Annotated in this window: 96 protein-coding genes and 1 pseudogene; 31 read left to right on the top strand and 66 right to left on the bottom strand. The window is 43.9% G+C overall.

Going from position 1 to position 105,841, the window contains the following annotated elements; all coding sequences use genetic code 11:
• Positions 1 to 271: 271 nt before the first annotated feature.
• On the bottom strand, positions 272 to 991 hold the full coding sequence (locus tag AB6F11_RS04410) for a FadR/GntR family transcriptional regulator (protein WP_017069949.1): 720 nt from the start codon (positions 989 to 991) through the stop codon (positions 272 to 274).
• A 265-nt stretch (positions 992 to 1,256) separates the two neighbouring features.
• Here AB6F11_RS04410 and phnD point away from each other — a divergent pair, with 265 nt between their 5' ends.
• The 5 genes from phnD (at position 1,257) to AB6F11_RS04435 (ending at position 5,994) form a co-directional block, all read left to right on the top strand.
• Entirely contained in the window at positions 1,257 to 2,213 is a 957-nt protein-coding gene (gene phnD, locus AB6F11_RS04415) for a phosphate/phosphite/phosphonate ABC transporter substrate-binding protein (protein ID WP_048607068.1), read from the top strand.
• A 143-nt stretch (positions 2,214 to 2,356) separates the two neighbouring features.
• Positions 2,357 to 3,175, top strand: a complete 819-nt coding sequence (phnC, locus tag AB6F11_RS04420) for a phosphonate ABC transporter ATP-binding protein (RefSeq protein ID WP_102320520.1) — start codon at positions 2,357 to 2,359, stop codon at positions 3,173 to 3,175.
• On the top strand, positions 3,172 to 4,026 hold the full coding sequence (gene phnE / locus AB6F11_RS04425; RefSeq protein ID WP_240698126.1) for a phosphonate ABC transporter, permease protein PhnE: 855 nt from the start codon (positions 3,172 to 3,174) through the stop codon (positions 4,024 to 4,026). The genes phnC and phnE (AB6F11_RS04425) overlap by 4 nt, the downstream gene beginning before the upstream one ends.
• A 10-nt stretch (positions 4,027 to 4,036) precedes the next feature.
• A complete protein-coding gene (gene phnE, locus AB6F11_RS04430) occupies positions 4,037 to 4,867 on the top strand; it encodes a phosphonate ABC transporter, permease protein PhnE (protein WP_170962351.1) in 831 nt (276 codons plus the stop codon).
• A 506-nt stretch (positions 4,868 to 5,373) separates the two neighbouring features.
• Positions 5,374 to 5,994 (top strand): DNA-J related domain-containing protein, encoded by a 621-nt coding sequence (locus tag AB6F11_RS04435; protein ID WP_029235437.1) that lies wholly within the window; start codon positions 5,374 to 5,376, stop codon positions 5,992 to 5,994.
• A 145-nt stretch (positions 5,995 to 6,139) separates the two neighbouring features.
• Here the strand turns inward: AB6F11_RS04435 and mrdA are convergent, their stop codons facing one another.
• The 5 genes from mrdA to AB6F11_RS04460 form a co-directional block, all read right to left on the bottom strand.
• Complete coding sequence (mrdA, locus tag AB6F11_RS04440; RefSeq protein WP_104216051.1) at positions 6,140 to 8,038, bottom strand: penicillin-binding protein 2; 1,899 nt, start codon at positions 8,036 to 8,038, stop codon at positions 6,140 to 6,142.
• Between the two features lie 376 nt (positions 8,039 to 8,414).
• On the bottom strand, positions 8,415 to 10,070 hold the full coding sequence (locus AB6F11_RS04445) for an ABC-ATPase domain-containing protein (protein ID WP_017060076.1): 1,656 nt from the start codon (positions 10,068 to 10,070) through the stop codon (positions 8,415 to 8,417).
• A gap of 120 nt (positions 10,071 to 10,190) precedes the next feature.
• The gene (locus AB6F11_RS04450) at positions 10,191 to 12,098 is read right to left on the bottom strand and encodes an EAL domain-containing protein (protein ID WP_104216050.1); all 1,908 of its coding nucleotides are present in this window, start codon (positions 12,096 to 12,098) and stop codon (positions 10,191 to 10,193) included.
• Between the two features lie 179 nt (positions 12,099 to 12,277).
• Positions 12,278 to 13,477 (bottom strand): enoyl-ACP reductase FabV, encoded by a 1,200-nt coding sequence (fabV, locus tag AB6F11_RS04455; RefSeq protein ID WP_017067782.1) that lies wholly within the window; start codon positions 13,475 to 13,477, stop codon positions 12,278 to 12,280.
• A gap of 81 nt (positions 13,478 to 13,558) precedes the next feature.
• Positions 13,559 to 14,182, bottom strand: a complete 624-nt coding sequence (locus AB6F11_RS04460) for an arylesterase (RefSeq protein WP_017069908.1) — start codon at positions 14,180 to 14,182, stop codon at positions 13,559 to 13,561.
• On the opposite strand from AB6F11_RS04460, the gene AB6F11_RS04465 reads away from it, so the two are divergent.
• The 3 genes from AB6F11_RS04465 to AB6F11_RS04475 all read left to right on the top strand — a co-directional run bounded on the left by AB6F11_RS04465 (position 14,181) and on the right by AB6F11_RS04475 (position 19,281).
• Positions 14,181 to 14,855 carry an ABC transporter ATP-binding protein gene (locus AB6F11_RS04465; RefSeq protein WP_004730959.1) on the top strand — a complete coding sequence of 225 codons (675 nt, stop codon included), beginning with the start codon at positions 14,181 to 14,183 and terminating at the stop codon, positions 14,853 to 14,855. The two genes, AB6F11_RS04460 and AB6F11_RS04465, sit on opposite strands and share 2 nt — an antisense overlap.
• 1 nt (position 14,856) lies before the next feature.
• Complete coding sequence (locus AB6F11_RS04470; RefSeq protein ID WP_104216049.1) at positions 14,857 to 17,295, top strand: ABC transporter permease; 2,439 nt, start codon at positions 14,857 to 14,859, stop codon at positions 17,293 to 17,295.
• 531 nt (positions 17,296 to 17,826) lie between these two features.
• Positions 17,827 to 19,281 carry an FAD-dependent oxidoreductase gene (locus AB6F11_RS04475; RefSeq protein WP_017060081.1) on the top strand — a complete coding sequence of 485 codons (1,455 nt, stop codon included), beginning with the start codon at positions 17,827 to 17,829 and terminating at the stop codon, positions 19,279 to 19,281.
• A 180-nt stretch (positions 19,282 to 19,461) separates the two neighbouring features.
• Here AB6F11_RS04475 and AB6F11_RS04480 read toward each other — a convergent pair whose 3' ends face one another.
• The 3 genes from AB6F11_RS04480 to AB6F11_RS04490 form a co-directional block, all read right to left on the bottom strand.
• Complete coding sequence (locus tag AB6F11_RS04480) at positions 19,462 to 20,412, bottom strand: biotin-dependent carboxyltransferase family protein (protein WP_104216048.1); 951 nt, start codon at positions 20,410 to 20,412, stop codon at positions 19,462 to 19,464.
• Positions 20,405 to 21,157 (bottom strand): allophanate hydrolase subunit 1, encoded by a 753-nt coding sequence (locus AB6F11_RS04485; RefSeq protein WP_017060083.1) that lies wholly within the window; start codon positions 21,155 to 21,157, stop codon positions 20,405 to 20,407. Before AB6F11_RS04485 ends, AB6F11_RS04480 begins: the two co-directional genes overlap by 8 nt.
• Positions 21,158 to 21,291: 134 nt before the next feature.
• Positions 21,292 to 22,035, bottom strand: a complete 744-nt coding sequence (locus AB6F11_RS04490) for a 5-oxoprolinase subunit PxpA (protein ID WP_017060084.1) — start codon at positions 22,033 to 22,035, stop codon at positions 21,292 to 21,294.
• A gap of 170 nt (positions 22,036 to 22,205) precedes the next feature.
• Between AB6F11_RS04490 and AB6F11_RS04495 the strand changes: the two genes are divergently transcribed.
• The 4 genes from AB6F11_RS04495 (at position 22,206) to galE (ending at position 26,019) form a co-directional block, all read left to right on the top strand.
• Entirely contained in the window at positions 22,206 to 22,421 is a 216-nt protein-coding gene (locus AB6F11_RS04495; protein WP_102394477.1) for a hypothetical protein, read from the top strand.
• Complete coding sequence (locus tag AB6F11_RS04500) at positions 22,411 to 22,947, top strand: YfiR family protein (protein ID WP_104216047.1); 537 nt, start codon at positions 22,411 to 22,413, stop codon at positions 22,945 to 22,947. The genes AB6F11_RS04495 and AB6F11_RS04500 overlap by 11 nt, the downstream gene beginning before the upstream one ends.
• Complete coding sequence (locus AB6F11_RS04505) at positions 22,947 to 24,923, top strand: diguanylate cyclase domain-containing protein (RefSeq protein WP_104216046.1); 1,977 nt, start codon at positions 22,947 to 22,949, stop codon at positions 24,921 to 24,923. The genes AB6F11_RS04500 and AB6F11_RS04505 overlap by 1 nt, the downstream gene beginning before the upstream one ends.
• 82 nt (positions 24,924 to 25,005) lie before the next feature.
• On the top strand, positions 25,006 to 26,019 hold the full coding sequence (gene galE / locus AB6F11_RS04510) for a UDP-glucose 4-epimerase GalE (RefSeq protein ID WP_104216045.1): 1,014 nt from the start codon (positions 25,006 to 25,008) through the stop codon (positions 26,017 to 26,019).
• A gap of 358 nt (positions 26,020 to 26,377) precedes the next feature.
• Here the strand turns inward: galE and AB6F11_RS04515 are convergent, their stop codons facing one another.
• Positions 26,378 to 28,525, bottom strand: a complete 2,148-nt coding sequence (locus tag AB6F11_RS04515) for a TonB-dependent hemoglobin/transferrin/lactoferrin family receptor (protein ID WP_104216044.1) — start codon at positions 28,523 to 28,525, stop codon at positions 26,378 to 26,380.
• A gap of 222 nt (positions 28,526 to 28,747) precedes the next feature.
• Here AB6F11_RS04515 and AB6F11_RS04520 point away from each other — a divergent pair, with 222 nt between their 5' ends.
• On the top strand, positions 28,748 to 29,635 hold the full coding sequence (locus AB6F11_RS04520; protein WP_102427927.1) for a LysR family transcriptional regulator: 888 nt from the start codon (positions 28,748 to 28,750) through the stop codon (positions 29,633 to 29,635).
• Here AB6F11_RS04520 and AB6F11_RS04525 read toward each other — a convergent pair.
• Complete coding sequence (locus AB6F11_RS04525; RefSeq protein ID WP_017069918.1) at positions 29,627 to 32,308, bottom strand: bifunctional acetate--CoA ligase family protein/GNAT family N-acetyltransferase; 2,682 nt, start codon at positions 32,306 to 32,308, stop codon at positions 29,627 to 29,629. The two genes, AB6F11_RS04520 and AB6F11_RS04525, sit on opposite strands and share 9 nt — an antisense overlap.
• Positions 32,309 to 32,524: 216 nt before the next feature.
• Between AB6F11_RS04525 and AB6F11_RS04530 the strand changes: the two genes are divergently transcribed.
• Positions 32,525 to 33,088, top strand: coding sequence for an SPOR domain-containing protein (locus tag AB6F11_RS04530; RefSeq protein WP_004730988.1), 564 nt, complete (start codon positions 32,525 to 32,527; stop codon positions 33,086 to 33,088).
• A gap of 179 nt (positions 33,089 to 33,267) precedes the next feature.
• A complete protein-coding gene (locus AB6F11_RS04535) occupies positions 33,268 to 34,263 on the top strand; it encodes a D-alanine--D-alanine ligase (protein ID WP_104216043.1) in 996 nt (331 codons plus the stop codon).
• A gap of 155 nt (positions 34,264 to 34,418) precedes the next feature.
• Here the strand turns inward: AB6F11_RS04535 and AB6F11_RS04540 are convergent, their stop codons facing one another.
• The gene (locus tag AB6F11_RS04540; protein WP_017060094.1) at positions 34,419 to 35,387 is read right to left on the bottom strand and encodes a tyrosine-type recombinase/integrase; all 969 of its coding nucleotides are present in this window, start codon (positions 35,385 to 35,387) and stop codon (positions 34,419 to 34,421) included.
• A 100-nt stretch (positions 35,388 to 35,487) separates the two neighbouring features.
• On the opposite strand from AB6F11_RS04540, the gene AB6F11_RS04545 reads away from it, so the two are divergent.
• The 3 genes and pseudogenes from AB6F11_RS04545 to AB6F11_RS04555 all read left to right on the top strand — a co-directional run.
• Complete coding sequence (locus tag AB6F11_RS04545; protein WP_017060095.1) at positions 35,488 to 35,856, top strand: DUF3319 domain-containing protein; 369 nt, start codon at positions 35,488 to 35,490, stop codon at positions 35,854 to 35,856.
• 3 nt (positions 35,857 to 35,859) lie between these two features.
• A complete protein-coding gene (gene yciH / locus AB6F11_RS04550) occupies positions 35,860 to 36,171 on the top strand; it encodes a stress response translation initiation inhibitor YciH (RefSeq protein ID WP_008221404.1) in 312 nt (103 codons plus the stop codon).
• Positions 36,172 to 37,201: 1,030 nt separating this feature from the next.
• Positions 37,202 to 37,690: pseudogene (locus AB6F11_RS04555) on the top strand (GGDEF domain-containing protein); the annotation flags it as partial.
• A gap of 546 nt (positions 37,691 to 38,236) precedes the next feature.
• On the opposite strand, the gene AB6F11_RS04560 reads toward AB6F11_RS04555, so the two are convergent.
• The 9 genes from AB6F11_RS04560 to AB6F11_RS04600 all read right to left on the bottom strand — a co-directional run bounded on the left by AB6F11_RS04560 (position 38,237) and on the right by AB6F11_RS04600 (position 46,865).
• Positions 38,237 to 38,389, bottom strand: coding sequence for a YoaH family protein (locus AB6F11_RS04560; protein WP_004731009.1), 153 nt, complete (start codon positions 38,387 to 38,389; stop codon positions 38,237 to 38,239).
• Positions 38,390 to 38,430: 41 nt separating this feature from the next.
• Positions 38,431 to 39,585, bottom strand: coding sequence for a conjugal transfer protein TraF (locus AB6F11_RS04565; protein ID WP_104216042.1), 1,155 nt, complete (start codon positions 39,583 to 39,585; stop codon positions 38,431 to 38,433).
• Positions 39,586 to 39,635: 50 nt separating this feature from the next.
• Positions 39,636 to 40,523 carry a DUF2861 family protein gene (locus AB6F11_RS04570; RefSeq protein ID WP_029235234.1) on the bottom strand — a complete coding sequence of 296 codons (888 nt, stop codon included), beginning with the start codon at positions 40,521 to 40,523 and terminating at the stop codon, positions 39,636 to 39,638.
• Entirely contained in the window at positions 40,523 to 41,182 is a 660-nt protein-coding gene (vxrB, locus tag AB6F11_RS04575) for a response regulator transcription factor VxrB (protein ID WP_017060099.1), read from the bottom strand. Before vxrB ends, AB6F11_RS04570 begins: the two co-directional genes overlap by 1 nt.
• Complete coding sequence (gene vxrA / locus AB6F11_RS04580) at positions 41,157 to 42,629, bottom strand: sensor histidine kinase VxrA (RefSeq protein WP_102428373.1); 1,473 nt, start codon at positions 42,627 to 42,629, stop codon at positions 41,157 to 41,159. Before vxrA ends, vxrB begins: the two co-directional genes overlap by 26 nt.
• A gap of 289 nt (positions 42,630 to 42,918) precedes the next feature.
• Complete coding sequence (pntB, locus tag AB6F11_RS04585; protein WP_017064580.1) at positions 42,919 to 44,316, bottom strand: Re/Si-specific NAD(P)(+) transhydrogenase subunit beta; 1,398 nt, start codon at positions 44,314 to 44,316, stop codon at positions 42,919 to 42,921.
• Between the two features lie 10 nt (positions 44,317 to 44,326).
• Positions 44,327 to 45,874: a Re/Si-specific NAD(P)(+) transhydrogenase subunit alpha gene (pntA, locus tag AB6F11_RS04590; protein WP_017060103.1), complete on the bottom strand. Its 1,548-nt coding sequence runs from the start codon at positions 45,872 to 45,874 to the stop codon at positions 44,327 to 44,329.
• Between the two features lie 300 nt (positions 45,875 to 46,174).
• Positions 46,175 to 46,456 carry an HlyU family transcriptional regulator gene (locus tag AB6F11_RS04595; RefSeq protein ID WP_004731023.1) on the bottom strand — a complete coding sequence of 94 codons (282 nt, stop codon included), beginning with the start codon at positions 46,454 to 46,456 and terminating at the stop codon, positions 46,175 to 46,177.
• A gap of 40 nt (positions 46,457 to 46,496) precedes the next feature.
• Positions 46,497 to 46,865: a late competence development ComFB family protein gene (locus AB6F11_RS04600; RefSeq protein WP_017060104.1), complete on the bottom strand. Its 369-nt coding sequence runs from the start codon at positions 46,863 to 46,865 to the stop codon at positions 46,497 to 46,499.
• A gap of 476 nt (positions 46,866 to 47,341) precedes the next feature.
• Here AB6F11_RS04600 and AB6F11_RS04605 point away from each other — a divergent pair, with 476 nt between their 5' ends.
• On the top strand, positions 47,342 to 48,583 hold the full coding sequence (locus AB6F11_RS04605) for a GGDEF domain-containing protein (protein WP_104216041.1): 1,242 nt from the start codon (positions 47,342 to 47,344) through the stop codon (positions 48,581 to 48,583).
• Between the two features lie 144 nt (positions 48,584 to 48,727).
• Here the strand turns inward: AB6F11_RS04605 and AB6F11_RS04610 are convergent, their stop codons facing one another.
• Positions 48,728 to 49,738: a Solitary outer membrane autotransporter beta-barrel domain gene (locus AB6F11_RS04610; protein WP_029235232.1), complete on the bottom strand. Its 1,011-nt coding sequence runs from the start codon at positions 49,736 to 49,738 to the stop codon at positions 48,728 to 48,730.
• 78 nt (positions 49,739 to 49,816) lie between these two features.
• A complete protein-coding gene (locus AB6F11_RS04615; protein WP_170791831.1) occupies positions 49,817 to 50,788 on the bottom strand; it encodes a diguanylate cyclase in 972 nt (323 codons plus the stop codon).
• 131 nt (positions 50,789 to 50,919) lie between these two features.
• On the opposite strand from AB6F11_RS04615, the gene AB6F11_RS04620 reads away from it, so the two are divergent.
• Positions 50,920 to 51,357: a DUF3069 domain-containing protein gene (locus AB6F11_RS04620; RefSeq protein ID WP_017060108.1), complete on the top strand. Its 438-nt coding sequence runs from the start codon at positions 50,920 to 50,922 to the stop codon at positions 51,355 to 51,357.
• Positions 51,358 to 51,668: 311 nt separating this feature from the next.
• Here AB6F11_RS04620 and modC read toward each other — a convergent pair whose 3' ends face one another.
• The 4 genes from modC to AB6F11_RS04640 are packed head-to-tail and all read right to left on the bottom strand — an operon-like array spanning position 51,669 to position 55,752.
• Positions 51,669 to 52,775, bottom strand: a complete 1,107-nt coding sequence (modC, locus tag AB6F11_RS04625; protein WP_017067812.1) for a molybdenum ABC transporter ATP-binding protein ModC — start codon at positions 52,773 to 52,775, stop codon at positions 51,669 to 51,671.
• On the bottom strand, positions 52,772 to 53,470 hold the full coding sequence (gene modB / locus AB6F11_RS04630) for a molybdate ABC transporter permease subunit (protein WP_017060110.1): 699 nt from the start codon (positions 53,468 to 53,470) through the stop codon (positions 52,772 to 52,774). The genes modC and modB overlap by 4 nt, the downstream gene beginning before the upstream one ends.
• Entirely contained in the window at positions 53,471 to 54,229 is a 759-nt protein-coding gene (modA, locus tag AB6F11_RS04635; RefSeq protein WP_017060111.1) for a molybdate ABC transporter substrate-binding protein, read from the bottom strand.
• A 56-nt stretch (positions 54,230 to 54,285) separates the two neighbouring features.
• Positions 54,286 to 55,752, bottom strand: coding sequence for a cobyric acid synthase (locus AB6F11_RS04640; RefSeq protein WP_104216040.1), 1,467 nt, complete (start codon positions 55,750 to 55,752; stop codon positions 54,286 to 54,288).
• Positions 55,753 to 56,054: 302 nt separating this feature from the next.
• On the opposite strand from AB6F11_RS04640, the gene AB6F11_RS04645 reads away from it, so the two are divergent.
• Both AB6F11_RS04645 and AB6F11_RS04650 read left to right on the top strand, forming a co-directional pair.
• Positions 56,055 to 56,447, top strand: coding sequence for a YgiW/YdeI family stress tolerance OB fold protein (locus tag AB6F11_RS04645; RefSeq protein ID WP_104216039.1), 393 nt, complete (start codon positions 56,055 to 56,057; stop codon positions 56,445 to 56,447).
• Between the two features lie 98 nt (positions 56,448 to 56,545).
• Positions 56,546 to 57,070 (top strand): hypothetical protein, encoded by a 525-nt coding sequence (locus AB6F11_RS04650; protein WP_102394374.1) that lies wholly within the window; start codon positions 56,546 to 56,548, stop codon positions 57,068 to 57,070.
• A 137-nt stretch (positions 57,071 to 57,207) separates the two neighbouring features.
• Here AB6F11_RS04650 and AB6F11_RS04655 read toward each other — a convergent pair whose 3' ends face one another.
• From AB6F11_RS04655 to nrdD, 5 genes are all read right to left on the bottom strand, one after another.
• The gene (locus AB6F11_RS04655; RefSeq protein ID WP_080582218.1) at positions 57,208 to 58,815 is read right to left on the bottom strand and encodes an ABC-F family ATPase; all 1,608 of its coding nucleotides are present in this window, start codon (positions 58,813 to 58,815) and stop codon (positions 57,208 to 57,210) included.
• Between the two features lie 322 nt (positions 58,816 to 59,137).
• Complete coding sequence (locus AB6F11_RS04660) at positions 59,138 to 59,824, bottom strand: ATP-dependent zinc protease (protein WP_017069095.1); 687 nt, start codon at positions 59,822 to 59,824, stop codon at positions 59,138 to 59,140.
• Positions 59,825 to 59,835: 11 nt separating this feature from the next.
• Positions 59,836 to 61,020, bottom strand: coding sequence for an amino acid aminotransferase (locus AB6F11_RS04665; RefSeq protein ID WP_104216038.1), 1,185 nt, complete (start codon positions 61,018 to 61,020; stop codon positions 59,836 to 59,838).
• 265 nt (positions 61,021 to 61,285) lie between these two features.
• Entirely contained in the window at positions 61,286 to 61,753 is a 468-nt protein-coding gene (gene nrdG / locus AB6F11_RS04670; RefSeq protein ID WP_104216037.1) for an anaerobic ribonucleoside-triphosphate reductase-activating protein, read from the bottom strand.
• Positions 61,754 to 61,908: 155 nt separating this feature from the next.
• The gene (nrdD, locus tag AB6F11_RS04675) at positions 61,909 to 64,029 is read right to left on the bottom strand and encodes an anaerobic ribonucleoside-triphosphate reductase (protein WP_102394372.1); all 2,121 of its coding nucleotides are present in this window, start codon (positions 64,027 to 64,029) and stop codon (positions 61,909 to 61,911) included.
• Positions 64,030 to 64,332: 303 nt separating this feature from the next.
• On the opposite strand from nrdD, the gene AB6F11_RS04680 reads away from it, so the two are divergent.
• Positions 64,333 to 65,208, top strand: a complete 876-nt coding sequence (locus tag AB6F11_RS04680) for an endonuclease/exonuclease/phosphatase family protein (RefSeq protein WP_017064569.1) — start codon at positions 64,333 to 64,335, stop codon at positions 65,206 to 65,208.
• Between the two features lie 163 nt (positions 65,209 to 65,371).
• Here the strand turns inward: AB6F11_RS04680 and AB6F11_RS04685 are convergent, their stop codons facing one another.
• The 5 genes from AB6F11_RS04685 to AB6F11_RS04705 all read right to left on the bottom strand — a co-directional run bounded on the left by AB6F11_RS04685 (position 65,372) and on the right by AB6F11_RS04705 (position 69,388).
• Complete coding sequence (locus AB6F11_RS04685) at positions 65,372 to 65,803, bottom strand: YeeE/YedE family protein (RefSeq protein ID WP_016787649.1); 432 nt, start codon at positions 65,801 to 65,803, stop codon at positions 65,372 to 65,374.
• Positions 65,803 to 66,264 (bottom strand): YeeE/YedE family protein, encoded by a 462-nt coding sequence (locus AB6F11_RS04690; protein ID WP_010429747.1) that lies wholly within the window; start codon positions 66,262 to 66,264, stop codon positions 65,803 to 65,805. Before AB6F11_RS04690 ends, AB6F11_RS04685 begins: the two co-directional genes overlap by 1 nt.
• Positions 66,265 to 66,473: 209 nt before the next feature.
• Positions 66,474 to 67,706: a glycosyltransferase gene (locus tag AB6F11_RS04695; RefSeq protein ID WP_104216036.1), complete on the bottom strand. Its 1,233-nt coding sequence runs from the start codon at positions 67,704 to 67,706 to the stop codon at positions 66,474 to 66,476.
• 97 nt (positions 67,707 to 67,803) lie between these two features.
• The gene (locus AB6F11_RS04700; protein ID WP_029235379.1) at positions 67,804 to 68,268 is read right to left on the bottom strand and encodes a GNAT family N-acetyltransferase; all 465 of its coding nucleotides are present in this window, start codon (positions 68,266 to 68,268) and stop codon (positions 67,804 to 67,806) included.
• Positions 68,269 to 68,290: 22 nt separating this feature from the next.
• The gene (locus tag AB6F11_RS04705) at positions 68,291 to 69,388 is read right to left on the bottom strand and encodes a ketoacyl-ACP synthase III (RefSeq protein WP_102394370.1); all 1,098 of its coding nucleotides are present in this window, start codon (positions 69,386 to 69,388) and stop codon (positions 68,291 to 68,293) included.
• 122 nt (positions 69,389 to 69,510) lie between these two features.
• Here AB6F11_RS04705 and trxC point away from each other — a divergent pair, with 122 nt between their 5' ends.
• The gene (gene trxC, locus AB6F11_RS04710; protein ID WP_017060125.1) at positions 69,511 to 69,945 is read left to right on the top strand and encodes a thioredoxin TrxC; all 435 of its coding nucleotides are present in this window, start codon (positions 69,511 to 69,513) and stop codon (positions 69,943 to 69,945) included.
• Positions 69,946 to 70,047: 102 nt separating this feature from the next.
• Here trxC and AB6F11_RS04715 read toward each other — a convergent pair whose 3' ends face one another.
• Both AB6F11_RS04715 and AB6F11_RS04720 read right to left on the bottom strand, forming a co-directional pair.
• Positions 70,048 to 71,727 carry a GMC family oxidoreductase gene (locus AB6F11_RS04715; protein ID WP_104216035.1) on the bottom strand — a complete coding sequence of 560 codons (1,680 nt, stop codon included), beginning with the start codon at positions 71,725 to 71,727 and terminating at the stop codon, positions 70,048 to 70,050.
• Complete coding sequence (locus tag AB6F11_RS04720) at positions 71,720 to 73,324, bottom strand: long-chain fatty acid--CoA ligase (RefSeq protein ID WP_065584942.1); 1,605 nt, start codon at positions 73,322 to 73,324, stop codon at positions 71,720 to 71,722. Before AB6F11_RS04720 ends, AB6F11_RS04715 begins: the two co-directional genes overlap by 8 nt.
• 369 nt (positions 73,325 to 73,693) lie before the next feature.
• Here AB6F11_RS04720 and AB6F11_RS04725 point away from each other — a divergent pair, with 369 nt between their 5' ends.
• Positions 73,694 to 74,719 carry an AraC family transcriptional regulator gene (locus AB6F11_RS04725; RefSeq protein WP_102394369.1) on the top strand — a complete coding sequence of 342 codons (1,026 nt, stop codon included), beginning with the start codon at positions 73,694 to 73,696 and terminating at the stop codon, positions 74,717 to 74,719.
• A gap of 57 nt (positions 74,720 to 74,776) precedes the next feature.
• Here AB6F11_RS04725 and AB6F11_RS04730 read toward each other — a convergent pair whose 3' ends face one another.
• Positions 74,777 to 75,016, bottom strand: coding sequence for a hypothetical protein (locus AB6F11_RS04730; protein ID WP_017060129.1), 240 nt, complete (start codon positions 75,014 to 75,016; stop codon positions 74,777 to 74,779).
• Here AB6F11_RS04730 and AB6F11_RS04735 point away from each other — a divergent pair.
• On the top strand, positions 74,988 to 76,139 hold the full coding sequence (locus AB6F11_RS04735; RefSeq protein ID WP_102320790.1) for an MFS transporter: 1,152 nt from the start codon (positions 74,988 to 74,990) through the stop codon (positions 76,137 to 76,139). The genes AB6F11_RS04730 and AB6F11_RS04735 overlap by 29 nt on opposite strands.
• A gap of 134 nt (positions 76,140 to 76,273) precedes the next feature.
• On the opposite strand, the gene AB6F11_RS04740 is transcribed toward AB6F11_RS04735, so the two are convergent.
• Positions 76,274 to 77,167 (bottom strand): AraC family transcriptional regulator, encoded by an 894-nt coding sequence (locus tag AB6F11_RS04740; protein WP_017060977.1) that lies wholly within the window; start codon positions 77,165 to 77,167, stop codon positions 76,274 to 76,276.
• A 50-nt stretch (positions 77,168 to 77,217) separates the two neighbouring features.
• Here AB6F11_RS04740 and AB6F11_RS04745 point away from each other — a divergent pair, with 50 nt between their 5' ends.
• Complete coding sequence (locus tag AB6F11_RS04745) at positions 77,218 to 78,615, top strand: MATE family efflux transporter (RefSeq protein WP_102394368.1); 1,398 nt, start codon at positions 77,218 to 77,220, stop codon at positions 78,613 to 78,615.
• 102 nt (positions 78,616 to 78,717) lie between these two features.
• On the opposite strand, the gene AB6F11_RS04750 is transcribed toward AB6F11_RS04745, so the two are convergent.
• Both AB6F11_RS04750 and AB6F11_RS04755 read right to left on the bottom strand, forming a co-directional pair.
• Positions 78,718 to 79,113, bottom strand: a complete 396-nt coding sequence (locus AB6F11_RS04750) for a nitrous oxide-stimulated promoter family protein (protein ID WP_048612640.1) — start codon at positions 79,111 to 79,113, stop codon at positions 78,718 to 78,720.
• Between the two features lie 2 nt (positions 79,114 to 79,115).
• Positions 79,116 to 79,631, bottom strand: a complete 516-nt coding sequence (locus AB6F11_RS04755) for a GNAT family N-acetyltransferase (RefSeq protein WP_102394367.1) — start codon at positions 79,629 to 79,631, stop codon at positions 79,116 to 79,118.
• 97 nt (positions 79,632 to 79,728) lie between these two features.
• Between AB6F11_RS04755 and AB6F11_RS04760 the strand changes: the two genes are divergently transcribed.
• Positions 79,729 to 79,938, top strand: a complete 210-nt coding sequence (locus AB6F11_RS04760) for a DUF2986 domain-containing protein (protein ID WP_017060973.1) — start codon at positions 79,729 to 79,731, stop codon at positions 79,936 to 79,938.
• Positions 79,939 to 80,052: 114 nt separating this feature from the next.
• On the opposite strand, the gene AB6F11_RS04765 is transcribed toward AB6F11_RS04760, so the two are convergent.
• The 9 genes from AB6F11_RS04765 to AB6F11_RS04805 all read right to left on the bottom strand — a co-directional run bounded on the left by AB6F11_RS04765 (position 80,053) and on the right by AB6F11_RS04805 (position 86,740).
• On the bottom strand, positions 80,053 to 80,976 hold the full coding sequence (locus AB6F11_RS04765; RefSeq protein ID WP_017064558.1) for an ABC transporter substrate-binding protein: 924 nt from the start codon (positions 80,974 to 80,976) through the stop codon (positions 80,053 to 80,055).
• Between the two features lie 2 nt (positions 80,977 to 80,978).
• The gene (locus AB6F11_RS04770) at positions 80,979 to 81,854 is read right to left on the bottom strand and encodes a metal ABC transporter permease (protein ID WP_102394366.1); all 876 of its coding nucleotides are present in this window, start codon (positions 81,852 to 81,854) and stop codon (positions 80,979 to 80,981) included.
• Positions 81,854 to 82,588: a metal ABC transporter ATP-binding protein gene (locus tag AB6F11_RS04775; protein ID WP_017070975.1), complete on the bottom strand. Its 735-nt coding sequence runs from the start codon at positions 82,586 to 82,588 to the stop codon at positions 81,854 to 81,856. Before AB6F11_RS04775 ends, AB6F11_RS04770 begins: the two co-directional genes overlap by 1 nt.
• A complete protein-coding gene (locus AB6F11_RS04780) occupies positions 82,588 to 83,523 on the bottom strand; it encodes a metal ABC transporter solute-binding protein, Zn/Mn family (RefSeq protein WP_104216034.1) in 936 nt (311 codons plus the stop codon). The genes AB6F11_RS04775 and AB6F11_RS04780 overlap by 1 nt, the downstream gene beginning before the upstream one ends.
• 16 nt (positions 83,524 to 83,539) lie before the next feature.
• Entirely contained in the window at positions 83,540 to 84,118 is a 579-nt protein-coding gene (locus tag AB6F11_RS04785; RefSeq protein WP_104216033.1) for a DUF6162 family protein, read from the bottom strand.
• A complete protein-coding gene (locus tag AB6F11_RS04790) occupies positions 84,115 to 84,450 on the bottom strand; it encodes a hypothetical protein (RefSeq protein WP_017062543.1) in 336 nt (111 codons plus the stop codon). Before AB6F11_RS04790 ends, AB6F11_RS04785 begins: the two co-directional genes overlap by 4 nt.
• Before the next feature lie 115 nt (positions 84,451 to 84,565).
• On the bottom strand, positions 84,566 to 85,402 hold the full coding sequence (locus AB6F11_RS04795; RefSeq protein WP_102394363.1) for a DUF4198 domain-containing protein: 837 nt from the start codon (positions 85,400 to 85,402) through the stop codon (positions 84,566 to 84,568).
• Between the two features lie 118 nt (positions 85,403 to 85,520).
• Positions 85,521 to 86,039 (bottom strand): DUF2271 domain-containing protein, encoded by a 519-nt coding sequence (locus AB6F11_RS04800; RefSeq protein ID WP_017062545.1) that lies wholly within the window; start codon positions 86,037 to 86,039, stop codon positions 85,521 to 85,523.
• A gap of 71 nt (positions 86,040 to 86,110) precedes the next feature.
• Positions 86,111 to 86,740, bottom strand: coding sequence for a PepSY-associated TM helix domain-containing protein (locus AB6F11_RS04805; protein WP_102394362.1), 630 nt, complete (start codon positions 86,738 to 86,740; stop codon positions 86,111 to 86,113).
• A gap of 343 nt (positions 86,741 to 87,083) precedes the next feature.
• Here AB6F11_RS04805 and AB6F11_RS04810 point away from each other — a divergent pair, with 343 nt between their 5' ends.
• Positions 87,084 to 87,404, top strand: a complete 321-nt coding sequence (locus AB6F11_RS04810; protein WP_104216032.1) for a hypothetical protein — start codon at positions 87,084 to 87,086, stop codon at positions 87,402 to 87,404.
• A 129-nt stretch (positions 87,405 to 87,533) separates the two neighbouring features.
• Here the strand turns inward: AB6F11_RS04810 and AB6F11_RS04815 are convergent, their stop codons facing one another.
• The 7 genes from AB6F11_RS04815 to AB6F11_RS04845 form a co-directional block, all read right to left on the bottom strand.
• Positions 87,534 to 88,712, bottom strand: coding sequence for a lipopolysaccharide assembly protein LapB (locus AB6F11_RS04815; RefSeq protein ID WP_102320786.1), 1,179 nt, complete (start codon positions 88,710 to 88,712; stop codon positions 87,534 to 87,536).
• Positions 88,709 to 89,329, bottom strand: coding sequence for an energy transducer TonB (locus AB6F11_RS04820; RefSeq protein WP_102394361.1), 621 nt, complete (start codon positions 89,327 to 89,329; stop codon positions 88,709 to 88,711). Before AB6F11_RS04820 ends, AB6F11_RS04815 begins: the two co-directional genes overlap by 4 nt.
• Positions 89,330 to 89,348: 19 nt before the next feature.
• Positions 89,349 to 89,753 carry a biopolymer transporter ExbD gene (locus AB6F11_RS04825; protein ID WP_004739212.1) on the bottom strand — a complete coding sequence of 135 codons (405 nt, stop codon included), beginning with the start codon at positions 89,751 to 89,753 and terminating at the stop codon, positions 89,349 to 89,351.
• Positions 89,750 to 90,310, bottom strand: coding sequence for a MotA/TolQ/ExbB proton channel family protein (locus AB6F11_RS04830; protein WP_010429842.1), 561 nt, complete (start codon positions 90,308 to 90,310; stop codon positions 89,750 to 89,752). Before AB6F11_RS04830 ends, AB6F11_RS04825 begins: the two co-directional genes overlap by 4 nt.
• Positions 90,310 to 91,686 carry a MotA/TolQ/ExbB proton channel family protein gene (locus AB6F11_RS04835; protein WP_102394360.1) on the bottom strand — a complete coding sequence of 459 codons (1,377 nt, stop codon included), beginning with the start codon at positions 91,684 to 91,686 and terminating at the stop codon, positions 90,310 to 90,312. The genes AB6F11_RS04830 and AB6F11_RS04835 overlap by 1 nt, the downstream gene beginning before the upstream one ends.
• Complete coding sequence (locus tag AB6F11_RS04840; protein ID WP_017062550.1) at positions 91,686 to 92,453, bottom strand: DUF3450 domain-containing protein; 768 nt, start codon at positions 92,451 to 92,453, stop codon at positions 91,686 to 91,688. The genes AB6F11_RS04835 and AB6F11_RS04840 overlap by 1 nt, the downstream gene beginning before the upstream one ends.
• A 193-nt stretch (positions 92,454 to 92,646) precedes the next feature.
• Positions 92,647 to 94,743, bottom strand: a complete 2,097-nt coding sequence (locus AB6F11_RS04845; protein WP_104216031.1) for a TonB-dependent siderophore receptor — start codon at positions 94,741 to 94,743, stop codon at positions 92,647 to 92,649.
• Between the two features lie 559 nt (positions 94,744 to 95,302).
• On the opposite strand from AB6F11_RS04845, the gene AB6F11_RS04850 reads away from it, so the two are divergent.
• Entirely contained in the window at positions 95,303 to 96,607 is a 1,305-nt protein-coding gene (locus AB6F11_RS04850; protein ID WP_017062553.1) for a dicarboxylate/amino acid:cation symporter, read from the top strand.
• Between the two features lie 184 nt (positions 96,608 to 96,791).
• On the opposite strand, the gene AB6F11_RS04855 is transcribed toward AB6F11_RS04850, so the two are convergent.
• The 3 genes from AB6F11_RS04855 to AB6F11_RS04865 all read right to left on the bottom strand — a co-directional run bounded on the left by AB6F11_RS04855 (position 96,792) and on the right by AB6F11_RS04865 (position 99,393).
• Positions 96,792 to 98,177 carry a sensor histidine kinase gene (locus AB6F11_RS04855; protein ID WP_102394358.1) on the bottom strand — a complete coding sequence of 462 codons (1,386 nt, stop codon included), beginning with the start codon at positions 98,175 to 98,177 and terminating at the stop codon, positions 96,792 to 96,794.
• The gene (locus tag AB6F11_RS04860) at positions 98,174 to 98,839 is read right to left on the bottom strand and encodes a response regulator transcription factor (protein WP_017062555.1); all 666 of its coding nucleotides are present in this window, start codon (positions 98,837 to 98,839) and stop codon (positions 98,174 to 98,176) included. Before AB6F11_RS04860 ends, AB6F11_RS04855 begins: the two co-directional genes overlap by 4 nt.
• 80 nt (positions 98,840 to 98,919) lie before the next feature.
• Positions 98,920 to 99,393: an NYN domain-containing protein gene (locus AB6F11_RS04865; RefSeq protein WP_010429860.1), complete on the bottom strand. Its 474-nt coding sequence runs from the start codon at positions 99,391 to 99,393 to the stop codon at positions 98,920 to 98,922.
• A gap of 323 nt (positions 99,394 to 99,716) precedes the next feature.
• Between AB6F11_RS04865 and AB6F11_RS04870 the strand changes: the two genes are divergently transcribed.
• Positions 99,717 to 100,214, top strand: coding sequence for a DUF4174 domain-containing protein (locus tag AB6F11_RS04870; RefSeq protein WP_050546503.1), 498 nt, complete (start codon positions 99,717 to 99,719; stop codon positions 100,212 to 100,214).
• A gap of 57 nt (positions 100,215 to 100,271) precedes the next feature.
• Here AB6F11_RS04870 and cobA read toward each other — a convergent pair whose 3' ends face one another.
• The 4 genes from cobA to nirB all read right to left on the bottom strand — a co-directional run bounded on the left by cobA (position 100,272) and on the right by nirB (position 105,170).
• Positions 100,272 to 101,042 carry a uroporphyrinogen-III C-methyltransferase gene (gene cobA / locus AB6F11_RS04875; RefSeq protein ID WP_104216030.1) on the bottom strand — a complete coding sequence of 257 codons (771 nt, stop codon included), beginning with the start codon at positions 101,040 to 101,042 and terminating at the stop codon, positions 100,272 to 100,274.
• A 277-nt stretch (positions 101,043 to 101,319) separates the two neighbouring features.
• Positions 101,320 to 102,135, bottom strand: coding sequence for a formate/nitrite transporter family protein (locus AB6F11_RS04880; protein WP_017062558.1), 816 nt, complete (start codon positions 102,133 to 102,135; stop codon positions 101,320 to 101,322).
• 123 nt (positions 102,136 to 102,258) lie between these two features.
• The gene (gene nirD / locus AB6F11_RS04885; RefSeq protein ID WP_102320784.1) at positions 102,259 to 102,582 is read right to left on the bottom strand and encodes a nitrite reductase small subunit NirD; all 324 of its coding nucleotides are present in this window, start codon (positions 102,580 to 102,582) and stop codon (positions 102,259 to 102,261) included.
• 14 nt (positions 102,583 to 102,596) lie between these two features.
• Complete coding sequence (gene nirB, locus AB6F11_RS04890; protein WP_017062560.1) at positions 102,597 to 105,170, bottom strand: nitrite reductase large subunit NirB; 2,574 nt, start codon at positions 105,168 to 105,170, stop codon at positions 102,597 to 102,599.
• Positions 105,171 to 105,841: the final 671 nt, after the last annotated feature.

Genomic DNA, 105,841 nt, shown 5'->3' on the forward strand with positions numbered 1-105,841 from the left:
CCCCCCCCCCCCCCCCCCCCCCCCCCCCCCCCCCCCCCCCCCCCCCCCCCGCTCGAGTGTCTAAAAACGAATATCGAGCGTAATATTATTTTTATTTTGATGGTAAAGAGAACGACCGCTAGGCGTATACAAGAAAGAACTGACTTAAGAAGGAGTTAAGCGAGGGTGAACCAAAACAGTGCCACACATGGTGCAACACGCTTTCTAAAAACAAAAAAGCATGCACTTGGCATACCTTTTTGACTGGTTCAAATGAAGTTGAAAACCGTGTTTAGCTTGCAGTGGCTAAACGGTGGTTAGCATCTTGCAAGTGAGCCGCTGACATTGTACGAGCTTTTTCACTGTCGCCAGCCATAATCGCTTCATAGATTCTACGGTGTTCATTGATACATGTGCTGCCCTCTTCAGAAGAGTGCACGATGAAGTTAACGAACATGGTCGTCAGAATATTGCCGAATGGCAGGTAGAAATCGTTACCTGTTGCATTGAAGATCAAGCTGTGGAAACGAATGTCGATGTTTGTCCAACTTTCTTGGTCAAATACTTCAGCAGCATCCACTTCTACCATCTTCTGGAAGATCTCTGAAAGCTCAATACGTTGCTCAGCAGTCGCAAATTTTGCAGCTAATGCACACGCTTCAGGTTCAATCGCACGGCGAAGGCCTAAAAACTGAGAACAGAATTGGTCTATGTCGGTTAGACCATCCATCCATTCAATCAGTTGAGGATCAAGAAAGTTCCAGTATGCGCGATCCACTACACGAGTACCGATTTTCGGGCGGGACTCTAACAGGCCTTTAGAAGTCAGTAGTTTAACTGCTTCACGAAGTGCCGTACGGCTGATACCAAACTGTTCACACAGCGCCATTTCACCAGGAATAATAGAACCTTGTGGCAGTTCACCAGACAAGATTCCACGAGCGATTTCACGCGCTACTTGCACGTGCAGGCTGCGCTTCGAGCCCGAGATTGAATTAAAAGTGCTAACCATAAGTTCACTTATTTTATATGTTATGTTTATGTATTATTTAAGGATCACTATAACAGGATTTCAACCTAGCGCCAATTGAGTAAATTAGCAACGAGTCGTGCCCTATTAATTTACTCAATGAATCAAACACTTATAAAGCATCTAACTCCATACCGCTAGAAACATTATGTTACACCATTCATAAATCCGTCATCAAAAGGCATCGGTTCTGTCATCCTCGATTCCTATACTTCCTTCCAACAAATCACTCAATTGGACTGACATAATGAAACCGACAAAAACAAATCTCACGCTTAAGAGCGCTATTACTGCTGCGCTGATTTTTTCTGGTTCTGCATTAGCAATGGATACACGATACGAAGATCGCTCTGGCAACTTGGTTGCTGATGTTCCTCAAGATGAATCACAATGGGTTGACCCAAACACGCTAATTTTTGCTTATACGCCAGTTGAAGATCCTGCAGTATACGCTGATGTGTGGAGCGAGTTTTTGAGCCACCTTGAAAAAACAACGGAAAAGACGGTTCGTTTCTTCCCTGTTCAAAATAACGCAGCTCAAATTGAAGCAATGCGTTCAGGTCGCCTACATATCGCAGGTTTCAACACAGGTTCTACACCACTGGCGGTTAACTGTGCAGGCTTTGCCCCATTCACAATGATGGCTGCAGAAGATGGCTCTTTCGGTTACGAAATGGAAATCATCACTTACCCTGGTTCTGGCATTGAGAAAGTGGAAGACCTAAAAGATAAGAACCTAGCGTTCACATCACAAACGTCTAACTCTGGCTTCAAAGCACCTTCTGCGATTTTGGACGCTGAATACCAACTTCAACCTGACCGAGATTTCAAACCAGCATTCTCTGGCGCACACGACAACTCTATTTTGGGTGTGGCGCACAAAGATTACGATGCTGCAGCAGTTGCTAACTCAGTATTGAACCGCATGCTTTCACGCGATGTTGTGAAAGAAGACCAAATCAAGAGCATCTACAAATCTCAAACCTTCCCGACTACCGCTTACGGCACAGCGCACAACCTGACGCCAGAGCTGCAAGAGAAGATTCAAAAAGCGTTCTTCACTTTCGATTGGGAAGGCACAAAGCTTCAAGAAGAATTTGAACGTAACGGCGAAGCGCAGTTCGTTCCTATTACTTACAAAGAGCACTGGGAAGTGATCCGCACTATCGATACGGCAAACAAAGTCTCTTACACGTGTAGCTAAGTTCAACCGAACTAAAAAGCCAATCACACACCGATAAAACTAACTGCAGGTGTAATCGCCTGCAGTTATTCACCACTCTTTCCGGTTTACTTTCCATGCCTGTCTCAGGCGAACTCTTAGTACACCGCTCTTATAGGAATTCTATGTCTACTCTTACCCTTAAAGGGCTTACCAAGCACTACTCCAGTTCTGATAAAGCCCTTACCAACGTTAGCTTGTCGGTCAATGCCGGTGAAGTGGTTGGTTTAATTGGTCCATCTGGTGCGGGTAAATCAACGCTTATCCGTTGTATTAATCGGCTCACCGAACCCACCAGCGGCGAAGTGATCTTTTCCAATACCAATCTAGAAACGCTGTCTAAGCGACAACTGAGACAATCACGCCGTGAAATCGGGATGATTTTCCAAGAGTACGCGCTGATTGAGCGTTTGACGGTGATGGAAAACGTACTTTCAGGACGTTTGGGTTACGTGAATTTCTGGCAAAGCTTTACTCGCCGTTTCCCTGAATCGGATATCCAAGCCGCTTATGCGCTACTCGACCGTGTTGGATTGTTAGAACACGCCAATAAAAGGGCCGATGCTCTGTCGGGTGGTCAGCGTCAACGTGTTGGTATTGCACGTGCACTTGCTCAGAAACCGAAATTACTGTTGATTGATGAACCAACGGCCGCACTTGATCCACGTACAGCGCGCCAAATCATGCGACTGATCAGTGAGATTTGTTCAGAGCAACAGCTCCCTGCCATCATCAATATTCACGATGTTCAATTAGCAAAGCAGTTTGTTGACCGTGTTGTCGGCTTAAATGCAGGTTGTGTCGTATTTGATGACAAACCAAACCTGCTCACTGAATATGTTTTAACGCAAATCTACGGTGAAGAAGACTGGAGTCAACAAGCAGAAGAAGAGGCCGATGACCTCATCATCACAAGTCCTCGCCTGTCTGAGGCAACAATATGACTCAACCATATCCAAATCAAGTTCAGCAGCATTTAAAGTCAGGAAAACAGAATTCCAAACAATACCCGACACAGTGGACAAAGCCGCCACTGATTTCTAGCCCATGGTTACGCTGGAGCTTAATCATCATTGTCGCGGTTTACTTGTACCTTGCGACTCAATCGGTACACGTCAACTGGACTCGAATTTACGAAGGCAGCGAACGCGGCTGGCAGTTCATTTTGGCTTTCATGAACCCAGATTTTGGTGGCCGATGGAACAACATCTCACAAGGTTTGATTGAGAGTTTAACCATGACCCTGACATCAACCGTGGCGGGTGTCCTTCTTTCAATCCCATTCGGATTAGGCGCAGCCAAAAACCTTGCCCCTACTCCCGTTTATCTATTCTGCCGTGCGTTTATTTCGATCGCTCGTAGCTTACAAGAGATCATCGTTGCGATTCTGTGTGTGGCTCTGTTTGGCTTTGGTACGTTTGCGGGTTTTGTCACGCTGACCTTCGCAACCATCGGCTTTCTCGCGAAATTGTTTGCCGATGAAATTGAAGCCATCGACCCAGCACCACTCACCGCAATGCGCGCAACTGGCGCAAGTTGGTTACAACAAGTGAACTATGCGATTCAAGCGCAGGTAATGCCACGCTTTATCGGGCTTTCGATGTACCGACTCGACATCAACTTCCGAGAGTCAGCGGTAATTGGCATTGTTGGCGCAGGGGGTATCGGTGCTACATTGAACACCGCAATGGACCGTTACGAATACAGCGCAGCGGCCGCTATTCTATTGATTATTATTGTGATTGTGATGTTGTGTGAATACCTATCGACCATTATCCGCAAGCATGTGCAGTAAGGAACGACCAATGAGCACGCTAAATGACACCTCTACAAGCGCCATGAATCGTACCCAATGGCAGCGTTACGACAGTAAACAGAGCCTTATGCTTTGGCTTGGCTGGCTTTGCTTTGTTGCGCTAACGGTTTTTGCATGGCAAGTCATGAACAAGGACACGATTTGGTACTTTGTGACTGACTCACCGAATCAACTTGCTGATATTTCGTCACGTATGTGGCCACCAAGATGGAGCTACTTAGAGTCACTTTGGAGCCCTTTGTGGGACACCATTAACATCGCAACAATTGGCACACTGTTAGGAATCGTACTGGCATTTCCAGTTGCATTCTTAGCCGCACGCAACACAACGCCAAGCACAACGTTTATCAGGCCTATCGCACTGTTCATCATTGCGGCAAGTCGTTCAATCAACTCATTAATTTGGGCACTCCTGTTAGTGGCTATCATCGGCCCAGGGTTACTGGCCGGTATTATCGCGATTGCGCTACGCTCGATTGGCTTCGTGGCTAAGTTGATGTACGAAGCGATTGAAGAAGTAAACGTCACGCAGATGTCAGCGATTGAATCGACGGGGGCATCTCCACTGCAAGTCTTGAACTACGGCATTCTTCCGCAAGTAATGCCAAGTTTCATCGGCACGAGCTTGTTCCGTTGGGACATCAATATTCGAGAGTCTACCGTCTTAGGTTTGGTGGGCGCTGGCGGTATCGGCTTAAAACTGCAAGAATCGATGGCAATGCTGGCATGGCCTCAAGTGACTGTGATTTTCTGTGCGATTCTAGTGACGGTCATCTTCTCCGAATGGGTGGCAGCCAAAGCAAGAAAAGCCCTTATCTAAATACTAAAACAACGTCAAATAGACGGTTATTTAGGGCGTGTTGACCTTTCGAGCTGATTTTTGCAGCGAGTTGCTGGGTATTTATACAAGACAGAGGCTTCGATGTGTAGCTAGCCTACATGAGAAGCCGATAACGTAGTAGAAATGACCAGCAAACGCTGCCCGAAGGGTTCGGCTAAAAGCGTTTTACTCTTTGTTGAGGGAGATTTGCTTAGAATGACTAGGCTACTTCTCCCTCGCCGCGATTAAAACGCTTTTATCTCGAACAAAATTTAACCGCGAAAGGTCAACACGCCCTAATGGTTGTATTCAACGAAATGGTACTCAGTTTTGACGATAAAAGGTGCCTTTAAGCCAAACGTTAGAAAGTTGTTTGTCCTTAAGCTCGACAAATCTTAGAAAATCGCTTTCAATTAAAGAAGATACGCAACGGATGCGAAACAGGTTACTTATAGTATCCACAGTTCTAGAAATCCATTAATTCAGAGAAGCTAACTGAGTCAACTATGTCGAATTATCAAGATGTGAGAGCAAACTTTCATTGCCATATGGAAAACCCATTGCTTTGGCCGATAATGGAAGTGCTTAAGCAAAAGCCAAGCGGATGGAAAGTACACACATTGGCAGCTCATCTGAACGATCTTGGGTTTGTGCCAGTGTTGGATGCTGTGCCTGAGAAAGAGTTGTTTAAAAAGAACTTCCTTATCATGAATGCGCTTTATCAGCTTCAAGAAACCTTACACCCAGATGGTTGGCTCCAAGTCCAAGCGATGGACATCGAATTGATGAATGGTCGTTATCACGGAAGCAGTCACAGCATCGATCATCAAGACCCACTTCGAGAATACTACATTAATTGGGTTAACTATGAAGCGGATGAAGGTGAAGTCAAAAGGCTGTTGAACGAATTTTGGACTCGGTATAGAAAGTATGTGGGTGGTGATGAACTCGATATGGATCGAAGTCGAGCATTGAACCTGTTTGAGTTACCTTTAGACGCGACACACCATGAAATTAGAAAACGTTGGCGACAACTGGCATTGAGATGGCATCCGGACAGAGACGAAGGCAACACCGCAAAATTTCAGACGCTCTGTGAAGCATGGCATGTATTAAGAAGCTCATAATCGACAGGCATTTTTAGCTGTCTAATTGCTTAGAACCCTAAAACAGAAAGCCCCACATTGTGAGTGACACAAGTGGGGCTTTGTCGTTATTACGTTATGTTTTGGGTAACTACGTTATGTGCTGTAGCGACTTAAGTTATTGGTGTTAGGAGTGATCTTTGCTCTCACCACTTTTATGTTCAAAGGCATAGTCGAGTACTTTACGGATATAAGGCGCACCAACTTTTGAGCCACCGTTACCGTGTTCAATGACCACAGTTGCGACATATTCAGGGTGTTCATACGGTGCGAAAGCCGTGTAAAGCGCGTGGTCAAGTAAATGCCTAGCGAGTTTCTTCGAGTTGTAGACCTGATCTTTCGCAAGATCAAAGACTTGTGCAGTTCCTGATTTTCCGCCGCTCGTATAGTCAGTTCCCTTAAATGCACGTCTGCCGCTGCCTCTACTTCCGTGGTTCACGAGTCGCATCGCGTTGATTGGTACATCCCAAATTCTATCCGGCACTTCGGTGATTGAGGGCATTGGCTCCGGTTCGACAAGTTGTTGTGTACTGAAATCTTCACCATGATCTAAGGTGGCTCTTAAGATATGAGGTGGCATCACCTTACCATGATTAACCAATACTGACGTTGCTTTAGCAAGTTGCATAGGTGTCGATGTCCAATAACCTTGGCCAATACCAATCGGAACTGTGTCACCCTGATACCAAGGGGTGCGATAACGCATCATCTTCCATTCTCGAGTCGGCATGTTGGCGGTACTTTCTTCATAGATATCAATGCCTGTCGGTTCACCAAATCCAAATCGGTTCATCCAACTTGAAATTCGGTCAATACCCAAATCGAAAGCGGTTTGATAGAAGAATGAATCTACCGACTCTTCAATGGCTTGAGTGACATCGACAGGTCCGTGACCCCAACGTTTCCAGTCACGCCACGATTTAGAGTTTCGTTTAGAGCCAGGAATTCTCCAAACGCCATGGTCGTTACGGATGGTATCTTCAGAGATGACATGTTCTTGCAGTCCTGCCACAGCCATAAATGGTTTAACGGTTGAGGCAGGAGGATAAACGCCTAGAGTGGTGCGGTTAACCAACGGGTGAGCCGGATCATTCAATAAACGTTGGTAGTTCTTACTCGAAATGCCGTCGACAAATAGGTTAGGGTCGTAACTCGGGCTTGATGCCATCGCCAACACGCTGTTGTCTTTCGGATCGAGAATAACCGCGCTTCCAGTTCGGTGATCAAGTTGCTCAAAGACGTATTTTTGCAGCTCAAGGTCAATATTTAACACGATATCTTTACCAGCTACTGGCGGCACGTACTCAATGGTTCGGACTATTCGCCCACGGCTGTTTACTTCGACTTCTTGATAACCTTTGGTGCCGTGCAGAATATCTTCGTAATAACGTTCAACACCCAGTTTTCCTATGATTGTTGTAGCTTGATAATTCGCTTCTATCCCTTGTTCTTCAAGCTTTCTGAGATCGCTATCATTGATGTGCGCCACGTAACCAAGAACATGGGTAAGCACCTCACCATTCGGGTAAAAACGCTTTAAGCTGGTATCGATAGATAAGCCGGGGAACTGGTACTGGTGCACGGAGAACTTGGCGATCTCTTCCTCCGTTAAGTTCTCTAGAATAGTCACAGATTTAAAACGGCGGGTGTTGTGATAGCGTTTTTTGAAACGAGCGATCTGCTCTGCATCACGGGGGACATATTTGTCTAGCTTGGTGAGCATTGCATCGACATCATCGTTTTGCTCAGGAATCATGGTTAGATCAAAGACAAGCTTGTTCTCTGCAAGCAACACGCCGTTACGGTCGTAAATAAGTCCACGAGTAGGGGCGATAGGTAATACTTTGATTCTGTTGCCATCGGCACGAGTTTGATAGCTTTTAAAATTTTCAACTTGAAGTCGGTATAGATTGCCGACTAAGACAAGAGTGAACATCAAGATCCCACAAAACGCGACGATTACGCGGTTTTTGAATAGGTTCACTTCGATTTTATGGTCACGCATCTTAACGCGTTTATGATTCATTGAAGCCTCAAGGGTCTGTTACATTTGGTTACACTTGTCGAATCGGGACTTTATCTGAATATCACTAGGGTTTTGTAAAAGCTGTGTCATGTTTTGAGGGATCGACAGCATTAGATGGCGGTAAACAGTGCCTTTAATTTTCTCATTACAAAAGATGATAAGTAATTGATGTAAAGATTGGTTTTATGAATTTATAAAGTTCAAGAGTTTTGACGACACTAGAGGTTAGGTCAAAAGAGGTTAGATAAATTTACGGCCCTCAGAATGAGAGCCGTAGAAGGTTAATTTGCTTATTTAGTGGCTTAGAAGCTTTAGTAAATTAGAAGATTAAAACTTCAAAAACCTAGAAGCACAATAAATCCGATATTCAACGAAATCAGTTCGAAGGCTTGAACTGAGATTTACGCATACGGTTCAGAGCAGCCATCACATCTAACGTTCTTGGTTTCGCTAGGTCACCGTAGTTAGGCATGTTAGCGTGCCATTCGTTTTCTAAAATAGCGTTAAACTCTTTAGCAGGGTTGTTTGACCAACCTGGAGTTTGTGCGAATTGGAACCAAGCCCAACCGATCGCATTCACTTCAGACGGTGATTCTAATTGCTCAAGCGCAGAAAGGTCTGCAAACTCTTTACCAAAACGCAGTGACTCTTTGCCTTTAGCATTAACACGGAATTTACCGTCAGTCAGAATGTTCATCAGTGAAGCACGGTTCAATGAACGCGGTACAAACGTTTCTAAAGCAGTTTCACATTCGTTAGTACGCTGAGTAGGGTGCTGAGCAATCACGTCTTTTGCTTTTTCAGTCACATCTACCGCTTGGTAGTCGTGCATTTGAATCACAGTGTTCGCGACATCTAGGTAATCACCAGAGCCACCCATTACAACAATGGTAGAGATATCCATCTCTTCACGAAGCTGACCAATGCGGTCGACAAGTGGTGTGATTGGCTCATCGCCTTTTGACACTAGCGCTTGCATACGCTCGTCACGAATCATGAAGTTAGTCGCTGACGTATCTTCATCGATAAGTAGAGTTTGAACGCCGGCTTCAATCGATTCTTGTAACCAAGCCGCTTGAGACGTAGAACCTGACGCATCTTGTGTGCTGAAGTCAGATGTGTCTTTCTGCATTGGTAAATGGTTGATGTAGTTTGACAGGTTCAAGCTGTGCACACATCGACCATCTTCAGCGCGGATCTTCATCGTATCAATCGCAGTTACAATGCCTTCGCGACCGTCACCAGGAATATGGTTGTAGATAGAACGTTCAACGGCGTTCAACAGTGTCGATTTACCATGGAAACCACCACCAACGATCAGCGTAATGCCTTTTGGAATGCCTAGGCCGGTCACGTCACCTTGGTTTGGAGTATTTAACGTAACACTCAATGATTCTGGAGCCGCGAAAGGTACCGCGTCTTTCATTGGAAGGTCGCAGTTACCCGCGATACGAGGTAACACACTGCCGTTTGCAACGAAAGCGGCTAGGTTGTTTTCATCCAATTGAGCACGCAGTGCTTCTTGGTCTTCAATCGTTTCACAATGTTTGATCATTGCATCGATGTTTAACTCACGCTCAAGCGTCGCGCGACGAATAAACTTCGGTAAGTAGAAAGTGATGATGTTGTTCGCTTTCTTAGCAAGAATGCTACGACCATCAGCTGGTAAATTAATACGGAAACGAATTTCGATGCCGTGGTCTGTGAATACAACAGCTGTGTTGTCTAATACGGTTTGACCCGTCAGCGCGATAGAAACGGTCGACTCTTGTTTCGCGAACTCAGAGAAGCTACGTGCGATAAAGTCACGAGCGGCTACTTGGTATTCGTAAGATTTTTCTTTCAGCCAATCTAACCCGGTCAAAGACCACGCGCGCGTTGCACGAAAACGAGAAGCTGACGCGTATGGGTCACCTTGGATGTGGTCGATGTGTAATTCAAAATCAGCAAAGTCGTATTGACCTTTAATTTGTTGATATGCACGGTAGTTTTGTTTTTCGAGCTTTTTAAGCTTTGCAGTCAACTGATCCATAACGAGGAATGCCTATATAAGGGGAAAGATAAAAACAGAAAGGCGGCGATTATAAAAATCACCACCTTTAGAGTAAAGAGAAAGTAGGCCTAAATCCAAAACTAACTGCTCTTTTTCGCTTTAAGCGTAACGAGTTGTCCCCAAATAGTTTTGATTGATTAAGCTGTGTTCGAATTCTTGGCTCGGCATTGGTCTTCCGTAAAGGTAACCTTGGCCCACATCGCAGCCTTCGTTAATAATAAATTGCTCCTGAACCTCCGTTTCTATGCCTTCAATCGTCACTTTTAAGTCGAGCTTTTTGGCAATTTGGACAATAGAACGAACAATTTCCGAGTCTTCGTGTGAGTTGAGCATTTGGTCGATAAAGCTCTTATCAATCTTAATGGTGTCGAATGGGAACTTCTTCAGATAACTGAAGGAGGCGTAGCCCGTACCGAAGTCATCTAGTGACAATGTAACGCCAATATCGTGCAAAGATCCCAAGGTATTCTTGGCAACCACTTCATCTGCTATCAGTCCACTCTCCGTAACTTCAAGTTCTAAGAAACGAGGCTCTAAATGATAGGTTTCGAGTAGGTGAACCACTTGTTCCGCAAAGTGTACGTTCTTGAGTTGAATTGCAGACACATTCACAGCCATCTTGAAATCTTCAACGTATTCGGACCACTCTTTGGCTTTTTCAATCGCATTGCGTAAAACAAAGCTGCCCACTTCGAAAATCAAACCGTTTTGTTCAGCCATGTGGATCAGGGTTTCGTTAGAGATATCACCCAAAACAGGATGTCGCCAACGAAGCAAAGCTTCAGCACCGACCCAGCGATGCGTCAACGGGCTAACTTTGGGTTGAAAGTAGAGCATAAGGTCATCATTACGAACGGCTTGAAGCAAATAGCCTTCGATCTTATTAATGTGAGTTTGTTCTTCGGTATGGGATTGAGAGTAGTAAGCGAACTTTTGTCCTGAATCTTTGCAGGCTAACATCGCTTCAGAAGATTTCTGCAGAATGCTTTCCGCGTCATCTTCGTCGTTCGTAATTGCAATCCCAATAAACGCGTGCAAATGCACTTTGTCACTTTCGATGTCGAATTCTGAATGACCAACTTTAACGAGCGTCTGGCAAAGTTCTTCAAGGCGATGGTGTAAATCTTTAACGCTAAACGCCAATACGAGGTCAACCGAAGTAGGGCGTGCAGTTAATACATCGATATCAGAAATACAGTCGATGCGTTTTCGGTATTCAACAAGCACTTGGTCTAACGCGTTATAGCCGTAGCGTGCTTGTATGCGTCTACCGTTGGTAAAACCAATATGAACGACTGCAAATGAGCTGTCTGTCAGCCTTCTCTGTGACAGTAGCTTGTGGTTTAAGCGAGATTCAAATGCGTTTCGGTTTAAAAAGCCGGTGCCGAGGTCGTGATTCTTTTGGAAGTTAATCTTCTGTTCAGCCGCTTTTCGTTTATCAATTTCTTGATTCAACGAGTAATTAAGGCTCGCGAGATCTTTAGTGCGATTGTAAACGCGGTTTTTTAGGTCGCGATTCATTTGGGTAAGCTTGGCGTGTTGGAATAGGGTTTTAAGCTGAGATTCAATCGAAGTCCGAAAGCTCTCTAACAGTTTGATATAAGTAGGGGTGTAGTGATTCTCTTTCGAGTCCAAGATACAAATGGTGCCAAACAGTTCACCGTTAGGCCAAAGTAATGGAATACCACAATAGGAGACTAAGCCGAGTTTGATGTCTGGGTTGTTGTCCCACTTAGGATCGGCAAGCGCGTTAGGCACAAGAAGCTGTCGTTGAGTTTCCATCACTGTTTCGCAGTACAGCCCATTCCCCAGCGTTTCAGAATCACCTTTTTTGTATGGGTTGTTCTCGCTACGACTGGTTGAAAAAACTTCAATGTAATTGGCGTGAACACGCATGATTAGTGCTGCGGGCACTTGAGTAATTTGAGCTAAGAGGTCGACAATATTCTGCCAACCGTGCTCCATATCGTCTGGGATATCTAAATCGAGAGTTTTTATTTTCTTCATATGACTCCGAGTCAATTATGCTAAATGCATCAACACATCCTGTGTTAATTATGATGAACCAAAGAAAACTGTGAATCTTACGTTAACTAAGTATAAGAAATGTTGCACGAAAAAACCTCCGCAATTATGCAGAGGTTTTCAAATGTGAATCCGGGTCTCAGTAATGAGATAATTTTAGATTAAGGCTTTAACTTTATAAAATCTTCTGTATTAAGTTTCTGGCTATAATCTACCGATGGTTGAGCAAACCCATTTAATTGTAGAAATTCTTCTTTAAACCCTTGGTAATCCCCTAAGGTTTGGAAGTTATTTTCGTCCATCTTTTCTAGCAGTTCAGTTACGTGCGCTTGGGTTTCTGGGTCTAATTCCCAATCATCCATACGGATCAATCGCTCACCATCAAGTGGTACTTTGGATTGACCATAAAGTTTACTGCCAAACAGACGCTGCATTTGTTGGATACAACCTTCGTGGGTCTCTTTCTCTTTCATCACCTTATACAAAGCAAGTAAGTAAGGGCTTAATCCAGGGATGAAAACGCTCGCTTTAGTGACTAGGGCTTTACATACCGCCGCGTAAGCGTTGCCATCAAAGTTAGCTAACTCTAGATTAAGAGCGTGGCTGGTTTGGTGAAGGTCGATCTTAGCGCGTCCCAATGTACCGTCTAAATAGATAGGATGTGTGACTTCTGGACCCACATAAGAAAACGCGATTGTCTTACAACCCGGAGCAATAGATTCTGCGTTGATGAGCTCATCTATCCATTGTTCCCAATCTTCGCCTCCCATCACTTTGAGTGTGCTTTCGGCTTCTTCTTCCGTCGCGGCTTCAAGCGTGTTGGTGACCCAGTTGTCGTGTTCCAGAGAAATGGTTGCGCCAGTTACGCTTTCACCAATAGGTTTGATGGCAGAGCGCCAAAACTCATCGGAATCTGGTTTAGGACGAACGCCTGCAGCTAAGCTATAGATAATCAGATCCACTTCACCTTCGAAGTAGGTTTCAATGGCTTCGACAACTTGTGAGCGTGTTTCTTGCGAAAATGCGTCGCCAACGATGTTGATAGCAGTGCGTTGCTCTCGTTCGGCTTCTTTTTTGAAGTAGATGTTGTTGTACCAACCAGCACTACCTAGGGATTTTTCGTTTGGACCGCGCTCGAATGAGACGCCGATAGTGTCAGCTTTTGCGCCGCCAAAGGTAAGGGCAATACGAGCGGCAAGGCCAAAGCCTGAGGAAGCGCCGATAATCAGTACTCGTTTAGGGCCATCTTTGATTTGCGGCGCACTCTTAACAAACTTGATTTGTTGCTTTACGGCTTCTTGACAGCCAAGAGGGTGAGCGCTTTTGGCTACCACACCCTTGATAACAGGTTCGATCAGCATAAATAACCTTACAGTTAACGGTGATATGCACTCAGGCTAACGTAAAGCTGTGTAAAATTTATTGAGCTAGACCATTAAAACTTAAAGATACTGATATAATTCTTCGGCGACGAATTCAGCAATCCAAGGTTGAGCTTCTGGTTTTGGATGCAGTCCATCGTTCATCATCCACTCAGGTTTGAGGATGATATGCTCTAGGAAAAACGGCAAAAGTGGCACGTTTTGTTGATCAGCAAGCGCTGCAAAAACGTATTCAAACTGCTGGTTGTAACGCTTTCCGTAATTTGGTGGGATTTTAATCTGCATCATTATAGGTTTGGCGCCCGCAGCTTTTATCTGCTCAATGATCTGCTCAAGATTTGCAGACATCAGCTTAGGTGGGAAACCACGAAGTCCATCATTCGCACCAAGTTCGATAAGAACGGTGTCTGGAGCATGTTCTTCAAGCAATTGTGGTAGGCGGGCTAAACCATTGCCCGTTGTATCACCAGAAATACTCCCGTTAACCACGGTAACCGCTTTATCATGTTTTGCTAGCGCGTCTGGCAACAAACTTGGCCAACTCTGTTTGATATCCATGTTGTAACCAGCACTCAAACTATCGCCAAGTACCAATAACTTTGAATCTTGAGCTGACGCAGAGCCTTGAGCTAAAGAAGCGGTTGAAAATAAAATAAAAAATAAAAAGGAAATTAGTCGAGTCATGCATACATCCATCATTAAAGCAGAAGCTGTTTCCAAGACAGTGTCTACTAATCAAGAACATTTAACAATCCTAGAGCACGTTGATATCGATATTCGTGAAGGCGAAACGGTCGCGATCGTAGGCACGTCTGGTGCGGGTAAATCGACCCTAATGACGCTGTTAGCTGGTCTTGATGTACCAACGAAAGGCGAAATCAGTTTATTAGGACAGCCACTTTCACAGCTTGATGATGAGGCAAGGGCTAAGATTCGCAGTGAATCGGTTGGGTTTGTATTTCAAAGCTTCTTGTTAATTCCAAGTCTTTCTGCGCTGCAAAATGTCACGTTACCTTGTTTGTTAAAGGGAGAAGACGAAGACATCGAACGCGCGACTGCTCTGCTTGAATCAGTAGGCTTGAAAGACAGGCTTGATCATTTGCCGTCGCAGCTATCGGGTGGTGAACAACAAAGGGTCGCGTTGGCGCGCGCATTTATGATTAAGCCAAAAATTCTTTTTGCCGATGAACCCACAGGCAACCTAGACCAACAAACTGCTGCCAAAATTGTCGAGTTGTTGTTTGAATTGAACTCATCCCACGGCACAACGTTAGTGTTGGTGACACACGATCCTAAGCTTGCACAACGTTGCCAAAGAACACTCAAGATGCATGTCGGTCAGATAGAGGAAGTCTAAATTGAATTCATCAAACGGACTGAATAAACGCCTGTTTTCATGGAGTATCGAAGAGATTCGACACGGTCAGCTTTGGCCAGTTTCAATCGCTTTAACGCTTATTATTGCTTGTGTATTTGCATTGTCGGCGTTGGCCGAACGTATGGAGCAGGTAATTGTTAAGCAGGGCAAAGATGCGCTTACTGCCGATATCGTGTTTATCTCAGCAAACCCAGTTCCGCAATCCTTGTTAGACCTCACTCAAGTTGAACAATTAGAAAGATCTCAGTTGACTCGTTTTTCAACCATGGCATTCAGTGATAACTCAATGCAGTTAGTGACGGTAAAAGCAGTTGAAAGTAATTACCCATTACGCGGTGAAATGATCTTAGAGGGTGCAGATAAAGCATCAAGTAACCATGTTGAGCCAGGTGAACTTTGGTTAGACGAGCGTATATTTGCACAGCTTGAGGTTGAAATTGGTGACAATGTCACTATTGGCGATGCCGATTTAACGATAACAGGGCGCATCACCCAAGAGCCAGGTTTGAGCTTTAACCCATTCCAACAAATGCCTGCTGTGCTAATTCATACCAGCGATATCGAGGCCACTGGAGCGATTCAACCGGGCAGTCGTGTAAGCTTTAGGCTGTTTCTAAACGGTGATGATACAAAACTGAAAGCCGCGCAAGACAGCGTAGAATTGACACCGAGCGATCGCTGGCGCACGCAAGATTCTGCGAGCCGTACTAACGACATGTTCGAAAGCACGACTCAATATCTTTCGTTAACTGTGGCTATCGTTGTGATAATGGCTGCGACCACTTTGGTACTTACGTGCCAGCATTATGTTGCGAGTCGCCGTAAAACCATTGCGATGCTTAAAAGTTTGGGTGCGAGTAAGCAATGGATCATTAAATGGTTGTTTGTACAGGTGTCTCTGTTAGTGGTCATCGGCGCTGTACTTGGAATTACAATAGGGGTCGGCTTAGAGTTTCTACTTCGTATACCTTTAGGTGATTTGTTGCCAACACCACTTCCTAGCTATGGTATTGAACCTGTCATTTTGGCGATTTTATCAAGCATCCTCATTGGTGTGCCTGCTCTTGGTATTCCGTTAATTGGCTTGGTAAACACCTCGGCAATCAGCGTGATTCAATCAAGTCATCAGTCCAATGAAAGCTACAAGAAATACCTGTTGTTGCTGGTGCCTATTATTCCAATGATGCTGATGTACGGCGATAACCTGTTGGTATGGATAGTTCTAGCGGGTATCGCTTGCCTGTTCTTAGTGCTTGCGATTGTGAGCACGCTTGTTCTGCGTTTGGTCGGTAAGCTGCCGACGTCGACATCTATGCGTTTGGCATTGAGCCGAATTAATCGCACACCATTAGCAACAGGGATTCAATTTGGTTCTCTAGCGCTGTCTTTGATGCTGCTATCGATCATATGGCTAGTGAGAAGTGACTTATTGTCGGATTGGCAGCAAACCTTGCCCGAGAACGCACCTAATGCGTTTGCGCTGAATATTGCGAGCTATGAGAAAGACAGTTATCTCGAGACGATTGATGCAAACGAAGTAGAGCGTACTCAAGCGTTTCCAATTATACGAGGAAGGCTCACAACCATTAACGGCATTGAGGCGGCGAAATACAGCGAGACCTCTGAAGAAACAGATGCACTAAGTCGCGAGATCAACTTCACTTGGGGAGATAGCTTACCTAAGTACAATGAAGTATTAGAAGGTAACTGGACACAAGAGCATGGCGTATCTGTAGAATCGGATGTCGCGGAGCAACTGGATCTAAAGATTGGCGATGAGCTGTCATTCACAATCAACAGCCAGAATGTTTCTGCCAAGGTGAATAGCATCCGCAAAGTCGAGTGGCGAGAAATGAAGCCGAACTTCTACTTCATTTTTACTCCAGATGTCTTGAGTTCAATCCCTTCTACTTGGCTAGTGAGCTTCAGATTAGAAGAACAACACAATCAGATGCTCAACGAACTCTCTCGAAATCATCCAACCGTGAGTTTGATGGATATTCGTAAGATGGGTAGCAAGATCCAAGAGTTGCTTAAGCAGATTGTTTGGTCGATTACCGTACTTGCGGCGTTAGGTGTGGTGGCGGGGCTGTTGCTTATCTTCACTCTATTGCGATTGAGCTTATCTCAAAGACAACAAGAGATACGCTTGTATCGAACATTAGGCGCGAGTAAGAAGCGAATTCTCAATACTATTTGGTGTGAGTACGGTTTAATGGCGTTAGTCGCAGGCTCAATTGCAGCCCTTGGTTCTGAGCTCAGCGTGGCAGGAGTGATGAACTTTGGTTTTGAGTTACAACCTTCACTTCACCCGATGTTGTGGATAGCGCTACCGGTGCTAACGTTCATCACATTAGCCGCGGTAGTGAATAGCTTAATCAAACGTTTGTTGGCACCAGTAAACAAGGATTTTGGCTAGTCGTTAGCGAGATCTAGCCAAGCGCTTAAAACGGTCTAAAAGTGAGATTATTTATACTTAGTCATGCACTATTTATAATACGTCGCTTTAGACCGTTTTTTATTTAACCAACCGGTAGCATAAGAAAAAATATCGCACCTTAGATTCCACTGTTTTTAGCATTTTTTAAAACTAATTACCCAATAATGCCGATTTAATGAACAGCGGTTAGTCCCTGTAAACAAAGGGTTTGCGCAACTTAGCAAGAACGTTATCAACAGTTATCCACAAAAACGGTGGATAACTTTAGGGATAAGTTAACCGCTATGTTTTAAGAGTACTGAGGCAGCCTTTATGTGGCGTCACTTAGGACAAATTTGACTGTTAGAATAACCTTTAAAACCCTATCTGGAGTTATTGAGTCAAGAGATTATTTATGTTTTTTACATAGATATTAAATCCCGCCTATCTAAGACCTTGATAAAAATGTGTTTTAATTCATCGCAGAACAAAAGTAGAATAGAGGCAGTTAATCTTATTCTACAGAACACGATGAACCACAACAAAACGGATACAAATCAACCTTCTATTGCCATTGTTGGTGGTGGTATTGCCGGAACAACGAGCGCGATTCACTTTAGTGAGTTGGGTTTTAAGGTCACTATCTTAGAAAAAGGGCCGAGTTTGGTTAATGGTCCACCAATTTGCCACCTGCACGCTGGCGGCAATTTGTATCGAGATATTTCTGTAGAGCAGTGTCTTCAATTGCTCACACAGTCAATTGATACCGTCCGCTTATTCCCTCATACGATCAATATTCGTCCGACAATCATCGCCGTTCCGCACAGTGATGGTGGAGAGCCGTTGGATCTGCTTCCTCGTCTCAAGATAATCAAAAGCGCTTATGCCGATCTTGTTAAACAAGATAAAAGCAACCAAGTGCTCGGTGATCCGGAAGAGTATTATAAGCTGTACAGCAAAGAAGATTTATTAGCACTTTCTGCGAAAACACAGCCTCTGAAACCAACATCGCTTGATGATTGGTGTATTCCTTTCGCCAAGCATACGGATTTAGAGACCCTAAAGTATCCTGTTGCGATGGTCCAAGAGTATGGCTGGAGCGTATTCCGACTTTCTGCGACCGCTCAACTCTCTTTGGGGCAACAAGCTAACTGTACTGTGTTAACCAACAGCCGATTACAATCTGTTGAGTCGACAGGTCAAGGTTGGTCTTTGACTTATACCGATGCCGAAAACCAAAGCTGCCAACTAACGACCGATTACTTGATTAATGCGAGTGGGTTTGAAACGGGTATCGTAGATGACTTTGTTGGCTCTAAGCAGCAAAGACTTGTTGAGTTTAAAGCTGCATACGTTACAGAGTGGCCATATTCGCAAGAATGTAAGGAAGAGTGGCCAGAAGTTATCTTCCATGGCCCGAGAGGCACACCGCAAGGCATGGCGCAATTAACGCCGTATGCTGATGGTGTGTTCCAACTTCACGGCATGACAGAAGGGATTACTCTGTTTGAGGGTGGGCTTGTTTCATCGTCAACAGACTCGTCACAGCCACAGTTGCCTTCGAAGCTGCTTAAGAAAATCGTATCGGGTTGGAGTGAAGATCAGCTTGAATTAAGAACTCGCGCGGCAATAACGCATATGTCTCAGTTCATCCCAAGTTTCAGTTCTGCATTGGTCGGTGGTAAACCTTTGTTTGGTGCACAACAGATTCCGGGAACCGATCCAAGCTTAAGAGCTTCAGACGTTTCATTCTGTGGGGATCGCTATGCTCGACTTGAAGTAGTAAAAGCTTCTTCAACATTAGAAGCGGCACAAAAGGTCGCTGAGCAATGGTTTGATGTATCAGAGGCGGCATCTATTGAAGACACACACTCAGTGACAATGTCACTTAATCTAAATGATATTGAAAACAGAGCGATAGATTTGACACAAGAACGTGGATACCCAGAAGCGCTTGCCAAGGTGTCAGGTCAAGATCACGCTTAATAGCCTATAATTAGTCTATCATCATCGACTGCGTTTAATTTCTTCAATTCGGCTTACTGTAATAGGTAAGCCGAATCTTCATTTCAACATCTGCTTAGATACCGAACCTCATCTAAATGACATCTTCCTAGTTGATTATTCTCAGCTACATAGCATTTAGCACATAACACATCGCAAAAACTAATAGCCGAAAAACTGAGCCCATTGGCACCAAACATCTTGTAAGCCCAAGCGATCGCCCTTGCTGAACGATATCGCATGTCCAGGTTTTGCTTGCGCCAAGCGTGGTAAATCGATTCTGGCGACACATCCTATCTTCGGATAACCACCTATGGTCTGTCTATCATTAAGCAGCACGATAGGCTGTCCATCTTGTGGAATTTGAATCGCACCTAAGGCAATGCCTTCTGACAATAGCGAAATGTCAGGCGAGTCGACGGGTTCGCCACTGAGTCGATAACCCATCCGATTTGAGTTTTGGTCAACGTGATACTGCGCGTTATACAAAGTCTCTTTTGCTGACTCGGAGAATAGCTCGCTTTGATAGCCTTCAATCACTCGTAGGTTCACGGGTAGATTGTAATCAGGCGTGTATCGGAAGGTAACACTTGCCGCTTTAAATGAATGTGATAGTTGGTGCTGGGTAAAAGCTATTTGTTGCCCTTGTTGGCATGGCTCTCCATCTTGCGTTAATCCACCAATCTTTTCACGAGTGACTGTAGAGCAGCTATCAAGAGCTGATGGAACATCGAAACCGCCCTTAATGGCTAAATACGCCCTTAGACCATTTTTAGGCAAACCAAATGAGAGAACTTGCCCCTTAAAAGCTTGAAAAGTGCTCCAGTTAGCCTGTGGTTTACCATCGAGTTTCGCTTGTAAATCACCCCCGCATAGTGCCATCTCGCAATCAAAATCGATTCTCAACGCACATTGCCCAAGCGTGATTTCCAACGCCGCTTGGTTGACTGGGTTGCCCAATAGATGGTTAGCCCAGCTATAAGAGTAGTCATCAACCGGTCCACCTTGCGTTAATCCAAGATGAGCAACACCAAATCGCCCAAAGTCTTGAATCAAACTCAACGGGCCGGGCTTAATCACTGTCAGTGTTGGTTTAGTTTTTGTCTTAGCCATTTACGATGCCTCCACCCAACTCTACAAATTCTTTTTTTGAAATCGCTATGAAACGGACGGTATCACCAACATTAAGCAGAGACAGTGGTCTTTGCGTGATATCGGCGTTCTTCAACTGGCTATGATCGAACAACGGAAGTGGGCAATTGCCAATAATATTCCAACCGCCCGGTGAATCCGAAGGGTACACAGCTGTTTTCGTATCCGCGATGGCGATACTGCCTTTGGGCACAATTAAGCGGGGTGTGGAGTGACGGGGCAAGGCAAGCTCATTAACCACATCCGACATAAAGGCAAAGCCAGGCGTAAACCCAATCGCACTGACGCTGTATGTCTGTGAGGTGTGATGTTGAATTATCTGGTCGAGCGACAGGCCTTTGTTTTGATATCGGTCTAAATCGAGCGCCGTTTCTGGTGAGTAATAGGCAGGAAGCTCAATCGTATCGCGAGTTTTACTAACACTAGAAAAGGACGACAGAGCATGACTCAACAAATTATTGAGCTGTTCAATGAGCTGCTGTTCTGATATTCGATAAGGGAGGTAATCGACCAATATTGTTTGGTAAGCCGGTGTCACATTCATCAACACCGATGCTAAGTTTTGGCGAATGGCATCGGAAAAGTGAGCTATGTATTGCGCATATTCGGCGCTAGATTGATTATTTGAAGGCGATAGCGTCAAGGTCACCAAAACGCTGCATTCCGCGACTGGCGCTATATTGAATTCAATCTGATTCGTCGTCATTTCGTTTCCATACGTTTGTTATCTTGCCTTTTTTAGCTTACTTGGCGTGTCTCACTTCCGTGTCCAAGCCAATACAAATCAATTAGATCTCACGAGCGATTAGACCATGCGTCATACCAATCACACGCTTCATACTAATTAAAAGCGTTGAGGTCTTGTCTGATTTTTCTAATTAATGCGATGGATTGAGGGTTATCACCATGAACACAGATAGTATCGGCTTCAATAGGCAGTCTTTCGCCCTCTAAAGTCGTAACCGAGCCATAGTTAATGATTTGCATAACTTGGTTATAGATATCGTCTTGATTGACGTAAACCGAGCCTTTTTGAGTACGTGGCGCTAATTGTCCGTTATTTAAATAAGCACGGTCGGCAAACGCTTCAAACAAGAGAGGCAAGTCATGGTCGTCAGCAATATCCAAATACTGTTGATTGTCTGATGAAGAGAGAATCATCAACGGGATGTTAAACTCAGCGACGGCTTGGGCTACCGCATTGAACACATCAATGTTTGCCATCATATCGTTATAAAGAGCGCCATGAGGTTTCACATAGCCAACAGTGGTATGGTGATAGCGGCAAAGGGCTTGTAATGCACCGACTTGATAGCAAACCAGCTCACTGATTTCGTCCATGGTGTGTGGAATAGAACGGCGACCAAAACCAACGAGATCTTGATAACCGGGATGAGCACCAATTTGGGTGTGATAGTGCTGCGCCAGTTTTATCGTCTTGGACATAACGTGCGGATCAGACGCGTGGAAGCCACAAGCGATGTTTGCCATATCGACCCATTCCATGACCGACTCGTCATCGCCCATCTTCCAATTGCCGAAACTTTCTCCCATGTCGCAATTAAGCAAAATCTTCGTTGTCACGTGGTGCTAATCCTTTACGTTGAGGTAAGTAATGACGGTCTTATAAATACCATAAATAAACAGTGACCTAACTCAAACTTTCGACACCGTAGATTTACCAGTATGGCATTTCATATATAGTTGAACTATTGATTAAAGGATTAATATCTATCTGTATATTAGGTGAGCACATGATATCCCGCCAGGTTTGCTTAGGACTAGCATTAACGATACCTGTTTTTGTCTCTGCTCAAGAAAACTCTCTAGACCAGCTGATGTCGATGAGCCTTGAAGAGTTGTCTATGTTAGATGTCGAAATGGAAACGGCTTCGAAAGTGACACAAAAACTTACCGAGATTTGTGTCAACCAAGAGTCCGTATATGTGAGGATCTCTCATGAATTCTAAGTGGCTCAAGTACCGTATTAAGCTCGGTTTTACGAAACTCAGCCTTGCCACTATAGCTATGTTTATTGTGCCTTTGAATACATCGGCGGCTAGTTTCAAGCCTTATGAAGTGAAAGCGGTGTACCTTTTTAGAATTGCCAACTTTATTCGTTGGAACGACGAGAGCACCATGAATACGGTTAACTTCTGTGTGATTGGCGATGAGAAGGTAAGCAAAGCACTGACGTCGATTACACAAGGGAAATCTATTCGTTCGCTCGCTATCCGAGTTCAACAGTCGATTACTTCTAAGTGTGATATTACGTATTTGTCTGACCGTAAAAATGACCAATTTCTTAGTCAAGAGCACTCGCCACATACTGTGACAATCAGTGATATCCCTAACTTTACGGACTTAGGTGGAATCATTGAACTCACGCACATCGATAATAAGCTCAAACCTAAGATCAATCTAGAGAACGCAAGGCGCGGTGACTACGTCATTGGCTCGAACCTGTTACGAATCGCTATAGTGGAGGGCCAATAATGTTGTCTTTCATTAATAACATATCGATTAAAAACAAGCTGATATTACCCATTATCATCTTCATCGCAGTCACTTTTGTCACGATCCAATCGGTAAATTACACTGTCACGTTTGAGAGAGAGAAAGAGAGTCTTATTCAGCGTGTTAAAGTGCTAGCACAAGGTGTTGCTTATAACTTGCAAGCCGCGATTTTATTTGAAGACAAGTCATCGGCTCAGGAAATATTGTCAGCTTTCGTCGCAGATAAAGATATTGTTAGAGTGAAGCTCTATGACATCAACGAACAGCTTTTTGCCAGCTATCAGGTGAGCAACACTCTGGTTCCAAGGCCAAACGCAGAAGAATTAGACGATATCGCCGATCATCAATTTGCCATCTCTGAGCATTTCATCTTCTTGCTCGTTCCAGTGACACTGGATGGCGCAGTGATCGCGAACTTGAGAGTAACAATATCGAAAGAGACGTTTAATTCGATCTTAACGAATATTTTCAAGGTTGCGGTCGTCTACCTGTTGTTTCTGGTGATGTTAGGCGGAGTAGTGGTCAAATTGGTGCAACGCTTGATTATTGAACCGATGTTTGACCTCAATGAGGCGATGCAAGCCTTTGTTGAGCGTCGTTCGAAGCAGCCTAAATTAGTCGTAACGAACCGCGATGAAATCGGCGATCTGGTTCGAGCTTTCAATACCATGTTAGAAAGGCTTCAAAATCGCGATAACCAAATCAATTTTACGTTAGACAAGTTACAAGAAGAAAAATCATTCGCAAATGAGGTCATTGAAACCGTTCAGCACTCTTTGTTGGTGGTGGATGAAAAAGGGCTCATTCTTCATGCGAACGCAGCTACTCGGGATATTTTTAAATGCTCGGAAGCCTTTCTTGAGAATTTGTTGATCCAAGAGTTGATCGCGACCAAGCAAACGGGTTACTTACAAGATGTTATTGATGCCAATATTGAACTTAATGACGAATTGCTGGAAACCACCGATCTCTTTCAATCAAAACGCTGGCTTCGTGTGAGCAGTCGTTCTTTGACAAAACATGGTCGTATTCTTTATGCAATCCAAGATGTCACCGACATAGAAACGGCCATGAGTCGCCAACGTATTGCTGCGGGTGTTTTCGAAAACAGTAAAGACGGCTTGATCGTGCTCAACTCATCCAATGTGATAACCATGGTTAACCCGGCGATCACACAACTTCTCGGTTATCACTCTGATCTGCTGGTGGGCAAAACACCATTTGAAGTATTTTCGTGGCAGCAATTTTCATCATTGATGCCGACAATTCGCAGTTCGTTAGACAACTATGGTCAATGGCAAGGCGAAGTGTGGGAGAAAAGCGCGTCCGGCACGTTAGTTCCAATGTTTGTCAAAGTGAATCGAATTGCCTCAGACAACGAGAAAGACGAGTTTGATATGGTATTAACGCTGTCTGATTTATCCAACGTTAAAGAGATGGAAAGACTCGAACACTTGGCTCATCACGATGCATTAACCGGGTTAGCGAATAGAGCGCAGCTGTATAAGGTTATGGATGATGTTGTCACGTCGAGCCACTATTCAAATCAGCATTTTGCGGTTATTTACTTGGATTTGGATGGCTTCAAAGAAGTGAATGACAACTATGGTCACGATGCGGGTGACGAAATCCTTAAAGAAGTGTCAAACCGGTTATTATCTCAGGTAAGAGCGGGGGATTTGGTTGCACGTTTGTCGGGTGATGAATTTGTTCTTATTATTAAACAGACAAACAAAGTCTTATTAGCGAAGTTAGCCGAGCGATTGTTGGATCTGATCGGGCAAGAAGTGAATTATAAACAGCGTTCACTTCATGTTGGGGCGAGCTTAGGTATCAATTTAGTTGATGGCTCAGAGCGTGATATTGACGTGATTCTAAAGGTTGCTGATGAGGCTATGTACCAAGCGAAACGCAAAGGAAAAGGTCAGTTTGTGTTCGCTCGTGAGGGTAAATAGGCACCGGTGTTTGTGAGCTCACCCTAAGTTGTTGTATCATAAGTGATAGGTTGAATATTTTTAATTAAAAGGTCTGCTAAGCATGAATGTTTTAGTTACAGGTGGCATGGGTTACATTGGTAGCCATACAAGTATCCAGATGATCAACGCAGGTATGACACCTGTACTTTTTGATAGCTTGTACAACAGTAAACCAAGCGTTCTAGAGCGCATCGAAAAAGTCTCGGGCGTTCGTCCCAACTTCATTGAAGGTGACGTTCGTGATAAAGCGCTTTTGACTGAAACTATGAAGCAACACAACATCGAAGCGGTTATCCATTTTGCTGGTCTGAAAGCCGTCGGAGAGTCTGTGGAAAAGCCTCTTGAATACTACGACAACAACGTAAACGGCACTTTAGTTCTTGTTGATGCAATGCGTGATGCGGGTGTAAAAACCTTGGTATTTAGCTCTTCAGCAACGGTATACGGTGATCCTGCAAGTGTGCCAATTACTGAAGACTTCCCAACAAGCGCTACCAACCCATATGGTCGTAGTAAACTAATGGTTGAAGAGTGTTTAACCGATTTCCAAAAAGCCAATCCTGATTGGAGCATTACACTGCTGCGTTACTTTAACCCTGTAGGTTCACATCCAAGTGGTGAGCTAGGTGAAGACCCGCAAGGTATCCCAAATAACCTAATGCCATTTGTCTCTCAAGTAGCAGTGGGCCGCCGTGAATTCCTATCTGTATTTGGTAGCGATTATCCAACAAAAGACGGGACTGGCGTTCGCGATTACATCCACGTAATGGATCTGTCTGATGGCCACATCGCAGCGCTTGAGAAAGTAGGGTGCAAAGACGGTCTTCATATCTACAACCTTGGTACGGGTAACGGTTCAAGTGTGTTAGACATGGTTAAAGCATTCGAACAAGCAAGCGGTAAAGAGATCCCTTACAAGCTAGTTGAACGCCGTCCTGGTGACATCGCAGAGTGTTGGGCAGACCCTGCTAAAGCTCAAAAAGAGCTCGGCTGGAATGCGACTCGTACATTGACTGAAATGACGGAAGATACATGGCGCTGGCAGTCAACAAATCCTAATGGTTTCCCTGGCTGATCTAGTAGTTTCATGAATGATTAATATACAAAAAGATGCTTTCGGGCATCTTTTTTGATCTTAATCGAATAAAAAGTAAATTAGTGGTTAAAAAGTATCATTCTGTATCCGCTGTGTTATTATGCTCGCGAATTATATGTTTAATGTTAATTTTCTTTGGAGTTAATCATGGAACTAGGCCTAATCATCACTTTCATCGTTGCTGCTGCAGTAATGGTTAAAAAAGAGATGGCAGAGAAGTAATTTCACTTATTACCTTTTTTATACAATTTTTTAGTGAAATAAATTAAAAGCCAGCAATTAAGCTGGCTTTTTAGTTTCTGCTGTATCAGATTCTGTCGTTAAGTTTTCTAACGAGTTAGAATTCGTATTTAGCTGAAATACCGTAGTTTCTTTCCGCTTGAGTGTTCTCTTTGTAAAGTTCATCATCACCGCGAATATCATTCCAACGGTAGTACTCTTCGTTAGTTAAGTTGAACACACCACCACGAATCGTCAGATCCTTCATTGGTTTGTAGTAAGCTGTTAAATCAACAACTGTTGCGCTTGGAAGCTCAGCCTGGCCTGCGTTACCGCCACTTTCGTCATCGAAGTTGATGTCTGAACCAGATTTGTCAGCTGTGTAGTTTAACTTAACGCTAGTACCCCAATTTTGGTTTGGCGCATCATAGTTAAGACCTAACACCGCATTCCAAGGGTTAACACTATTTAGTGCATTTCCGTTTCCGTCCTCACCCTCTGTGTATGAAGCTACGAAGTGAGTTGAAATACCCTTAGGCGCACCAACCAAGACATCCCAAAGTAACGTGTTCGAGAATTCAATCCCCTTTATCGTTGCCGAATCCAAGTTAACGTTAGAATAGTGCGTTGTTCCACCAACCTTTTTCGTAACCACTGTCTCGATAAAGTCATCGTAGTCACTGTAGTAGGCCGCGATTTCAGATGATGAAGCTTGAGTGTTGTGACGATAGCCTAGCTCGTATGAAATACTGGTTTCTGATTTAAGATCTGGATTTGGATCATTTACGTACCCATGTCCAAGGTTATCATATGTATAGTAAAGTTCATCAAAAGAAGGGGCTCTAAAGCCTTGGCTAATTTGGCCAAAAATAGTGCCTGTATCTGTAAGTTTATATGTTGAACCTAAACGACCAGTTACCGCAGAATCTGAGAAATCACTCAACGTCTCAGTGGTGTTGTTACCAGGATCAGTTGAGAAATAGTCAAAGCGTACACCAGGGGTAACAATAAGTTTGTCATTCACTAAGCTAATTTCGTCTTGAATAAACAAGCCAAATTTTTGCTCCTTAGCATCTGGAGTATATACATAAAGTTGGTTATCAGTAGCAGGATCAGAGTTATACTCCATATTGGTGTTGCTGATGTCACTATGTGTATAAGTTGCACCATACACTAGGTAATGGTTGTTAATTTCTTTATCTAGCTGAGTCTCGATTTCAAGCTTATCTTCAGTGTACTCGTAGTCTTTTGTTTGTAAGTTGTCGTTGTTAGCTGGTACCCAAGGTGGCATACCTGGGCCTGCAGGTTTAAAGCGCTTAGTTACACCATTCTCTTCTTTAGAAATGTACGATACTTTACTCGTTACAGTATCGGCAATTGTGCCATCAGCGAACCAAATGTGCTTAATAGCGAATCGATTTTGCGTTGTGTCATCAGCACCTGTATAGCTATCGTAGCTTGAGTGGTAGATGTCAGAGTCTGAAGTATCTTTGATTAGCTCAGCTAAAAACTCGATACGATGACTTTCGTTTAACTGATATTGCAACTTAACCAAAAGATTATCTGCTGAAGTATCTTGACCTTCTACAGCGTAGTTCTCTAAGTCGTTAGGGTTACGGAAGTTTTGCAACTCTTCACCATCTCGACGAGTGTAGGCTACCAATGTTTCTAGGTCATCGAATCGATTAGCTAATGCAACGTGCTCACTGAAAGAGTTATCTTCTGAAGAGTAAGACAGTTTCGCTTGACCGCCAAAGTCTTCTCCATCTTTTAAGAAATCAGAAGGGTCTTTAGTTTCAAAGGCGACAACACCACCAATAGCGTCGCTTCCGTGTAAACTTGAAGCCGCACCTTTGATAATTTCGACACTTTTCAGCATATCGGGATCGATTGAAATACCGCTAGAGTTAATAAATGCGTAAGGGCCACCATCAAATGAACCTGGTTGCGATGAGCCATCCACTAAAATCTTTACGCGCTTACCTTCCATGCCACGAATGTTGATGGTTTGTGCACCTTGTCGAGAGCTCGAGTTCATCGTTACACCTGGAGTGTATTCGAAGATTTCGTTAACATTTTTTGCCATGTTCTCTTCGATTTGCTCATCGGAGATGACTGCAACAGAAGCCGCTGTATTGATAAGTGTTTGATTCGTGCGCGTCGAGGATACAACAACCTCATCAAATAGGGCATAATCTTCAGCAAAGGCTGACGTTGATGAAAGCGCTAAAACGATTGAAGCAGAGAGTAGGGATTGCTTATACATCTGATAGTTACCTTAGTTCCATAGTATTATCTTGATTTGCGAAGATGATATTGGATCTAAATGATAATTACTATTATTTGCATTTAATTAATTTTCAACTTTATCAACTAATTCATAATTAATGCTCTTAATTACTTGTATTAAAAAGACTTATTCAGTTCCATTCATTTTGTGAATGCTTCTGTTTTTGTGATGTAAATCTCAATTTATAGTAGGAAAGCTATGCATAGCCCAATAACACTTGAAGCATTACACATACTAGATGCTATCGATCGTCGTGGAAGTTTCGCCGCAGCAGCGAATGAAATGGACCGAGCGCCATCATCATTGAGTTACCAAATTCAGAAGTTGGAGCAAGATCTAGACATCATGATTTTTGATCGGTCTGGGCATCGTGCAAATTTCACGGAAGCGGGGCAGTTAATACTAGAACAAGGCAGGATAATTCTTGGTGCGACTGAACAACTCGTTAACGATGCGAGTATTCTTGCTAATGGTTGGGAGCTAGATCTAACTATCGCCTTTGATGGCATTATCCCGATTGCTAACTTTTTCCCACTGGTAGATGAACTAGGAAAAATCAGTAAAACACGCGTTCGTTTGCAAGAGGAAATCTTAGCGGGTTGTTGGGAATCTCTCACAGATGGTCGTGCTGACTTATTGATATGCCCTAAGCTCGAGACAATTCCAAACGATATGAAAAGTGACGTAATTGGTAAAATGGAGATGGTGTGGGTCGCGGCATCAAGCCACTATGTTCACAAGCGTTCTGGTGAATTCGATCAGAAGGCGAGAGAAAGTTACAGGGTTATTGCCATTGCAGACACCGCACGCGATCAGCCAGCACTAAGCATCAATATTCTAGAGAAACAGCCTCGTTTAACCGTGACAAGCTTTCCTGCGAAAGTAGAGGCTTTGACATCAGGACTAGGGATTGGCACCTTACCGAATAGTGTCGCTAAACCTTTGATTGAATCTGGCGTACTACAGCAGATCTCCGGTACAGAACCACAACCGATCGATATTGTTATGGCTTGGCGACGCAACAAAATGGGCGACGCCAAGTCTTGGTGTATCCAACATCTTAAAAAGACATGGGCGTTAAAGTAACGGTAACACCATATCTGCAGTACCATCTTCAAAACTGATATCTAGCTTAAAACCGAGCTTTTGAGCTAGTGTCAGCATCCCTCTATTGGTTGGCATCGTCATACCCGACATCTGCTTGGTCTGCTTCGCACGGCAGTAATCGATAACCTTGGTCATAAGAATGCGACCTAGACCAACACCTTTAAGGTCAGAACGAATCAATATTGCGAATTCGGCGTCTGTGTTCTCAGGGTTAATCAGCGCACGGGACACGCCGATGATCGCTGGAACGCCTTGTTCCTCGCGAACGACCACAAAGGCGATTTCTCTATCGAAATCAATCTGAGTGAAATTCGCCAACGCCTCATGATTGAATTCACCGACATCACTAAAGAAACGCTTATAGAGATCTTCCTTAGACACACGGTTAATGAAGTCAGCATGAAGCGGTTCATCTTCGGGAAGAATAGGGCGTAACAACACTTCGGTTCCATCTTTTAGCTGGATACGTTCTTCAAGCTCGACCGGATAAGGGCGAATCGCAAGACGTTCCTGTGGATCGCCTTCGTACGCTTTCAAGATGATATCGGCATCTAATATCGTGAACTTGTCACCATTGGCCAGTACTGGATGGATATCCAAATCATGTATTTCAGGGCAATCCACTACCATTTGCGATATACGTACCAATAACTCAGACAAACCTTCTATATCGATGGGGTTAGGGAGTTTTTGTAGACGAATCTTGCCGCTTTTTATCGCTCGAATAATCAAGTAACGCGCCAGTGTCATGTTGAGCGGTGGAAAAGCAGCTGCGGCATCAATCGACTCATCCCACTCCGAACCACCTTGTCCAAGTAATATGATTGGGCCGAAGGTTTCGTCTGTTGTAACCTTAATACGCAACTCTTGGCCGCCCGCGAGCTTAGCCATACCTTGAATTAACAAGCCGTGGATGTTTGCTGTAGGGAAGGATAATTGAGAACGATCGAGAATTGCCTGAGCCGCATTGGCAACTTCACTGCTGTTTCGCAAATTGAGCATCACGCCTTGTACGTCTGACTTATGTGCAATATCCGGCGAACGTAATTTTACTGCGACGGGATAACCGATCGTTTCAGCGATGTGTACCGCTTCACTTGGGTCAGAAGCGATCCAAGTTGGTAACACATCGAGGTTGAAGCTCTTGAAAAACTGACTGTTTTGGTGAGTATCAAGGCTAACTGTGTCTTTATCCAGTAGTTTTCTTTCTATCCAACCTTTCGCATCTGCTAGATCTTCAATGTGTACTTTTTCTGCAGTGGTCGGCGTTTCCATTAACTGACGTTGGTTACGTCTGTACTCGACTAAGTGCATGAATGCGACCACAGAGCTTTCAGGGGTCCGATAAGTTGGGAAACCCGCTTCGGTAAACAGCTTTCGTGCGGGCCTTGCTGTTAGCTCACCAGACCAATTCGTCAGGATGTTAAAGCGCTTGTGGCGAGGGTGCTTCTTAATCGCTTCAATAATTCGTTCTGCCGTTTTAGCGGAATGTGCGACCGCTGAAGGGCTGTGCATGATAAGAATCGCGTCTGCTTCATCGCCATCGAGTAAGATGTTTATAGTGTCGATATAACGTTGATCACCAGCGTCGCCGACAATATCGATAGGATTGCTATGAGACCAACTCGATGGCAAAACCTTGTTCAACTTATCAAGTGTCTCTTCTGAAAACTCTGCGAGCTTACCACCGCGGTCAAATAGGGTGTCCACAGCCATAATCGCAGGGCCGCCACCATTAGTAACAATAGCCAAGCGCTCGCCTCGCAATGGTACTGAATGAGTCAGTGTTTCTACCGCAGCAAACAGTTCATGTAAGTTCTTAACTCGTAGCATGCCGCTGCGTCGGATTGCGGAATCATAAATAATATCTAATGTGTCGGCACCGCCAGTGTGAGCCATTGCTGCGGCTCTGCCTTTCGCCGTTCGACCGCCTTTCAACACCAAAATTCGTCGGTTACGCGAAGCCGCACGCGCTGCAGAAATAAAGCGCCTCGCATCAGTAATGCTGTCTACATAAAGCAATATCGCTTCGGTGTGAGAGTCGGTACTGAGATAATCCAATAACTCCGAGAATTCGATATCGCTACCATTGCCTATAGAGATAAACGCCGAAAAACCGATCTCTTTGTCATTAGCCCAATCGAGAATAGTGGTACACACAGCTGCCGACTGAGAAACAAAGGCGATCTTACCGGGTAATGCTGTCACTGGAGAGAATGAGGCGTTCAAATTTAACCAAGGAACAATCACCCCCAAACTATTGGAACCCAACACTCGAATGTTGTGCTTTTTGGCAATCGCTAGGCATCGTTCATCATACGTCTCACCATTATCGCTTTCTTGCTGCATGTCTGAAGAAAGCACAATGACAGAGGCTATACCTTTCTCAGCCAGTTCTTCAAAAATAGCGACATTACGGGTCGCATTGGTACACAAGATTGCGAGGTCAGGAACAATCGGTAACGACAAAATGTTCTTGTAAGAAAGCACACCGGCCACTGAATCATATTTCGGCGTAACGGGCATCACCGCACCTTTAAAATCCCCGTGCAATAAATTGTTCATGACGATATATCCCGCGCGCGTTTCTCGTTGAGAAGCACCAACAACAGCGATTGAGCGGGGTTTAAGGAGGGGATCAAGATGATTCATAGACATATCCTAGCAATGCACGTAAGTTCATCGTAACTTACTTTTCACTCACGAGTTGATGGCAAATTCACCGAATTCAGATGAATAAGCAAACACTGCATAAAGTTTGTGAAATAGGTCACCCACTAATGGTGTATAATCTCAAAGTTAACTTGATTCTAAACCGACGTATCGGCATGATTTATAGTAATTATTATTAAGGATATAGAGCTTTCCATGAAAAAATTTGCAATTGTTACTTTGCCACTGCTCTTGGCTGCATGTGTATCTGACGACTACGTTACAAATGTAACTTCAGATAGTTATCAAGAAGAGTACAAAACGGCAAAAGTTGAAGCTCCAGTTGTATCTCAATCTGAGCAAACAGGCGTTGTTGAAGAAAACGTTGTCAACGTGATCAGAACCGAACCTGTTGAGCAGAAAGTCACTCAAACAACTAAAGCTAAGCCGGTTGCAGTAGTGACAGGCCCAACGAAGAAACAACAAGATATGAACCAGCGCTTTGGTTACACGGTTCAAGTTGTTGCTGTTGGCAGCCAGAGTAAAGTCGATTCTTTCGTGAAAATGCTACCTACGACTTCTCAACCAGTTTGGGAAAACTACAAAATGGTTAACGGCACTAAGTGGTTCACAGTACTTTACGGTGATTACGCAACACGCTTAGAAGCTAAAAAAGCAATCTCAACGCTGCCAACCACTTTCCAAAACTTGAAGCCGTTTGTTAAGAGCATTGATGACATCAAGAACTCTGAATACCCAACGCTTAACAAGTTGAACTAAGTTTTAATTCAGAAAGAGGGAGCAAATGCTCCTTCTTTTGTTTTAAGACCAACAGTTTTGTTTAATAGTTAATCGCTCGATCTTTCGAACACAATTTTAACGTTCAAAACACTGTACCTATTTCGACTTTTGTTTATCATTGAAGTCAGTATTCCTAGTTTCAAGGACCGAATTTACCCATGAACACCATTAACATCCTTCTACTTTGTGGCGGTGGATCTTCAGAGCATGAAGTCTCTTTAGTTTCAGCCAATTACCTTTTTGAACAACTGAATAGCGTTGCAGATTTTAACGTTGTCAGAGTTGAAATTAAAAACGAAGGCTGGTGTCTTGATTCAGGTGAATTGGTTTATCTAGATATCAATAATCAAACCTTACGTGGCGACAACCTAGAGTCTAAAGTCGATTTCATTGTGCCTTGTATTCACGGCTTCCCGGGTGAAACAGGTGACATTCAATCATTGTTTGAAATGGCTAAGATTCCGTACTTAGGCTGTGGCTCTGAAGCGAGCAACAACAGCTTCAACAAAATCACGTCAAAGCTTTGGTACGACGCACTTGGCATCCCAAACACGCCGTATCTGTTTTTATCAGACAACAACGACCAAGCGCATTCACAAGCGACTCAAGCTTTTGAAAGTTGGGGCAAAGTGTTCGTGAAGGCGGCTCGTCAAGGTTCTTCTGTAGGCTGTTACCAAGTTAACCAAGTGGAAGACTTAAGCGAAGCGATCAATAAGGCGTTTACCTTCTCTGATCAAGTGCTGGTTGAGAAATCAGTTGTGCCTAGAGAGCTCGAAGTTGCCGCTTATGAAATCGATGGTGAGCTACACATCAGCAAACCGGGCGAGGTGATTGCACCTAATGGCGCATTTTACTCTTACGAAGAGAAATACAGCTCAGACAGCCACTCAATTACCGAAGTTGAAGCAAATAACTTAACAGACGAACAACTAGAGTTAATTGCAGACAGTGCTCGCAAAGTATTCACCCAAATGAAACTTCGTCACTTATCTCGTATCGATTTCTTCTTAACGCAAGACAACGAGATCTACCTGAATGAAGTCAACACCTTCCCAGGTATGACGCCAATTTCCATGTTCCCTAAAATGGTTGAACATGATGGCCACAAATTCAGCCAGTTCTTAGAAAACTGCGTGAGAACAAGCCTTTCTTAGGTTTCTAACTCGTTTTCGTTCACTTAGAGCTGAACCAACAAGTGCCTTGAGCTTTCGCCAAGGCGCTTTTTGTTTTTAACGCTAACCGTTTTTACAAATATCGTTTTAACCATAACTTATATCAAAATAGTAATATCCAAGTAATCTGCGACCCGTCATTGCCAAGGTATTAACGCCTTAAACTTCATCTTCTCACTATCAGCCGTTCCCGTGAAACCGACATATTGAGCTGGCATTGCCGGGCTAAGCCAACGACCAAAGTCCTGAATCTCTCTCACCTTAAGACCTTGTTTCGACAACTCTTGTGCAGCACCAACACGAATCGAATTTCCAGAGAAATGGTGATTTTCTGGCAGTTGAAGTAAGTCGCTAGCTCTTCTCAATATCCTATAGATGGACGAATCATCTAAAGGCTGCAAACCAATATTCTCATGCTTGTCTATCGCACGAAATACTGGCAAGTCATCTTGTATACCAGTAAACGAAAGCCAACGTTGAAGTGCAACACTGGCTATTTGTGACAACTGATAAGCCGAATCTTTGACTGTTACTTGGTAATGATCTTCAACGTACTCAACATCACTCATCGATAACAACTTAAGCTCTGAGCGCTTTAAAGCACACTCGAACATCACGTTATAAATAGCAATGTCTCTGATCTCTTTCAGGTTTGCTTTCTCATGGGAGAGTAACGTATTCAAATCAGTGAGATGCACAGATGTCATAGCATTGGTTTGTTTAGCGTCACCGGCCATTTGAGATTGTAAGTGGAGTAGGGTAAAGCGAACTTGCCTGTGCTTGATCGGGTTAGCAAAGCTCAACACAGTATGTAACATGCTAAGCGTTGCAGTGTAACGTTTTAGCGATGCGTATTTTCTATCGTTAGACTCCGTTTCAAGAAAACGACGAACAGCGGTTATAGATGCGGGAAGTGTGTTAATACGATGTTTGGTACAGAACGCATGATAGCGATTCCAATCACTGTAAATGCCCAACAGTGAATTGCGAGAGTATTGAAATCCTGTCAACTCATCTATAATTTCTATTGTCGCGTTGCTGTTTAATTTTTCAACAAATGAATTAATTATCACAGAGTCAGTTAAAATAGGGACTTTTTTTCTCAAATTACCATACCTCGACAGGTGTTTTTACCATATTATGCTTGATATCATTATTAGTATACTTATGATTAATGCAGTGAAAACAGAAAGATGATTAATAGATATGGCTAATTCAATTTACCGAAGCGTCCATCTTCAATCGATAGATGCTAACAACACAGTTTGGCGTGCTAAGTTAAAAAACAACGTTATTCAGGGCAACCTAGCTGCCGTGAAAAAGAGTATTGATTGGTGGATTGATACCGCATCTATTATTGATCCAAAAGAATTCATGTCATTAAATAAGTCGAGAGGAACTGGTGGCTCGACTGAAAACTTCAACGGCTACCAAATCAAGAATGATACCGGTGAGCCTAATGCGTGGTATTGCATGTTTAACGGTCGCTTAATCAAAGGCGGCAAGGTTGCAATCCAACGCCATATAGAAGCTTACTTACTCGCAAAACAAAAAGCAGAGCAACAAAAGAAGTAAATTATGAGCCTAGTATATTCAACAGAAACAGGTCGCATTAAGCCTGAAGAAGAGAAAGTCCAACGTCCTAAAGGCGATGGTATCGTTCGAATCCAAAAAGAAACCAAAGGCCGTAAAGGCAAAGGCGTTTCTGTCGTAACTGGCTTAGACCTAGATGACGCACCATTAAAACTAATGGCAGCAGAACTCAAGAAAGTTTGCGGCTGTGGTGGATCCGTAAAAGATGGCAACATCGAAATTCAAGGTGACGCGCGCGACAAGATCAAAGCGCACCTTGAAAAGAAAGGCTACAAAGTTAAATTTGCTGGCGGTTAATCTCTAACTAATACCAGGGTTAAAATCGAAGATTATTATCACTGGTTATTAGGTATTTTATGGTAAATAGCCAGTTTGGTTAAATACACAGTATAAATTAGAGAATATCGGCACAATACAAAGGCAGGGCATCACACAAAGATACCTGCCTTATAAATACCAAACACCATTTAACATAACGTACATAATACGCAGTTAATAATACGTGTAGTTAATTCTAAAGGTAGTATTCTCATCTTTTGTCCTTAAAATCCTTGTTCCAACTGACTCTCACGCTTCTTGCGCCGTTCAGAGTTTTCTTATCGCATTTGAAATCTAATAATTATATGTACGGCCAGCGTCTACACAATTCAATCTTCATTCAGAAAATCTAATTGACGCGAAACTTTGTCCGTCTGGTTTAACTTATATGCCACTTCTCTGTTTGCACTAACGGTTCGCTGCGCTGTGTGCAATTCTTGTAAGCATTGCTGTTGTTTCTATTCCAGATTTCACACACGCGACCAATGTTTCTTATCAACTGCACATGCTTAGCTCTCGTTTAAATCCATCAACTAATAAAGTTCGTGTGTCTTATGTAGACCCGCACACAGATTTTTCAAACCTTCTTAACGATTCTCTCTAGAGTTAGTACTTTGTGTTCAGTTTGCATAGATTCATTACACTTATTGCTAGTACACAACACCGATACTTGGGAGATCCATAATCACGGTTTGCCCTGAAATTACGTTCAATTGGACTTAGGTAGCTTTGGTAATAAACCTAAGAGTTACTTTAAACCCATTGCGCTTAGTTTTTCTTTACTTGTTTTCTCTAACTGATATGCCTGCTTTGAAGTCGCAATGGTGTTACCGCCTGAGATTAGAAAGCTTATAATGTTTATCGACACATGTAATCAATAAGTAAAGTGACACTGTAGCTAGCTGTACAGGTAAAGCTTGGTCCTATGGAAACACAAAATAAAGAACCAAAATAACAACTGTATATTTACACAGTTAAATTATTATCCCCTTAAAACGTTACCTTTCGTATAAATACCGAACAAAAACAACGCTATTTAGGCATATATCTGTCGCTGGGCGCGTATTTTTGCCTAGCAATCACGCTAGTGTCGTTGATCTCTTTTAATACGCTCATGGATAAGAACTACATCATCACACCTGACAGATAACCTACGCGCGTAAATACGGACAGAGACTACGATGGTGGCACCGTAGGCTCATTACATAAGTCAGAAGATGGAATTGAGTTACAGTGTGACTTTGAACAAACCTATAGCTTACCCTTCTGTGAAATTGAGTTCGTTATATCGACCCAAAATAAAGGGCTCGATCTCTCAACGTTCGATTCGGTCACCATCAATATAGAATATGAAGGTCAAGAGGAGCCAAGGTTTCGATTCTACATACGTAACCACGACGACAACTACAGCGCTCAAAGCGACCCTATTTCTAACAAGTTCTATCGCTTAGACTTATCATTCCCCAATAGAAAACACATCAATTTAGCATTCTCAAATTGATACGCGCCGCATTCCTTAATCGACTTCGACACAACACCTTACGCCTCGTAAGCTTTTTAAATACTTATTCTGTAAAGCACATATGTGGCAACGAAGCTTGCTCTAAGCGGTGGTAAGCCATTCGCGATATCGGTTTTGAACATTACCGCTGTGGATTGTCTCACTCTGTTCTTCGATGAAATCATCATTTGTCTGCTTCTGAACATTCATGGATTCTCATCCGTTCAAAATACAAGTCACGACGTCACTAGCCGTAAAAACACCATATATTTAGCCACTTAGGTGCGGTGACACAAATACTGACACCCAAAGTGGTGATTGTTTTACTTTCAGGTCTTGCTGTAATTTAATTACAACCCAAAGCCAAGTAAAGCCTGAAAAGTGGATCACTCCGACATAACTTTTTGAATAAAAAGTATTTAAGAGTTTTGGACAGGTCGGGATTTAGAGAAACTAAAGAGTAGGTATGTACGAGATAATATACTAGAGGGTAATATATTTAGTTATAGTGCACTATCGTATTAAAAAAGAAGGGCTGATGCCCTACTCTTCTTTATTACTCATTTCTTCACGGATTTGCTCAGCAACGATTTTGATAGCTTGTGCTGTGCTGATGCCTTGGGTCATCATTTCTTGAATTCGTTCAACAGCTTTCTGTTGTTCTTCGTGAGAAAGGGTTGGTAAGTCGTTTAGCATGCTCTGCTCCTTTATTTAGGAGCAGAACTATATAAGGACTGTTAGTAACTAGCAAGGAAATTGATGGATGCACCCATTGCATTTTCATTCGTGTAGTTAGCACTTAGATCTAGCTGAAACAAGTTCAATGGCGAGATACCAACACCAGCTGTCACTGTTCCTTCTGAATCAGAGTAAGCCAGGTTCTTGTAATACCCTCCCCTTAGCTTAAGCTGACGTAACAGGTCGACTTCAGTACCAACACGAATCATCTGTTCGTTGTCTTCGAACGAAGTAAACTTCTCTGCTTCATTCAAATCATAATCAACACTCAACGTAAAGTAATCAGAAACGATCCCCGCACCAACAGTGTAGACAGGCCCCAGGTTATAAGAATGACTCGATGTTACTGTTCTTGTAGCCCCTGTGCTGCTTGTTAGCAGTTGGCTAACGGATTTAGTTTCAATCTCACGGTCTATAATATTCGTTGCAGAAAAACCCACTCTAAATGGGCCGTAAAACCAAAGCGCACCTGCATCAATATTAAATGTAGTTTCCGCGGTGTCGTTTTCTCGAACATCACTTAGATCGTAGTTTTGTGCCGAGGCAATGTAGTTATACGTATAGATTCTTTGGAGTTTTGGAGAAATACCAAACGACAAATGTTGTCCCATGAACGTTTGATATTTTGCTAATGATATACCAGCTTCCATAATGCCAATAGAAACAGCTTTAACAGCAGTTAACTCAGCATTAACCAAGTCACTATTAGCAGCGTCACTAGATGTATCAGGGGTTACAAATGATTCAGTGTATGCTTTTGCAAATACGTTTGCTGCAATATACTGATTTGGTAGAGCGAATGCTACAACACCACCTAAATCAACATTCAGGCTATCACCATTAAGAGCATCTAGATCAGAACCAGTCACAGTACCTGACTCAATGCTGTCAACTAAATTATCGATATCATCAACTAAGTTATTAGGGTCATTATAATTACCGCCAAAACTTGGCGTGATCATTCCCATGTCATCATTACGACGATAAATCGCAACAAGTGCTGGGTTATAGAATGGAGCAGTTAGGAAGTTTGCTGAAACAACACCAACACCACCCATCGCATCACCACGCGCTTCAATGGCGTAGTTTGCTGCTGAAAGAGGAAGACTGGCGAATGCAATTGACGCTGCGAGTAGTTTTGTGGTTTTTTTCATGCCGTTTATCTTTGTTAGATCCCTTACATAGTTAACGGCACAATTTTAAATTACTTTAACTCTTCTTCGCTAGAAATATCATAAGTTTTGCTGATAGTTTGTGCTTGTTCTATCGCTATGTCGCCTTGCCAGCGTGAATGCACCATTGAAACCGCTAAAACATAGCGATCATTAGGAAGTTCTTCACCAGTAAGGTTCATTGGATAATCAGATTCGTAGCTCTTGCCCCAGACCTGTTCATAGTGTTCATCAACGTAATCGTACAAACCGATTTCGAGCTTAGGGAGCGGACAATAAGGATTGAGTAGTTCTTTTTTATCGATTCGCCACGTGTCTTTTGATGCCCAGCGAACTTGTTGACGCATGGCAACTTCACCCAAAACAACCCAAGTGCTCCAAGACTTTCCGCCATCACCTTTAACGCTTAAACGGTATAAACCGGATTCAAGTTGAGAGGCTAAATTGTAACGCTTGCGGTATAGACTCACCGATGCGTTGTTAACCACTTCACTGTCTTTGGTTAACTCACTGTCCGAAGAAACGATCTTATCGACCCACTTCTCGAAGGTAATGTCTTGAATGTTGTTTTCGGATTCAACATTAATCGATACACGAAAGGTATCTCGGCCAGGGCTTTGAATGATGTGTCTTTTAACGACGACTGAACTAATCCAATCTGGGAGTGTTTTTCTGGTGAGAGTTTTACCACAATCTTTGTTCAATGCTTGATCGAACAGTTCATTGAGGTGATCTTCTCGTGATTGAGACGAGTTGATTTGCCAAACTTCCACTAATGAGTCAAACATCTGAGGTAAATCATTATCTAGCAGATGTTTATGAACTTGAGTCAGAGCATCGCTGCTCTTAAACCAATCCGTTGCTTGCGCGGTATTCGCTACGCAAGAAAACATTAATAGTGGAAGTAAGGCTATTCTCATTACGCTTTCATCTTGTAACCAACGCCACGCAGCGTTTCAATTTCTAGACCCGGCAGTTTCTGTCTTAGTTGCAGAACGTGCGTGTCTACCGTACGTGTTGTTGGGAAATGGTTGTAACCCCATACATGGTCAAGCAGTTCATCACGTGTAAACACACGTCCAAGGTTACTTGCCAAGAACAGTAGAAGGTCAAATTCAGTGCGCGTTAACGTTACTTCCTGTTCATTGAAAAACACTTCACGTGTCGCTTTATCGATAACAAGATTCTGAGCGATAACTTTTGATGCATCTTGTTCTTCAGAATCTGGCAGGCGAAGTTGAGCACGAATTCGAGCAAATAGCTCAGCCTCTGCGAATGGCTTTGTTAAGTAGTCGTTTGCACCTGAATCTAGGCCCGCTACTTTGTCTTTTACTGTCACGAGAGCCGTCAGCAAAATAACTGGGATATCTTTCTTTTTCTTCCAACCTGGAAGTGAATCTACTGAGTCGCCATCAGGAAGTTGACGGTCTAGAATCACTAGATCCGCTTGTTCCCAGTAGCCTTCAACTTCAGAGATCAGTTCTGCATGCAAACATTCATATCCAGCTTGCTCAAGGCTAACTAATAAACCGTCAGCTAAATTTTTATCATCTTCAACGAGAAGCAATGTCTGTTTCACAAGGTATCTCCAAAATAAATGTTGTTGGGGGGCCGATAAGCGTCATGTGACCGCCCATTTTTCCAACCATAGATTCCACTATCGTCAGACCTAAACCGAGTCCACTCTTACTTACGAATGGCTTTCTTAGTTGCCCCCAATCTTTGCGAGACAAGTCTCCATTATCTATAACTTTGAATGTCAGCTTCTTGTCAGAAGTATTCAGTTCTAGAATTACTGGAGCCACACCGTATTTCACGGCATTTCTGATTAGGTTATCGATGCACGTTCCCAACCAATATACGTTCACTTTTGCAGCTATATCTTTGTTTACACGGAGTTCAATCCCCGGCGCAAAGTCTTCTTCAACTTTGTATTGGAGCCACTCTTCAACACTTGGCACCCACTCTGTTGCGAGCGGTTGATTATCTGATTGCAGGTAATCTTTACTTGCTTCCGCCAACTGTCTTAAACGGCGTGTATCTTCACACAGCCTACGGAACTCATCATATACCGATTCTGGTAAGTGTTCGAACTCACGCCTGAACCCTTCCACCGTCAATGACAAACTCGCAATCGGCGTTCTTAATTCGTGCGTTAGGATTTGAAGAACCAGCATGCGACTCTTCATCTCTTGTTTCTTGCTGTTCCAGCGGTAAATCGCCCAACCTAAGACAAGCATGATGTTGGCAATAACCAAGATAAACATGGCGACTTGCAGAAGCTCTGAATGATCTTCTATTTCCCAACACACATTACCACGCTGGACAAAACAGCTTTTACCTTCTGAAGACAAGCTAAACGATAACCCAGCAAGCGTGGCATTTTCGTTCCAGACTGATTTTTTATACAGGTAATATCTGTAGCCGCGTTTTACCCACATCTCATCAAGCTCAACAAACATACTCGCACCCGCTAACAGCGCGGTGATTGCTTCGCTATCCATTTGTTGCAAGCGAGACAGTAGTTCATCGTGTTCGGTGTTTGGTCGCTCTTGAATATGCATAAAGCGCTTCAGAGAGTCGAATTTTTCTGGGTACTTCTCAACGTATCGTGCCGCATAAGAACCGCCGCCAGGGTGAATCAAACCACTACGGCTAAACCAACGGTCAGAAAGCTTGGTGCCTTTACACATTGCACGAGTAAAAACTAAAGGCTCAGTAATCAAAGGGCTTAACGGCAGTTTACCACTACAGGTTTTTGATAACTGGTACAAGCGCTGAATGTCTTTTAACGGGTACTCTGCTGTTTGTGGCAGCATAGAAGACGGCATGATCAAACGTGTTGGATAATCAGCCTGTAGCACTCGAATATCGTAAGATTCGATTGCCGTTTCATGATCAAAGAGTTTGGTGAAATTATCGATACGCTCAGGTAAAGAGTCAGCAAATGCGTTTGCAGACACAGACAACGTAGCGATAAGAAGAGTAAATGTTCTTTTGATGATCACAAACCAACGCAAATTCATATAGATCAACCAAATATATACCATTCGCTATCAAAGATAAATTTTTAACCGCATGAAAAACATTGAGAATGGCGAGCTACAGAGTTAAAGGCCAATATATTACGGCCACATTGTACATACGTACTAGTAGGCTGATTGGCAAGCCAAACCTCAATTGCGACAAGTTTTGCATCAGGCTTCGTCAACTTCGTATCAACTGAGATCACACATAGAGTCGCTTTCGTAAGATAAAAAAAGGAGCTCAAATGAGCTCCTTATCGAGTTGTTACATATTGTTTAGAGGTGATCTCTATAGATGTTCTAAGATACTTAGACAACTCTTTTTAGCGTCGCCAAACAGCATCTGCGTGTTCTCTTTGAAGAACAGTGGGTTTTGCACACCGGCGTAACCTGTGTTCATCGAACGCTTGAATACGATAACATTCTGAGCGTTCCAAACTTCAAGTACTGGCATACCAGCAATTGGGCTGTTTGGATCTTCAAGTGCTGCAGGGTTTACGGTGTCATTCGCACCAATTACCAATACAGTATCTGTCTCATCGAAGTCATCGTTGATTTCGTCCATTTCTAGAACGATATCGTAAGGCACTTTCGCTTCAGCAAGCAGTACGTTCATGTGACCCGGTAACCTACCAGCAACTGGGTGGATACCAAATCGAACATTAATGCCCTGCGCTCGTAGCTTCTCAGTGATTTCATGCACTGGGTATTGTGCTTGAGCTACTGCCATGCCGTATCCAGGAGTGATGATTACTGACTTAGAGTTTTTCAGCATATCAGCCACATCTTCAGCTGATGTTTCGCGGTGTTCACCTTGCTCTTCATCGCCATCAGACACAACCACTTCTTGGCCGAATCCACCAGCAATAACGCTGATGAAAGAGCGGTTCATCGCCTTACACATAATGTAAGACAGGATCGCACCCGACGAACCAACCAATGCACCAGTTACGATAAGCAGATCGTTTGCAAGCATGAAACCTGCCGCTGCTGCTGCCCAACCAGAGTACGAGTTCAGCATAGAGACAACTACTGGCATATCTGCACCGCCAATCGATGCCACTAGGTGGTAACCGAATGCGAATGCGATAAGTGTCATCACCATTAGTGCGAACATGCTGCCGTCTGCTTTAACGAACATGATCATCAGCAGTGTAGAAACTACGATAGCCGCTAGATTCCACTTGTGCTTATGAGGGATGTTCAATGCAGACGAAGAGATAACGCCACGAAGCTTACCAAACGCAACAATAGAACCCGTGAACGTCACCGCACCGATAAACACGCCAAGGAACACTTCCACTAGATGGATAACGTGCTCTGCATGAATATCTGCAGGGTTGATAGAAACAGCAGCAGGTGGATCGATGTAGCTGTTGTAACCTACAAGTACTGCAGCCATACCTACGAAGCTGTGCAGAATTGCAACCAGCTCTGGCATTTCAGTCATTTCTACTTTTCTTGCGTAGTGGATACCAATACCACCACCGATCACCATAGCAATGATGATCCACACAATACCAGCAGAGTGAGGGCCAAAGATCGTTGCGATCAACGCGATTGCCATACCCGTGATACCGTAATAGTTACCTGCACGCGCAGATTCCTGTTTCGATAACCCAGCCAAGCTCATAATAAAAAATACAGCAGCAACAATATAAGCTGCTTGTACTAATCCTTCAGACATCTGTTACTCCTTAGTCTTTACGGAACATTTCAAGCATACGTTTGGTCACGGTAAAGCCACCAAAGATATTGATACTTGCAATTAATACGGCAATAAATGATAAGAACGTGACGACGCCACTTCCTTGTCCGATCTGTAACAGTGCACCTACTACAATGATGCCTGAAATCGCGTTAGTCACGGACATCAAAGGCGTATGCAGAGAATGGCTTACATTCCAAACTACGTAATAACCCACCACACAAGCGAGAACAAAAACGGTAAAGTGAGATAAGAACGCAGCTGGAGCTACCGAAGCTACCCAAGCGAATGCACCAACAGCTACCGCCATACCCGCCGCTTTCTTAATCGGAGAAACAGGTTCTTCAACTTTAGGCTCTGGTTTGGCCGCTTTTGGCTTAGTTTGTTGTGGTTGAGCTGAAACTTGAATTGGTGGAGCTGGCCAAGTGACCTCGCCCTCTTTAACGACAGTAACACCACGCAGAACAACATCTTCAAAGTCGATATTGATGTTGCCATCTTTCTCTTTGCAAAGCAGTTTCAAAAGGTTAACTAGGTTCGTTGCATACAGTTGAGATGATTGAGTCGGCAGTCGACCAACCATATCAGTGTAACCAACCACCTTCACGCCATTAGCCGTTGTAATGACTTGATCCGCAACCGTGTATTCACAGTTACCGCCATTGGCCGCCGCAAGGTCTACAATCACACTACCTGCACTCATGCTGTCTACCATCTCTTTGGTAATCAGCTTCGGAGCCGGGCGACCTGGAATCAGCGCCGTAGTAATGATGATATCAACGTCTTTTGCTTGAGCTGCATAAAGCTCTTCCGCTTTCTTATTGAATGCTTCAGACATCTCTTTTGCGTAGCCGTCACCAGCACTGGTGTCTTCCTTGAAATCCACTTCCAAGAATTCAGCGCCCATCGACTCAACTTGTTCTTTAACTTCAGGACGAACATCGAATGAACGAACGATCGCACCTAAGCTACCCGCAGCGCCGATTGCCGCTAGTCCAGCAACACCAGCACCTGCAACCAGTACTTTTGCTGGTGGAACTTTACCCGCAGCCGTAATCTGGCCCGTGAAGAATCGACCAAACTCATGCGCCGCTTCAACAACAGCACGATAACCCGCGATGTTTGCCATAGAACTCAATGCATCTAACGCCTGAGCTCTTGAAATTCGTGGTACAGAATCCATCGCCATCACGTTGATGTTACGACTGGACAATTGTTCCATTAACTCTGGATTTTGAGCAGGCCAAATAAAGCTGACCAATGTTGCGCCATCTTTAAGAAGATCGATTTCATTTTTAGACTCGTCAACGATCGGAGCGTTAACTTTAAAGATAATATCGGATTTCCAAGCTTCATCTGCGGTGACAACTTTTGCTCCAGCTTGTTCATAAGCTGCATCTTCAAAACTTGCTAACGCACCTGCTTGTGATTCAACACAAACTTCAAATCCTAATTTTAGAAGCTGTTCTACCGATTTCGGCGAAGCAGCGACTCGCGTTTCACCTGCGAGCGTTTCTCTTGGTACACCAATTTGCATAGCTATTCCTTGACTATTGGCACGAATGACTTATTCGTTTGTATCTAACGACAACTAATACTTCAAGCGTTTTGTTCAAAGAACAGGAAAAGTTATTACTTATAACGATTTGGATGGAATTTGAGCGCTTCATTCGGATAAATGACGACCGTCTCGAACCAAGAGGTCAAACCACTTGCAAATAATCCTTTTAATAACAACTCACTAGCTGTTCTTTATCCCTAAAACTAAAAAGAGCTTTCAGCATATACACTGAAAGCTCTCTAAATTATGACCAACATCAATTCTAACCCTAATTGGTTAGCTAAATATATTGTCGCCCATTTGGTCGATGAACATCTGCGATTTTTTGAGCATCAATTCATCGGCATCTTGTTTGTTTGAAACAACATCTGAACGAATAAAACGGTGAGTTTTGATTTCACCATCGAATTCTTTCTCGATTCGCCCAGCAACACGGTATTGACCAGATTCTGCAATGGCATCTTGATAGATATTGAAACCCTTATATTCGACTGGCTCAATCTCTACTTTTTGTTCGGTTTTTTCTTTGCCACCAAATAATCTAGAAAAGAATCCCACGTTTTTTTACTCCTTAAATGACCGTATTCACCCTAAACTATCATGACTGTTTACGGTTCAACAACGGCTTTTCATACCATTGCAATTCTACGTCATCGTCAAAATTGTGTTGACTAAATATAACAGGCACATTGTCGTCACGTTCACGTCTTCGATCGTCAATAATCATACTTTCTGCATTTTTGACCGCGATCTCACTATTGCGTTTATAGAGCACCAATTTGTCTTCTGGCAATGCTGACAGAAAATCGATATCAAAACGAATATAGATAGGTTTTAGCTGGCCCAAAGCCAAGCACGCGAGATCGGCCAACTGTTCGTTGGTATAACTAGACACATATTCCTCGGTAGCCAATACATGACCGACCAGAGTTTCCATATAGTTATGTACATCAACACTAATTTGCATACCACACCTCCATTTGTAGCGGTTTTTCTAGTCGCAGTCGTTTCTAAAGTCACTTGAAACCATGCAATTCCTAGTAGCTTTCTATAACTCAGTTATAGGTTTTACTGTCCATAGTTGAAACTTAGGCATTATTTAATCTTACTCTGACTTCATTACAGATCTTCGTCGCTTAATGAAAAGGTCACTCAATGATAACTGATCATCAAGCCCTTTAAGTGACAGCGCCAACGTAAGAGCAGCAGAGCAGATTTTGTTAAGTATCTATAACGACTAATTAATTTCTCATATATACTGTGTAGTTCGTTCTAAGGTTAATAGCAACTCAAAATACATATAAAAATGATTGCACCAATAGCGACCTATGACTATGTTTTTGCTCTAATTTACGCAAAAAGCTTGGCAATCGCTTGTTTAACCGTATCCTACGCAAAGTATTAAATAATAAGATCATCAATATAGTTAGGCTCACCACATAAATGGCATCATCTTTTGTAACGTCGAGCATGTTTCGATTTTGCTTCCCTTTAGTCCTGTTAACAATTTTGCTCGTTGGTATGGACAACGTCATTCTCGTGACGGACTCAAATTTAGGGTTTGCTAGCAACCTCCCTTACATTTTATTGAGCGTTGCGGTTCTGCTATGCCATACGTTCAGACAAGGTCGAATGGCGATGGTATCGGTGACCATGCTTGTCGCTTATCTGATCATCCAAGTTCGCTTACAAACGCCTCTCAATACTGGCACAACGCTATTAGAGCTCTCGTTACTTGCGGCATTAGTACCTGTCACTTGCTTACTTGTTTATGCCTTCCCTGATAACGGCGTAAACTCAAAGTCGATGCTGCTCTACGCCATCGTTCTTGTTCTGTTTATGGTGTGGGCACAATTGATCGTCTCTCACTTCCATGCCGGCGGTTTTGAATCATGGAGTGATGATCTTCTATTTATTGTCAGAGACTTCTCCAAACTGCCTTTTGTTTTAGTGCTGTATAGCCTTTGCTTGCTTGGCCTTACTGCCATTCTCGTGTTGGTGTATAACCGCTCTATCGATGTTGTGGTTTATAGCGCTATCCTGCTTTCTTCTTGTACGTTCATCTTCTTCGATATTCAGTACATCTCGAGCACCATGTTCTCGCTGTCAGGCACACTGATCATCGTCTATGTGATGTCTGCTAGTCATGATATGGCCTTTAACGACCAACTGACTAACATTCCCGGTCGACACGCCTTAGAAGTCGATATGAAGCACTTGGGGCGTAAGTATTCGATGGCGATGGTCGATATTGATCACTTTAAACAATTCAACGATACCTACGGACATGACATTGGCGACGATGTGTTAAAACTGGTGGCACGCATTCTGAGGGAAACCACAGGCGGTGCTAAAGCTTATCGCTATGGTGGAGAAGAGTTCACGATTATCTTCAAAGGAAAACATTCGGAACAAGTTAAAGAGCACCTTCAAGCTCTGATTTCCGAGGTTCAAAACTACGACATGACGATTCGTAATAGTCATGAACGCCCCGACGATCATGAAGTGGGTATGAAAAAGCGTGGCAAGAAAGGCAAACCATCGGAAGTGGTGAATGTGACGGTGAGTATTGGATTGTCTGATAGTACAACCACCAGACATCCTGAAGAGGTGTTGAAGCTTGCTGACCAAGCGCTGTATAAAGCGAAAGAAACCGGTCGAAACAAACTGTCTATTGACCGTTAACAATAGTTGATAGCGAAAGATATTGAGTGCTAGAGATCTAAATAGCTTAAGCCATTAATAGCGATCTGCTTCAATAACTATCACTTCCAAGTTCAACGAGCCTCATTGATTTGAGGCCGTATGGGCTTAACTGGAAAAAAGAGCTTAATCTTGGTTGAAGAATATAACCAAGCTGCCACCTTTTAAGCTACTTCCGTAGTTAATCGTAAAACCTATTCCCACGTTATCGACCCACTCATTAAACAGGTTTGGGTTAAGCAACCAACCAACACTGCCCTCGTAGTAAGATGTGGTGCCCATAGATGCCACGGTGTCACCACCAATATCAATTCGTCTTATACTCGAGTACATCGAAGTGATGTTCTTATCCCAACGCACGAGATCATAGAAAACCTTGGCTTCATTGGCGATATACCACCCTTCAGGATGACCGACATTGCCATTATTCGCCTCGCCCCAGCCGATGCCATTAAAGTAATGCCAACTGGTGCTCAATTTATACTTTCCCCAGTCATTCTTATCTTCGTACATCAGCTTGATTTTAGGCTCGATGATGTAAGCCCAAGCATCAGTATTGAGATATACGCCATCCAGTTGGTCTTGAATAGGCTTTAGCAACGAAGCGCGATATTCATAATCATTGCGGTAGTAAGAGATGTGGTTACCGATTGCAGAGCTGAAGCTCCAATATTCGTCTAGCTGGGACACATTCGCGAATTCGACGTAGCCAGACACTACCGACTCTTTTTGAAAATCGTTTCTGTTTGCTGCCGCGTACTCGACATCGTTCTCGATTCGCAATGCAGACAAGCGTAGCGTCACCTCTTGATGGTTGTCTTCGATGTAACTTGGTAATTCAAATGTGTAAGGCAAACTCAGGGAGGTGATGTTTTGGCGACGACTTACCGAATCATTCGAACCGATGTCTTCATTGTCCAAACTAAACACTTTATTGGGGTCAAAGTTATTGATACCAAAAGTGAAAACATCGGTGTCGTTGAGCAATACACTGGTGGCAAAGCTCTGCTCTAGATCCTTTCGAAAAAGATCAGATAGCGTATTGGCATTAACAGTGGTCGCCAAAGCGGTAAAAAATAGAGGAACCGCAAGCGTCCAAGATGTGTTAGTCATAGAAAATGACTTCGAATGTGGCATTTCTTTTATCACTTAAAGCACTTCCTAGCTCAAACGCTATTAGAAGTATAAATTCAAATATCTAAAAGAGCTCGCCAACTAACGCGCAAGCTCCAAAATGTTACGTTGTACAAAGGTATTTCTACCACTTTGCTTCGCTTGATAAAGCGCTTGATCGACCTTTTCGTAAATTGACGCAATAGATTCGCCACCTTCTGGCACAAATGACAACACACCTTGTGACGCTGTCACTCTATCCGATACCGTTGAGTGTTCATGAGCGTAGTTCATCTCATGCAATGCCTCTTTAACTCGAGTCGCGTGTACCTTAGCGCCTTCACTGTCTGTATCGCTAAGAATCAGAACAAACTCTTCACCGCCATAACGACCTACAAATTCTCCCGCACGAACAAACAGCTGTTTCAAGGTATTAGCAAGCCCTTGTAAGCACTTATCCCCTTGAATATGACCATAATTATCGTTGTAAGGCTTAAAGAAGTCTACATCTAGAAGTATGACTGTCATGGATATATTACGTCTTCCGTGCCACGCTATGCTCTCTTCAAGCTTAGTATCCATATATCGACGGTTATACAATTTGGTCAGGCCATCTTCGTTGGCTTGTTGCTGCAGAAGGATGTTCAGTTCTTCGAGTTTGGCTGTGCTCTGTTTTAGCTCTCGTCTCATGTGCGCGATACGTTGCATCGCAATCAGCTTAGAATTCAAAACAACCTTGTTTACTGGCTTGATCAGGTAATCATCGCCACCAGCGTCAATCGCTTTTGCGATCATCTCAGGTTCTTCGTGACCACTAAGAAAGATGATGGGAACCCATTCTGGGAATCGGCTTCGAACCTCATTCGCCACTTCAAAACCATCCATATCAGGCATGCTGATATCAAGTAACACGAGTTCAGGATCAAAATCAGAATAAACACTCAGGGCTTCTTTTCCGCTACCGACAGCTTCTACAATATGACCCAGTTGCTTGAGTCGGATAGCAAGTTGCATCCTGTCTAGTTGAACGTCATCAACCAGCAATATGCGCATTGAAGATCCCTTTTCTATCATCACATCACCTTTATCTAGTGTTGAATATTCAAAGTAGCTCAAATTTGGGCTTAAATCATGCCCTAATCTCTATATTATATTGACTTTTTTACAGATCTTTTTAGCATTGTTTCTTTTTAAAGAGAAATACTATGTCAGACGCTACAAACAACGAACAACAAGAAATCGATTTAACCACCATCTCACCAGAACTTCGTCAAGTTATCGAATTTGATGGCGTACCAAAAGAGATGCACTTTATGGTTACTTCTATTCACGAAGTGTCTGAAGAAGCAGTACGCGAAGCTTGGGATAGTCTTCCAGCAAGCGCACAAAATGTTTTAGACAACTTCGAGCAGTTCCACGCTCTAATCTCAGTTAGCCAAGCTTTCGCTGGTGTTAACGTGATGGAAGAGTTCCCTACTCTTAAACTTCCAGAAGACATGTCTGACGAAGAAAAAGAAGAGTACCGTGCTCAACTGCTAGACCAAGTTCTACACAACTGTGTAAAAGACATGGTTAAACAAATCAAGAAAGCTCGTCGTGATGCAATCTTGAAGCGTGATTTCAAAGAAGTTTTTACTAAGTAAGTCGCTAGTCGCCTAAACTAGGCTAAGCGCTAACAGTACTACTTAGAATTAAGCTGCATGTTTCTTTAAACACGCGGCTTTTTTATATCCGCTATTTTCTGTTCGTCGATCGTTACGTCTGTATGTTCTTGTTGCTAATGTTCATATGATTCGACAAATCATATGCTTTAACATTCATATAGTGTGGCGCAAAACTGGCAGTTATACCGTATAAAAATGACGCATGTATCCATTCATGGAATCAAGATCGAATTTTCAGAACCTATAACAGGCAGTATCGCGACAATATCGAAAAACTGACCTTGTCAGGTTTAATGCGTTACCGCGATATCTCTTTGAGCGACACTCACACCTTTAATTTGAGCGTAAACACGCTGCCCGATTTCTAGATTTAACTCATCCAGCGCCCACAATGTAATGGTTGCCCATAGGTAGCACCCAGACTCTAACTCTAGCTCGACCGCGACACTCTGCTTATTTGTGCCTTGTTGGTGCGTCTCTACGCTTTTAATGGTGACAGGAAGGATGTTACGTATAGAAGTCCCTTTCGGCCGTTCTAGCGTGATAGAGACATCATTTGCCCTAACTTGCAGCCTCACTGTCGTACCAAGCTCACTCGATACTTTCTGAACCCATAACGACGTCGACTTTCCTAGCATCAGGCGAGACAGCGCATAATCGTCATTGTGTTCCGCTAATGTCGCTTCAAACAACGAGCTTTGCTCTGAGAAAGATTGCCAAGGTTGCATGGCTCTCGATGCCCACACCTCTTCCGTCACACCCGACGAAATCACTTTGCCTTGGTCAATAATCACAAGGTGATTTGCCAAGCGTAAAATTTCATTGAGGCTATGAGTGACATAGATGATCGGTATTTGGACGGTTTCGGATAAGTTTTCCAGAAATGGCATCACTTCGCGCTTACGAGGCAAGTCGAGAGACGCTAAAGGCTCATCCATCAACAAAATGCTCGGCTTTGATAACAAAGCGCGGCCAATCGCCACACGTTGCTTCTCACCGCCAGACAAACGAGCTGGGTATCGGTCAAGCAATGAACCCAAAGACAACAGCGAGACTATTTGCTCAAAGTGCGCTTGATCGACGCTTTTCATACCGTATTTAAGGTTCGCTGCCACCTTCATATGTGGAAACAATCGCGACTCTTGGAACACATAACCGACGTTGCGTTTGTGAGTCGGCAAATTAATGCCATTTTCACTATCGAACAGTGTGGTTCCAGATACGCTGATCAGACCTTTATCGGGCTGTTTAAGGCCACTGATTGCATTGATAAGTGAGGTTTTACCCGCGCCAGAACGACCAAAAATTGCCGTAATGCCGCTACTTGGTAATTCCAAGTCGATATCAAAGAACGTTTCACCAAGTTGTTGTTGATATTGGAGGATCAAAGCACTCATGCATTGCCTCCCAAGCGTTGTGCTGACTTTTTGTTGAGCCACTCAGATAGCATCAATGAACCCAGCGCTATCACAATAGAAATGACACACAAACGCGCGGCTTCCATTTCAGCGCCAGGGGTTTCAATAAAGGTATACATAGCCAAAGGAATGGTTTGAGTTTCACCGGGAATATTTGAAACGAAGCTGATGGTCGCGCCAAACTCCCCTAGGCTTCTTGCGAATGAAAGCATGGTGCCGGTAATGACCCCTGGGATCATCAAGGGTAAAGTGATCGTGAAAAACACACGAAGAGGTGAAGCGCCTAATGTAGCAGCCGCCTCTTCAAGCTTACTGTCTACGGTTTCTAGGCTCAATCTAATAGAGCGAACCATCAGCGGCAACGCCACAACCACACAAGCGAGTGCCGCGCCCTTCCAGCTAAAGCTGAATACAATACCAAACACGTCATTGAGCCACGAACCTATGATACCTTGCCTGCCCATCATCACTAGCAGTAAATAGCCAATAACCACAGGTGGAAGTACCAAAGGTAAATGGACAATACTCTCAACAATGCTCTTACCTACAAATTGTTTCTTAGCAAGTAGCCATGCTAAGCCAATACCGATAGGGATAAGCCATAAGATTGCAAACCCAGCGACTTTTAAGCTCAGCATTAAGGCTTGGTATTCGTATTCCGATAAATACATCATTTAACGCACTTCAAATCCAAAACTGTTCAAGGTGTCTTTCGCTTTTTCGCTCTTTAGGAAAGTATAGAACTCTTCTGCCACAACTTTATCACTCAACTTCGCTACAGGGTAACGTATTGGTGTGTGCAGATCTGATGGGAAGGTCGACACTAGGTTTACTTCTTTAGAAAGCAACGCATCCGTTTTGTAGACAATGCCAAGCTTAGCTTCACTGCGCTCGACTAAGGCTAAGGCCATACGAACATTGTTACTTGGTGCCAATCGAGTTTTCACATCGTCCCATACACCTAACGTTTCTAACGCTTCTTTTGCATAGATACCAGCAGGAACCGACATGGTGTTACCCACTGCAAGCCTTTCATTAGTAAGCAGTTTAGCCCATTGTTCACCTTTTGATAGGTCTAACGTTACCGATGTCTCTTTAGGAGCAATCAGCACCAGTTCGTTTTCACATAGGTTTGTGACATTGTCACTATAAACCAATTTACGATCGACTAAATGCGTCATCCATTTCTCATTTGCCGAGATAAAAATGTCTGCTGGTGCTCCTCTTTCGATTTGTCGCACCAAAGACGATGTACTCGCGTACACAGGAATCACATCGACAGAATGGTCTTTCTCAAACTCTTCAACCAACAGATTAACCGCATTGGTCATCGACGATGCAGCGTAAACTCGTAGCTTTTCCGCAGCAAAAAGATGACTAGAACTCAATGCCGAAGTTAAAGCCATGGTTAAAAGGAAGACTCGCTTTTTCATTGTTATCACTTATCTATTGTTCGTTTAAGTTCTTTAGCTAACTTCTAAATGGCGGCTTAAGCTGTTAACTCTGGCCAAAGCAGATCAAGATTTAAGTACTCTTCGATGGCATCAGCGATTCGATTAATACCCAGCTCTTTAAGCTGTTCGTGGTCAATCGCGGTCATATCGTTGGCTCCTGCCCATTCGCAAATAAGCGACAACGCATCACTGTTGTCGAATACGCCATGCAAGTAAGTACCAAAAATCGAGTTATCTTGATTCACAGCGCCATCTAGGCTGCCAGATTCTAACTGAACCGGTAAGGCTGTTTCTTTGACATCAGTCCTACCTACGTGGATTTCATACCCTTTTACTTGTGCTGTTTTGCCATCCAGCGTCATGGTGCCGCGTACGTTGGTTAAGGTTTTCTGCTGTGTAAGGGTCGTTTCAGTATCCAGATACCCTAACCCTTCGCTGCTGCCGGGTTCCCCTTCAACGCCATCAGGATCGTGGATGATGTTACCTAACATTTGGTAGCCACCGCAGATACCCATCACTTTGCCGCCTAAGCGCAGGTGGCGTTGAATATCTTTATCCCAGCCTTGTTCTTTTAGGTAATCCAAATCTGCTCTTACCGACTTTGTACCCGGCAAGATAATTAAATCAGCATTGTTTACACGTTCGCCTTTACCGACATAACGTAAATCAATCGAAGGATTCAATCTTAACGCGTCAAAGTCTGTATGGTTGCTGATTCGGGTTAGCACTGGCACCGCCACCTTAAGCTTAGCTTCTCCGTAAGACTCTTGAGCAGAGGTAATGGCATCTTCCGCTTCTAAGTTAAAACCATGCAGATATGGCAACACACCAATCACAGGCTTGCCGGTTTTTTCCTCTAGCCAATCTAGGCCAGATTGAAGCAGTGCGATATCGCCTCTAAAACGATTTATCACAAAGCCTTTTACACGAGCTTGTTCAGATTCAGACAATAGAGCTAATGTCCCGTAGAGATGCGCAAAAACGCCACCACGGTCAATATCAGCAACGATGATCACAGGGATGTCCGCTTTCTCAGCAAATCCCATGTTAGCGATATCATTTTCACGAAGATTGATTTCGGCTGGGCTCCCCGCACCTTCAATCATCACGCTTTCATATTCTTCAGAAAGTCGGTCAAACGAATCGATAACTGTATCCATCGCCACTTTCTTGTAATCATGATAACCCGTCGCTTCCATGTTGCTCAGCGCTCGGCCTTGCAAAATCACTTGCGCGCCGGTATCTGAGTTGGGCTTTAGCAATACAGGGTTCATGTGAACGGTTGGCTCTATATTACAAGCTTGCGCCTGAACCGCTTGAGCACGGCCAATTTCGCCACCATCTTTTGTCACAGCACTGTTCAACGCCATGTTTTGTGGCTTAAAAGGTGCCACTTTGATTCCTTTCCTTGCCAAAACACGGCATAAACCTGCCACCAAAACACTTTTTCCGGCATCTGACGTTGTCCCTTGAACCATAAGGGCACTTAATGGTGCTCGCATTTGTACTTAAATCCTTAATTTCTTAATTTCTTAATTTCTTAATTTCTTAATTTTCAATTTATAGCTGTGGGCAATATTTCTCTGCGACCATCTTAACGTCATTGCCGAGTAGATGCTCAATAAAATGAATGGAAAATGAATGTGTTACTCACTCTGGATTCAACCCCAGTGTTGTTTAATAGCTCCATCGAAACGAAGCTTGTGAACGATAACAGGCGCTTCAACAAAAAACGTACTAACGAAAAGAAACGTTTCAAATTCAGAAAAACGTTTCTACTAAAAACAACATTAAGGGATTCACCATGAAAAAAACTGTATTAGCTATCGCATCTACTATTATCCTTGCTCCTACTTTCGCAATGGCTAGTGACCACAACAGCAATAATAATGTCAACAGCAAGCACGAAAGCGCTATTGCTTATACTGGCCCAATTGAAACCGTTTCTGTTGCAACACTACTTGCCGACACAAGCATGTTCGCAGAGCAAGAAGCAATTGTGGATGGCAAGATCGTTCGTCAACTTAAGAATGACACGTTTGTCTTCTCTGATGGCCAGAGTGAAATTCAAATCGAACTTGATGATGATATCCGCCTAGCACAACCACTGACCGCTGATACAAAAGTTCGTATCTTCGGTGAATATGAAGGTGGTAAGACACCTGAAATCGAAGTGGACCACATCCAGATTCTATAAGCGATTAATATAAAAATACCGACTTCAAATAATTGGCCTGCATATTGCAGGCTTTTTTGTATTATACTGCCGCAAAATACAATTTATATGGAGTCACCATGCTAGGTTGCACGAATAAGACTGTCCTTTTAGGACTCGCTGCACTGTGTTCATTCTCTGCGTCTGCAAACAACTTTAACTACAACACATTCGAGCTGCGCATGGGTACTAGCCCAAGTACTTTCGGTGGTGAAGTCACAACAATGTTCACTCAGAACTCTCACTTTGTTGCTCGTATCGATTCAGAATTTGAAAGTGATTGGGATGCAGCGGTAGGTATGGGATTCAACGGCCCAATAAATCAATTTGCTGACGTTACTGGCCAAATGTTACTGCACAACATTGAACGTAATGACGATAACCACATCAAAACAGAAATCAACATTGGCTTGAGAGCTTGGTTAATGGCAAACGTTGAAGTTAACGCACGCCTTGGTCAACTGATCGACAACGATGACACTCGTTCAATTTTGGGTATCGGTGCTCGTTTCCATTCAACTGATCAACTGTCTGTTGGTCTTGATATGCGCAATAACGGCACATATGGCCACCAAATCTTAATGTCGGCTCGATTCGGATTCTAATCTAGATTTCAATTACTGAGTAATAAATAGCTAAACGTATTACATAGAAAAGCCCCGAACATATTAATGTTCGGGGCTTTTTTGTTTGTTAGTTTCGCTGGCTTTTAGTCGTTCACGACCTGAGCCAGCGACTTGCTTTATAAGCTAACCATCAGCATCTTTTTCTGGTGATCTAAGTACTCTTCATAAGTACCTTGGAAGCTCACTAGCTGTTGATCTTTTACATCGATGATGTGTGTTGCTAATGAAGAAACGAACTCTCGGTCATGGCTTACGAAGATAAGCGTGCCAGTGTAAACCTTCAACGCGTCGTTCAGGGCTTGGATTGCTTCCATGTCCATGTGGTTGGTTGGTTCGTCCATTACAAGCACGTTGATGTCTTGCATCATTAGCTTGCCGAATAACAGACGGTTCTTCTCACCACCAGAACAGTTACGCGCTTTTTTGTTCGCATCGTCAGCAGTAAACAATAGGCGACCTAGAATGCCACGTACCATAAGGTCATCGTGCTTCACTGTGCGCCATTGTGAGATCCAATCGAAGATGCTCAGGTCGTTATCAAAGTCAGACGTACTATCTTGTGGGCAGTAGCCTACAGATGCGTTTTCAGACCATTTTACGATACCTTCGTTTTGCTCTAGCTCTTGAACTAGGCAACGTAGCAGCGTGGTTTTACCTACACCGTTCTCACCGATAACCGCAAGACGAGTACCCGCTTCAAGCAGCAAGTTACCACCGGCAAACAATGTTTCGCCATCGAAGCCGTGACCAAGGTCTTGAAGTTCAAGCGCTTGACGGTGCAGTTTCTTACCTTCACCAAAATCAATAGATGGGCTCATACGGCTCGATGATTTCACTTCATCAAGCGTGATTTTGTCCATTTTCTTAGCGCGAGAGCTTGCTTGTTTTGCTTTAGATGCGTTAGCACCAAAACGGTTTACGAAATCTTGAAGCTCACTGATTTCAGCCGCTTTCTTAGCATTACTTGCTAGAAGTTGCTCACGAATCAAGCCTGATGCTTCTAGGAAGTACTCGTAGTTACCAGGGTAAACACGTAGCTCACCGTAGTCGATGTCTGCCATGTGTGTACACACAGAGTTCAGGAAGTGTCTATCGTGCGAAATGATGATCATTGTACATTTACGCTGGTTTAGCTCTTCAGCAAGCCAGTTGATCGTGTGAATGTCCAAGTTGTTGGTTGGTTCATCAAGAAGCAGGATATCTGGGTTTGCAAACAGAGCTTGTGCCAATAGCACACGCAGTTTCCAACCTGGAGCTACTTGCTGCATCAAGCCGAAATGGAACTCTTCTTCAATACCCGCTTGAATTAGGATGTCGCCAGCACGGCTTTCTGCTGTGTAGCCATCCATTTCCGCGAATTCGCTTTCAAGCTCAGCGACTTTCATGCCATCGTCTTCGCTCATTTCTGGCAAAGAGTAAATGCGGTCACGTTCTTGTTTTACTTCCCACAGCTTTCTGTCGCCCATGATCACAACGTCGATAACGCTGTACTGTTCGAAAGCGAACTGATCTTGGCTTAGCACACCCAGCTTTTCTCCTGGAGTGATAGAAACGTTGCCCGAGCTTGGCGTTAATGCGCCACTTAGGATTTTCATGAACGTTGATTTGCCGCAACCATTAGCGCCGATCAAACCATAACGGTTGCCGTTACCAAATTTAGCAGAGATGTTTTCAAACAGCGGCTCTGCGCCAAATTGCATTGTGATGTTCGCGGTAGATATCAAAGAACTAATTCCTAAGCGTGTACTGACAGATAATTATTAGGCTATTTCAAGAACCTAAATAAGAAGTACGAAAGTATGGATTAAACAAAAATCGAAGCGCGGATTATATAGAGATCTCGATCACGTTGTCGAGGCTAAACAGTAAACGAATAGTAAACATAGACCATTTAGATGCTTTTCATACGTTATGGGGTGTAAATAAAAAATCCCCACCAGCAGAACTGGTAGGGATTTCATTTATCAACACTAAAAGTCTTTTAAGCTCGTCACCTTTGAAACTATAGCTCTTCAAACGAAAAGCTTTGATGACGAGCAGAACTTGTTATTTAGTAATTTTCTTCTGAACGTATTTTTTGCTCACGTCGACAACCGCAACATCTCTAAAGAAGCTTCTACCCAACAGAAGTGGGAAAGAAAGATGCGTTCGGTCGGCTAGCGTAAATTCAGTTTTGTCTTTTAGATCGCCAATTTGAATCGAAGCTACAACCACAGCGCGTCGTTGTGTGCCTTCTGCGCTTGATTGCTTGATCTTAACCCAGCGTTCTACTGGTAAGCTGATCTCTTCAGTTGTAATTCCGTCGTGTTCAATCTTGAACTTAACCCAGTCTTTGCCGTCACGTTCAAAATCAACAATATCAACTGCACTGATTGAAGAGGTTGTTGCACCGGTATCGACACGTGCTTTAAACGCTTCTTTTAAACCAGGAACAAACACCCACTCTTCTTCACCAAGAATCAGTTTGCCGTCACTTGTTTTTCTAACCTTCTCTACTGGTTTTTCAACAGGTGCAGGTTTTACTTCCGGCTCAGTTGGTTTTACTTCTTCAGGCTTCTCAGTAGGTTCCGTTACTTTCTCGCCTTCTGTTGCGTCAGTTTTTGAAGAGTCATCCACAACAGGTTGTTCGATTTGAGGCTTTTGCTCTGGCTCAACAGGAGCTTGAGTTGTAGCCGAACAAGCAAACAGGCCACCACTTAGCATTAAAACTACAATCGCTTTCCAATTATACATTCAGTCACCTTCTATTTTGAAACGTTTGCTATCGCTTTTGCTACATAAGGAATATGAGATTCGGAAAGGCCTGCGATATTGATGCGTCCATCACCAACACCATAGACTCCATATTCTTCACGTAATTGATTCATTTGAGTTTCTTTAAAGCCTAGTACACTAAACATGCCTTTATGGCTTTCAATGAAGTCAAATTGTGACGTGTTATAAGTATTTCGCAATTCATCACATAAACTTTGGCGCAGATTCAACAAACGTTGCTGCATTTCACTCAATTCTTGCTTCCAAATCGAGGTTAGCTCTTGATTCTGAAGAATTGTTTTAACCAAAGCTGCACCATGATCTGGCGGCATTGTGTAAGTTGAACGAGCAAGCGTTAGAAGCTTACCTTTAGCATTGCCAACGTGTTCGCTGTTTTTGCCAATCACGATAGCGGCACCCGGTCTTTCACGGTATAAACCGAAGTTCTTCGAGCAAGATGTCGTAATCAACATCTCTTCGACGTTGTTAGCCATGTGTTGAAGACCTTTTGCGTCTTCTTCTAAGCCATCACCAAAGCCTTGGTAAGCAATATCAACGAACGGCAAGAAGCCATTTTTCTGCGATAGTTTGGTAATTTCCTGCCACGCCTCAAAGTCGATATCCGCACCCGTTGGGTTATGACAGCAACCGTGCAGTAGTACCACATCTGATGGACCCGCTTTTGAAAGGTCATCCAACATTCTTGCAGTATCAACTTGCTTCGTTTCAGGACTGAAGTAATTGTAATATCGAACTTTTAAGCCTGCCGCTTCCATCACCGGTTTGTGGTTAACGTAGCTTGGGTTTGAAATCCAAACCGTGGTGTCTGGTTGAGAAACTTTCATTAAGTCACCCAACATGCGAAGTGCACCACTTGCACCCGGTGTTTGAATCGCAGCAACGCGATCCATTGCAGAAGTCCCTTTAAGCAGCAGATCAACCATGCTCTGGTTGAACTCTTCACAGCCTGCTAGGCCAACGTAAGCTTTGGTTTTCTGCGTTTCAACAACGATATCTTGAGCCATAGAAACGGCTTTCATGATAGGTGTTTCGCCTTGGTCGTTTTTGTAAACGCCAATACCTAAATCGACTTTGTCAGTACGAGGGTCGCCACGGTAAGCGACAGAAAGAGATAAAATTGGATCTAAAGTTGGTTTTGGTAGATGTGAAAACATGAAAGTCACAACCCTTTGAAATTCAAGTAATGGCCTCCAAGTTATCATTTTATTTACAATTTAAGAAACAGAAATTCATCAAAGTTTTGATTTTTAGGAGATAACTCTAGTTGAGACTGGTGCAATCTAATATTCCCTATTCCATATAGTTCAATATTCAATCAATTTACAAATTTAGAACGTCATAAAATAAAAAAGCCTCAACAGAGAAGCTGAGGCTACTAATTTGCACTAATGTAGGTTGACGTTAACTAACGAAAGTCTACTAGAGTCGGAACCGATGGATGATTTGGTTTGAACTACCACGCCAATCCAACATTGGATCCGCTTTATCTTGTTCAAAACGACCATCAATCAAAGTATCTACGTATTCAAGTACTTGCTTTTGCTTTTCATCAAGCTCATCGAGCTCGTAACCCGTCCACATCCAGATGTCTTTGCCTTCACATTCTGCTTTTACGCGTTGAACAAGCTTAAGCACTTCAGATACGTTTGCAGGATGCAAAGGATCACCACCAGAAAGTGACAAGCCACGACGCTTAATTCGCGGATCATTGAGATCAGCGATAATGTGGTCTTGCAGTTCTTGAGTAAACAAATGCCCGGAGTCCAACCTTTGCGTTGATTGGTTATAACACCCGCGACACTGGTGTACACAACCCGACACAAACAAAGTGCAGCGTGTTCCAGGGCCATTTACAACGTCGATTGGGTGATATTGGTGATAATTCATAAGGCAGTATTGAAAACTCGTGATGGCTTAATGGTTTAACTCGAAAAGTAGCGAGAGTTGAAACAAATGAATTGGTATCGACATAGCGCCGATACCAAACATATTTCTTGAAACGTAGCTCTTCTAAGTAAGCTAGCTAATAATCTTAGAGCTTACTAAAGATGCTTCACGCGGCGTTTAACTTCTTCTTGCTTACCGAAGTTAAATGGTCGTGCATCTGGGCTACCAAGGTAACCACAAACACGGCGCGTCACCGATACTTTGGTTGAGTCATGGTTGCCACATTTAGGACACGTAAAGCCCTTACTTGTACAGTCGAACTCACCGTTGTAACCACATTCGTAACACTCATCAATCGGTGTGTTAGTGCCGTAGTAAGGAACACGTGTGTAGCTGTAATCCCATACGTTTTCTAGTGCTTCGATGTTCTTCTGCATGTTCGGGAATTCGCCGTAACAGATAAAACCACCGCTAGAAATTTCAGGATAAGGCATCTCGAAATCGATCTTGTCGTATGGGTTCACTGTCTTCTGCACATCTAAGTGGAAGCTGTTGGTGTAGTAACCACGGTCTGTTACGCCATCAATCACACCAAACTCTTTGGTGTCGATGCTGCAGAAACGGCTACATAGGTTTTCACTTGGTGTGCCGTATAGGCTGAATGCGTAACCTGTCTCTTTCGTCCAAGATTCCACTTCACGCTTCATGTACTCCACCAGCTCAAGCGCTTTAGCACGCATTTCGCCATCGTCGTACAGGTGAACGTCAGTACCGTAAAGCGCAGTCATTGCTTCGTGGATACCAATGTAACCAAGAGAAACAGAAGCACGGCCGTTCTTAAAGATATCAGCGATAGAGTCGTCTGCTTTCAAGCGAACGCCACATGCACCTTCCATGTATAGGATTGGAGCAACACGTGCTTTCACGTTTTCTAGACGAGAAATACGAGTTTCTAATGCACGACGAGCCAGCTTGAGTTTATCATCAAGCAGTTCGTAGAACTTAGCCATATCTTGTTTTGCGTTAATCGCAATACGTGGCAAGTTCAAGCTAACAACACCTAAGTTGTTACGGCCTTCGTGAATCAACTCACCATTTTCTTCGTAAGTATTCAAGAAGCTACGACAACCCATAGGAGTTTTAAATGACCCTGTCACTTCTACTACTTTGTCGTAGTTAAGAATGTCTGGGTACATACGCTTAGACGCACACTCTAGCGCTAATTGCTTGATGTCGTAGTTTGGATCTTGCTTCTGGTGGTTCAAACCATCTTTGATCGCAAATACCAGTTTAGGGAACACGGCTGTTTTACGGTTCTTACCCAAACCTGCAATGCGGTTTTTCAAGATTGATTGCTGAATCAATTTCGAGCCCCAGCTTTCACCTAAACCAAAACCAAACGTCACGAATGGTGTTTGACCATTAGCGGTGTGCAGCGTGTTTACTTCGTACTCCAGAGATTGGAACGCGTCGTAACACTCTTTCTCTGTGCGAGAGATAGCAAAAGCTTCTGGGCTATGAATGTCCCACTCTTTCGCTAGCGATAAGTGCTTCTCGTAGCTCGCCATAACGTAAGGTTCAAGAACCTCATCGATGCGGTTAATCGTTGTGCCGCCGTAGATGTGACTCGCCACTTGCGCGATGATCTGCGCGGTTACCGCTGTCGCCGTAGAAATAGACTTAGGTGTGTCGATTTCCGCGTTACCCATCTTGAAGCCATGCGTTAACATGCCTTTCAGATCGATAAGCATGCAGTTAAACATTGGGAAGAACGGTGCGTAGTCTAGATCGTGGTAGTGAATATCACCACATTCGTGAGCATGTACGATATCACGTGGCAAAATGTGAGTTTTCGCATAGTGTTTAGCCACGATACCCGCCAGCAGGTCACGCTGAGTTGGGATTACTTTGCCATCTTTGTTCGCGTTTTCATTGATTAGATCAACGTTGCTTTCTTCGATCAAACCTTCGATCTCACGAGTTAAAGCGCTTTGCTTCTCACGGGCGATGTCGCGGTCATGACGATATTCAATGTAGGCACGAGCCAGAGACTTGTATGGTCCCTGCATTAGCTCGTTCTCGACCATGGTTTGAATTTCAGAGATATGAACTTCATCGTAGTCTTCGAGCTTCAACTCAACTGCTAATGCCACATTCAGTGCATAAATAGCAATTTCCTTATCGGCTTTGTCTGATGCTGCTTCCACTGCAGCTTGGATGCGATCTCTACTGAATGGAGCTCTTGAGCCATCACGCTTGATTACGATTGATTTCACCACTTCTCCTTACTCTTGAGGTATTCACAGACTTATCCACAAACACACTATATAGAGCGATTTATCGTTTAACTAACACTAGATATTGTGGCGTATTTAACGAGAACCACCAACTTTGAGTATTGATTTGGATCAATAAAAAGAGAACGCTGACTAAGATCAATTCAATATTATTACGCTAGTTCTCAAGTCGAAAAGAAACAATGTAACAATAAAAAAACTCCTAAAAAGAGTTGAATTTTTGGTAAGTGTTGTAGGATAACGGCTCATCAATATTGGCAGACAAAATTAGGGATATTTGGCATGAAACGACTTCAAAACTGGATAATGTTAGGCTGCTTACTCAGTAGCCAGACATTTGCTGAACCTTTGACCATATCCAGTTGGAATATCGAATGGTTATCAACCAACGAGGCTGTGAATAAGTTTTCTGACAAACGTGATCAAGCTGATTTCGACAAACTCGCAACTTATTTTCAATCCTTAGACGCAGACGTGGTTGCGTTTCAAGAAGTCGATAACGTAAATGCCATTCAGCGTGTGGCTGGTGATCAATACAAGATATTGATGTCTGACCGGGCACTATCTAAGAACAGCAACCGCCAATTTAAAGAAGTGAACCAATACACGGGATTTGCAGTTCGTAAAGGAGTAGCCCTCACCGACTACGCTGACTTTCCGCTTGAAACCACATCCAACAGTAAACTTAGGTTTGCCAGCTATATCGTTGTAGAAACAAACTTTAAACCCATTCACATGTTGTCTGTGCATTTAAAGGCAGGTTGTAGCGGAGCGTATAAGTCCAACCGCGATTGCTCTCGTTTAAAAGAGCAAGCTCAGCAACTGAACAAGTGGATAAAGCAAAGAGAGCGCAATAACGAAGACTACGCCATTCTTGGCGACTTTAACCATAACCTCGCTTACTCACGAGATTGGATGTGGAAAGAGTTATCACAATATACTGATGCGCAGTTAGCGACACGAAAGACCCGTGCAGATTGTAAGGTACGCTCTAACCGCAACAATTATCGCACACATCAGTTCCGCTCTGTTATTGATCATATTGTGGTGAGTGAGTCGCTAAATGCTTCTCCTGCAAAGCAGAAGGTATTTGAAACACAAGATGTTCTGGACTACAAACTCAGCGACCACTGTCCAGTTTCAACGACTATTAAATAGTAGATTTTAGATAACAGCAGATTGTAGATAACTGAAAATAATAGAAACAGTAAATATAGAAAGAGGCTGACTGACTTTCGTGCTGAAAGCGAGTCAACCTCTATGCTTGGTCAGCTCAGAACGGATAACGTCAAAGCCAATGTAATCAGCTATAAGCTTGCTACTAACACGTTTTGTTCATACGATCCGCCAGCCACATTCCCACCAGCATGCTTATCATAAACACCCACACCGTCGGGTTGCCGCCACTTAGGCTGGTTACCGCAGGGCCTGGGCAAAAGCCTGCAATCCCCCAGCCTAAGCCAAACGCTGTAGATCCAAGAATCAGCTTTCTGTCTATCAACGGATTGTTACGGCTATCTAACGGCTCGCCATTGATGGCTTTAGCGCGCTTTTTAATGACCAGATGATAAAACGGAGCAAAGACCAATAGCGCGCCACCCATGACGAATGCCAAACTAATGTCCCAGTTACCGGTAATGTCTAAGAAGCCGAGTACCTTCTCAGGATCAACCATCCCTGAGATGATCATGCCAGAGCCAAAAAGAATACCTGCGACCAAACCGATAACGATAGTAAATGAAGCGTTTTTCATTATGCCCCCAAGCCAGTCAGATTCTTGATAAACACGGTTACGATTGCCACACCCATAAATACACAGGTCGCAACAATAGAACGTTTAGATAAACGAGCCATTCCGACAATGCCATGCCCGCTAGTACAACCGTTCGCTGTTTTAGTACCAAAGCCCACCAGAAGGCCAGCAATAATCACTAAAGCGAGATTCATCTCTTCTAACTGCGGAAGTTGGTAGCCCGTCGGAATTAATAGCCAACCACTTGCGACCATTCCCACAACAAAGGCGATACGCCAGTGTTTTTCGGTGTTTGCTGTATCCGCATCTTTACGTTCTTTGTTGCTGGTGCCAGTTGGCAATAATCGGCTGACAATGCCACTAATGCCAGCAACTCGACCAATCCCCAACATTAAAACAATGGCCGACACGCCTAACAACATGCCGCCGAAAAAAGCATCCCAAGGAATCAAACTAAGCACAAACCTCTCCTATCCACAAACATCATAAACTCATAACAACCTATAAATTAGAGTTTACTAATAAATATAAATTAGTCAATGCTAATGTACTGCGAGTATGTGTCGTTTTGTAAGTCTGGAATTAACAAGCGCCCTGCATGAAAAAAGCCCCTAGGCGTTAACCTAAGGGCTTATGATTTAATTCGGTTGTATTGGTTGTATTATGTAAGCTACTTAGTCTTGTTCTTTTCAGCTATCCACTGGGACATATACTTCGTGCTCGCCATGCTGTGGTGTTTGAGCATCGAACCAAAGAAGTTATCCAGTCGATGAGATTCAAGATCCGACTCTAACGCAATCAATCGCTCAATCAATGTGTCGCCCAGTTTATTCTGCTCGTAGTGCGCTTCAAGGATTGAATGACATCGGCTTTGTGCCTTAAGCCACTTCTCTTCATCTTTATAAAGGGCAACTGCAGCTTCAACAAATTCGTCGATATCATCAGCAACCGCACCTGGCCATTGCAGTTCTCCTTGTGGCAACATGCCTTCGCTGCCGATTTCACTGGTCACGTTCGGAGTCTGTAGCTTCATCGCATCAAGTAACTTGCCTTTAATGCCTGCGCCAAATCGTAAAGGTGCAACACACACACGAGCCTGCTCCATCACTTCTTGAGCGTCTTTCGCCCAACCTTTGATATGGAAACCGGTTTTTGGATTATGCAAAGCGGTTGCTTTCGGCGGCGGATAAGATCCGTAAATATGAAGTTCACTATCAGGCAACTGCTTACGAATCTTCGGCCAAATCTTCTGTAACTGAAGCACTGCATCCCAGTTAGGCGCATGTCTAAAATTACCTATCGTCATGAAATGCTTACGTTCTTCAAAGCTTTTCGTACTTTCAGGCAACGTGTTGAGATCAACCATGAACGGCAGGTGATGTAATAGTTTTGGATCGATATTGAACTCAGATTGGAGCAATTCCATCTCGTAACTTGAGATGATCAACGAAAGATCACAGCGCAGGATTGCAGCGATTTCACGTTTCGCCAAGTCACTGTACAGGTGCTCTTTCGTTAACTCTGTCTCTTTCTTAACAGCTTCATGTCGAGCATTGCGTAGGAATTGTAAATCTTCAGTATCCAGTAGCTTAAAGGCATTGGGACATACCTTCTCGACGCGCCAGCCGAATTGCTCTTCCATCATAAAACGGTCAAACATCACAACATCGGGCTGCAGCTCTTCAATGTAATCGTCAAAGCTATCGCAATTTAACTGTATAGATTGGCTTGTGATGCCCTCTTCAGAGAGATCAATCATGTGCTCGGTTTCTTGAGCGGGTGTTGCAAATTCAACTGACCAACCTTGTCTCTTAAATAGACGTAAAAGAGACATCATATGGCTGCCAGCCGCAGATGAATTCGGTTCTGGCCAAACGTAGCCAATTGCTAAAACTTTCTTCAAAATACTTCCTAAGAAATAACAAAAGGGCCACAGAAGCCCCTAATAAAACGTTAATCGAGTTATGCCGCTGATAATAATGGTTCTAAGAACTCAGCGATCAGATTCGTTCACCTACATTGCGAGCTATCATAAGCACTTCATCGGCTGAGTAAAAGTTTGAAATCGTGGTTTCGACTTGAGCGCCCAATGTCGACTGATAGAGCTTTTGTGCAAAGTTATCTGCTCTGGTGGTCACTAATACATGTTTTAGTGTCGAGCCCTGCTCTGATAGCTTCTGCTTCACTTGAGGCAAAGAGTCTAGAATCAGCTTTTTGCCCAATCCTTGCCCCTGAGCACTCGGTAACACAGCAAGTTGTTCTAGCTCCAAAACAGCTTCAGGCCTAAACCCACTCTTTTGAACCCAAATAATGTAGCCGACAATCTCGCCATCGCTTTCAGCAACAAAGTTAAGAAAGCGTGGCGCAGCATTTAAGTTACATTGTAACCAATTTTTTGAGTTTTGCTGTCGAACAAAAGTAGCTTGGTGAACTAAAGCCGCTCCATCGAGGTCGGCTTCTGTCATAAAACGAACTTGGGCCATGCTGCTACTCATTCTCAGAATTAGGACGCGTTTTACAGTGTAAAATGGCTCTCTCTAGAAGTTCTAATGCCGAGCTATCTGCTTCTGGAAGCTTAGCGTCCGATTGACCTAACGGCTCAACACGGCTACCCCACTTAATATGGCCTGCCCCCCAAGTTAAACCGGCACCGAATGCCGCCACAAGAATGTTTGAGTTAGGTTTAACAAAGCCTTGCTCTAACGATTCACACAATGCAATCGGCACAGTCGCAGCCGATGTGTTGCCGTAGTTTTGAATGTTCACAAACGCTTTCTCACGTTCAATGCCCGCCATATCACACAGAGTTTGAATAATTCGGATGTTCGCTTGGTGCGGAATCACAACATCGATGTTTTCAGTTGAGGTGCCAGTGCGACTCAATACTGTATGTGCTGCAGCGCCCATTCCTTTCACTGCACGCTTGAAGATCTCTTTACCAACGAAATCAAAATCCCAGTAACCGTTATCAGCAGCAAAGCGGTCCATAGACGTACCGAATTTTGGTACTGCTAGAATGTCACGGCCCTCTGCGTCACAACCGATTTGAGCTTCTTGTAAACCCACTTGTTCTTCAGTACGCGATAAAACCACAGCGCCAGCGCCATCACCGAATAAAACCGCAGTATCACGCTTGGTCCAATCGATGAAGAATGAAAGACGCTCTGCACCCACAACGATCGCATTGCGGTAGTTGCCCGCTTGAATCAATCGAGTTGCTGTTTCAACACCGTAGATAAAGCCTGTACACGCTGCATTAAGGTCAAAAGCTGCTGCGCTCTTGATGCCTAAGTTCTGTTGAACTTTAGACGCGGTATTTGGAATAAGAGAGTCTGGACTGCACGTCGCTACGATCACAAGATCGATATCTTCGGCTGTTAAACCAGCACACGCCATTGCATGTTGAGCAGCAACGGTCGCTAGCTCAGAGGTATTTACATGACTGATACGACGATTTTCGATACCAGTTCGAGTACGAATCCACTCGTCAGACGTATCAATGAAAGTGCTTAAATCATCATTGGATAGCACGGCTGGTGGCAGACACTTTCCCCAGCCCGTAATTTCAGCGTAAAATTTTGTCATCATTTACCTGTTTATTGTTTGTTTTTATTTGAGTATCTTATTCTTGTTTTAAACAGTATAAGCGTTCCGTACATGATTCGTAAATCGCGTTAGGCACGGAGACGCAATAAAAAGAGAAAGTTATGTCTACATTCAACACACGTTGCCCTTCTTGCGGTGGCGTAAACCGAGTTCCTTCAGAAAGAATTTCAGAAAGCCCTACTTGTGGTAAGTGCAAAAACGCACTTCTAGACGGTGCACCAATCGAAGGTACGTCACTGAATTTCCAATCAATTTTGAACAGTTCACAGCCTGTCGTTGTCGATTTTTGGGCGACATGGTGCAACCCATGTGTAGGTTTCGCACCTGTATTTAGCGATGTCGCTAAAGAGCGCGCTGGCGATGTTCGATTTGTTAAAATTGATACCGAAGCTCAACAGCAACTGGCGGCTATGTATCAAATCAGAAGCATCCCAACGGTGATGGTGTTCAAGAACGGTCAACGTGTTGATACGATTAACGGTGCACTGCCAAAAGGTCAATTTGATCAGTGGCTTAATCAAGCACTAACTAAGTAATACTATTGGTTAAGCTATTGATTTAGCATTACTTAATTCTAAGTAAGCACACAAAAATAGGTTAGAGAGTCTTACCAAATCAAGACTATCTAACCTACTGTTTTATTTATGGTTATCACCTAACTTCTTGAATAAAACTACAGCTTCGCCTTTCGCTTGAATATTAGATTCTTGCTTGCCAAACCCGTATTGCTGTTTGATTTGATCTGCGACTTTCTCAGCAATCATAATGGTTGGTGCATTGGTGTTTGCCCCAATCAGTGTCGGCATCACAGAAGCATCAATGACTCTCAAATTATCCAATCCATAAACTTTGAGATCTTTATCTACCACAGCTAAAGAATCGCTACTAGGTCCCATTTTACAGGTCCCGATCGGGTGATACTGAGTGTCTGCACGATTGCGAATATCTTGCTCGATAGCCTTGTCATCACTGGCGTCCACAGGGTAGAAAGCATTGCCTCGGATATCATCAAACGCGGAACTCTCTAACATTTGATACTGCTTCTTCCAGCCCTTAATCATGATCTCCATGTCTTCAGGATGACTGAAAAACGCAGGATCGATCTTAGGCGGATCATAGGGATCATTACTATTGAGCGTTACGGTGCCGTAGCTCTTCGGTCGCAATAAGGTGACATGAGAGGTAAAGCCATGACTGGTATGAATTTTTCTAGCATGGTCATCTACAACAGCGACCACAAATACAAACTCTAAATCCGGTACAGCGATATGATCTTCGGAACAGAGAAAGCCTATTCCCTCTGCAAAATTACTGCTCATTTTACCGCGGCGTTCTTTGCGCCATAGTGGTAAGGCTTTGGTCATTTCAGAGACCATTTGCAGCGAGATACCAAAAGTTTCACGCTTTTCACTGCATTTATACGAATGTACTAAGTCGATATGATCTTGAAGGTTCTTGCCCACTCCAGGTAATTCATGAACCTGTTCGATTCCATGTGTCTCTAGTTCAGTTTGAGCACCGACACCAGACAGTAACAGCAATTGGGGAGAACCAAACGCGCCAGCGGAAAGAATCACTTCTTTGTTGCATCGTATCTGATAACGCTTTCCGCTAGAACCATATTCAACCCCAATCGCCTTCTTGCCTTCAAACAAAACCTTATGTGTGGTGGCTTTAGTCACGACCGTGAGATTCGATCGTGAAAGGTTTGGCGTTAAGTAAGCCTTGGCAGCACTGCATCGTTCACCATTCAGCTGTGTTACCTGCGTCGGCATCGCCCCAAACTGAGCAGCGCCGTTAATATCCTCATTGCGAGGGACACCTATCGATTCACACGCCGTTAAATAACGTTCCAACATAGGGCTTGGCGATCTAAGATTGGCCACATTAAGAGGACCACCTTGGCCATGGAACTCATCTTGGTGGACTTCGTTGTTTTCTGCTTTCTTAAAGTAAGGCAAACAGGATTCATAGTTCCAGCCAGCATTGCCCAAGCTTTCCCATCTATCGTAGTCATAGCGATGTCCACGAGCGTACATCATGGCATTGATAGAGCTAGAACCGCCAAGTGTCTTACCTCTAGGCTGATAGCCTTTACGACCGTTCAAACCCGGCTGTTCAACCGTTTCGAATGCCCAATTATTGAGTTTGGTTGGCATCATCGCCACCACGCCAACGGGTGTGTGAATGAATGGGCTGGTGTCTTTACCACCCGCTTCTAACAAGCAAACCGTCACATCAGGATCTTCCGACAGCCGAGAAGCCATCACACACCCAGCTGAACCACCGCCAACAATAATAAAATCATAACTATCCATTTGCCATCTCCGCTATTTCTAGTGGGTGTAACTCACGCTTCAAGATTTTTCCGGTTGCTGTCATGGGTAAGGCTTTACGAATGAATACCTTACGCGGGTATTTGTAGTCGGCGAGTTGCTCACGACACCATGCTATCAAGGCGGCACTATCACATTGCGTATGTTCGTGAAGAACCACATGCGCGTGGATCTCCTCGCCTAAATGTTCATGATGCTCGCCTACCACCGCGACCATTTCGACATCGGGGTGACACATCAACACTTCTTCGACTTCACGTGGATAAACGTTGTACCCACCACGAATAATCATGTCTTTAACACGGTCAACAATGAACAAATTGCCATGCTCATCGACGCGACCGATATCTCCCGTTAAGAACCAACCATCACGAATAGATTCAGCTGTCGCCTCTGGCCTTTGATAATAGCCTTTCATCACACTTGGGCTTTTAATGCAGACTTCGCCGAGTTCACCCATAGCGACAGAGTTGCCTTGTATATCAGTAATCTTGATGAGGTGGCCACATAAAGGCTGACCGACACTACCCGATAAACGATCGCCATCAATATGATTAAAGGTCGCAACCGGCGCCGTTTCCGAGAGCCCATAACCTTCTAAGACTGGTAATTCAAAACGAGATTCAAACTGTCGTATAACCTCAAGCGGCATAGAAGCACCGCCAGAAACACCTAACCTCAAGCTGTGTTTAACCTGTTCAGAGCGTTTGCTTGTGTTTTCTAAACTATCAGAAGACTCTTCTCCCGCCTTTAATAGCGCGATATACATAGTAGGAACACCCGCAAACACGCTGACTTTATGGCTAATGATCTGTTCAATAACCAATGACGGTTCAAAACGAGGAATCAACACCATGGTGGACCCTGTTAGCACACTCGCGTTCATCATCACCGTCTGACCGAAGCTATGAAATAAAGGCAGTGTAGCCATTGTGGTGTCGCTGTACTCCAATCTCATTAGATACTGTGACGACATCGCATTGGTTTGCATGTTGGTGTGGGAAAGCTCAGCCCCTTTTGGTTGACCCGTCGTGCCAGAGGTATAAAGGATCACAGCGGTATCATCGCCATGACAAGCCACAGACTCAAAAGGAGTAAAAGGTTGTGCCAACCAATCAGCGATTGATTCATGCTCCCCATTACTTTCTAAAGTAGTGTCTGTGTTTGTTGGGATAGGCATCTCGACAAAGTGTTCACAGTGGTTTGCCTGCTCAAAACCTTGTAAACCATAGCGACCAATTGGAAGCTCTTCACTGCCGTCAAAACATAAATAGGCCTTCGCGTTAGAGTCATTAAGGTGATAAGCGATCTCTCTGGCCTTGAATAGCACGTTCAAAGGCACGACTACACAACCCGCTTTTAGAATCCCGTAATAGGCTATCGGAAAGTAAGTCACGTTCGGGCATGACAACGCTACCTTATCTCCGTTCTGCAACCCAAGTCTTTTCAAGTTAGCAGCCACGTTTCCAGAAAGTTGTTCTAACTGAGAAAAACTGATTTCATCCGATCCCATACGCAGAGCGGCTTTAGTTGGAAAAAGCGAAGCGCTACGCTCCAAATTAACAGCAAGATTGTGCATCCATGATCTCCTTGTGCGGCTTAGACCTGTTTGTGACGGTCACCGTAGACGTTCTAATCGTTGTAATAAGTCTCTTTCTTGTCATCACGAGCCTGCACATTGGTGTGTCATGTAGATAAGAGTCGTTATTGAGCAAAATGTTTGAGACGCTCCAATGTGCAGCCCAATAAATTACAACATTTCGATAACATTTCGAACAGGTTTCAAAAAGACAAAAACCGGTGATATTCGGACACGACCTGTGTAAGCCCAATAAAACCTTGCACACATAAACCAAAATTTGGAACAAGCTTGCGAAAGTGAGAACAAGCAACAGGCGTAAATGTTAAAAGTTCGGTTAAGATATCGATATTCAAGAAGAGGCAGCTTATGGAATACACCGCAGTTTACGAACCCGACATGCAAGCATTCGGCATTCTGGATCTTCAGTTGCTGCATCGTTACCTGTCGCCTGTTCTCAGTATCGAAGAGTTGCTCGAAGGCAGTAACATCGATGCTCTCCAACTCAACACACCCGATACACACATCACTTTGGCGCAAAAGCTTGCTGTGTTCAGTAATGCGTTAGCGAATTCCAACGAAGACGGATTGGGGCTTAAAGTTGGCCAACAAGCGAGGTTCAGCGATTTCGGCGTGCTCGGTTATGCGGTGTTTAGCAGCGAAACACTACTCGATGCCTTTTTAATCGGGTTTAAGTATCTGCAACTTGCTGGCCCTGTCCTCAGGAAAACCATGTCTGTAGAAGACAACATTGGTTACTTTCGCGCAGAGCAACTTATCGAACTCGATTCTTTACTGCCCTTTTGTTGTGAATACTGGTTCGCGGCGATACACAGTTTGTGCGAAGAGGTCTTACAGCAGCCCTTTCCTTCTCAAGTGATCCGCTTCCCCTATCCAAAACCTGAATACGGCGATCTATACACAGAGATTTTCCGCTGCCCGGTTGAATTCAATAGTGACCAGCTTGAATGGGAGTTCGACGCAACCACCTTGTATTCATCTCTTCCTACCGCCAACCCCATCACTTTACAGATGTGCTTAAAATCGTGTGATGACATGTTGGCAAAAGTCAGTGCACCCAGTAGCCTCAAAGAGAAAGTCTCTCAGATGCTGATTGAAAGGCCAGGATGTTACCCTTCTATAGAATCCATTTCTTCAGAACTGGGCATGTCTTCTCGAACTCTGCGTCGTCACCTGAAAGCAGCGGATACGAGCTATCAGAAGATACTGGACCATGTTCGCTTTCACCTTTCCCGGCACTACCTTTCTTCAACTCGAATGAGTATTGAAGAGATATCTGAACGAGTTGGCTTTTCTGATAGCGCTAACTTTCGTCATGCCTTTCGTAAGTGGAGTGGAAGCTCGCCACGTCAATACCGTAAAGAAACGGTCTAACACTTAAAATCCCACTCAATCCAAATCATAAAAAGACAATCACGCTGCAATCTTTTTCTAAATTAAACCACCAATGAACAACGGCTTAACGACTTTTTGCCCGCATAAAATCTCGCCAAACCACCAAATATCGCAACCGTATTTTAGTTTAGTTGGTCGATAAATTTCTTTTATCTTAACGACCATTTTTATTTGTTTTACCCAATTCAGTTTCTCCCCCATAGTCGCGGAAAATTCATCGTTTCTTTTACTATCAGAGGCTCCTGCATTGGACAACATCCAACCAACAACTCGCATAACTGTTCCTGTTATTGCATTGTCTTTTTACGCGATCGCTTCAGGCTACTTAATGAGTTCATTACCATTAATGCTGTCTGAGTATGGCTTAGACAAAGATCTATCGAGTTGGTTGGCGAGTGCATTCTATGCAGGTCTACTGGCTGGTACATTATTGATTGAACGTGCCATTGCGCGTGTTGGCCACAAAGACGCGTTCGTCATCGCATTGAGTGTGTTCATCGCAACGATCCTTGTATTGCCATTGATCCCACACCAAGCAGTATGGCTACTAGCTCGCTTTGTGGCTGGTGTGGCGGTTGCAGGTATCTTCGTGATTGTAGAGTCTTGGCTAATGAGCGGCGACGAGTCACAACGCGCAAAACGTCTCGCTATCTACATGTGTTCACTGTACGGCGGTTCTGCAGTTGGTCAGCTTGGTATCGGTTACCTAGGTATTACTGGTGGCGTACCTTTCATCGCAATGTTCACCCTTCTGTTTGGTGCGATCATTGTGCTGATGTACGGACAAGCAACTCCACCACAGATCCACGATGCGCAATCTTTGTCTTTAAAGCAGATCAGCAAATTAAGCCACAGCGCGCTAATTGGCTGCATTGTTTCCGGATTAACGCTAGGTGCGATTTACGGCTTGATGCCAGTTGAACTTGCTCAACGTAACATTGCACACGAAGACATTGGTGGTTTGATGGCTTTGGTTATCATGGGTGGTATGGCTGTACAGCCGATGGTGACTTGGTTATCTCACCACGTAGGACAAGTGTTATTAATGGCTTTGTTCTGCCTGCTAGGGGTTGCAAGCATTGGTGTGCTGACTATCAATCACGATTTCTACGTACTAGGCATGAGCTTGTTCGTATTAGGCATGGCCACATTTGCGCTATACCCAATCGCGATTAACTTAGGTTGCCGTAACCTTGACCCAAGCTACTTGGTGTCAGTGACTCAAATCATGCTACTTTGCTACAGCATCGGTTCTGTTGCGGGACCAATCATTGCAGACAGCTTTATGGATTCACAAGCAGGATTGTTCACTTACCTGTTCGCGTCTCTACTTGCTACAACGATCTACATGTTGATTGCTAGCCTAAAGCGCTCTCACCTACAGATTGCAGGCGAGTAAGCTTAAATAGACAGACACTAGATGCGTGTCATTAGGGCTCCGAGTTCAGACTTTATGTCTAAGCGAAGGGCCCTTTTCAACTCATGCCTATATGTAACCTTCTTCTCCCACACTTCTCATTTCATCGTGCAAGGCTAACCAAGAAGTCGATGGCTCTTTCGATATTGACTGGGTGATAAACCGAAATGCTTTTTGAAACGATGCGAAAAGTTATAAGGATCTTTGTAGCCTAAGCGATTAGCAATCATAGAAACTGACCAATCTTGATATTTCAGTAGACTGGTGGCTTTGTCCATGCGTAATTGAATCAATTTACTGCGTGGTGAGAGGTTGAATAGCGTCTTGGTGACTCTATTGAGTTGCTCTTCACTGATAAACACTCTTTCAGCCATCCCTGCCACTGTCCATGGCTGATGCAGACTACTTTCAATTTCGTTATAGAGCGCTTGAACACGTGCAGTGGTGCTGGTCGACTTAGGCTCAAACCCCGTCAATGTTCGGATAATTTCACTCAAGAGTAACTTACGGTAACTGGCTCTACCGCCTATCTCAAAGTAAACCAAGTTCATTAATGACCAGATCTGCTCACACTCTCCAAAAGGCACAATCCCCTGTCCTAAACTTGCTATGTGCTGCCATTGCTTGGTGTCAGGCGTCAGCATCCACGCCATTTTCCAATAATTATATTGAGGATCGAGTTCAAAACGAAATGGGGTTTCAGCAGGAAGCACCACGAGTGTATAAGGTGTAATCGCTTGGACCGATGTTGCGGTTGTTAGAATGCCGCCACCTTCCATAGTGAAAATCAACGTATGAACATTAACGGATTCGCGCTCAACCCAGTAGCCATCATATAGCTTCGCCATGCCGCCCATATAGACACCAAAGCTTTTCATCTCTGGAATATCTTCAACGGTCAAAAAACGTTCTTTGCACTGTTCAGCGAGAAAAACATCATCATGCCAAGTTGATTTTGGTCTCATTGAATCAATGACGGATTCGCACAGGTTTTGTTGTTTTTTAAACATGTTGTTACTTCGCTCAAATCACTATAGTTCTGCCATAAATCGGAGAGCTTATGACAACTAACATCAACCCTAACTCATCTATGAATAACAAGCCAGAGAGCATCTTACCTCGTATCGTTAAACTGGGTTTACCTGTTGCTTTACAAAGTGCGCTTGTCGCTATTCTTGCCCTTGCTGACGTATTAATGGTCAGTGATTATGGTATGGAAGCAGCTGCGGCTGTGGGAATTGCATCAAAATGGCACTTCGTTGCTATTATGATTATGGCAGGGTTGGCCTCAGCAAACGGAACATTAGTCGCTCAATACTGGGGAAAGAACGACCGAAAAAGCGCGCGAACGGTATCATCTATCGCAATGGTGTTTGGCTTAAAAGTTCTGCTGCCTGTTACTGCAATCATCACTCTTGGTTCTCAGTTTTTAATGATGTTGCAGACCAGCGATCAAACCGTGATTGAACTTGGCGCGACTTACCTGTGGTATGGATTCCCTGTCCTTCTGCTGACTCACATTGTGGTCGTGGTAGAAGCAAGCATGCGCTCATCAGGTGACACCGTAACACCACTATTGCTTGGTGCGGTCACGATTGCCCTCAACATCGCACTTAACTTCGTACTCATTAAAGGTGCCTTCGGTATTCCAGCGATGGGCGTTGCAGGTGCGGCATTGGCAACCACTTTAGCGCGCTTGATTCAAGTGGGTTTGATGTATGGCTATATGCGCATGCGTAAACACTGGTTGTTAACTACGCCTAGCTCACCACATCGTCCGTCATTATGGTTGTCTTACCGTCGTATTGCTTTGCCACTAACGATGAATGCCGTGTTATGGGCAATGGGTACTATGGCATACCAAATGATCTTCGGTCACATGGGCACAACGGAACTTGCTGTGTTCTCTATGCTCGCGCCTTTTGAGTCGCTGTGTTACTCGATATTCTTTGGTATTTCTGTAGCGTGTTCCGTGTTGCTTGGTCACTCACTCGGTCGTGATGAGTTTGATGACGCTATGAGTATGGGTCTGACGTTCATCAAAGCCGTGGTTGGTTTTGGTGCGGTTGTCGGATTGCTACTGTTTATGGGCAAAGAGCATGTTCTAACATGGCTGAACCTTTCTACAGATGCGCTCTACCCGCTCGCTTCACCTGCAATGACCATTATGTGTTTTGCGGTGGTGATTCGTATGCTGAACATGGTGATCATTAACGGTATCATTCGTGCTGGTGGCGATAATGCGTTCTGCCTGCGTATGGATTTCATCGCGATGTGGATGGTCGGCATTCCAGTATGTGTTTACGGCGCGTTTGTCGCTGGATGGGATTTCAAATACATCTATGGTTTGATGTTGGTGGAAGAAGTGGTGAAACTGGCAATTTGTTCTCATCGTTACCTAAGCCGACGCTGGATCAACAACCTCACAGTGACCTACGACGAGCCTCAAGCGGCATAAACTATTTGGCTACATTTAAGCTGAGATAGCAGCGTATCTACATCAAAAAGGTCTGAGAAATCAGACCTTTTTCGTTTCTTCAGCAACCACTTTAGACGCCAGTTACTTCTTATTCATTCGGATATGACGGTTCGAAACATTCGGCAACGGCTTCTCAGGCACCTTTCTTTTTTCATGTATCAAATGTCTGATCGCTAAAATCGGATGCTTGAGTAACATTCTTGGCCCAGCATAGCGCATCACTAAACGCATCTGCTCTTTCGGATCGGGCTTATAGCAATGGATCGGACACTTATTGCACGTCGGTTTGGCTTCACCATAAGGGCAACGGTCAAGTCGTGTTTCGGCATAACGTAACAGTTGATCACACTCTTCACATAACGCGCCATTCTGACGTACTGCACCGTGGTGATCTTTACAGTAGATGTGCACCATCGCAATAACGGTTTTGTACTCCGTTGCGAGTTCGCCTTGTAGAATGTTGTTATGTTGAAACATGATTAATTGCCCAGAGATAAACCGTACAGGTTGAGATTAACGCTTTCGCTTATCACATCTTCAACTCGCTCGAACACAAAGCCTAACTTAGTCAGTAGTGTGATACTTCGAATGTTATCAGAGGTAGTGATGGCAACTAAATGATCGATATCAGCATTCTGCTTAGCTTGTTCAATTATCGCCTCCGCGGCTTCTTGGGCAAAGCCTTGACCATAAAACTCAGGAGCAAACCCGTAGCCAATATCATGCGACGCTAAGGTGTCTCTTTTTATTAATCCGCAGATACCAATTGGCGTTGAAGTTTCTTTGATTTCAACCATCAACAAACAGACACCCTTCTCTTCATGCATCTTAAGAATGTTGTTTTCAATGTACTCGACAGCCTTTTCAGTGTCGTTGATTTCCTTATCACCAATGTAACGCAGGAAATCTTCTGAGCTGTATAGTCGTTGAATAAACGCCGCATCTTGAGGTGTGATCATTCTTAATCTTAAACGTTCGGTCTCGACTGACTGCATAGTGATATTTTCCTTGCTGAATACCATGTAAATATTGAGTTCTAGAGCTAAAATGATTATCCTCCACCGCCTAAACTAAATACAAGGCTATGCAGCAATGAACCGTAAGAAAAAAATCAATCAAATTCTAAAAAAGAAGCAGAAACAGGCGAATTCTAAACTGCATAGTAGCAACAAGCCTCGCTACATCTCTAAAGCTGACCGTGCAAAAATGGAAGCTGAAGAACAAGCGAAAGCAGCTCAAGAGCAAGCTGAAGGTTCAGTAGAAGCAACTGTTGAAGCTGAAGAGACAAAAGCTGCAGAGTAAGTTTATACTCGCAGTCCTCTTGTCTGACACTCTTTTCAGAGCCAACAGACAAGAACAAAAAAGCAGCCTCAAATTGGGCTGCTTTTTTGATCCTACCATTTTTAATCGCGCTGGTTAGCCTTTGAATGGCTGCACTTCCCAACGGGCAAACGGTGCTTTTGCGTTGATTCCCGCTCTGCCCCAACGATCAACAGAATCCACTACCAAGATACGCTCATTCGGTACCAATGATTTAATCAAGTTGCTTGGCTTTTTCGCTGTAACTAACCATAGAGCATCATCTTCCGAAAACATCTCTTTAAGCTTGGCTTTGTCCTGCTCTGTCCATTCCAGTTCAGCTTTGAACATGCGTTCTTCAACAAACAGTTGGCTGCCAGAGGCGAAATCTTCCAAGCTTTCTGAAAGCAACAATACTGAATCTACGTCATTGTCGAGCAATACTGCTTGCTGCTTGTTGATCAGTTCACGAACATCCAACATCACACGTTGTAAGTTGCTATCAATCGTTTCAGCTTGCGCAGGCCACAACAACTTAAAGTCGTCAGCCACAATCGCCGCCATACGTGTTAAGTTGGTCGGGTTTAACCATGCGTATTTAGACACATCACCATTCGACAATGTAAGCGCAGCAACGCCTTGTGCACGCGGTGTAATCGCTTGAGCGGCATCAACCTCAACTAAACGGATATTGCTTTGTCTTGCGTATACAAACGTAGGGTCGGCTTGCCAGATCGATGACAACGTTACCGCAACGGTCGCCTTTTCACCCGATTGAAGCACTTTACTCGCACCCTTGGTACCAAACCAATTCGGCAGACGGTCAATACCGTAGCGCTTAGGTGGTAGATATTCGGTCGTAATGTCCGTGCCTTTGGTTAGCTCTGTCGCCAATGCATAAGTCACAGGTGTACTGGTTAGGATGTCTTCTGCATTCACGTTCAGTGACATCAAAGAACCAGCCATTAATACACTACCAAGTACACTCACTTGAGCCGTTGCTTTTACTGAGCTAGCGATACGATTCATTAAACAAGTCATGATTACGCCTTTCTTACAATTCGGTATAGCGTTGCTGCTAGGAAAAACGTTGCAGAAACGATGATGATTGAAGCGCCCGATGGCACTGGCAGTTTGAGTTCCATAGGCAACACGGTTCCAACCAAACATGCGATGGTTGCGAGTAATGCCGACAAGAGAACAAAGCTCCCCATACGTTTAGTTAACAATCGAGCGGTCGCACCTGGAATCAACAATAACGCACCCACTAGAACTGCACCTACGATCTTCACGGCCGCAATTGTCACTAAGGTGATCATCATGACAAACAAGTAATCGTAAAAGCTGGTGTTGTAACCACGAACCTTAGCTATATCAGGGCTGATACAAGTCAGGAGAATGCGGTTGAATGTCGGTATCAAGAGCAAGATGATGATCACGCAACTACCTGCGAGAATCGCTAAGTCTTGGTCTGTTACCGTAAGAATCGAGCCAAACAGTACGTTTTCAAGCATGTGGATATTGATCTTACGAGCAACATACATCAGTAACGCCGCACCCACTGCCAGTGCTAAAGCAAGGAAAACGCCAACTAAAGTATCGTATGGCACATTGGTTCTGTTTCTTACAAAGTGAAGAAGCAGCGCGAAGATCATACAGAAGCTAAACAAACCAATAATTGGGTTTTCTGGTGGCTCGCCAAGCAACACACCTATAGCGATACCGGTTAATGCCGCGTGGCCTACCGCTTCAGAGAAGAAAGCCAAACGCTTAGCAATCACCAAAGTACCCAGGCCACCTAGTAACGGGCCCAGTAACAATGCAGCAACCAGTGCATTGACCATGAACGCATACATGAAGCTGTCAGATAACCAACCCGCTTCAACACCACTTACGGCTAGTTGTCGTAACCAATCCATTACGCAACCTCCTTCGATTTGGTCATCGCAGAGCCACTGCTGTAGTGCTGGAACAGGCTCTCGATTTTACTTGGGTGTAAGACTTGTTCGTGTGGGCCACTATCAACCAAGAATCGATTCACAACATGTACGTTCGCTTCGAGTCGACGCACTGCCGTGACATCGTGGTGTACCGCAAGGATCGTACGACCTTCACTAACACATTCACGAATTAACGATTCAAGATAACGAACGCCCTGCTCGTCCATACCCGTGGTTGGTTCATCCAACACCAGTAGACTTGGGTTATCTAATAGCGCTTGGGCAAACAGCACGCGTTGCTGCTCACCACCCGATAACTGTCCCATGCGGCGGTCGCTACGGGTAGCCATACCAACGCGATCTAATTGTGCGAGTGCAAGATCCAATTGCTTAGACTTACGACGCCAAAATAGCGGAATTCGAGTTTGGTTAAGCAACACGAAATCCATGACCGTCAAAGGCAAGCTCGATTCGAAGGTCGCTTTTTGTGGAACATAACCGATACTTGGCTTTTCTGGCCAATGAATATTGATTTGCCCAGAGAAAGGCGTCAAACCAAGAACAGAGCGTAGCAGAGAGGTTTTACCACCGCCGTTTGGCCCCATGATTACATGGCACTCACCCGCTTTAAGTTCTAGTGAGATATCGTCAAGAATGACGTTGTTGTCATATTGAAGACCGAGTTGATTGATTGAAATCGATGGACCTAACATTATGCGTTCCCGCTTTTAGCTTGGTTCGCCGCCGCAAATTTCATTGCTTCGATTAATGTCTCGAGATTCTTCTGCATCTCAACTTCGACTTTGTCGTCTTCATATTCGCCATGCGTCATGTGAGAGAAACGGTAAAGCTGAACACCCGTTTCCGCTTCAATCGTGTCAACAAAACGGTTTGGCATGTTTAGCTCGTAGAACAACACGTCAATGCCCGATGCGCGGATCTTTTCGATCGTTTCTTGCAACTGGCTCGCACTTGGTTCAACACCGTGTGCAGGCTCAATCACCGCCGCAACATCCACACCAAATTCTTGAAGGATGTAGCCATACGCATTGTGCGTGGTCGCCACCTTCATACCTGAAGTATCTAACTCACCTAATGACAACATCGCATCGCGCTTCATAAAGCGAAATTGCTTTGCGTATTTACGTGCATTCTTACGATAAAAAGCCGCGTTGTCAGGGTCGAGCTTAGAGACCTCACTCGCGATGGTGTAAACCTTTTGAATTGTTGTCGAAAGCCCAACAAAGGTATGTGGGTTAACGGCACCTTGACCAACAGACTGACCAAGAGCAGGAAGTAGAGGCACTTCTTTGTTTGCTTCGATCACGACTAGGTCATCACGTTGCGCGGCTGAAATCACTTTAAGCGCGAAGTCATCGTGACCAATACCGTTTACCACGATGGCGTCCATCTGGCTCAATCTCTTCAAGTCGTTCGGTTGTGGCAAGTAGTTATGCGGATTAAAGCCGGCATCAACCAAAGGAAGGATGTTCACTTTGTCGCCTACTACTGCTTTTACGTAGCTGTAGTAAGGTTGAAGCGTGATACCAATCGTCAGCTTGTTGCTGTCGATCTTATATTCTTTTGCCAATGCATTGGGTGCCATGAACACCGCTAATAACGACATGAACAGAGTCATAATTCGCATAGTAATTCTCTTATTATTAGTGAGCATCGCTTTCATGATGCTGTTCAATTTCTGATTCGTTCACGACCATTTTCCAACCCGTAGACTCTAGCGTGTGTTGGTCAAAAGTAGCGGGCTGTTTCGCTACACCGCCCAAGAAGATCCAGATTTCAGGAGAAACGCTGTTCGCATTTAAAATAAAGGAATCCGCAAAACCATGATCGGTAGGCGTAGCTTGTTCACTTGGAGTAGAAAAGTAATAACCACGCTCGTCCAGTACCCAAGCATGAGAACCTTTGCGCTTCCAACTCTGATCTTCTACAAACGGGGCAACCCATTCATCTTTAAGTGATGCAACACTCGGCCAATCACCATCTGAGTCCATGCGCAGGTCACGGATTTCTTCATGCGCTAAACGCAGCTCTGATAGCATCGCCAAGTTTTCTTGTTCAACATCAGTCACTAGAATTTGATGATCAAGCACTGCTTTAACGTGGGATTCAGCCTGATGAAATGGGATTGCGACAGTTGCAAAGCAAAGGATGAACACAATGATCAGTCCTACCCATTTGCCCTCTCTGCCGCCCGTATCAGCACGTACGCTTTGAATCATCATTTTTCACTGATCTCTACAACATCAACTTCAACTGGAAACTCATGACCTGAATCGAACACAAGGTAGAACTCAGTGTCAGGATGTGGGAATTCAACGATAGAACGTTTATCTGTCATCTCTTTTGCAATCAAGTTGTCTTCGTAATCGTACATCTCAACTGCGTAATCAATCGCTTTGCTGCCATCCGAATAACCCGCTTCACAAGCAACAGTCTTACCTTCAAACCAGCAGCTCATCAGTGGAAAGTGTGCTTGCGCAGGTAATGCAGCGAAACCAAGTCCCAATGCTAAGCAAGGAGTCATTAAAGCGTTAAGTTTTGTTTTTATTGTCATGGTTCGTACCCTAGCCACAGTGCAAATTATCAGAAGTAAACTGAGCGTAAAGGGCTCAAATGAGCCCTTAAGTTTTTTTGATTCTTAATCAGGGATCTAGCCCCGATATCACAGACTATTGAAGCAGCGCTTCGAACGTTAGGTGAACGTTCGCGCTTGCTTTGTCTGCCAGTGGGTTGTCAATCAACTCACCTCTGTAGTTCGCTTTCATTACGTAACGACCTGCTACGTCTGGAGTAAACGTGATTTCACCGTTCTCATCACTCACCACATCAATCTGCTCTTGGTGGTTGCGGTAAAGCGTACCTTCACGAGTAATCTCCGCTTTCACGTCTTTCTGGATTTCACCGTTGTAGAAGAACTGGAATGTCACAGGTTCGCCTTCAACGATATCTGAAGGGTGTGTCACAGGCTTCATTTCTAGAAGCTTGCCTTCAATTTTGAACACTGAATCCGTTGGCTTACCTACCGTGATGTAGCTTTCTGCACGAGTGAAGCTGATCTGCGTTACCACGTCACGTGATTTTTCAGGTAGAACTGAGTCACGCTCAGCTTTGTTTGCTTTAATCCACTTCACCGTGTCACGGCGACCCGCTTTGTATTGCGTGTAGTAAGACGGCTGGTTGTTGATCGCCACTTTGTGTGTACCTTCTTCTTCAAAATAGAAGTCGAAGATTGAACGACGCTTGCCACGAATAACGAAGTTAGGACGCTCGCTGCGGCCATCTGGCATGATGACATGAGCATTTTCGCTGCCAGCAGGCTTATCAAAAACAAACGTACCGTGAGACGCAGTAACATCGAACGTTAGCCAATCACCACCTTCTTTAGATACAGTAAAGTGAGATGGCAAAATCCAACGTGGGTGAGCTTGTGCCGTTGTCGTTGCTGCTAGGCCGAATGCCATCACACCCGCTAGAGCAAGTGCTTTGATTTTTGTCTGTTTCATCATGTTCAATTCCATTATTCATAATTGTTAGCCGTGTCGCTCTATCTGAGCCTACGATGACCACTGTCTATTCTGTTCAGCTTGGTTTTAGTTCGTACTTACTAGTTACTGTTCGCACTTGCTATTTAGCGATGTAGTTCAGGGTGATTTCACCCGTCTCTTCCGTTGCTTTTAATTCGTAAGATATGTTTGAATCTGCGAGTGATACTTTTTGGCGAAGGTAATTACGGCCACCGTGTTCACGAACCACTTCGATATGAACCGTGTACTCGCCTTGTTCTAACGTTTCACCGCTGTCGCTCTTACCATCCCACACGAAACGGTACTGGCCAGCAGGACGTGTTGCAGACGTCACAGCATCAACCAGTTCACGATCGTAACGGCCAACCTTTCTCCACCAGCTGCGCAGATCCTTAAGCCATTCGTCTTTACCGACCCAAAGCTCGATGGTTTTCACTGACTTTCGTTCGCTATTCTCTACCCACACCGCCACATAAGGACGTGCATACATAGAGGTATCAATCTTTGGAAGCTCAAAGCTGACATCCAGTTTTGCCGTATCAGGAATCGCTTGTGCCATACCTAGGCTTGGCAAAAGAGATAAAGCAAGAAGCGCCTTGCTCCAGTTCATTTTTTTCATTTTTAACAACCTTTTAAATCCGTTTAACCTTAAGTTCGCTCTTCAATCCGATTCATCAATCGAATCAAGCGTTAAGGCACGGCGACAAAATAGATAACCAATGAGATTGCAGACCCAAACACCGTCCATTTGATGGAAGTATTAAGCGTCCTTTTCTTAGGTAACAGTAAGCACACGCCAGTAAGCACAAAGAAGATCATCAGTAGCGCAGTGATATCGATAAACCATTTCCATACTTCACCGCTGTTACGACCTTTATGTAGATCGTTCAACAATGCGATAACGCCGTAATTCGTGGTTTCGACTTCTACAAATTCAGACGTAACGTCAACAAACACGGAAGCGTTGTAGCCCGGTCCTTTGAAGTCCATAGACACTTCACCGATGAGCAACTCACCGTCTTCGATCTCTGCGTAGATGTCCAAACCTGAAGGAACGCCGGAGAGGTTAGCTTCTTCAAACAGAAATGTCTCAAAGGCCGTTTCGTCGGCTTTTAATCGCCCGTCTTGGATTGAAAATAAACTTGTAGGAAGCGTTAACGTAGACCGCTGGATATTGGGTTGGGTTGATTCAAATAACTCAGGTCGATTAAGGGTGATACCTGTCACTGAGAAGAAAAGAACAACGAACAGAAGCGCCATTGAAATATAAACATGAAGTCGACGAGCCCATGATTGAACCGCCCTACTTTTTAACGACATACAAACCAATACCTATAAATTTTATGGCGTCAATTTAGTTGATAATCATTCGTATTGGCATTCAATTTACATTGTTTACGTTTGCCGAGTGGCGTAAGGAAATTTACATAACATTACATGGGAAGTAATCGAACTGTATGCATATTCTTGCTAACGTGTACTAAAGGGATTTGATTCGTTTTATTAGAGGTTATTGATAACAGGGTCAAAGCTCAAAAAAGCTCAATCTCAACATGCTTGATTGAGATGGGTTTAAGGTAACAGTCGTAGCTTTAAGGATAGAAAGTTGGGACTATTTGATCACTGGTTTGATGATAGCTAATGAAGCTTAAAAGGATTTGAAATGCGTATTTTTGTTTTGGTTTTTGCTGCGCTAGTGACGGCGTGCACCAGCCAAATAATCAGCACGGAAGAACATATTCAAGAATACATCGGTTCAGACATAACCGATGTACAAGAACGTTATCTCACCGAACGGTCACGCCCTATCAGTTTTTGGGCGTCTCGAAACTATGCTTGGATTGAAACCAAGAAACCGTTAGACAATGGTTATACAGTACACGCATTCAAAAACCCTTATCGTGACTGCACCATTAATTGGGTTGCTGATACCAGCGGCGTGATTCAAAGTGCTACGTCCAGCGGCACGATGTGCGAGCCTTAACTGCCGCATTGGAACGATAAAGTTCAAAAAGCTTTAACCGCCAAAATTAAAAAGGGTGTCATTTGAACCATCAAATGACACCCTTTTCTCTATATTACTTTCTCTTGTCTTCTATTGTGCTATTCGCAGTTAGACGTTGCCGTTATCACTCACTGTTCTTAGCTGAGTCAGATATTTAATCCAACCTTTTGCCTCAGAAGAAGGCTCAATGTTGTTCGCACGTTTCGCTTGAGCAAGAGCATTATCAAGATTCTTTAGCTTGTACCATGAACGTACTTTCGCTAAAGCAACATCAGCTTGCTTGTTCTTGTCTTTCACTTTATCCAAAACAACCAGAGCACGATCGTAGTAACCTTGTTGAACCAGTAACTGAGCCACATTCCAATGATATTGCGTGTCTTTTCTAGACGCTAACGTCCACACTTCAATAGCACTGTCCCACTCTTTCGCTAACTGCCAGTAGGTTGCTTGCTCAGCCAGAAGTTGAACATCGCTGTTCGCATCATCTAACTTACTAATTTCTTGTGCTGCGCGCTCTGGAATGCCACGTTTCGCGTAAAGCTGCGCTAACAAGCGGCGATCTGAGTTCTTCAGCTCAACACCTTGTAGATCAGCCAGTGCTAACGTGTTCAATGCATCACGATTACGATCTAACCTAAGTTGAATACCAACCAGTTGACGCCACCAGTTATCTTTCTCGGGTTGAAGTTCAATCAAGCTTTCCAGTGTAGGAATCGACTGTTTCCACTGCTTTAACTGAAGCTGTGCGCCCAGTTTTAGCGATAGAGGTGATAACTCTGGTTTTGAATTGAACTTGTCGTGATTACCGATGGCCACTAGGACTTTCGACCAGTTTTCGATTTGGTATTCCGCTTGTGCAATTCGCATCCAAAGCACGTCTTTCTTTTCTGCCTCTGGCGCTGTTTTTACTAACTCGTAGTAATGTGGAAGCGCGTTTTTGAACTGTTGATCGTTTAATAACAGATCCGCAAGCATACGCTTCGTTATCCAAGCTTGTTCATCCACCAGCAAATTGGTATCGACGGCGTATGTAAGCTGCTTAATCGCCTTATCGGTTTTGCCATCTTGCCAGTAAAAAACACCTAGCATACGAGCTACGTACGCTTTGTCGTAGCCCTTAGAAAGCTCTAAACCTGCTAGTACGTCAATGGCCTGTTTAACCTGTTCATCTTGAGCAAGCTTATGCGCCTTTTGAACACGAATAGCAGTATATTGGGTTAGCTCTTGTGCCTGTGTTGTAAGGGGCATTAACAACAAGCCCACTAATATCCATATATGTTTCATCATTTTGCCAACTTAAACTCTAGTTTCACGGTTTGACCAACCTGAGCTATCGCTTTTCCATCGACGACTTTCGGTTGATATTTCCATTTTTTAAGTGCTCTCATCGCTTCACGTTCAAACATACGACGTGGGTTTGCGTCAGTGACTTGAATGTCAATTGGGCGTCCCGTTTCGTCGATGGTAAAAGACATTATCACATGGCCTTCAGCTCCACGCTTCAGCGCTTTAGGTGGGTAACGAGGTTCTACTCGATACAGAGGCATTGCTTGTTGGTTTGACCCAAAATCAGAAAATGTCGGCGCGTTAATCGCTAGGCCGTCAATGGATGTATTCAAATCCAAAGAAGGTAATGAAGACATCGAATTCAGAGGCGTAACTTCAGCTTGTGACTGAGACGTTTGCGCTTCCGGTGGCGGCTCTGGCATTTCTGGTTTTTCAGGAACTGCACGTTGTCTTCTTTGGATTTCTTGTTCTTGTTCCACCATTACCATGTTGAAACTTAACGTTTCACTGTTGTCTGGTGAACGTTGGTGACCATTATCGACCATCCAAGCCATAAAAGAAAACAGAGCTAAGCCCAATGCACCCGCTAGCGGTAAAGCAAGAAATAGGCGAATCATTTATGAAGATCCTCCAAGATCATCGCTTATCAGCAGCAAGCGCAATGTTTTTAACACCTGCACCTTTCGCGGCATCCATCACTTTAACAACAGTACCGTTGTAAGCGTGTTCATCCGCTTGAATAACCAAAGAAGCATCAGGTTGTTCTAGCAACAAGTGCTCTAACGTCGCTTGGACACGTTCAACATCTACGACACGCTTGTCGATGAAAATGTCGTTTGCAGAAGTAATCGCAACAAAGATGCCTGCATCCTTTTGGCTTACTACGTTAGAAGCTTGTGGGCGATTGACTTCCACCCCTGACTCACGAACAAATGAACTGGTCACAATAAAGAAAATAAGCATGATAAAGACAATATCAAGCATCGAAGTAAGGTCTATTTGAGCCTCTTCGTTTTTAGAATGACGTCGACCGAGTCTCATCGTTGACTCCTTAAAGATTTTTCTAATTTCAATTCTAAGCGGTTACATACTTTCGCTAAGCGAGCGTGAACGAACATGCCCGCTAACGCTGCAACCATGCCTGCCATGGTTGGCAGTGTTGCTAACGAGATACCTGAAGCCATCAATTTAGGGTCACTGCTGCCTTGTGTCGCCATAACATCAAAAACAGAGATCATACCGGTTACAGTGCCTAGCAAGCCCAACATCGGGCAAATAGCGACTAACAGCTTAATAAAATTCAAGTTTTGGTTAAGCAAGATACTCGCTTGCCCTAACCAACCTTCACGAATGGCTTTGGCATGCCAAGAAGAGTGATCTTCTCTTTCATGCCATTTCGCTATCCAAGCTTGGCGTTGCTTAGGAAAGTAGAACGCAAGATAAAGCACACGTTCTACCACAAGCACCCAATACACTAGGACGACAGCCGCTAGCCACCACAGGACGAAACCGCCCTGCTCCATAAAGCTTGATAAAGACAGCAGCCAGTCACTCGTTAACCAACTCGCTGGTAATAGAGAACCCGACAAAATATCCATTACGCAGCAGTCCCAACTGGTGAAACAACAGCGTTTGATTCAACGGTCTTTTCAGCCTGCTCAGCAACAAGACCAATACCTTGCTTCTCAAGAATATTGCGAATGTTTTCTGCTTGAGTGCTAAGAATGTTGTGTGCCAGTAGAAGAGGCATTGCCGCAACCAGACCAAGTACCGTAGTTACAAGCGCCATCGAGATACCACCCGCCATAACTTTAGGGTCGCCATTACCAAACTGAGTGATCACTTGGAATGTTTCGATCATGCCGGTTACTGTACCTAAAAGGCCCAACATTGGTGCTAGTGCCGCCAATAGCTTAAGCATCGATAGACCTTTCTCTAGGTGAGTCTGCTCATCAACTACCGCTTCTAAAAGTCGCAACTCTAACGCTTCAACCGTTTGGTTTTGTTCCTTGTTGTACATCGCAAGAACACGACCTAGTGGGTTATCACCCGCTTGCTCAGGGTTCTTAAGTTGCGCGCGAATTTTCTGGCGTGCGATAGCAAGAGAGACACCACGAACTAATGCGATGATTAGACCAATAGCTAGTAGGCCAAGAATCACTTTACCAACCACACCACCCGCTTGTAGACGGTCAGTTAAACTTGGCGTAAGTGCTAATTGCTCTAGCATAAACCCGCGAGAAGGATCGACAACCACGTTAGATACTTCACCATTCGCTAACGAAGAAAGTGACGCTAACGTTGGACCATTTTGTGGTTGCTTAAGATAAGCGATCGCATCTTCACGCTGAGTGTTCCAGTTAACATAGCCTTGCTCTGTCACAAGACCAATCGAACCTAGTCGGTAAGCGTCAACCTTGTTTGTATTGCCTTCACCATTAATGAATGCAATTTGAGATTTGCTAAGCTCAGAACTCGCTTGGATCTGTTCAACCATGCTCATCCACAAACCGGTCAGCTGTGGCATTGAAGGCAGTGATTTAGCATCAATGATTTGATCAACAGTTGCAGTGTGTTCAGCACGATCAACACTATTCACGGTTGAGCTAAGCTCTGCGCCGAGTTCTTTTGCGTTTTGACGAACGACACCGAACAGCTCGCCTAAGCTACCGGTTTCTAAACGCAGCTTCTCTTCTAAGCGAGCAAGCTTGTTTTCGTTATCACTGAACGTTTGAGTCAGAACATCTGTCGCACCTTGGATAGACGTACGCTTCGCTTCAAGCTGAGCTTTGATCGCTTTCAGTTCTTGTTCTGTCTTTTTGAAATCAGCTTCACGCACTACGTTGTGAGAAGCTTGAGTTCGACTCTCTGATTTTGCTTTATTAACTAGCTGAGCCGTCGTATCTGATGCAGAGAAAGCTGAAAATGAAAGTGACGTAATGCAAAGCAATGCTGCTAATGGCTTTAAGTTCATTACTTAACCTCCGCAACAGTTAAAGAAACAGGTAAAGTAATTAGGCTTGGCGCCGCTTGTTGGCTTGCAATGTCGTAAGCTTTATCTAGCTCAGATTTCATTGAAGAATCTAGCTCTTGCCACTGATTTTGTGTTTGATTCCAAGACCAATATTGGCTGCCATTTAGGTTACGAGCCACCAAAGAGATACGACCTAGGTGCAACACGTCAGCTTCAATCGTTCTGTCGTTGCTCAATGCAACGCGGCCTTGGTAAGCACCGAGCTTGATGCCGTAGTCCATCTCGATTTGGTAAGCTTCCAGGATACGACGATACTTCTCAGCATCACTCACATCAGCACGAGTCATCATTGCTTGTAGCTTTTCTACTCTTTCTAGACGCTGTTCTTTCTTAATCGGCACGTCTTTCTCTACCAACTGTTCAAGACCATCGATCATTTGATACATCAATGGCACAACACCTTGGCGTGTGTATTTGATTTCTTCGATCTGCTCTTCAATGCTTTGAGCTTCTTGGTTTTGGCTCTCAACTAATGCAGCAAGGTGATCGTGATAGATTTCTAGGTTTTTAACTTCTTCTTGCAGACGCTCAATCTCAGCTTGCAGCATTAAAGTCGCTTGTGAGCTTTTATCAATAACCTTTTGGCTCGAAGCCGACGCGTTATTGGTCTTGTTTTGAATTGATTGAGCTTGATCCAAGCTGTTTGCCATAGAAGACGTTGCAACCAAACTGATGGCAAGCGCCAGGCTAGTTTTTAAAAGATTCATAATTGTAGTCATTTACTATAGAAGAAGGTCAAATACATTTTATTGATAAATACTATTATTGATAAGCACTCTCATTATCATTAAAAGTCACTCGCATTACTAGGGATATTTTACTGAATAGCAGAATCACGAAAGGAGAAAGCCGAAACTTTCCCCTTAGTATTTAGGCTAACAATAGTACCCTACTAACAAATTAGTATTTTACCTGTAAAGTCGCCATGTAGTTACGGCCTTCGCCGATTACTACGTCTTCAGCAAATTGGTGGTTTGAAGATGTTGAACCGCCACCCGCTAGGTATTCTTTATCAAATACGTTCTCGACTGTTAGACGCGCTACGAAATCAAGAGAATCGTCGTACTTAAGCGTGTATGCAGCACCCATATCTACACGTGCGTAGCCGTCTTTCTTGAATGTGTTCGCGCTATCGCCGTAACGAGAACCTTCGTAGATAAGACCCAGGTTCACATCAACTTCGTTTGTTGCTGCATAGGTAGACCAAACGCTTGCTGCAAACTCAGGTACGTCTACTGGACGGTTACCTTCATATGTTTCATGGTTCGTGATTTCAGCATCTAAGTACATTGCAGAACCAGACATTGAGAAGCGCTCTGAAATAAAGCCTTGTGCGGCTAGCTCAGCACCACGGTGAACTTGTTCGCCACCTTGTGTCTTCGTCCAATCGCCTGATGAAGTGTCTTCTACATCCATTGAAATGTTTTCTTGGGTAATATCGAATACCGCACCAGAAACGAATAGACGTTCGTCCATCAGTTCCCACTTAGTACCGACTTCGTAAGACACGCCCGTTGCTGCGTCAAGAAGTTCGCCATCGTTGGTGTAGTTGCGGCTTCCGCTAGACACAACACCTTGTGGTTCGAAACTTTCAGAGTAAGAAGCGTAGATACTACCGTTTGATGCTGGGTGGTAAATCAGGCCAAGCTTAGGCGCTACATTTTCTTCTGCTACGCCATCACTTACTTTACGGTCGAAACGAGCACCCGCAAGAACTTGCCATTCATCATTAATAGTAATCAAATCTTGGATGTAGAAGCCCCAAGTATCGTAAGTACTCATCTTACCTAGCGATGTTGGACCCACTGACGGCGCTGGTACTGTTGCATCTGGTACGTATTCAGCGCTGCTGAAGCGATCCATACCACGGTAATAGCTGTAGCCTAACCAGTTAGCACCGAATAATAGTTGGTGCTCTGTGCCCGCAAGATCAGCGGTTGTTGTTAGATCAACGTAAGCCGTTCTGAAACGCCATTTATCATGACGGTAGTTACCGCCTTGAGTCACGGTGCCCGTACCATCAGGATTCATATTTGAAAAGCTTGGGTAGCTTTCCATATCAATACGTTCGAAATCTTGGTAGTTGAAACCTGTTTTTAATGACCATGTATCAGTCAGGTTAGCAGCAATATCAAAACCAACGTTCTCAACATCATTCTCGATCTGTGACCACTGTGCATCCCAGATGTGCTTGTCGCTACCGACTCGGTTGCCGTCTAGTGTGTATAGTGCACCAGAATCTACGCTGCCTTCGTCGTTGGTCTTATCGTAGTGAACAGAAACCATTACGTCTTCAGTTACATCGTAATCAACGAATACACCACCAACAAAACGTTCTGTTTGTGGTTCAGTTCCGTCACCGTAAGTTCTCCAAGAGCCGTAGCTTTCTTTAGATAGAATCGCGCGACCACGTAGAGTTTCAGCGTCGTTCAAAGCGCCACTTACGTCTACCGTTGTACGAGAATGGTCATTAGAACCAATATCTTGGCTAACACTTACTTGCGTATCGTAAGTTGGTTTTTTGCTTACCATGTTGATCAAACCACCTGGTGCAGAAATACCGTAAAGAAGACCAGAAGGCCCTTTAAGTACTTCAACACGCTCTAGCAGTTCAATTGGTTGACGGTAGTGAGACCAATGTTGCTGGCCATTTTTAAGGAAGCCCGAAGAGCTTTCTACCGAGAAACCACGTAGAGAGAAACGTTCACGGTTACGACTTGTACCGCCAGCACTTACACTCGCGTCATTCTTAAGCACGTCACCAAGCGTTGTTGCACGCTGTTCATCGATGATTTGCTCATCGATTACTGAAACTTGTCCCGGAGTCTCTAATTGAGTCGCCTCCATGCGCATTGCTGTTGTGTTCGTGTCGGCTTTATAACCGTAGTCACGACCTTCAACAACCATATGCTCGTCTGTTTTTACTGTTTCTGCCAATACTGCTGGTGAAGCTAATACTGCGCCGATCACTAAAGCCAATGGGCTCTTTGAAAACATGTCCTTTACTCCGCTTTTATTCTTTTAGACGAACACTTTGTTATTTATTCGATGTGTTCGCTGAACCGTTGCCGGTACCACTGAATTATTTCGGGAGTGAATATAAGTGATAACTATTACCATTTGCATTAAATTTACATTCTTTGCATTCGTAAAGTTTTGTAAAGGCCTGTCGGTGAGTCATATTTGAGGAGTTCAACAAAACCATTCAATACAAATAGTTAAGGCTCATGGACGTAAATCGACTGGTTATCTTCACCGAATTTTTTGAAACAACGGTATTTGTTCAGTCAATTGAAGACGTGAAGATTGATAAGAAAATCATCTCTTCTTATTTACTACCTTTGAAACGACAAATTTATGTATAAAACCCTCGATGGATGTAAATTAATAGTGAATTATTTTGTTTTTATTTGTTTAATTTACACAATTATCAGTGATTTTGATCACATCTATAATTCCAAACTCATTTTTTGTTTTTCGAATTGATTATCCGACTGCTAATCTCCTGCTCACTTTGAAAAGGTATCAAAGTTATAAATAATAAGGAGTGTTCTAAATGAATACCAAGAAACCTATGTCTCTGACTGGTCGAGTAATCCTCGGTATGGTCGTAGGTATATTAACGGGATTCGCCATTCAATCCCTTTTTGCAGACAACGGATTTGTTAACAACTACATCGTTAACGGACTCTTTGAAGTGGGCGGACAAATCTTTGTCGCCAGTTTAAAAATGCTTGTTGTGCCTCTAGTCTTCGTTTCACTAGTGTGCGGTACAAGTTCTCTTAAAGACTTATCAACTCTTGGCCGTATGGGTGGCAAAACGCTTGCACTTTATATCGGTACTACTGCCGTTGCCATCACTCTAGCATTAACTATCGGTAACCTGTTCCAACCTGGAGCTGGTGCGGATCTTACTGCTGCGAGCTCTTTCAAATCAGCGGATGCCCCTTCTCTGGGCCAAGTAATCATCGACATGTTCCCAACCAACCCTATTCAGGCGATGGCTGAGGGCAAAACGTTACAAGTTATCGTATTTGCAGTGTTGTTTGGTATCGCAATCAGTGCAGCGGGCAAACCCGGTGAACGTATCGCTGCAGTTTTCTCTGATCTAAACGAAGTGATCATGAAGCTAGTTGCGCTACTAATGAACCTTGCTCCTTACGGCGTATTCTTCTTGATGGCGAAACTGTTCTCTGGCCTTGGCTTAGGTGCAATTTGGAACCTAGCAGAATACTTCTTAGTGCTTGCTGGTACCCTGCTGTTGCATGGCTTGGTGACTTACAGTGCGATGCTTAAAGGATTCACAGGTCTTAGTCCGATTACGTTCCTACGTAAGATGGAAGATGCAATCATGTTTGCATTCTCAACAGCATCTTCGAACGCAACAATTCCAGTAACTATGGAAACGGCTAAGAACCGTATGGGCGTAGACAACAAAGTCGCTTCTTTCACAGTACCACTAGGTGCAACTGTGAACATGGACGGCACTGCAATCATGCAAGGTGTTGCGACGGCGTTTATCGCGCAAGCGTACAACATCGACCTTTCAATGGGTGATTACCTAATGGTTATCCTAACGGCGACACTGGCGTCTGTTGGTACTGCAGGTGTCCCTGGTGTTGGTCTTGTTATGCTAGCGATGGTATTGAACCAAGTTGGCCTGCCGCTTGAAGGTATTGCTCTAATCATGGGTGTTGACCGCCTTCTTGATATGATTCGTACCGCTGTAAACATCACAGGTGATAGTGCCGTATCTATCATCGTTGCTAAGTCTGAAGGCGCTCTAGACGAGTCTCGCTTCAACGACCCAGCAGCAGGTGAGAAAGAAGAAGAAGTTAAGCTAGCTCGCCAACAGGCATAGTCTCGCTTATCTTATGCTCTTGTCTTCAAGCTCAGGCGTAATTAATGGCTACGCCTAGCCCATACCAAAGCGCATAAAGAAAAACGCCACTGCAGATGCAGTGGCGTTTTTATTGGGTATCGCTTAAGTCAGTACTACTGAGTTGGGACAGTTATCAATTTAAGGTAATTATCAATAGGGAAAGCTAATCACCGATTGGGAACATCAAGTTCACTCTCAGCCCCCCACCTTCTCTATTCTCAGCAGTTACATGTCCATTCATCACACCCATCGCTTCTTTAACAATCGCAAGGCCCAGACCGTAGCCACCAGACCGTTTGTCTCTTGCTGATTCAATACGAGTAAACGGGTCGAATATACCTGCAATCTTGTTATCAGGAATACCATCACCGTCATCTTCTACAGATATTACACTGTAACGTCTATCCATTACCTGTTCGTATGTCGTCACGACCACATGAGCGTTCTCACCCGCGTATTTAATGGCATTCCCGACCAAGTTACCAATGACTCGAAGCAGTAGCCTCTCATCAACGTTCACCATTGATATCGGCGTATCTAGGGAACCAATCAAAGTTTGATTCGGTTTTAAATCGTTTTGCATCTGCGCGATCAACATTGAACAATAGTGCTCAAGGTGCATTAAACTTAACTTGGAGTCATAGCGAGAGGTTTCTAAGCGGCTAAATTCAAGTATCTCACCCACCAGCTTATTCATCTCTTCTGTTTCATTTTCCATTCGTTCTAGCAAACCAATGCTTTTATCATCAACCTTGCTGCGCAGCAGGTGTAGTGCGAGGTTTTGCCTTGCTAATGGTGTTCTTAACTCGTGTGAGACATCACGAATCAAACAACGTTGCTTTTCAGCCAGAGATTTAATCTCAAAGGTCATATAATCAAAATCGTGTGCAAGCTCGTTGAATTCACGCGTGGTGGAGTTCAACTCCGACACCACACTGACCGTGAAGTCACCTTGAGCCAGTCTGCGGCTCGCTTCTCTCAATCTATCCAACGGTTGCTGAAGGCTTTTGGCCATGATAATCGAGAACAGAGACAATACGACCAATGCAATCAATGCTTTAAGCATATAGGAATATGGCGCAAAAGATTTTGCGGGATGAAACTGGTGCGGTAGTTGGATAACCAGTGTTTTACCGTTATCCAGTGGTAGGCCGAAGATCGGCTTACTCACACGATCACTAAGTTGGTGATCTAACGTTCTTAAGTATTTGAGCTTAAATTCAAAATGTGGGTGCATGTGACGATGTGTGATCGGACGATTGTCTTTATCAATGACGAACAGATAATACTGCTGAGCATTACCCCAGTCCGCGAGTTCATCCATGTCCCCTTCTTCGATCAACACATTCGCTTGGTAAGCAAGGTCGAGCATTTCCGCTTTTACCGATTCTGGGACTTTAAGCAGCGCTTTCATCAAGGCTCTTTCAGCGACACCTTGCAGGATCAAAATACTCACCAAAATGACGGTCAGGTAACTGAACAGTTGGAAAGTGAGTCCGTCTTTACGCTTAGCAATAAAATCAGGGCAACGCAGCAGTTTTTTACTCATGCTCCGACCGACTCTAGGTAACTGTAACCTTTACCACGAACGGTTTTTATATGTTGTTTAGACAAACCTGCCTGAACGAGCTTTCTACGTATATTGCTGATATGCATATCTAAATTACGATCGAAGGGACACAATTCTTTCTTGAGTACATGGATTTGCAGATCAGATTTTGAGACGACAATACCGTCATTTTTGACCAAATAATCAAGCAAGTCTTTTTCAGTGCCAGTTAATGGCAAACGAGAGAGTTGTTCACACAGGCCGTGATTAGAGGAAGCTAAAGATTGTCTTTGGCGTTCAAAACCCACTCGGCGCAAGATCACCTTAATACGGGTTAAGAGTTCAGGAACATTGAAAGGTTTAGCGATGTACTGGTCGGCGCCTGCTTGGTAGCCATCGAGCATTGAGGCATCGTCGTTAAGCGCGGTTAGCATAAGAATGGGAGTAGCAAAACGCTGACAAATACGTCTTGCTACTTGAATGCCGCTTAGGTTCGGAAGCATTACATCGAGTAGAACCAAATCGACAGGGTGAGATTGAATAAACTCAAGCGCGGATTCACCGCAATGAACAGTATCAACGTGATACCCCTCATTTTCTAACACTTCACCCAGTAATTCACACAACTGAATATCATCATCAACAACTAAAACGCGAGACATTACACATACCGATAAATAAGAACTGTTTGCATTCTAATTATCGTTATTATTGATTTCAATTATAAAGTGCCCGATTTCCTCTATAGAAGAAAATCTTTTTCAATCGGTACAAATTTTGATGCAGAATCGATAAGATTTTGAGCAGTTAACCCGGGAACACCATACACTTCAACAGGCTTGCCAAAGCGCTCTTTGATTCGCTCTACAAGGATTTCGAAATCACCGTCTCCTGATACCAAAACAATCGTATCAACCGTCTCAGCAAGTTCTATCGCGTCTAACGCAATACCCACATCCCAATCGCCTTTTGCACTGCCATCTCGACGCTGAATAAACGGCTTTAACTTCACATTAAAGCCCACACCACGAAGGATATGATGAAATTGACGCTGCTTTGGATCTTGGCTTGAGATTGCGTAAGCATTAGCTGCAATAACGTTACGCCCTTCCGTGGCAACATACCAAAACTGGTTATAGTCGAAGTTAGAACGGTATTTGTCGCGCGTCGTGTAGTAAACGTTCTGAACGTCGACCAAAATTGCTATGTTTTCCATAAATTCATACCTTTAGATTTTCCGTATACCCTATTCTATTCAATTGTAAAATGCGAGTCGCTTTACTCAATAAAAACGAACCTGCCAGCTATCGTTAACGTAAATCTAATATCTTTAGCGTAAAGCTAAGTGTCTTTACGTAATCCTAACTATGCTTATTGTAAGTGGATTTGTTTTGAGCGTTTCTTAGGTGGTTCTGATCTTCACCTTCTTCTTTAAGTAGCGTTCAAATCGTACTCAGGCTTAGAGTTTTTAAAGGGAGGTTGGCAATGCTGCACCGACAAACACACAATTCGATCGTAAGCATCGACACAACCAAAGCGATGCAAACTTTAAATCAACCATCAAACTCTGGTAGCTGGTTTAGTTTGCTTAAACTACTGACCATCAGCACGGTAATAATCATGAGCTTAACCATCAATTCAGTACTCGCCTACCCTGCTTATTCTCACTCAAAGCCTTTGCCACACCGCAGTGTGATTTATTTCGCTCCAAAGGAAGATTCAATCGTTAAAGAGTTTCTGAATGAAGTGTTGCTCAATAACTGTCAATTGGACGAACGAGATGTCGTCATTATGGTTATTGCTGAGAGTGGTTACACAGTCCCAACTTGGTTAGAAGAAGAGTTTAACTTAGAAGCAGTCACCAGTATTTACGAGATCCCGAAAGGATCACATACCGCTGTTTTGATTGGTAAAGACGGGAAAGAGAAGCACCGATGGAGTGGCAAAACAGATTGGAAACAGATCACCAATATCATTGACGAAATGCCGATGCGCCAACAAGAAATGCAGCGACAAGGCAGCCGCTGCAGTATTTGATTCTTGATGGACTCAGTAGTGGCTTAGAGATCCAATTAGAAGGTCAAACGATCAAGCTTATTTGTTAAACCAAGCAAGTTTTTCATGGAGCTGAGCCACGCTGCCTACAACAATCAGCGCTGGGCTCTTTGCGACGCTCGCAAGGTCAGCTAAATCACGTAACCCACCTCTAAACACCTTTTGTTCTTGGCGTGTACCGTTTTCGATGATCGCAACTGGCATGTCAGCTCGCATACCATTATCGAGTAGATTCTTCTGAATGTTCGGACTCTCTTTCAAGCCCATGTAAAACACGATGGTATGGTTGTGCTGAGCAAGAGATTGCCAGTCAATATCTTCGCCATCTTTCTTCAAGTGACCTGTAATAAACTGCACGCTTTGTGCATGATCACGGTGCGTCAACGGAATGCCCGCATAAGCCGTTGCTCCGGCAGCAGCTGTGATGCCCGGAATCACTTCAAATCTCACGTCATTCTCAGCTAGCGTTTCACACTCTTCACCACCACGGCCAAAGATAAACGAGTCACCACCTTTTAGGCGTACTACGTGCTTGTTCTCTTGCGCTTTGGTCACTAATAGTTGGTTGATCTGATCTTGCGGTACACAGTGATGATCGAGCTTTTTGCCCACATACAACATTTCCGCTTCTGGATTAGCCATCTCCAAAATATCTTTTGATACCAAACGGTCATAAACCAACACGTCTGCTTGTTGAATCACTCGTGCCGCTTTTAACGTAAGTAAGTCTGGGTCGCCCGGACCTGCACCTACCAATGAAACAAATCCTTTGTTTACTTCTTTAACATTCGATGACGATACTTCTGACATGCTGCGCTCCGAAGGTTTGCTTGTTTTATCTCAAGCTTAAATCTATGTGATAAGTCACTGTATTCATGATGACTTATCCAAATCCTTAACCCTTAGACTATCAGGTGTTGATATAAATATTCAGTCTAAATACTAACGAAGATAGAAGTAATTATAACAAAACAGTCTATTGCGAGTAATTTGCGCAATGATATAAGGGCTTTCGAACTAAAAAAGCCCCAAACATGTTGTTGGGGCTCTTAATCTCATACTAAATTACGTTTCACCCTACTGAGGATTACTTAGCACCTAGAGAAGGCGCAGTTTTAGCGTGAGTTAGGTATAGAGGAACACACGTCATTAATAGACCACCAACGATGTTACCTAGGATTGTTGGGATAAGGTTGAAGTTCAACCATGTCGCAATACCGAAGTCAGCGCCAAGAATCATACCCAGTGGGAATAGGAACATGTTTACTACTGTGTGCTCAAATACGAGTGCGAAGAAGATGAAGATTGGGAACCACATCATTGCTACACGGCCAGATACTGTGCGTGCAGTCATGTTGCCAATCACACCTAGACATACCATAAGGTTACAGAAGATACCGCGTACGAAACACGTGATCCATCCGTCCATACCCATGTTTTCAAAACCTAGGCTACGACCTGTAGAAACAGCAATGAACTTTTGAGCAACAGCGTTTGGTTCTAAAGAGAAGTTACCCGTTAGTGATACTGCAACAAGGAAAGCAACAATCAAAGAACCGATAAGGTTACCAAGACCAACAATACCCCAACAACGTAGGATACGACCCCAAGTAATACCTGGGCGGTTGTCGAATTTCGCTAAAGGTGCAAGGCCGAATACGCCAGTTACTAGGTCATAACCCATTACACTTAGAATGACGAAGCCAACTGGGAACACAAGTGCGCCAACAAGGCCAATACCGGTTTGAACCATTGCTGTAATAGCAACAACAACCGCTAGAGAAAGGATGATACCAGCCATAGTGCTTCGAATCAGAAGATCGCGAGTACTTGTTTTCGTTTTCGCTTCACCCACATCAATCATCGTTTGAACGAATTCAGCTGGTTTGTAATCAGGAGACATAAGGTTGTCCTTAAAAAGTTTAAATTAAAAGTTAAAATTGGATAGGAAAAGGCTCTAGTTGCCGAGTTAAGGCAATATCGAGAACTAGAACCCTTGAACTATCAAATCTTACTCATCCGAAGATTAAGCAGAGATTTCTACAGCGCCTTTGGCAACACGAGCTTTGTACGCTTTCACGTTGAAGTTCTCGTCTTCCATGCACACACCTGTTGCTAGGTTAAAGCGTTGCTTCTTAAGTGGGCTTGCTACCCAAAGCTCTTCTTTGTGTTCAACAATCAAGCCACGTGATAACACGTTTGACTGGAAGTAAGGGTCTGTGTTGCTAATCGCGAATACTTCTTCAGCTTTCGTTGGGCGGAATACAGCTACTTGCTCACCACTAACCAACGCACAAACACCTGTACCTGGGATAATGTCTTCGATCTTACAAACTTTGGTAAATGCCATGATGTCGTCTCCCCTTAAACAGATTCTACGTGAATGATGTCGCCCTGATGCTTTGAAGTAATGGCTTCAGGGTGTTTCTCAGTGAATGTCGCAGGACGGTGTTGTTCACGACCATCTTCAACAAACACAACGTTATCATCGCGGTCATCAGCATTGATGAAGTGTGCAAAGCGCTTAAGTTGAGCTTCGTCGTTGATTGTATCTGTCCATTCACAAGCGAAGTTATCAACTAGGCCAGCAATGTCAGTTTCAAGTTGGTCATTGATACCAAGCTTGTTGTCTACAATCACTTCACGTAGGTAATCAACACCACCTTCTAGGTTGTCCATCCATACCGAAGTACGTTGTAGTGGCGCAGCCGTGCGGATGTAGAACATCATGAAACGGTCGATGTACTTGATTAGCGTTTCTTGGTCTAGGTCGCTTGCCAGTAAGTCTGCGTGACGGGGTTTCATACCACCGTTACCACATACATACATGTTCCAACCTGCGTCAGTCGCAATAATACCTAAATCTTTACCTTGAGCTTCAGCACACTCACGAGTACAGCCAGACACACCAAACTTCATCTTATGAGGAGTACGGATGCCTTTGTAACGGTTCTCGATCATCACGCCTAGGCCAACTGAATCTTGAACGCCGTAACGACACCAAGTAGAACCTACACATGTTTTCGCCATACGAAGTGCTTTTGCGTAAGCTTGACCCGTTTCGTAACCTGCAGCGATTAACTTCTTCCAGATTGCTGGTAAGTCATCTTTCTGAGCACCAAATAGGCCGATACGTTGTGCACCTGTGATCTTGGTGTACAAGTTGTATTCAGCAGCAACATCAGCAAGAACGCTTAGTGCTTGAGGTGTTACTTCACCACCCGCCATACGAGGGATTACAGAGTAAGTACCGTCTTTTTGCATGTTACCTAGGAAGTTGTCGTTGGTATCGTGCAGCTTCACTAATTCAGGCTTAAGGATGTGTTCACCCCAGCAAGAAGCAAGGATAGAACCTGCTAGAGGCTTACATACTTCACAGCCGTAGCCTTTACCGTATTTCTCTAATAGCTCATCGAACGTTTTGATTTCTTCGATGCGAATTAGGTGGAAAAGCTCTTGGCGAGAGTATGCAAAGTGCTCACACACGTCGTTCTTCACTTCAACACCAGCTTTAGCAAGTTCAGCGTTTAGTACTGAAGTCACTAGTGGAATACAACCACCACAACCAGTACCTGCGCCTGTTACTGCTTTGATATCACCGATTGTGTGGTGACCTTCAGCAACCGCTTGAGCGATCTTGCCTTTAGTCACATCGAAACAAGAACAGATAACAGCAGACTCAGGAAGAGAATCCGCGCCAAGTGTTGGCTTTTCAGCACCAGCATGAGCAGGAAGAATCAATGCATCTGGGTGTTCTGGTAGGTCGATTTCGTTCAGCATAAGCTGTAGAAGATCACCGTAGTCAGACGTGTCACCAACCATTACTGCACCAAGCAGCTTCTTGTTGTCTTCAGAAACGATTAGACGCTTGTAAACTTCTTGTTCTTCGTTTTGGTAAACGTAGCTCTTACAGCCAGGAGTACGACCGTTCGCATCGCCGATAGAGCCTACTTTCACGCCCAAAAGCTTAAGCTTCGCAGACATGTCAGCACCTTCAAATGTGCTTTCGTTACCAACAACGTGGTCAACCGCTACCGTTGCCATTTTGTAACCAGGAGCCACTAGGCCGTAGAACGTTTGGTTCCAAGACGCACACTCACCGATTGCGTAGATGTCTTTGTCTGTCGTTTGACAGTGATCATTAATCTCGATACCGCCACGTGGTGCAATACCCAGCCCCATTTGACGAGCAAGTTTGTCTTGTGGGCGAATACCAGCAGAGAATACGATGAAATCAGTTTCTAGCTCTGTACCGTCTGCAAAGCGCATTACGTTACGAGCTTCAGTGCCTTCAGGAGCAATCTCAAGCGTGTTCTTACTTGTATGTACGTTAACGCCCATACGTTCGATTTTTTGACGAAGTTGGTTACCACCCGCTTGGTCAAGCTGCTCAGCCATTAGCTTTGGAGCAAACTCAACAACGTGCGTGGTTACACCAAGAGCTTTTAGTGCGCCTGCAGCTTCAAGACCAAGCAAACCACCACCAACAACCACACCAGATTTAGAGTTCTTAGCCGTTGCTTCAATAGCTTTCAAGTCTTCGATTGTGCGGTAAACGAAACAGTCTTTACCTTCGTTACCTTTGATTGGCGGAACGAATGGGTATGAACCTGTAGCAAGGATTAGCTTGTCGTATTGAATTTCACGACCAGTACTTGAGTAAACTGTTTTCTTTTCACGGTTAACGTTAATAGCACGCTCACCGATCAGCATGTTGATGCCGTGTTTCTCGTAGAAGCCTTCTTTAACTAAAGAAAGTTCGTCCGCAGTATGGTGTGAAAAGTAAGAAGAAAGGTGTACACGATCATAGGCTACGCGAGGCTCTTCACAGAAGACTGTGATGTCCATGTTAGCAACGTCTGTCTTCTCGACTAAATCTTCGATATAGCGATGGCCGACCATCCCGTTACCGATTACGACTAGCTTCATCTTGCTCATAAGAATTCCTGAAGGTTATATATTTCTTAACTGAGCGAATAATGAATTATGAAAGAAAATGAAAATATGATGTAAATCAATTACGAAACAGAACTACCCTAAAGGGGTAGGACAAAAGAGGTAGATCTGCTGATTTATCATACGAAGCAAACGAATAACCGTAGGTTTAATAAGGTTTAGCGGGGTTTTATATACACTTTCGTGCAGTAGATAAGATGTTGTAAAGTTTCACAATAGGTTAGCAGTAACACAAGTAAATGACAATCATTTTCATTTGTGGTCATAATAAGTGTAATAACTCATGAAAGCGTTACAGGATCATGAGCAACTATGTATAAATATGAAGAATTTAATGACGCAAAAGACAGTCGCCCTTTTCCATTCCCCACTCATTCCACTCACAAACGGCGCAATTGGTTAACAGATGCTGTTGGTTGTTTAGCAAATGATAGGTTTACATAAGGAAAAGACCGGCACAAAAGTGATCTGATATAGCTTGTTCCTAGTGGTGCTACTGATTAGAGAGCATACGTGGAAGTTTGAACATAGCATGAGGGTTTAGAATTTCAGATAGCAAAAAGGCCAGCATTTCTGCTGGCCTTTCAACTTTGAATAGTGGAGGCGCCTCCCGGAGTCGAACCGAGGTCCACGGATTTGCAATCCGCTGCATA

The organism is Vibrio sp. 10N.247.311.14 (assembly GCF_041467715.1).
Classification (GTDB): Bacteria; Pseudomonadota; Gammaproteobacteria; order Enterobacterales; family Vibrionaceae; genus Vibrio; species Vibrio crassostreae_C.

What these genes read in the sequence shown, in the direction of transcription:
- AB6F11_RS04410 (WP_017069949.1), bottom strand. Translation starts at nt 991, where the DNA reads ATGGTTAGCACTTTTAATTCAATCTCGGGCTCGAAGCGCAGCCTGCAC.
- phnD (WP_048607068.1), top strand. Translation starts at nt 1,257, where the DNA reads ATGAAACCGACAAAAACAAATCTCACGCTTAAGAGCGCTATTACTGCT.
- phnC (WP_102320520.1), top strand. Translation starts at nt 2,357, where the DNA reads ATGTCTACTCTTACCCTTAAAGGGCTTACCAAGCACTACTCCAGTTCT.
- phnE (WP_240698126.1), top strand. Translation starts at nt 3,172, where the DNA reads ATGACTCAACCATATCCAAATCAAGTTCAGCAGCATTTAAAGTCAGGA.
- phnE (WP_170962351.1), top strand. Translation starts at nt 4,037, where the DNA reads ATGAGCACGCTAAATGACACCTCTACAAGCGCCATGAATCGTACCCAA.
- AB6F11_RS04435 (WP_029235437.1), top strand. Translation starts at nt 5,374, where the DNA reads ATGTCGAATTATCAAGATGTGAGAGCAAACTTTCATTGCCATATGGAA.
- mrdA (WP_104216051.1), bottom strand. Translation starts at nt 8,038, where the DNA reads ATGAATCATAAACGCGTTAAGATGCGTGACCATAAAATCGAAGTGAAC.
- AB6F11_RS04445 (WP_017060076.1), bottom strand. Translation starts at nt 10,070, where the DNA reads ATGGATCAGTTGACTGCAAAGCTTAAAAAGCTCGAAAAACAAAACTAC.
- AB6F11_RS04450 (WP_104216050.1), bottom strand. Translation starts at nt 12,098, where the DNA reads ATGAAGAAAATAAAAACTCTCGATTTAGATATCCCAGACGATATGGAG.
- fabV (WP_017067782.1), bottom strand. Translation starts at nt 13,477, where the DNA reads ATGCTGATCGAACCTGTTATCAAGGGTGTGGTAGCCAAAAGCGCTCAC.
- AB6F11_RS04465 (WP_004730959.1), top strand. Translation starts at nt 14,181, where the DNA reads ATGCATACATCCATCATTAAAGCAGAAGCTGTTTCCAAGACAGTGTCT.
- AB6F11_RS04460 (WP_017069908.1), bottom strand. Translation starts at nt 14,182, where the DNA reads ATGACTCGACTAATTTCCTTTTTATTTTTTATTTTATTTTCAACCGCT.
- AB6F11_RS04475 (WP_017060081.1), top strand. Translation starts at nt 17,827, where the DNA reads ATGAACCACAACAAAACGGATACAAATCAACCTTCTATTGCCATTGTT.
- AB6F11_RS04480 (WP_104216048.1), bottom strand. Translation starts at nt 20,412, where the DNA reads ATGGCTAAGACAAAAACTAAACCAACACTGACAGTGATTAAGCCCGGC.
- AB6F11_RS04485 (WP_017060083.1), bottom strand. Translation starts at nt 21,157, where the DNA reads ATGACGACGAATCAGATTGAATTCAATATAGCGCCAGTCGCGGAATGC.
- AB6F11_RS04495 (WP_102394477.1), top strand. Translation starts at nt 22,206, where the DNA reads ATGATATCCCGCCAGGTTTGCTTAGGACTAGCATTAACGATACCTGTT.
- AB6F11_RS04500 (WP_104216047.1), top strand. Translation starts at nt 22,411, where the DNA reads ATGAATTCTAAGTGGCTCAAGTACCGTATTAAGCTCGGTTTTACGAAA.
- AB6F11_RS04505 (WP_104216046.1), top strand. Translation starts at nt 22,947, where the DNA reads ATGTTGTCTTTCATTAATAACATATCGATTAAAAACAAGCTGATATTA.
- galE (WP_104216045.1), top strand. Translation starts at nt 25,006, where the DNA reads ATGAATGTTTTAGTTACAGGTGGCATGGGTTACATTGGTAGCCATACA.
- AB6F11_RS04515 (WP_104216044.1), bottom strand. Translation starts at nt 28,525, where the DNA reads ATGTATAAGCAATCCCTACTCTCTGCTTCAATCGTTTTAGCGCTTTCA.
- AB6F11_RS04520 (WP_102427927.1), top strand. Translation starts at nt 28,748, where the DNA reads ATGCATAGCCCAATAACACTTGAAGCATTACACATACTAGATGCTATC.
- AB6F11_RS04525 (WP_017069918.1), bottom strand. Translation starts at nt 32,308, where the DNA reads ATGAATCATCTTGATCCCCTCCTTAAACCCCGCTCAATCGCTGTTGTT.
- AB6F11_RS04530 (WP_004730988.1), top strand. Translation starts at nt 32,525, where the DNA reads ATGAAAAAATTTGCAATTGTTACTTTGCCACTGCTCTTGGCTGCATGT.
- AB6F11_RS04535 (WP_104216043.1), top strand. Translation starts at nt 33,268, where the DNA reads ATGAACACCATTAACATCCTTCTACTTTGTGGCGGTGGATCTTCAGAG.
- AB6F11_RS04545 (WP_017060095.1), top strand. Translation starts at nt 35,488, where the DNA reads ATGGCTAATTCAATTTACCGAAGCGTCCATCTTCAATCGATAGATGCT.
- yciH (WP_008221404.1), top strand. Translation starts at nt 35,860, where the DNA reads ATGAGCCTAGTATATTCAACAGAAACAGGTCGCATTAAGCCTGAAGAA.
- AB6F11_RS04560 (WP_004731009.1), bottom strand. Translation starts at nt 38,389, where the DNA reads ATGCTAAACGACTTACCAACCCTTTCTCACGAAGAACAACAGAAAGCT.
- AB6F11_RS04565 (WP_104216042.1), bottom strand. Translation starts at nt 39,585, where the DNA reads ATGAAAAAAACCACAAAACTACTCGCAGCGTCAATTGCATTCGCCAGT.
- AB6F11_RS04570 (WP_029235234.1), bottom strand. Translation starts at nt 40,523, where the DNA reads ATGAGAATAGCCTTACTTCCACTATTAATGTTTTCTTGCGTAGCGAAT.
- vxrA (WP_102428373.1), bottom strand. Translation starts at nt 42,629, where the DNA reads ATGAATTTGCGTTGGTTTGTGATCATCAAAAGAACATTTACTCTTCTT.
- pntB (WP_017064580.1), bottom strand. Translation starts at nt 44,316, where the DNA reads ATGTCTGAAGGATTAGTACAAGCAGCTTATATTGTTGCTGCTGTATTT.
- pntA (WP_017060103.1), bottom strand. Translation starts at nt 45,874, where the DNA reads ATGCAAATTGGTGTACCAAGAGAAACGCTCGCAGGTGAAACGCGAGTC.
- AB6F11_RS04600 (WP_017060104.1), bottom strand. Translation starts at nt 46,865, where the DNA reads ATGCAAATTAGTGTTGATGTACATAACTATATGGAAACTCTGGTCGGT.
- AB6F11_RS04605 (WP_104216041.1), top strand. Translation starts at nt 47,342, where the DNA reads ATGGCATCATCTTTTGTAACGTCGAGCATGTTTCGATTTTGCTTCCCT.
- AB6F11_RS04610 (WP_029235232.1), bottom strand. Translation starts at nt 49,738, where the DNA reads ATGCCACATTCGAAGTCATTTTCTATGACTAACACATCTTGGACGCTT.
- AB6F11_RS04615 (WP_170791831.1), bottom strand. Translation starts at nt 50,788, where the DNA reads ATGATAGAAAAGGGATCTTCAATGCGCATATTGCTGGTTGATGACGTT.
- AB6F11_RS04620 (WP_017060108.1), top strand. Translation starts at nt 50,920, where the DNA reads ATGTCAGACGCTACAAACAACGAACAACAAGAAATCGATTTAACCACC.
- modC (WP_017067812.1), bottom strand. Translation starts at nt 52,775, where the DNA reads ATGAGTGCTTTGATCCTCCAATATCAACAACAACTTGGTGAAACGTTC.
- modB (WP_017060110.1), bottom strand. Translation starts at nt 53,470, where the DNA reads ATGATGTATTTATCGGAATACGAATACCAAGCCTTAATGCTGAGCTTA.
- modA (WP_017060111.1), bottom strand. Translation starts at nt 54,229, where the DNA reads ATGAAAAAGCGAGTCTTCCTTTTAACCATGGCTTTAACTTCGGCATTG.
- AB6F11_RS04640 (WP_104216040.1), bottom strand. Translation starts at nt 55,752, where the DNA reads ATGCGAGCACCATTAAGTGCCCTTATGGTTCAAGGGACAACGTCAGAT.
- AB6F11_RS04645 (WP_104216039.1), top strand. Translation starts at nt 56,055, where the DNA reads ATGAAAAAAACTGTATTAGCTATCGCATCTACTATTATCCTTGCTCCT.
- AB6F11_RS04650 (WP_102394374.1), top strand. Translation starts at nt 56,546, where the DNA reads ATGCTAGGTTGCACGAATAAGACTGTCCTTTTAGGACTCGCTGCACTG.
- AB6F11_RS04660 (WP_017069095.1), bottom strand. Translation starts at nt 59,824, where the DNA reads ATGTATAATTGGAAAGCGATTGTAGTTTTAATGCTAAGTGGTGGCCTG.
- AB6F11_RS04665 (WP_104216038.1), bottom strand. Translation starts at nt 61,020, where the DNA reads ATGTTTTCACATCTACCAAAACCAACTTTAGATCCAATTTTATCTCTT.
- nrdG (WP_104216037.1), bottom strand. Translation starts at nt 61,753, where the DNA reads ATGAATTATCACCAATATCACCCAATCGACGTTGTAAATGGCCCTGGA.
- AB6F11_RS04680 (WP_017064569.1), top strand. Translation starts at nt 64,333, where the DNA reads ATGAAACGACTTCAAAACTGGATAATGTTAGGCTGCTTACTCAGTAGC.
- AB6F11_RS04685 (WP_016787649.1), bottom strand. Translation starts at nt 65,803, where the DNA reads ATGAAAAACGCTTCATTTACTATCGTTATCGGTTTGGTCGCAGGTATT.
- AB6F11_RS04700 (WP_029235379.1), bottom strand. Translation starts at nt 68,268, where the DNA reads ATGACAGAAGCCGACCTCGATGGAGCGGCTTTAGTTCACCAAGCTACT.
- AB6F11_RS04705 (WP_102394370.1), bottom strand. Translation starts at nt 69,388, where the DNA reads ATGACAAAATTTTACGCTGAAATTACGGGCTGGGGAAAGTGTCTGCCA.
- trxC (WP_017060125.1), top strand. Translation starts at nt 69,511, where the DNA reads ATGTCTACATTCAACACACGTTGCCCTTCTTGCGGTGGCGTAAACCGA.
- AB6F11_RS04715 (WP_104216035.1), bottom strand. Translation starts at nt 71,727, where the DNA reads ATGGATAGTTATGATTTTATTATTGTTGGCGGTGGTTCAGCTGGGTGT.
- AB6F11_RS04720 (WP_065584942.1), bottom strand. Translation starts at nt 73,324, where the DNA reads ATGCACAATCTTGCTGTTAATTTGGAGCGTAGCGCTTCGCTTTTTCCA.
- AB6F11_RS04725 (WP_102394369.1), top strand. Translation starts at nt 73,694, where the DNA reads ATGGAATACACCGCAGTTTACGAACCCGACATGCAAGCATTCGGCATT.
- AB6F11_RS04730 (WP_017060129.1), bottom strand. Translation starts at nt 75,016, where the DNA reads ATGCGAGTTGTTGGTTGGATGTTGTCCAATGCAGGAGCCTCTGATAGT.
- AB6F11_RS04740 (WP_017060977.1), bottom strand. Translation starts at nt 77,167, where the DNA reads ATGTTTAAAAAACAACAAAACCTGTGCGAATCCGTCATTGATTCAATG.
- AB6F11_RS04745 (WP_102394368.1), top strand. Translation starts at nt 77,218, where the DNA reads ATGACAACTAACATCAACCCTAACTCATCTATGAATAACAAGCCAGAG.
- AB6F11_RS04750 (WP_048612640.1), bottom strand. Translation starts at nt 79,113, where the DNA reads ATGTTTCAACATAACAACATTCTACAAGGCGAACTCGCAACGGAGTAC.
- AB6F11_RS04755 (WP_102394367.1), bottom strand. Translation starts at nt 79,631, where the DNA reads ATGCAGTCAGTCGAGACCGAACGTTTAAGATTAAGAATGATCACACCT.
- AB6F11_RS04760 (WP_017060973.1), top strand. Translation starts at nt 79,729, where the DNA reads ATGAACCGTAAGAAAAAAATCAATCAAATTCTAAAAAAGAAGCAGAAA.
- AB6F11_RS04765 (WP_017064558.1), bottom strand. Translation starts at nt 80,976, where the DNA reads ATGACTTGTTTAATGAATCGTATCGCTAGCTCAGTAAAAGCAACGGCT.
- AB6F11_RS04770 (WP_102394366.1), bottom strand. Translation starts at nt 81,854, where the DNA reads ATGGATTGGTTACGACAACTAGCCGTAAGTGGTGTTGAAGCGGGTTGG.
- AB6F11_RS04775 (WP_017070975.1), bottom strand. Translation starts at nt 82,588, where the DNA reads ATGTTAGGTCCATCGATTTCAATCAATCAACTCGGTCTTCAATATGAC.
- AB6F11_RS04780 (WP_104216034.1), bottom strand. Translation starts at nt 83,523, where the DNA reads ATGCGAATTATGACTCTGTTCATGTCGTTATTAGCGGTGTTCATGGCA.
- AB6F11_RS04785 (WP_104216033.1), bottom strand. Translation starts at nt 84,118, where the DNA reads ATGATGATTCAAAGCGTACGTGCTGATACGGGCGGCAGAGAGGGCAAA.
- AB6F11_RS04790 (WP_017062543.1), bottom strand. Translation starts at nt 84,450, where the DNA reads ATGACAATAAAAACAAAACTTAACGCTTTAATGACTCCTTGCTTAGCA.
- AB6F11_RS04795 (WP_102394363.1), bottom strand. Translation starts at nt 85,402, where the DNA reads ATGATGAAACAGACAAAAATCAAAGCACTTGCTCTAGCGGGTGTGATG.
- AB6F11_RS04800 (WP_017062545.1), bottom strand. Translation starts at nt 86,039, where the DNA reads ATGAAAAAAATGAACTGGAGCAAGGCGCTTCTTGCTTTATCTCTTTTG.
- AB6F11_RS04805 (WP_102394362.1), bottom strand. Translation starts at nt 86,740, where the DNA reads ATGTCGTTAAAAAGTAGGGCGGTTCAATCATGGGCTCGTCGACTTCAT.
- AB6F11_RS04810 (WP_104216032.1), top strand. Translation starts at nt 87,084, where the DNA reads ATGCGTATTTTTGTTTTGGTTTTTGCTGCGCTAGTGACGGCGTGCACC.
- AB6F11_RS04815 (WP_102320786.1), bottom strand. Translation starts at nt 88,712, where the DNA reads ATGATGAAACATATATGGATATTAGTGGGCTTGTTGTTAATGCCCCTT.
- AB6F11_RS04820 (WP_102394361.1), bottom strand. Translation starts at nt 89,329, where the DNA reads ATGATTCGCCTATTTCTTGCTTTACCGCTAGCGGGTGCATTGGGCTTA.
- AB6F11_RS04825 (WP_004739212.1), bottom strand. Translation starts at nt 89,753, where the DNA reads ATGAGACTCGGTCGACGTCATTCTAAAAACGAAGAGGCTCAAATAGAC.
- AB6F11_RS04830 (WP_010429842.1), bottom strand. Translation starts at nt 90,310, where the DNA reads ATGGATATTTTGTCGGGTTCTCTATTACCAGCGAGTTGGTTAACGAGT.
- AB6F11_RS04835 (WP_102394360.1), bottom strand. Translation starts at nt 91,686, where the DNA reads ATGAACTTAAAGCCATTAGCAGCATTGCTTTGCATTACGTCACTTTCA.
- AB6F11_RS04840 (WP_017062550.1), bottom strand. Translation starts at nt 92,453, where the DNA reads ATGAATCTTTTAAAAACTAGCCTGGCGCTTGCCATCAGTTTGGTTGCA.
- AB6F11_RS04845 (WP_104216031.1), bottom strand. Translation starts at nt 94,743, where the DNA reads ATGTTTTCAAAGAGCCCATTGGCTTTAGTGATCGGCGCAGTATTAGCT.
- AB6F11_RS04850 (WP_017062553.1), top strand. Translation starts at nt 95,303, where the DNA reads ATGAATACCAAGAAACCTATGTCTCTGACTGGTCGAGTAATCCTCGGT.
- AB6F11_RS04855 (WP_102394358.1), bottom strand. Translation starts at nt 98,177, where the DNA reads ATGAGTAAAAAACTGCTGCGTTGCCCTGATTTTATTGCTAAGCGTAAA.
- AB6F11_RS04860 (WP_017062555.1), bottom strand. Translation starts at nt 98,839, where the DNA reads ATGTCTCGCGTTTTAGTTGTTGATGATGATATTCAGTTGTGTGAATTA.
- AB6F11_RS04865 (WP_010429860.1), bottom strand. Translation starts at nt 99,393, where the DNA reads ATGGAAAACATAGCAATTTTGGTCGACGTTCAGAACGTTTACTACACG.
- AB6F11_RS04870 (WP_050546503.1), top strand. Translation starts at nt 99,717, where the DNA reads ATGCAAACTTTAAATCAACCATCAAACTCTGGTAGCTGGTTTAGTTTG.
- cobA (WP_104216030.1), bottom strand. Translation starts at nt 101,042, where the DNA reads ATGTCAGAAGTATCGTCATCGAATGTTAAAGAAGTAAACAAAGGATTT.
- AB6F11_RS04880 (WP_017062558.1), bottom strand. Translation starts at nt 102,135, where the DNA reads ATGTCTCCTGATTACAAACCAGCTGAATTCGTTCAAACGATGATTGAT.
- nirD (WP_102320784.1), bottom strand. Translation starts at nt 102,582, where the DNA reads ATGGCATTTACCAAAGTTTGTAAGATCGAAGACATTATCCCAGGTACA.
- nirB (WP_017062560.1), bottom strand. Translation starts at nt 105,170, where the DNA reads ATGAGCAAGATGAAGCTAGTCGTAATCGGTAACGGGATGGTCGGCCAT.